This window comes from Streptomyces sp. NPDC034670 (assembly GCF_055574875.1).
In genome coordinates this window covers 1-91,668 of sequence record NZ_JBVITR010000027.1, presented here as the reverse complement: position 1 = coordinate 91,668, position 91,668 = coordinate 1, and the positions used below count along the sequence as shown (strand labels likewise).

General features: G+C 70.3%; 69 protein-coding genes and 9 pseudogenes. 45 read left to right on the top strand and 33 right to left on the bottom strand.

Annotation, left to right across the window (positions count from 1 at the left end):
* From ACZ56B_RS19300 to ACZ56B_RS19235, 14 genes are all read left to right on the top strand, one after another.
* On the top strand, nt 1–2,300 hold a 2,300-nt coding region (locus ACZ56B_RS19300), incomplete at its 5' end, for an SDR family NAD(P)-dependent oxidoreductase (protein ID WP_468791476.1).
* A gap of 4 nt (nt 2,301–2,304) precedes the next feature.
* Nucleotides 2,305–3,087: an arylamine N-acetyltransferase family protein gene (locus ACZ56B_RS19295; protein WP_468791473.1), complete on the top strand. Its 783-nt coding sequence runs from the start codon at nt 2,305–2,307 to the stop codon at nt 3,085–3,087.
* A gap of 17 nt (nt 3,088–3,104) precedes the next feature.
* On the top strand, nt 3,105–4,823 hold the full coding sequence (mhpA, locus tag ACZ56B_RS19290; RefSeq protein ID WP_468791470.1) for a bifunctional 3-(3-hydroxy-phenyl)propionate/3-hydroxycinnamic acid hydroxylase MhpA: 1,719 nt from the start codon (nt 3,105–3,107) through the stop codon (nt 4,821–4,823).
* 10 nt (nt 4,824–4,833) lie between these two features.
* The gene (locus ACZ56B_RS19285; protein ID WP_468791467.1) at nt 4,834–5,784 is read left to right on the top strand and encodes a class I SAM-dependent methyltransferase; all 951 of its coding nucleotides are present in this window, start codon (nt 4,834–4,836) and stop codon (nt 5,782–5,784) included.
* 62 nt (nt 5,785–5,846) lie between these two features.
* The gene (locus tag ACZ56B_RS19280; protein WP_468791464.1) at nt 5,847–6,683 is read left to right on the top strand and encodes a shikimate dehydrogenase family protein; all 837 of its coding nucleotides are present in this window, start codon (nt 5,847–5,849) and stop codon (nt 6,681–6,683) included.
* A 220-nt stretch (nt 6,684–6,903) separates the two neighbouring features.
* On the top strand, nt 6,904–7,497 hold the full coding sequence (locus ACZ56B_RS19275) for a malonic semialdehyde reductase (protein WP_468791461.1): 594 nt from the start codon (nt 6,904–6,906) through the stop codon (nt 7,495–7,497).
* Nucleotides 7,498–7,577: 80 nt separating this feature from the next.
* Complete coding sequence (locus ACZ56B_RS19270; protein WP_468791458.1) at nt 7,578–7,721, top strand: hypothetical protein; 144 nt, start codon at nt 7,578–7,580, stop codon at nt 7,719–7,721.
* A gap of 6 nt (nt 7,722–7,727) precedes the next feature.
* Nucleotides 7,728–8,414 (top strand): SpnB-like Rossmann fold domain-containing protein, encoded by a 687-nt coding sequence (locus ACZ56B_RS19265; RefSeq protein WP_468791455.1) that lies wholly within the window; start codon nt 7,728–7,730, stop codon nt 8,412–8,414.
* Nucleotides 8,411–8,980, top strand: a complete 570-nt coding sequence (locus ACZ56B_RS19260; protein WP_468791452.1) for a KR domain-containing protein — start codon at nt 8,411–8,413, stop codon at nt 8,978–8,980. The genes ACZ56B_RS19265 and ACZ56B_RS19260 overlap by 4 nt, the downstream gene beginning before the upstream one ends.
* 251 nt (nt 8,981–9,231) lie before the next feature.
* Complete coding sequence (locus ACZ56B_RS19255) at nt 9,232–9,918, top strand: VC0807 family protein (RefSeq protein WP_468791449.1); 687 nt, start codon at nt 9,232–9,234, stop codon at nt 9,916–9,918.
* Between the two features lie 5 nt (nt 9,919–9,923).
* Nucleotides 9,924–11,132 (top strand): aromatic ring-hydroxylating oxygenase subunit alpha, encoded by a 1,209-nt coding sequence (locus tag ACZ56B_RS19250; protein ID WP_468791446.1) that lies wholly within the window; start codon nt 9,924–9,926, stop codon nt 11,130–11,132.
* 249 nt (nt 11,133–11,381) lie between these two features.
* Nucleotides 11,382–12,413: an erythromycin esterase family protein gene (locus ACZ56B_RS19245; protein ID WP_468791443.1), complete on the top strand. Its 1,032-nt coding sequence runs from the start codon at nt 11,382–11,384 to the stop codon at nt 12,411–12,413.
* A gap of 255 nt (nt 12,414–12,668) precedes the next feature.
* Nucleotides 12,669–13,574 (top strand): alcohol dehydrogenase catalytic domain-containing protein, encoded by a 906-nt coding sequence (locus ACZ56B_RS19240; protein WP_468791440.1) that lies wholly within the window; start codon nt 12,669–12,671, stop codon nt 13,572–13,574.
* A 110-nt stretch (nt 13,575–13,684) separates the two neighbouring features.
* The gene (locus ACZ56B_RS19235; protein ID WP_468791437.1) at nt 13,685–14,212 is read left to right on the top strand and encodes a DUF6584 family protein; all 528 of its coding nucleotides are present in this window, start codon (nt 13,685–13,687) and stop codon (nt 14,210–14,212) included.
* Between the two features lie 378 nt (nt 14,213–14,590).
* Here ACZ56B_RS19235 and ACZ56B_RS19230 read toward each other — a convergent pair whose 3' ends face one another.
* Nucleotides 14,591–15,742 carry an acyl-CoA dehydrogenase family protein gene (locus ACZ56B_RS19230; RefSeq protein WP_468791434.1) on the bottom strand — a complete coding sequence of 384 codons (1,152 nt, stop codon included), beginning with the start codon at nt 15,740–15,742 and terminating at the stop codon, nt 14,591–14,593.
* 191 nt (nt 15,743–15,933) lie between these two features.
* Here ACZ56B_RS19230 and ACZ56B_RS19225 point away from each other — a divergent pair, with 191 nt between their 5' ends.
* Entirely contained in the window at nt 15,934–17,148 is a 1,215-nt protein-coding gene (locus tag ACZ56B_RS19225; protein WP_468791431.1) for a cytochrome P450, read from the top strand.
* Nucleotides 17,149–17,389: 241 nt separating this feature from the next.
* On the opposite strand, the gene ACZ56B_RS19220 is transcribed toward ACZ56B_RS19225, so the two are convergent.
* On the bottom strand, nt 17,390–17,659 hold the full coding sequence (locus ACZ56B_RS19220) for a hypothetical protein (protein WP_468791488.1): 270 nt from the start codon (nt 17,657–17,659) through the stop codon (nt 17,390–17,392).
* On the opposite strand from ACZ56B_RS19220, the gene ACZ56B_RS19215 reads away from it, so the two are divergent.
* The 6 genes and pseudogenes from ACZ56B_RS19215 to ACZ56B_RS19190 all read left to right on the top strand — a co-directional run bounded on the left by ACZ56B_RS19215 (nt 17,561) and on the right by ACZ56B_RS19190 (nt 24,973).
* The gene (locus tag ACZ56B_RS19215; protein ID WP_468791485.1) at nt 17,561–18,442 is read left to right on the top strand and encodes a polyprenyl synthetase family protein; all 882 of its coding nucleotides are present in this window, start codon (nt 17,561–17,563) and stop codon (nt 18,440–18,442) included. The genes ACZ56B_RS19220 and ACZ56B_RS19215 overlap by 99 nt on opposite strands.
* Nucleotides 18,439–19,347: a terpene synthase family protein gene (locus ACZ56B_RS19210; RefSeq protein WP_468791428.1), complete on the top strand. Its 909-nt coding sequence runs from the start codon at nt 18,439–18,441 to the stop codon at nt 19,345–19,347. The genes ACZ56B_RS19215 and ACZ56B_RS19210 overlap by 4 nt, the downstream gene beginning before the upstream one ends.
* A gap of 10 nt (nt 19,348–19,357) precedes the next feature.
* Nucleotides 19,358–20,719: a cytochrome P450 gene (locus ACZ56B_RS19205; protein WP_468791425.1), complete on the top strand. Its 1,362-nt coding sequence runs from the start codon at nt 19,358–19,360 to the stop codon at nt 20,717–20,719.
* Nucleotides 20,720–20,785: 66 nt separating this feature from the next.
* Nucleotides 20,786–22,144, top strand: coding sequence for a cytochrome P450 (locus ACZ56B_RS19200; protein ID WP_468791422.1), 1,359 nt, complete (start codon nt 20,786–20,788; stop codon nt 22,142–22,144).
* 437 nt (nt 22,145–22,581) lie between these two features.
* Entirely contained in the window at nt 22,582–23,865 is a 1,284-nt protein-coding gene (locus ACZ56B_RS19195; protein WP_468791419.1) for a phthiocerol/phthiodiolone dimycocerosyl transferase family protein, read from the top strand.
* Nucleotides 23,866–23,966: 101 nt separating this feature from the next.
* A pseudogene (locus tag ACZ56B_RS19190) lies at nt 23,967–24,973 on the top strand (integrase core domain-containing protein).
* A 291-nt stretch (nt 24,974–25,264) separates the two neighbouring features.
* On the opposite strand, the gene ACZ56B_RS19185 reads toward ACZ56B_RS19190, so the two are convergent.
* From ACZ56B_RS19185 to ACZ56B_RS19175, 3 genes are read right to left on the bottom strand one after another with little or no spacing between them, the layout of a single operon-like run.
* Nucleotides 25,265–25,891, bottom strand: coding sequence for a hypothetical protein (locus tag ACZ56B_RS19185; protein ID WP_468791416.1), 627 nt, complete (start codon nt 25,889–25,891; stop codon nt 25,265–25,267).
* Nucleotides 25,888–27,519: an ATP-binding protein gene (locus ACZ56B_RS19180; protein ID WP_468791413.1), complete on the bottom strand. Its 1,632-nt coding sequence runs from the start codon at nt 27,517–27,519 to the stop codon at nt 25,888–25,890. Before ACZ56B_RS19180 ends, ACZ56B_RS19185 begins: the two co-directional genes overlap by 4 nt.
* On the bottom strand, nt 27,516–28,202 hold the full coding sequence (locus ACZ56B_RS19175) for a response regulator transcription factor (RefSeq protein WP_190204026.1): 687 nt from the start codon (nt 28,200–28,202) through the stop codon (nt 27,516–27,518). The genes ACZ56B_RS19180 and ACZ56B_RS19175 overlap by 4 nt, the downstream gene beginning before the upstream one ends.
* A 163-nt stretch (nt 28,203–28,365) precedes the next feature.
* Between ACZ56B_RS19175 and ACZ56B_RS19170 the strand changes: the two genes are divergently transcribed.
* The gene (locus ACZ56B_RS19170; protein ID WP_468791409.1) at nt 28,366–29,268 is read left to right on the top strand and encodes a DUF3152 domain-containing protein; all 903 of its coding nucleotides are present in this window, start codon (nt 28,366–28,368) and stop codon (nt 29,266–29,268) included.
* A 181-nt stretch (nt 29,269–29,449) separates the two neighbouring features.
* Nucleotides 29,450–29,998, top strand: a pseudogene (locus ACZ56B_RS19165) (IS6 family transposase); the annotation flags it as partial.
* 464 nt (nt 29,999–30,462) lie between these two features.
* Here ACZ56B_RS19165 and ACZ56B_RS19160 read toward each other — a convergent pair.
* Entirely contained in the window at nt 30,463–31,305 is an 843-nt protein-coding gene (locus tag ACZ56B_RS19160) for a MerR family transcriptional regulator (RefSeq protein ID WP_468791406.1), read from the bottom strand.
* Between the two features lie 296 nt (nt 31,306–31,601).
* Between ACZ56B_RS19160 and ACZ56B_RS19155 the strand changes: the two genes are divergently transcribed.
* On the top strand, nt 31,602–32,837 hold the full coding sequence (locus tag ACZ56B_RS19155) for a hypothetical protein (protein WP_468791403.1): 1,236 nt from the start codon (nt 31,602–31,604) through the stop codon (nt 32,835–32,837).
* 417 nt (nt 32,838–33,254) lie between these two features.
* A complete protein-coding gene (locus ACZ56B_RS19150) occupies nt 33,255–33,773 on the top strand; it encodes a pyridoxamine 5'-phosphate oxidase family protein (protein WP_468791400.1) in 519 nt (172 codons plus the stop codon).
* Here the strand turns inward: ACZ56B_RS19150 and ACZ56B_RS19145 are convergent.
* Nucleotides 33,760–33,999 (bottom strand): hypothetical protein, encoded by a 240-nt coding sequence (locus tag ACZ56B_RS19145; RefSeq protein ID WP_468791397.1) that lies wholly within the window; start codon nt 33,997–33,999, stop codon nt 33,760–33,762. The two genes, ACZ56B_RS19150 and ACZ56B_RS19145, sit on opposite strands and share 14 nt — an antisense overlap.
* A gap of 267 nt (nt 34,000–34,266) precedes the next feature.
* On the opposite strand from ACZ56B_RS19145, the gene ACZ56B_RS19140 reads away from it, so the two are divergent.
* The gene (locus ACZ56B_RS19140) at nt 34,267–34,713 is read left to right on the top strand and encodes a DUF6228 family protein (RefSeq protein WP_468791482.1); all 447 of its coding nucleotides are present in this window, start codon (nt 34,267–34,269) and stop codon (nt 34,711–34,713) included.
* 25 nt (nt 34,714–34,738) lie between these two features.
* On the opposite strand, the pseudogene ACZ56B_RS19135 reads toward ACZ56B_RS19140, so the two are convergent.
* Nucleotides 34,739–35,534, bottom strand: a pseudogene (locus tag ACZ56B_RS19135) (IS5 family transposase).
* 135 nt (nt 35,535–35,669) lie between these two features.
* On the bottom strand, nt 35,670–36,272 hold the full coding sequence (locus ACZ56B_RS19130; RefSeq protein WP_468791394.1) for a TetR/AcrR family transcriptional regulator: 603 nt from the start codon (nt 36,270–36,272) through the stop codon (nt 35,670–35,672).
* 107 nt (nt 36,273–36,379) lie between these two features.
* On the opposite strand from ACZ56B_RS19130, the gene ACZ56B_RS19125 reads away from it, so the two are divergent.
* Together ACZ56B_RS19125 and ACZ56B_RS19120 are read left to right on the top strand one after the other, a co-directional pair.
* A complete protein-coding gene (locus tag ACZ56B_RS19125; RefSeq protein ID WP_468791391.1) occupies nt 36,380–37,315 on the top strand; it encodes an alpha/beta fold hydrolase in 936 nt (311 codons plus the stop codon).
* Nucleotides 37,316–37,525: 210 nt separating this feature from the next.
* Nucleotides 37,526–37,956 (top strand): annotated as a pseudogene (locus ACZ56B_RS19120) (VOC family protein).
* A 69-nt stretch (nt 37,957–38,025) separates the two neighbouring features.
* Here ACZ56B_RS19120 and ACZ56B_RS19115 read toward each other — a convergent pair.
* Together ACZ56B_RS19115 and ACZ56B_RS19110 are read right to left on the bottom strand one after the other, a co-directional pair.
* A pseudogene (locus tag ACZ56B_RS19115) lies at nt 38,026–38,171 on the bottom strand (transposase); the annotation flags it as partial.
* Between the two features lie 279 nt (nt 38,172–38,450).
* A complete protein-coding gene (locus tag ACZ56B_RS19110; RefSeq protein WP_468791479.1) occupies nt 38,451–39,389 on the bottom strand; it encodes an MBL fold metallo-hydrolase in 939 nt (312 codons plus the stop codon).
* A 104-nt stretch (nt 39,390–39,493) separates the two neighbouring features.
* On the opposite strand from ACZ56B_RS19110, the gene ACZ56B_RS19105 reads away from it, so the two are divergent.
* Nucleotides 39,494–40,495: an AraC family transcriptional regulator gene (locus ACZ56B_RS19105; protein WP_468791388.1), complete on the top strand. Its 1,002-nt coding sequence runs from the start codon at nt 39,494–39,496 to the stop codon at nt 40,493–40,495.
* Nucleotides 40,496–40,731: 236 nt separating this feature from the next.
* Here ACZ56B_RS19105 and ACZ56B_RS19100 read toward each other — a convergent pair whose 3' ends face one another.
* Both ACZ56B_RS19100 and ACZ56B_RS19095 read right to left on the bottom strand, forming a co-directional pair.
* Nucleotides 40,732–40,872 carry a hypothetical protein gene (locus ACZ56B_RS19100; RefSeq protein WP_468791385.1) on the bottom strand — a complete coding sequence of 47 codons (141 nt, stop codon included), beginning with the start codon at nt 40,870–40,872 and terminating at the stop codon, nt 40,732–40,734.
* A gap of 373 nt (nt 40,873–41,245) precedes the next feature.
* The gene (locus ACZ56B_RS19095; RefSeq protein WP_468791382.1) at nt 41,246–41,677 is read right to left on the bottom strand and encodes a lamin tail domain-containing protein; all 432 of its coding nucleotides are present in this window, start codon (nt 41,675–41,677) and stop codon (nt 41,246–41,248) included.
* A gap of 48 nt (nt 41,678–41,725) precedes the next feature.
* On the opposite strand from ACZ56B_RS19095, the gene ACZ56B_RS19090 reads away from it, so the two are divergent.
* The 3 genes and pseudogenes from ACZ56B_RS19090 to ACZ56B_RS19080 all read left to right on the top strand — a co-directional run bounded on the left by ACZ56B_RS19090 (nt 41,726) and on the right by ACZ56B_RS19080 (nt 43,247).
* Complete coding sequence (locus ACZ56B_RS19090; protein WP_468791379.1) at nt 41,726–42,055, top strand: hypothetical protein; 330 nt, start codon at nt 41,726–41,728, stop codon at nt 42,053–42,055.
* Nucleotides 42,056–42,207: 152 nt separating this feature from the next.
* On the top strand, nt 42,208–42,621 hold the full coding sequence (locus ACZ56B_RS19085; RefSeq protein ID WP_468791376.1) for a hypothetical protein: 414 nt from the start codon (nt 42,208–42,210) through the stop codon (nt 42,619–42,621).
* Nucleotides 42,622–42,741: 120 nt separating this feature from the next.
* Nucleotides 42,742–43,247 (top strand): annotated as a pseudogene (locus ACZ56B_RS19080) (hypothetical protein).
* On the opposite strand, the gene ACZ56B_RS19075 reads toward ACZ56B_RS19080, so the two are convergent.
* From ACZ56B_RS19075 to ACZ56B_RS19055, 5 genes are all read right to left on the bottom strand, one after another.
* A complete protein-coding gene (locus ACZ56B_RS19075; RefSeq protein WP_468791373.1) occupies nt 43,186–44,121 on the bottom strand; it encodes an IS5 family transposase in 936 nt (311 codons plus the stop codon). The pseudogene ACZ56B_RS19080 and the gene ACZ56B_RS19075 overlap by 62 nt on opposite strands.
* Nucleotides 44,122–44,411: 290 nt before the next feature.
* Complete coding sequence (locus tag ACZ56B_RS19070) at nt 44,412–52,391, bottom strand: beta-ketoacyl synthase N-terminal-like domain-containing protein (protein ID WP_468791370.1); 7,980 nt, start codon at nt 52,389–52,391, stop codon at nt 44,412–44,414.
* A gap of 5 nt (nt 52,392–52,396) precedes the next feature.
* The gene (locus ACZ56B_RS19065; RefSeq protein ID WP_468791367.1) at nt 52,397–58,645 is read right to left on the bottom strand and encodes an SDR family NAD(P)-dependent oxidoreductase; all 6,249 of its coding nucleotides are present in this window, start codon (nt 58,643–58,645) and stop codon (nt 52,397–52,399) included.
* Nucleotides 58,646–58,668: 23 nt separating this feature from the next.
* Complete coding sequence (locus tag ACZ56B_RS19060) at nt 58,669–60,294, bottom strand: PfaD family polyunsaturated fatty acid/polyketide biosynthesis protein (protein ID WP_468791364.1); 1,626 nt, start codon at nt 60,292–60,294, stop codon at nt 58,669–58,671.
* A gap of 255 nt (nt 60,295–60,549) precedes the next feature.
* Nucleotides 60,550–61,671 (bottom strand): SDR family oxidoreductase, encoded by a 1,122-nt coding sequence (locus ACZ56B_RS19055; RefSeq protein ID WP_468791361.1) that lies wholly within the window; start codon nt 61,669–61,671, stop codon nt 60,550–60,552.
* 291 nt (nt 61,672–61,962) lie between these two features.
* Between ACZ56B_RS19055 and ACZ56B_RS19050 the strand changes: the two genes are divergently transcribed.
* The gene (locus ACZ56B_RS19050) at nt 61,963–62,802 is read left to right on the top strand and encodes a class I SAM-dependent methyltransferase (protein ID WP_468791358.1); all 840 of its coding nucleotides are present in this window, start codon (nt 61,963–61,965) and stop codon (nt 62,800–62,802) included.
* Between the two features lie 464 nt (nt 62,803–63,266).
* On the opposite strand, the pseudogene ACZ56B_RS19045 reads toward ACZ56B_RS19050, so the two are convergent.
* A pseudogene (locus ACZ56B_RS19045) lies at nt 63,267–63,986 on the bottom strand (IS6 family transposase).
* Between the two features lie 1,999 nt (nt 63,987–65,985).
* Here ACZ56B_RS19045 and ACZ56B_RS19040 point away from each other — a divergent pair.
* The 4 genes from ACZ56B_RS19040 to ACZ56B_RS19025 all read left to right on the top strand — a co-directional run bounded on the left by ACZ56B_RS19040 (nt 65,986) and on the right by ACZ56B_RS19025 (nt 69,329).
* Complete coding sequence (locus ACZ56B_RS19040) at nt 65,986–66,273, top strand: lactococcin 972 family bacteriocin (protein ID WP_468791355.1); 288 nt, start codon at nt 65,986–65,988, stop codon at nt 66,271–66,273.
* A 146-nt stretch (nt 66,274–66,419) separates the two neighbouring features.
* Nucleotides 66,420–68,510, top strand: a complete 2,091-nt coding sequence (locus ACZ56B_RS19035) for a bacteriocin-associated integral membrane family protein (protein WP_468791352.1) — start codon at nt 66,420–66,422, stop codon at nt 68,508–68,510.
* A gap of 28 nt (nt 68,511–68,538) precedes the next feature.
* Nucleotides 68,539–69,207: an ABC transporter ATP-binding protein gene (locus ACZ56B_RS19030; RefSeq protein WP_468791349.1), complete on the top strand. Its 669-nt coding sequence runs from the start codon at nt 68,539–68,541 to the stop codon at nt 69,205–69,207.
* Entirely contained in the window at nt 69,204–69,329 is a 126-nt protein-coding gene (locus ACZ56B_RS19025) for a hypothetical protein (RefSeq protein ID WP_468791346.1), read from the top strand. The genes ACZ56B_RS19030 and ACZ56B_RS19025 overlap by 4 nt, the downstream gene beginning before the upstream one ends.
* A 96-nt stretch (nt 69,330–69,425) precedes the next feature.
* Here ACZ56B_RS19025 and ACZ56B_RS19020 read toward each other — a convergent pair whose 3' ends face one another.
* The 3 genes from ACZ56B_RS19020 to ACZ56B_RS19010 all read right to left on the bottom strand — a co-directional run bounded on the left by ACZ56B_RS19020 (nt 69,426) and on the right by ACZ56B_RS19010 (nt 71,003).
* The gene (locus tag ACZ56B_RS19020) at nt 69,426–69,755 is read right to left on the bottom strand and encodes a VOC family protein (RefSeq protein ID WP_468791343.1); all 330 of its coding nucleotides are present in this window, start codon (nt 69,753–69,755) and stop codon (nt 69,426–69,428) included.
* Between the two features lie 207 nt (nt 69,756–69,962).
* Nucleotides 69,963–70,286 carry a hypothetical protein gene (locus ACZ56B_RS19015; RefSeq protein WP_468791340.1) on the bottom strand — a complete coding sequence of 108 codons (324 nt, stop codon included), beginning with the start codon at nt 70,284–70,286 and terminating at the stop codon, nt 69,963–69,965.
* A 147-nt stretch (nt 70,287–70,433) separates the two neighbouring features.
* Nucleotides 70,434–71,003 carry a hypothetical protein gene (locus tag ACZ56B_RS19010; protein WP_468791337.1) on the bottom strand — a complete coding sequence of 190 codons (570 nt, stop codon included), beginning with the start codon at nt 71,001–71,003 and terminating at the stop codon, nt 70,434–70,436.
* A 644-nt stretch (nt 71,004–71,647) separates the two neighbouring features.
* Here ACZ56B_RS19010 and ACZ56B_RS19005 point away from each other — a divergent pair.
* From ACZ56B_RS19005 to ACZ56B_RS18995, 3 genes are all read left to right on the top strand, one after another.
* Nucleotides 71,648–71,926 carry a hypothetical protein gene (locus ACZ56B_RS19005; RefSeq protein ID WP_468791333.1) on the top strand — a complete coding sequence of 93 codons (279 nt, stop codon included), beginning with the start codon at nt 71,648–71,650 and terminating at the stop codon, nt 71,924–71,926.
* A gap of 141 nt (nt 71,927–72,067) precedes the next feature.
* A complete protein-coding gene (locus tag ACZ56B_RS19000) occupies nt 72,068–73,768 on the top strand; it encodes an IS1182 family transposase (protein ID WP_468791330.1) in 1,701 nt (566 codons plus the stop codon).
* A 239-nt stretch (nt 73,769–74,007) separates the two neighbouring features.
* Nucleotides 74,008–74,664, top strand: coding sequence for a class I SAM-dependent methyltransferase (locus tag ACZ56B_RS18995; protein WP_004993909.1), 657 nt, complete (start codon nt 74,008–74,010; stop codon nt 74,662–74,664).
* A gap of 36 nt (nt 74,665–74,700) precedes the next feature.
* Here ACZ56B_RS18995 and ACZ56B_RS18990 read toward each other — a convergent pair whose 3' ends face one another.
* From ACZ56B_RS18990 to ACZ56B_RS18975, 4 genes are all read right to left on the bottom strand, one after another.
* Entirely contained in the window at nt 74,701–75,582 is an 882-nt protein-coding gene (locus ACZ56B_RS18990; protein WP_468791326.1) for a tyrosine-type recombinase/integrase, read from the bottom strand.
* A gap of 490 nt (nt 75,583–76,072) precedes the next feature.
* A complete protein-coding gene (locus tag ACZ56B_RS18985) occupies nt 76,073–77,443 on the bottom strand; it encodes an amidohydrolase family protein (protein WP_468791323.1) in 1,371 nt (456 codons plus the stop codon).
* A 98-nt stretch (nt 77,444–77,541) separates the two neighbouring features.
* Nucleotides 77,542–78,495 (bottom strand): DMT family transporter, encoded by a 954-nt coding sequence (locus ACZ56B_RS18980; protein ID WP_468791320.1) that lies wholly within the window; start codon nt 78,493–78,495, stop codon nt 77,542–77,544.
* Nucleotides 78,496–78,688: 193 nt separating this feature from the next.
* The gene (locus ACZ56B_RS18975) at nt 78,689–79,567 is read right to left on the bottom strand and encodes an NAD-dependent epimerase/dehydratase family protein (RefSeq protein WP_468791317.1); all 879 of its coding nucleotides are present in this window, start codon (nt 79,565–79,567) and stop codon (nt 78,689–78,691) included.
* A gap of 130 nt (nt 79,568–79,697) precedes the next feature.
* Between ACZ56B_RS18975 and ACZ56B_RS18970 the strand changes: the two genes are divergently transcribed.
* Nucleotides 79,698–80,597 (top strand): LysR family transcriptional regulator, encoded by a 900-nt coding sequence (locus ACZ56B_RS18970; protein ID WP_468791314.1) that lies wholly within the window; start codon nt 79,698–79,700, stop codon nt 80,595–80,597.
* Nucleotides 80,598–80,804: 207 nt separating this feature from the next.
* Here the strand turns inward: ACZ56B_RS18970 and ACZ56B_RS18965 are convergent, their stop codons facing one another.
* Complete coding sequence (locus ACZ56B_RS18965) at nt 80,805–81,074, bottom strand: Tn3 family transposase (protein WP_468791311.1); 270 nt, start codon at nt 81,072–81,074, stop codon at nt 80,805–80,807.
* Nucleotides 81,026–81,634 (bottom strand): Tn3 family transposase, encoded by a 609-nt coding sequence (locus ACZ56B_RS18960; protein WP_468791308.1) that lies wholly within the window; start codon nt 81,632–81,634, stop codon nt 81,026–81,028. Before ACZ56B_RS18960 ends, ACZ56B_RS18965 begins: the two co-directional genes overlap by 49 nt.
* A 139-nt stretch (nt 81,635–81,773) precedes the next feature.
* Between ACZ56B_RS18960 and ACZ56B_RS18955 the strand changes: the two genes are divergently transcribed.
* On the top strand, nt 81,774–82,526 hold the full coding sequence (locus ACZ56B_RS18955) for a hypothetical protein (RefSeq protein ID WP_468791305.1): 753 nt from the start codon (nt 81,774–81,776) through the stop codon (nt 82,524–82,526).
* A 392-nt stretch (nt 82,527–82,918) separates the two neighbouring features.
* Here the strand turns inward: ACZ56B_RS18955 and ACZ56B_RS18950 are convergent, their stop codons facing one another.
* Nucleotides 82,919–83,197, bottom strand: a complete 279-nt coding sequence (locus ACZ56B_RS18950; protein WP_468791302.1) for a hypothetical protein — start codon at nt 83,195–83,197, stop codon at nt 82,919–82,921.
* Between the two features lie 412 nt (nt 83,198–83,609).
* Between ACZ56B_RS18950 and ACZ56B_RS18945 the strand changes: the two are divergent.
* Nucleotides 83,610–84,146, top strand: a pseudogene (locus ACZ56B_RS18945) (NF041680 family putative transposase); the annotation flags it as partial.
* A gap of 8 nt (nt 84,147–84,154) precedes the next feature.
* Here ACZ56B_RS18945 and ACZ56B_RS18940 read toward each other — a convergent pair.
* Nucleotides 84,155–84,760: an NAD(P)H-dependent oxidoreductase gene (locus ACZ56B_RS18940; RefSeq protein WP_468791299.1), complete on the bottom strand. Its 606-nt coding sequence runs from the start codon at nt 84,758–84,760 to the stop codon at nt 84,155–84,157.
* Between the two features lie 75 nt (nt 84,761–84,835).
* On the opposite strand from ACZ56B_RS18940, the gene ACZ56B_RS18935 reads away from it, so the two are divergent.
* The gene (locus ACZ56B_RS18935) at nt 84,836–85,435 is read left to right on the top strand and encodes a TetR/AcrR family transcriptional regulator (RefSeq protein WP_468791296.1); all 600 of its coding nucleotides are present in this window, start codon (nt 84,836–84,838) and stop codon (nt 85,433–85,435) included.
* A 648-nt stretch (nt 85,436–86,083) separates the two neighbouring features.
* On the opposite strand, the gene ACZ56B_RS18930 is transcribed toward ACZ56B_RS18935, so the two are convergent.
* Nucleotides 86,084–86,587, bottom strand: a complete 504-nt coding sequence (locus ACZ56B_RS18930; RefSeq protein ID WP_468791293.1) for a GNAT family N-acetyltransferase — start codon at nt 86,585–86,587, stop codon at nt 86,084–86,086.
* A gap of 73 nt (nt 86,588–86,660) precedes the next feature.
* Between ACZ56B_RS18930 and ACZ56B_RS18925 the strand changes: the two are divergent.
* Nucleotides 86,661–87,485, top strand: a pseudogene (locus ACZ56B_RS18925) (IS256 family transposase); the annotation flags it as partial.
* Between the two features lie 543 nt (nt 87,486–88,028).
* Here the strand turns inward: ACZ56B_RS18925 and ACZ56B_RS18920 are convergent.
* Nucleotides 88,029–90,710, bottom strand: a complete 2,682-nt coding sequence (locus ACZ56B_RS18920; protein WP_468791291.1) for a helicase associated domain-containing protein — start codon at nt 90,708–90,710, stop codon at nt 88,029–88,031.
* Between the two features lie 37 nt (nt 90,711–90,747).
* On the bottom strand, nt 90,748–91,281 hold the full coding sequence (locus ACZ56B_RS18915; RefSeq protein ID WP_468791289.1) for a hypothetical protein: 534 nt from the start codon (nt 91,279–91,281) through the stop codon (nt 90,748–90,750).
* Nucleotides 91,282–91,668 lie beyond the last annotated feature (387 nt).

Genomic DNA, 91,668 nt, shown 5'->3' with positions numbered 1-91,668 from the left:
GGGTCGGGGTGGACTGGGAGGAGGTGTTCTCCGGGACCGGTGCCCACCGGGTGGACCTGCCCACCTACGCCTTCCAGCACCAGCGCTACTGGCTGAACCCGCCCGCGCCGACCGCTCCTGAGACCGCGGCCGTTTCCGACCCGGTCGACGCGGCGTTCTGGAACATTGTGGACAGCGGCGACGCCCACTCGCTGGCCCGGTCCCTCCAGGTCGACGTCACGGCTCTGGACGGTGTGCTGCCCGCCCTGTCCTCGTGGCGTCGGCGTCACCGGGACCAGGCCGTGCTGGACGGCTGGCGGTACCGGATCGACTGGCAGCCGGTGACGGACCGGCTGGTGCCCGGCGCGACCGCTGCCGACGGCACATGGCTGATGCTGGTGCCCGCGGGGCACACCGGCTCGCCGGCGGAAGCACTGGACGGCGCGCTGACCGCGCACGGCGGCCGCGTCGTACGGGTGGCCGTGGACGGCGAGGACCGCAAGGGCCTGGCCGAACTCGTCCGTGCCGAACTCGTGCGGGTGGGCCTCGACCCGGCGGGAGACGCACCGGCCGGTGTGGTGTCCCTGCTGCCGCTGGACGAGCGGCCGGACACCGAACACCCCACGCTGTCGCGGGGCACGGCAGCCACCGTCACCCTCGTGCAGGCGCTCGACGACCTCGGCGTCACCGCACCGCTGTGGTGCCTGACCTCCGGGGCCGTCGCGGTCCGGGAGGACGGGGAGGCACGGAGCGCTACCCAGCCCATGATCTGGGGACTCGGCACTGTACTGGCCCTCGACCATCCCAGGACCTGGGGCGGGCTCGTCGACGTGACGGCTGAGCCGGACACGACGGAGCTGGGCCGGCTGGTCGCCGTGCTCTGCGGAGAGCACGGCGAGGACCAGGTGGCGATCCGCCCCGCGGGCGCGTACGCGCGTCGGATGGTCCGCGCCGAACCCCTCGCCGAACCCCTCGCCGAGACCGAGACCGAGACCGAGACCGAGACTGAGATCGAGACCGAGGCCGAGACCGCCTCTCGCACCGCCGCGACCGCCTCCGCCGACGGCTGGACGCCGCGCGGCACGGTCCTCGTCACCGGCGGCACCGGTGGCATCGGCGCACACGTGGCGCGCTGGGCCGCGGGACGGGGCGCCGAGCACCTCGTGCTGCTGAGCCGCCGCGGCAGGGCGGCGGACGGGGCGGACGCGCTGGAGGCGGAACTGACCGCCCTGGGTGCCCGGGTCACCTTCTCGGCCTGTGACGTGACCGACCGGGCCGCGCTCGCCGAGGTGATCTCGGCGGTCCCGTCCGACCTGCCCGTCTCCGCCGTCTTCCACGCGGCCGGCACCGCGCAGGAGCCGCGGCGACTGCCGGACAGCACCGTCGCGGAGTTCGCCGAAGTGGGCCGGGCGAAGATCGTCGGCGCCGTGCACCTCGACGCGTTGCTCGCCGACCACACGCTGGACGCCTTCGTGGTGTTCTCCTCCGGCGCCGCCGTCTGGGGCGGTGCCGGACAGAGCGGCTACGCCGCCGCCAACGCCTACGTCGAGGGCCTCGCCCGCCGCAGGCGTGCCGAGGGCCGGGCAGCGACCGCGGTGGCCTGGGGCGCCTGGGCCGGCGGCGGCATGGTCGACGACGCCGTGGCTGAGGAGTTCGCCGAGGTCGGCGTGGAGCTGATGCGCCCCGAACTCGCCGTTCAGGCACTGGGGCAGGCGATGACGCGGGACGAGGGACACCTCGTGGTCGCGGGCATCGACTGGTCCCGGTTCGTACCGGCCTACACGGCCGCCAGGCAGCGTCCGCTGCTGCGGGAACTGCCCGAGGCCACCGCCCTCCGGGCCACCGGCACCGCCGAGGACGCGCAGGCGGGGGACGAGGACGGGGCACTGCGGACGCTGCTCCTGCCCCTGTCGCCGCAGGAGCGGCTGACCGCGCTGACCGACCTGGTGCTGACGGAGGCCGGACAGGTACTCGGGCACTCCACCGGGCCGACGGCGATCGAGGACGGCGTCGCCTTCCTCGACATCGGCTTCGACTCGCTGACCGGCCTCGAACTGCGCAACCGGCTCGACCGGGTCTCGGGACTCGACCTGCCGCAGGGCCTCATCTTCGACGCCCCCACCGCGGGAATGATCGCCGAGCTGATGCTGGAGGCGCTTGAACCCGAACTCGCCGTCACGCCGGAGACGGTCGCCGACGAGATCGGCAGGCTGGAATCGGCGCTGGCCCCGGCGTTGCACGACGAGGCGTCGCGTGCGCGGGCCGTGACGCACCTGCGCGAGCTGTTGGCCAAGTGGGACCACACCGAGAAGGGAAGGTAAGCAGATGTTCGAGGTCGAGACCTACTTGCGCCGGCTGGGTTTCTCGGAGGTGCCCGCGCCCGACGCCGAGACGCTCCGCCTCCTGCACAAAAGGCACCTGATGTCGCTGGCCTACGACAGCAGCCACTTCATCAAGAGCTTCACCGGCTTCCGCAACGTCGTCGACATCGACGTCGACGCCACGTTCCGCGCGATCGTCGTCGAGGGCGCGGGCGGCGTGTGCCACGACCTGAGCGGACTGTTCCGCAGGCTCCTGACCGAACTCGGTTACGACGTCTCGATCCTGGCCGCGTCCCAGCGCTGGCCCAACGGACAGTTCGGACCCGACTTCGAGCACACCTTCAACTGCGTGCGGCTGGACGGGGAGACCTGGCTGGTGGACGTGGGCTTCGCCGGGCCGTCGTACCTGGAGCCGCTGCGCATGACCGAGGAGGTGCAGCACCAGTTCGGCTGCGCCTACCGGCTCACGGCGGACGGCAGCCACCACGTGCTGGAACGCAGGGCCGCGGTCGGCGACTGGCGGTCGGTGTACCGCTTCGAGCTCACGCCCCGGTCGGTCTCCGACTGGGACAGCCCGCGGGACACCGCCTCCGAGGAGATCGTGAAGAACTCGCTGTTCGCCGGGACCGCCCTGCGCGGCCGCGCCACCGACAACGGACAGCTCGTCCTCACCGGTCGGCGGCTGCTGACGGTGGACGACGGCCACGAGTCGATCCGCACCCTGATCGACAAGGCCGAGTTCGAGGGCGTGGTGAAGGGCATCCTCGCCGGCACGGGAAACGGCTGAGACGGGGCCGGACGCAGATGACAGTGCAGACGCTGACAACCGGTGCCGGGACGGGCGCCGGCACGGAGACCGACGCGGACGTGGCCATCGTCGGCTACGGCCCGGTCGGGCAGGTACTCGCGATCCTGCTGGCCCGGCGCGGCTGGCGGGTCACCGTCGTGGAGCGCTACGCCCAGCCGTACCCCATGCCGCGGGCGGTCGGCTTCGACGACGAGGCCGCCCGCAACCTGGCGGCCGTCGGCATCGGGGCCTTCCTCGACAAGTTCGGCGAGAACTCCCGGGACTACGCCTGGCGCAACGCCGACGGCGAGACCCTGCTGCAGCTGGAGAGCGCCGTGGACGGACACTGCGGCTGGCCGCAGGCGACGGCCATGTACCAGCCGGGCCTGGAAGCCGCCCTCATCGAACGGGGCGCCGACTTCCCCCACCTGCGCGTCGTGCGCGGGCAGGAGGTCGTCGAACTCGACGACCGCGGCGACCTGGTCGAGGTGATCTCCGAGGACGCCGACGAGGAGGAACACACCTTCACCGCGCGGTACGTCGTCGGATGCGACGGGGCGAACAGCTTCGTCCGCGAGTCCATGGAGAGCCCTCTCACCGACCTCGGCTTCTTCTACGACTGGCTGGTCTGCGACGTCGTACTGAACGAGCCGCGCGACTTCCGTCCCAACAACCTCCAGATCTGCGACCCGCGGCGGCCGCGGACCGCCGTGTCGGCGGGCCCCGGGCACCGCCGCTTCGAGTTCATGCGGCTGCCGGGCGAGGACATCGAGGAGCTGAGGCGCGACGACACGCACTGGCGCATGCTGGAGATGTTCGACGTGCGGCCGGACAACGCGACGCTCGACCGGCACGCCGTGTACACATTCCAGGCCCGCTGGGCGGAGGAGTGGCGCAAGGGCCGCCTGTTGATCGCGGGCGACGCCGCACACCTCATGCCGCCCTTCGCCGGGCAGGGCATGTGCTCGGGCTTCCGCGACGTGGCCAACCTGTCGTGGAAGCTGGACCTGGTCCTGCGCTCCCTCGCCGACGACTCCCTGCTCGACACCTACACCGTCGAGCGCCGGGCCCACGTGCGGAACGCCGTCACCACGTCCGTGAAACTGGGCAAGGTCATCTGCGTGACCGACCCCGCGGCCGCCGCGGACCGGGACGCGATCATGCTCGCCGCCCGCGACCGCGAGGGCACCGCGGCCCTGCCGATGTCGGCTGCGATCCCCCTCGACGACGGACTGCTCCACCGCGCCGGGGACGGCACGCCGGCGGCGCCCGCCGGCACCCTCTTCCCGCAGGCCCGGGTGGCCGGCGGCGAGCGGGAGGGCCTGTTCGACGAGATCGTCGGCCTGGGCTTCGTCCTGCTCGCCGCGGAGGACCCCGCGACGTCGCTGGACGCCCGGCACCGGGCCTTCCTCGACGGGATCGGCACCCGTTTCGCGCACGTCCTGCCCGCCGGCACGGACCCGGCCGGATCCGGACCTGGCACCGTGGTCGACATCGAGGACCGCTACCTGCCGTACCTCGGCGAATGCGGTGCGACGGCGGTGCTGGTGCGCCCCGACTTCACCGTCTTCGGTGCGGCCCACGGGCCCCGCGAACTGAGTGAGCTGGTCGACGAACTCGCCCACCGACTGGGGGCACCGGTCCCGGCCGCCGACGGAGACCGCCCCCGCCCCGGTGCTTCTGGCGTCCGGAAGCATCACGAGACCCGGACAGCACCACCAAACACCACTAGATAGGACCATGCACATGGGTGTCCGCGAAGACATGTACGGCCTGTTCACCAGTGTCAACGAGATCAATCTGTCCGACGACCAGAAGGGTCAGAGCGCCAAGGAGGGCACGCACAAGAAGAACATCTCCACCAGCTACGACCTGCAGGCCCGGATGTCCAAGAAGGGCATCCTGTGGAACTGGGGCTACCACGACGAGCGGAACGCCGAGGAGATCAGCGCCCGCATACCCGGCTTCCTCGACTACGACACGGACGGCTACTCCGAGGAGCTGTACTTCGCCGCGCTGCGGGAGGTGCCGTTCGACCTGGACGACTACGCGGACAAGTTCGTCCTCGAGGTCGGCTGCGGACTGGGTGAGGGCCTGAACTTCCTCTCCCGCGTCGTCGACGCCAAGCGCATGGTCGGTCTCGACCTGTCGGACGAGGCCGTCAAGCGCGCCAACGCCTCGCTCAGCCGCGCCGGACTGAGCTACGTCCAGGGCGACGCGGAGAACCTGCCGTTCGAGGACGGCGAGGTGGACGTCCTCGTGAACATCGAGAGCGCCCACAACTACCCGAGCCTGGAGAAGTTCCTGGAGGAAGTGGCACGGGTACTCAGGCCGGGCGGCTACTTCACACACGTCGACCTCTACACCACCCAGCGCCACACCTTCCTGAAGGAGCTCCAGGCCAAGGACCTCGGTCTGGAGTGGGTGCTCGACCGCGACATCTCGGCCCAGGTGCGGGCCGCGATCCACGGACGGTTGTCCCCCGAGGGCTCCTTCCACAAGGCGCTGCGCGAGCAGCGGGTCGGTGCCATCCAGCGGCACATGGCCAAGCGGGTCGGCCCGGAAGCCGTGGGCGGCTCCTTCGCCGGCTACACCGACAGTGGCTCCACCAAGCTGCTGAAGCGGATGGGTGTGCTGCCGTCACAGTTCATGCCGCCGGTCGACAGCTACAGGCTCTACGTGGCCAAGAAGATCTGACCCGTCACCGACCGAGCCACCCGCACCCGCCGCCCCGTGACCGCCCAGCCCGAGGAAGACCCATGACGACCGTAGCCACCCCGCCCCCGGGGCCCATCACCGGGAACACCCGTCTGTACGCCGTCCTGGGCGACCCGGTCACGCAGGTCCAGTCACCCGGGCTGCTCAACCCGGTCTTCGCCGAGCTGGGCATCGACGCGGTACTGGTGCCCGTGCACGCGCGGGGCGCGGACCTCGAGTCCGTGGTCCGCGGCCTGCAACGGGTGGGCAACCTCGACGGTCTGTTCGCCACCGTGCCGCACAAGGCGGCCGTCGCCGGCCTGGCCGACCGCCGCAGTCGCACGGTGGAGATCACCGGAAGCGCGAACGCCCTGCGGCGCGAGGCCGACGGGACCTGGCTCGCCGAGAATTTCGACGGCTCGGGGTTCGTGGCGGGTCTGGCGGGGGCCGGTCACGACCCGCGGGGCCGGCGGGTGTCGATGGCGGGCGCCGGGGGAGCGGGCAGCGCCATCGCGGCGGCGCTGCTCACCGCGGGCGCGGCGAACCTGTCGGTCTTCGACCCCGACGCGTCCCGGCTGGCCGAGCTCGTCGACCGGTTGGCCCGGCACTGGCCGGGGCGTGTCAGCGCGGTTCCCGAACTGCCGCTGTGTGAGAGCGACATCGCCGTCAACGCTACCCCGCTCGGCCTGCGTGCCGGTGACCCGCTGCCGTTCCAGCCCGGCGATCTGCCGCCCGGCGGTGTGGTGGCGGACATCATCATGAAGCCGAAGGAGACCCCTCTCCTGAGGGAGGCGGCGGCGCGGGGCCACCGGGTGCACCACGGAATGCACATGCTCGCCGGCCAGGTGGACTCCTACCGCGCGTTCTTCGGACTCGGCGTTCCCCGGACCGCCGGCTGACCGGCGGACGCGGCGCGGAACCGACCCGGGACACGCCGTCCCGGGCGTTGCGCGAATTGGCCGGAAACGGCCGTTGCTGCCATTATTCACCGCTTCGCAGTAGATGAGGGAACCGTTTTCGGATAGCCTGCCGATCACGCAGAGAAAGGCCACCGGAACCATTTTTCGGGGTGGCTCTCCCATTCACTCGACCCGTTCACTGACACCAAGGAATTCTGATATGACTCTCGCCCTGGACCCCGCGGCGCAGGACCTGCTCTTCCGGGAGGCCCGCACGGCCAACACGTTCACCGACGAGCCGGTCACCGATGAGCAGGTCCAGGCCATATACGACCTGGTCAAGTACGCCCCCACCTCGATGAACCAGCAGCCGCTGCGCATCGTCCTGGTCCGTTCGCACGAGGCTCGCCAGCGCCTGGTCCGGCACCTCGCGGAAGGCAACAACAAGAAGGCCGAGACGGCTCCGCTGGTCGCGATTCTCGCCGCGGACAACGAGTTCCACGAGGAACTCCCGGAGCAGTTCCCGCATTTCCCCCAGCTCAAGGACCTCGCGTTTTCGGACCGGGCCGTTCGAGAGCAGTCCGCGAAATTCAATGCCACTCTGCAGGTGGGCTATTTCATTCTCGGTGTCCGGGCCGCGGGGCTGGCCGCCGGGCCCATGACCGGGTTCGACGCCGACGGCATCAACAACGAGTTCTTCCCCGACGGCGAGCACTCGGTCCTCGCCGTGGTCAACATGGGCAAGCCGGGCGAGAACGCGTGGTTCGACCGTTCTCCCCGCCTCGCCTACGACCAGGTGGTCACCACCGTCTGACACCACGGGCCGGCCGTGCGGTCGCCCCGTACGGCCGGCCCGGACCACCGCTCACCCCTGCGGGTGCGGGAAGCAGGGCTTTGACGACCACGTCGTCGAGAAGGTCACGGGACCATCCGTTCCCGCTCGGAGAGCCGTCTGACCTGGGCGGCCCCGCGCTGCACGCCATCGGCCCGGGCGCCTTCGCGACCGACACCGAGCGGCTGCGGCTGCCGTACTCCTGACGCGGGGTGCTGCTGCACAGCAGCGGCGCGTCGGTGCTGCGCGGGCGGCTCGCCCCGGCGGACGTGTCCGGCGTCGCGATCACCCCGACCGACGGCACGGGCGTCCCCGTCGCCTCGGTGGGCGAGCTGTCACTGCGGCCCCTCGCGGTGGACGGCCTGGCCGACGACCGCCTCGACTCGCTGTTCCAGGTCGACTGGACCCGGCTGCGCCCCGCCGATTCGCCGTCGGCGAGCTGGGCCGTGCTGGGGAGAGGTGACCGGCCGGGCGGAGATCTCCGAGACGGGTCCGTGCCCCCCGGATCCGGCCGCGCTGGCCGAGGACGAGGTGCCGTACCCCGTGTTCGCCCCCGTGCCCCGGCCGCGAGCCCCGCCGAGGTGACGCGCCGGGCCCCGACCCTGATGCGTTCCTGGCTCGCCGACGACCGGTTCGCCCCGGCCCAGCTGGTCTTCGTCACCAGCGGAGCCGTGGCGGCAGGACCCGACGAGGACGTCCCTGACCTGACCGGTGCCCCGGTGTGGGGCCTGGTACGCGCGGCGGAGTCCGAGCACCCCGGCCGGTTCGTGCTCCTCGACACCGACGCGGGCACCGGCACTGACACCGGCATTGACACCGGCATTGACACCGGCACAGATGGCGGCACCGATTGGGCGGGGCCGCGGCGCACCCCTGTCCGGCGCCGTCGCCACCGGTGAACCCCAGCTGGCGCTGCGCCGGACACCTGCTCGTCCCACGGCTCGTACGGGCCCGTCCCGGGGCGGGGAAGAAGCCCGGTTTCGGCACCGGCCCCGTCCTGGTGATCGGTGCGAGCGGCATGCTCAGCGGCCTGGTGGCACGGCACCTGGTCGCCGAGCACGGGGTGCGACACCTCGTCCTCGTCAGCAGGCGCGGCCAGGTCGACGCGCTGCACGAGGGGCTGACCGGCTTCGGCGCCCGAGTCGACGCGGTCGCCTGCGACGTGGCCGACCGGGACGCGGTCGCGGCCCTGTTCGCCGAGCACCCCGTGACGGCCGTCGTGCACGCGACGGGCGCCCTGGACGACGGCGTGATCGAGTCACTGGCCCCGGAGCGCGTCGGCACCGCCTTCCGGCCCAAGGCCGACGCCGCCCGGCACCTGCACGAGCTGACCCGCGACCTGGGCCTGACGGCCTTCGCGCTGTTCCCCTCCGCGGCGCGGGACAGCAAGTGGCCCGCCCGCCGGATCACCACCGAACTCGCGAACCACGCGAACCAAGGGTGCAGGCCGGCGAGCGCACCGTAAGCCGGTGGCCGGCGCGCCCGGGCATCGACCGCCGTCGCTTGCCCGGCCCCGGCGGCTCGGCCGGCAGGCGCCCGTCGAAACGGATCGCGGCCCGCCGGCACCACCGGCACGGCCACGCGGGCGGGAAGGCCGCAGATCACGGAACTACCGTCCATCGTCAACCAGGATGAACAGGTACATCAAAGTATTTATCGTGCATATCGCTCCTGGCGTCGATTCGGTGATCTTAGCCGGTCCCTACGGTTTTCCGTATGGCATCACCAAACGGTCGGACCGGAACTCAAGACATGCCGGCGTGGCGGACAGCGGCCACTCCGATCCTGTTCGCGGTGGTTCTTCCGCTGGCGGTGTTCTACGTGCTGCGGTCGCAGGGGGCCAGCCAGTGGCTGGCCCTGACGCTCAGCGGGGCAGTCCCGGCGGTGCGCATGGCCGTCGAGGCCGCCACCCGGCGCCGTATGCACAGCTTCGACGTGTTCATCATCGGCATGCTGGCGGTGCGCATCGTGACATCGCTGCTCACCGGCAGTCCACGGGTCATCCTCGTCAAGGACGCCTCGCTCTCGGCGGCTGCCGGACTGTGGATCCTGGGCTCGCTCGTCGTGGCGAAGCCCTTCGCCTTCCAGGCAGGCCAGTACTGGCACGGGCCCACCGCGGCGCGCATCCGGGAAGCGGCCTGGAGCGTCTCGCCGACGCTGCGCAGCGGACTGACCCGGCTGACGGTCCTGTGGGGCGGCGCCCAACTGCTGGACTGCGCTGCCGGAGTGCTCGTCGCCCTGCTGCTCCCGGTGGAGGCGGTTCCGGCACTCAACCGCGCGAAGGGGCTGGCGCTGCTGTGCGCTGTCGTCCTCATCACCGTCTCCTACAGCCGCCGCTACGGGCGGCGGCACGCACTGTCCCTCTTCGGTTCGGCACCCCTGCTCACCAGAAGGGAAAGCTGATCACCATGGCCCTCCACCAGACCGAGGCCACCGGCCCCGCGGCCTCCGCACCCTCCGCCCCCGAGGCGCTGCGCGCGACGCTCGCGGAGCTGCGGCGTCTGGCCGCGCTCCCGCTCGAACGCGGCCAGACACTGCCGCCCCCTGCCTACACCTCCCCCGAGCTCTACGAACGGGAGGTCGAACGGATCTTCCGGCGGGAGTGGCTGTGCGTGGCACGGACCGAGGAGATTCCGCAGCCGGGGAATTACCTGCGGCTGGACATCCTCGGCACACCCCTGGTGATCACCCGGGACGAGCAGGGCGAGTTGCATGCCCTGTCCCGGGTGTGCCGCCACCGGTTCATGGACCTCCTGCCGCCGGAGACCGCGCCGGAGCACGGCTGCCTGAAACGGCTGACCTGCCCGTATCATGCCTGGACCTACCGGCTGAACGGCCAGTACGCGGGGCAGCTCGCCGGTGCTCCACTGATGCAGCGGGTCGACTTCGACCGGGCAGGCTGCCGGCTCCCGGCTCACCGCGTCGAGGTCTGGAACGGCTTCGTCATGCTCAACCTCGACCCCGGCGCGACACCGGTGGCGCCCGAACTGCGCGGGCTGGGCCCGCGGTTGAGCAGCCACGGCATCGCGGACTGGGTGAGCGTCCACACCCAGACCTGGGAGGGCGTGCCCGCCAACTGGAAGGTGGCGGTGGAGAACGGTTGCGAGAACTACCACCACATGGGCACGCATGCGGCGACCCTGGAGCCGGTGCTGTCGGCCCGGGACACGGAGGTCGACGAATGCGACGGTCGCTGGTTCACCATGTTCACACCGCTGTCCCGTCCCGAGCGCGGTGGGACCGGTCTGGGAAGGCGGGCGCGAACCGGTCGGGGGCCGCGGCCGGGGATGCTCATCGCCGGGATCTTCCCCCAGTTCGTCCTGGCGGTCCTGCCCGACAGCGCGGTCGGCATCCGCTGGCTGCCCACCGGTCCCGCCACCCACGACACGCGGATCACGGTCATGGTCCCGCCCGAAGTGGCGGACACACCCGGTCCCGCGGAGCGGTCGGACGGCCTGCGCGCCCGCATCGCCCGGATCCAGGAAGAGGACCTGGTGGCCGTCCGCGGTGTTCAGCGTGGCCTGGCCTCCCACCCGGCGCCGTCCAACGGCCGGTTCTCCCATCTGGAGCGTCCGCTGTGGCAATTCCAGCGCTACCTCGCGGAGCGACTGCTGTGAGCCGGACGACCTGCGGGGGCCGCCCAGGGAAGCGACCAGCTCGTCGGGGAGAGGCGATTCGCCGCTTCCCCGGCGCGCTGGTCGAGGCCGCGTGCACCGCCGGTGTCCGCGGGCCGAGTTACTCGTCTGGCCCACCGCCGTGCCCGGAACGGCCCAGCGGCCCCGGCCGACGGGGACACCGGGGCTGCGGACGGGCCCCTCACGACCGTCGACGACGCACTGCCGGCCCTCGAAAAGGCAGCCCCTCCGTTGCGCACCACCGAGCCCTCGGGGGGGTCCGAGGACCTGCACCCCTTCGGGAAGGCGGTCGGCGACGCCGTCGTGGTCGGCATCGGCGAGGCCGCCCACGGATCCCAGGACTTCGTCACCTTCAGGCACCGGGCGTTCCGGTACCTGGTCGAGGAGAAGGGCTTCCGCTCCTTCGTCCTGGAAACCAACTGGAGCTCCGGTGCGCGCCTCGACCACTATCTGCTCACCGGCCGCGGCGATCCCGCCCGGATCATGTCGGAGGAGTTCCAGAACGCTCACCTGTTGCTGCACAGCCAGGGTTACCTGGACATGATCCGCCGGATGCGCGCCCACAACGTCGCCCACCCCGACGACCCGCTCCGGTTCGCCGGCGACGACAGCAGCTACGCCGGCCCGGAGCTGTACGACCGAGTCGTCGACCACGTCCGGCGCGCCCACCCGGACCTGCTGCCCACCGTCACCGAGCTGTACCGGGGACTGCGCCCCACCCTGCCCGTCGGCGAGCACATGGCGGCCTCCTTCGAGGCACCCCTGGCCGAGCGCCGCGCGAAGGCCGAACGCACCGGACGCGTCCTGGAACTGCTGCGCGCCCGGAGCTTCACCGGGCGCACCATGGCCGGGGACGACCACGTCCGGGCGGTGCGGAACGCGGAGATCATCCACCAGGCCGCACGCCAGGACGCCTTCGACTACGACAACCCGGCCGACGAACGCGAGGGACCGGCCTACCGCGACACCGTGATGGCGGACAACACCCTCCGGTGGCTCCAGCAGACCGGCGCCCGGACGGTGCTGGCCGCCCACAACGGCCACGTGTACCTACAGGGCTACGACCCGGACCACCCGGTCATCCAGGGCGGCCTGCTCCGCCGCGCGCTCGGGGACGCTCACCGGGTCGTGGGCCTGGCCTTCGACCATGGTTCCTTCAAGGCCACCGACGCGGGTGTCTCCGATCCCCGTGACGAGGACGTGAAGGTGTTCCGCTCGGGGCCCCCGTGGCCGATTCGGTCGAGCACACCCTGGATCGTGTGAGCCACCGGGACGAGACCCGGGACGCACTCGACGTGCTGATCAGGGCCAACAGCCGGCACCGGGCGGAGCTGTCCACGGCCCCGGAACCGGTGACGCAGTCGGCCTGACGCTGTGATCTGCGTCTCAGCCGGTTGCCCCTCACGTCAATGTCAGAGGTGAGGATGGCGACAACGCCCGGAATCACCGGGTCGGTCGTACGAGAGGCGGCGGAAGACGGGGCAGGCGTGGGGCTTCGGCAGGTATGGCGGGCCCGAGGTGCAGGAGTTCTTCGATCGTCCCGACCCCGTCCCCGGTCGCGGCGAGGTGCTGATCCGGGTCGACGTCGCCGGCGTGAATCCCCTCGACCACCTTCTGCGCTCGGGTCTGGTCGACGGGCTCGACGGCGGGCGTCCGTTTCCCCGCGTGCTGGGCATGGAGGCAGCCGGAACCGTTCTCGCCCGGGGCGAGGACGTCAACGGGCTCGAGGTGGGTGACGCGGTCTTCGGCTTCGCCCTCACCGGTGGCGGCACCTACGCCGAGACGACGGTGCTGTCCGCGCCGAACACCGCGCGCATCCCGGAGGGCCTGTCCGCGACCGTGGCGGCAACGCTGCCAGTAGCCGGGACGACCGCGGTGGACGTGCTCGACCAGCTCAGCCTCCCGGCCGGTGCCACGGTCCTGGTCAACGGGGTCGGGGGCGGGGTCGGCCTCGCCGTCGCCCGGCTGGCTGTCGGGCGCGAGCTGCGTGTGATCGGCACCGGGAGCACCGCCAAACGCGAGCACGCCGAGGCCCTCGGGGTGCGGTTCATCGACTACACCGCCGAGGACGTCGCCGCCGCGGCACGCGAGCTGGTTCCGGACGGCTTCGACGGGATCGTCGACCTGGCCGGAGGCACCTCGCTGCGGACGGTCGCGCCGCTGGCCCGGGATCCCCGCGACGTCATCGCTGTGGGCGATATGTCTGTGTCCGATCTCGGTGGGCGTTTCGTCGAGCGTCGCGTCGACCGCGAGAACCTGGAGCGGTCGGCCCGGCTGGCCCTCGACGGACTCCTCGCACCCGTGATCACCGCGGTCCATCCGCATACCTCACACACCACGAGACACAGCCACCACTCCCAGCCCACCAGGGACTTCGCCGAGGTTCACCCCGACGAGCTGAAGTCAGTAAGGGCTGTCCCGTAACTGGCGGTGTCCCGTCTCAGTGAGGTTCAGCCGATGCCGTCGAGAGCGAGCGAGCGCTGAGCGACAAAACCAGGTCGACGTAGGTCAGTGCGATATCCGATCATGCGTTCATGCCCCTGAGAGAGACCCTTGCCCGAGTCGATGCAGACCTGGCCGCCGGCCGGATTCCCGTCGCGCGCCAGCGCCTGCGCGGTCTCATCTCGTCCTTCCCTCACGACCTGACGCTCCGCCGTCGTCTGGCCGGGGTGTACCGGCTCTACGGCGACGCCGCCGAGGCTGGACGCTGGATGTACCTCGAAGAGGACCGGAACGCCGACGAGACCGCCGCCTTCGAGGCGCGGTACGGGTCTCCCGGGTGGCGGATGAAGGCCCTGGCCTGGCACGGCCCCGAGACGAACGCGGCCACTGCCTTCGCGAAGGGGCAGCTGGTCGCGGTGCGGACCGCCTGCGCCGAGGAGCTGGGGCACCCCGTCGACTGGGACGACCCCGCCTCCTACCGGGACGACCTGGAAGGGGAGTACGAGGCGCCCTCCGAGCCGTGGACGGTCGGCGGTGTGCTGGCGGGCGTCGGCTGCCTGGCGGCGGTCCTTGTATTCCTCGCGATCTGGGTGAATGGACTCGTTGCCCTCTTCGACTGACTCAGGTCACCGGGACCTGTGAGGAGCGCCGCTCAAGGTTCGGTGAGACCGTCCGGAACTGCCTTGAACGGGGACGCCCGGTCACGAGTGAAATGATCTCGCGGCGTACTGGCGCACGGACTTGGCAACGCGTCGGCTCGCCCAGAGCCGCCCGCACCCGCTCCAGCTCGGCTTCGAGTTCCTCCACCCGCACCGCCGCGGCCTTCTGCCGCGTCTCCAGAACCGCCCGCATCGACGGCATCCGCCACCCCCACGACATCTCGGCCAGCCACGGGCCCAGGCTCCCGCGACAACCGCGATCCCATGCCTGACCAGCAGAAACCGCACACGAGGTCCGGAAAGAGAACGACCTCTGAGGTGCCCACTTCGAACGCCCGCTCAGAGCCCCATGGACTTGGCGACGATGGTGCGCATGATCTCACTGGTGCCGCCGAAGATCCGGCTGGCCCTGTTGTCGGCGTACAGCCGGGTGATCGGGTGGTCCATCGTGAAGCCGAGACCGCCGTGCAACTGAAGACACTCGTCGAGCACGCCGGCCGCCGCCTCCGTGCAGTACAGCTTGGTCGCGGCTGCCTCCTCGGCGGTCAGTTCCCCGGCGTCGAACGCCTCCAGGGCCTGGTCGACGACCGCCTGCAGCGCGTTCACCGTGACCTTGCAGTCAGCGAGCACGAACTTGGTGTTCTGAAAGGCGGCGACGGGCTTGCCGAAGGCGGTGCGCTCGCGGACGAAGGCGGTGGCGAGTCGGACCGCTGCGGCGGCGTGGGCGTAGGCGCCGACGGCGATGCCCAGCCGCTCCTGCGGGAAGATGCCGGCCAGACAGGCGAAGGCGTCGCCCGGCTCGCCCACCACGTCGCCGACGGGGACGCGCACGTTCGTGAAGGTCATCCCGACGATGTCGGACGAGCGCAGGCCGAGCGTGGCCGGCTCCGAATCGACCGCCACACCCGGGGCGCGGGTGTCCACGGCCAGCAGGGACATGCCGCCGCGCCGGTCGGTCCCCGCGGCCGCGGTGCGGCAGGCGACGAGCACCAGATCGGCCTGGGCTCCCCCGGACACATAAGCCTTGCTGCCGTTGAGCACGTAGTGCGTGCCGTCCTCGGACAGCTCGGCCGCCGTCCGGATACCGGCCACGTCGGAGCCGGCCTCCGGCTCCGTGATCGCGATGGCCGTCATCAGCTCACCCGTGACGAACCCCGGCAGCCAACGCCGCTTCTGATCATCGGTGGTGTGGTCCACCAGGGTGGCCGGGAGCGCCAGGTGCGCGCTGGCCCCACCGAAGGTGACGCCGGCTCTCGCGCACTCCTCGGCGATGACGGCGTTGAACTTGAAGCTCTTGGGACCGGCCCCGCCGAACTCCTCCGGGACACCGAACCCGAAAATGCCGAGTTTGCCCAGCTTGCGATAGAAGTCACGCGGCACTCGGCCGGCGGCTTCCCATTCCGAATAGACGGGCACGACTTCCGTCTCGATTAACTCGCGCACCTGAGTGCGGAAGGCCTCGTGCTCGTGCTGAAAAACAGTGCGTCGCACCGCTCATCCCCCTGCTGCGCTGATCGGTGTCCTCGTCAACTGCTCGAACGTAATACGGAGTCGAGGGCGGTGTCCAGGGAGGACGGGCCTTGCCACCCACGGCCTTCATGTGCCTAGTATTCGACCACGGGGATCTCGGTCGCTTCAGCGGGCCGACGGTCCTGCCTGCCGATTTCATGGGGGAGACTGGCATGGAACTCTCGGGGGACGAACCTCTATTCAATGCGCGCGATCCACGACTGCGCACCGACCCGTATCCCCTCTACAAACGCCTTCGGGACGCCGAACCGGTTCATCGGACGCCGTACGGGCACTGGGTGGTCTCCGGGTACGACGAGGTCGTCGCGATCCTGCGAAAGCCCGAGTTATCCAGTGAATATCCTCAAGACCCGAAATGGGCCGCACAACGGGGCGGACAGGACAGCCCGATCGTGCAGGCCACCCGGAGCTGGATGCTGATGCGGGACGGGGAGGCGCACCGTCGGCTGCGCGGTCTGGCCAACCCGGTGTTCACCGCCCGGGCCATCCGTGAGACGGCTCCCCGTATGACCGGCATCGTTCACCAGATCATGGACGAGATGGGCGACGGCCGGGACGTCGACCTCATCGGGTCCCTCGCGGCCCTTGTACCCGTGACCGTCTTCTGCGGCCTGGGCGGCCTGCCGGTCGAGGACCGTGATCTGTGCCGGAAGTGGACCGACGCGTTGGGCCACGTCATCGACCCGGCCACCGACGACACCACCCTCCGGGCCATGAACGACGCGGCGGAGGAGTTCGGTGCGTACATCACCGAGCATCTGGCGCGACGGCGCGCGGACCCGCGGGACGACATCGTCTCCCGCCTGCTGCTGGCGGACTTCGACGGCGAGAAGCTCTCCGACGACGAGATCATCGCCAACGTCATGATGTTCTTCATGGGCGGTCACGAGACGACCGCCAACCTCATCGGCAACGGCATGCTCGCCCTGCTCCGCCATCCCGACCAGTTGCGCGCTCTGCGCGAGGAGCCCGGCCTCGTCGACAACGCCGTCGACGAACTGCTGCGCTACGACGCGCCCATCCAGTTGGTGGCCCGCATCACCACCGGTGACATCGAGGTCGGGAGCACCGTGATCCCGGCCGGCGCCAAGGTGATGATCCTGCTCGGCGCCGCCAACCGCGATCCGCGGCGTTACGCCGATCCCGACCGTCTCGACCTGCGGCGTTCCGACATCCGCCCGCTGTCCTTCGGGGGAGGCCCGCACTACTGCATCGGGGCGCTCCTGGCGAAGGCCGAGGCCCGCCTGGTCTTCACCGAGCTGCTGCGCAGGTACCGCGACATCAGGCCGGCCCGCGAGGACGTCGTCTGGCGCCCCCAGGTCAACATCCGCGGCCTCAGAGAACTCCGCGTCGATCTGATCCCCTGACGCCTGCCGTCCCGCGGCGCGCCGGGCTGCGTCGCCCCGCGGGTCCCGTCAGGCCGAGACCTTCCCAGCGGGCGGCCGACCGTCCCTTTGCCCGCCCATCATCCGGCCCGTCCGAACGCCGTTTCCCGTACCGCCGTCCCCACTCAGCGCGGGGATACCGGTGCACGCCGTTCTGCGCGCGGAAACGATTTGACGGGCCCTACGAGTGGGGATGTAGAGCAGAATCGTGAGTACCCACACCCTATCTCCCGACATACTGGACCCGGTCTCCGCGAGGGCCGCAGTGGACAGCGTCCTCTTTGATTTCCTGGACGATCAGCGGAAGAATCCCAGACAACGGCAGTTGGCCCAGCTTGTGAAAATGCTTGAAGAGTTCATGGTGGGCGGCAAGCGAATACGGCCGATTCTCACCGTGCTGGGCTGGCAGGCGGCTGGCGGAGAAAATGACTTGACGACCGTGGTACGTGTAGCCGCGTCGCTCGAGATGTTTCACACGTTCGCTCTCATCCATGACGACATCATGGACGACAGCGACACCCGGCGCGGCCGTCCGACCATCCACCGGATACTCGCCGGAAAACGCGGTGACGACCGCACCGAGCGTTTCGGAATCGGCGGCGCCGTGCTGCTGGGCGACCTCGCCTTCGCCTGGTCGGACAACCTGCTGCACACGGCCGGCCTCACCCCCGCGCAGTCGGCGGCGGTGCTGCCGATCCTCACCGAGATGCGCACCGAGGTCATGCTCGGCCAGTACCTGGACCTGCGGGCGACCGGCGAGCTCACCGACGACGTCGATGCCGCTCTGACCGTCAACCGCTACAAGACCGCCAAGTACACGGTGGAACGGCCGCTGCACATCGGCGCCGCCCTCGCGGGCGCCGACGCTCCCGTCCTGGCCGCCTGCACGGCATTCGCGCTGCCCCTCGGGGAGGCCTTCCAGCTCCGCGACGACCTGCTGGGCGTGTACGGCGAGGTCCGGGACACCGGCAAGTCGCGTCTGGACGACCTGCGGGCCGGCAAGAGCACCGCCCTGGTCGCGCTGGCACTGCGCGCGGGCGACGCGGCGCAGCGTGCCCGGCTGCGCACGCTGATCGGCGATCCCGAACTGGACGAGACCGGCGCCGAGGAGGTCCGCGCGATCTTCGCGGCCACAGGTGCCCGGGACGCCGTCGAACGCATGATCGATGACCGTTACCGGCGGGCGCTGGGCGTGCTGGACGCCGCCCCTTTCACCGCCGACGCGGTCGCCGCCCTCAAACACCTCTCCGCCACGGCAACCAGGAGGAACTCATGACCGCGGATCTGACCGCACCGGCCCCGGCGGGGACGATCCGCCGCTGGCAGGAATGCACCGACCGGTTCGCCGCCCTCTTCGACCGGCACGTCGGGTACGAGGCACAGAAGGTGCCGATGACGGACGCCGAGCTGCGCGAGGTCATCGACGCCTGCAACCGCGCGGTCGCCCCGCTCGGCAAGAGCGTCTCGGACAAGCGCTGGATCTCCTACATGGACGTCGTGCGCTGGTCGCAGAGCGCCCGCCACATCAAGGACATGGAGGCGTTCAAAGCCGTCTGCGTGCTCAACTGCGTGACCTTCGTGTGGGACGACATGGACCCCGCTGTGCACGACTTCGACCTCTTCCTGCCCCAGCTGCGCGCGGTGTGCGAGCGGTACTACACCCCGCAGGACGCGGAGTTCGCCTACGAGGGCGCCCGCGCCTTCGTCACCAGCGACCACATGTTCCGTGACTCGGAGCTCAAGAGAGTGCTCTGCGGCACCTCACCCGAGCAGTACTTCCGCTTCCGCGTCACCGACGTCGGTGTGGACTTCTGGATGCGGATGTCCTACCCGATCTACCGCCACCCCGAGCTGACCGAGCACTCCAAGACGGGGCTGGCCGCCCGGATGACCGCCCGTGGCCTGGCCGTGGTCAACGACTTCTACTCCTACGAACGCGAGCAGGCCCTCGGGCAGATCACCAACTGCTTCCGACTGTGCGACATGTCCGACGAGGCCGACTTCCAGGCGTTCTTCCAGGCCCGCCTTGACGACATGGCCGAGGACATGGAGTGCATCAAGGCGTTCGACCCGCTCACCCGGGACGTTCTGCTCGACCTCATCCAGGGCAACTTCGTCTGGACCACCCGGGACCGGCGCTACCAGGCCGCGGTCAACGACGTCAACTCACGGATCCAGTAGGGGACTCAGGATGCCCACCACTCCCAGATCGCCCTCGGTGGAACGGTCCTGGCGGATCGGCGCCGCGCCCGACCCCGTGCCACTGCTCGGACACATCCCCGCGCTGTGGCGCCGTCCGCTGGAGTTCCTCGCCTCGCTTCCCGCGCACGGCGACTTGGTCGAAGTCCGGCTCGGTCCCACTCGCGCCTATCTCGCCGCCCACCCCGAACTGGTCCGGCAGGTCCTGCTCAACCCGCGCGTCTTCGACAAGGGCGGCATCTTCGACAAGGCACGCCAGCTCCTCGGCAACAGCCTGTCGGTCTCCCGTGGCGAGGAGCACCGCTTCCAGCGGCGGCTGATCCAGCCCGCGTTCCACACCACCAAGATCGCCGCCTACACGACGGCGGTGGCCGCGGACACCCGTACCGTCATCGACGGTTGGCGGGCCGGCGAGATCCGGGACATCAGCGACGCCATGCACGCCCTGCTGATGCGGGTCGCTGCTCGCACCCTGTTCTCCACCGGGCTCGACGAGGACACCATCGAGGAGGCCCGGCAGTGCCTGCGAACGGTCTCGCAGGGCATCTACCGGCGGACCGTCGCCCCGCTGGGCGTTCTGGAGAAGCTGCCCACCCCGGGAAACCGCGCCTACGACCACGCCAACACACGGCTGCGGCAGATCGTGGCGGACATGATCGCGCTACGGCGCCGGTCCGACGCCGACCACGGCGACCTGCTGTCCACCCTGCTGCGGGCGGAGCACCCCGAGACCGGGGAGAAGCTGGACGACGTCCAGGTCCTGGACCAGGTCGTCACCTTCCTGGTCGCTGGCAGCGAGACCACCGCCTCCACCCTGGCCTTCGTCTTCCACCTGATGGGCACGCTCCCCGAGGTGGAGCAGCGGGTGCACGCCGAGGTGGACAGCGCGCTGAAGGGCCGGACGCCGGTCTCCGCCGACCTGCCCGCGCTGCCGTACATCCGCAATGTCATCACCGAGGCGCTGCGGCTGTACCCGCCGTCATGGATGGCGATGCGGGTCGCGGCCGAGGACGTCGAACTCGGTGGCCGGACCATCCCCGCCCGGACGATGATCCTGTACAGCGCCTACGCCCTGCACCACAATCCCGAGCTCTTCCCGGACCCCGAGACCTTCGACCCGGGGCGCTGGGAGGGCGAGCGGGCGGCCCAGGTACCCCGCGGGGCGCTGCTGCCGTTCGGCGCGGGCAGCCACAAGTGCATCGGCGACGTCCTCGCGCTCACCGAGACCGCACTGATCGTCGCGACCGTCGCCGCGCGCTGGCGGCTGCGCCCGGCCCCCGGCAGCCGCCTGCGCCCCGAGCCGAAGGCCACCCTGGAGGCGGGCCCGCTGCCCATGGTGCTGGAACGCCGCTGACCCGGCTTCCCCTCTTTTTCCCTTCTCCTTCTCCCCGTCCGTACCGTCTCAGGGGGCGCATCCGGCATGAAGACCCAATCCGACCCGGTCAGGCGCAGTTGGCGGATCGCCAAGGCGCCGGGCAGGCTTCCGCTGGCGGGCCACGCACTGCACTTGGCGCGCCGCCCGCTGGAGTACCTCTCGTCGCTGCCCGCCCTGGGCGACCTGGTCGAGCTGCGACTGGGCACCCGGCTCACCTATCTGCCCTGCCATCCGGAACTGGTGCAGGACGTGCTGCTGAACGCGCGGGTCTACGACACCGGAGGCCCGGTGAAGGAGAAGGCCCGCCCCATCCTCGGCAACGGGCTGATCACTTCCGACTGGGCCGACCACCGCAGACAGCGGCGGATGATCCAGCCGGCCTTCCACCCCACGCGCATCGCGACGTACGCCGAGGTGATGCAGGAGGAGTGCGCGACGCACACGGAGACCTGGCGGCCGGGCCGGCCGGTCGACGTCGGTGACGCGATGCAGGCGCTGACCGCGCGGGTGACGGCACGCGCGCTGTTCTCGACGGACATGGCGCCGCACTCCGTCGCGGAGGTCCAGCGCAGCCTGCCGGTCATGGTGCGCGGCGCGTTCCGCCGGGCCCTCGATCCCACTGGTCTGATCGCCAGGCTGCCGCTGGCCGCCAACCGTGAGTTCGACGCCGCGCTCGGCCGGCTGCACAACCTCATCGACGGCATCATCAGCGACTACCGGCGCTCCGGCGAGGACCGCGGCGACCTGCTGTCCGCGCTGCTGGCCGCGCGGGACGACGAGGGCGGCGGCGCGATGACCGACCGGGAGGTCCACGACCAGGTCATGACCCTGCTGCTGGCCGGCGTGGAGACCACCGCGAGCGCCCTGACCTGGACCTGGCATCTGCTGGCGGCCCATCCCGAGGTCGAGGCGCAGTTGCACGCCGAGGTCGACGAGGTGCTGGGCGGCCGCACGCCGACGTACGCCGACGTGCCGAGGCTCGCCCACACCCAACGGATCTTCACCGAGACCCTGCGCTTGTACCCGCCGGCCTGGATGTACACCAGGGTGACCACCCAGCCCACCGAACTGGCCGGTCACCGGCTGCCGGCCGGTACGGACATCCTGATCAGCCCCTACGTCATCCACCGCATCCCGGAGTTCTTCCCGCGTCCGGAAGCCTTCGACCCGGACCGCTGGCTGCCCGAGCGCGCCAAGGACGTCACCCGTGGCTCGTATCTGCCGTTCGGGGCGGGCAGCCGCAAGTGCATCGGCGACGTCTTCGGGATGACGGAGGCGACGCTCGCGCTGGCCGCCCTCGCCTCCCGCTGGCGTCTGCGGCCCGTGCCGGGCACCACCGTCTCGCCCCGGGCCGGGATGAGCCTGACGGCCGGGCCGCTGCCGATGGTGCCCGAACCGCGTTAGCGGAAGGTGACGGGGAGCGCATGCAGGCCGCGGAGCATCAGGCTGGGGCGCCACCGCAGGTTGGCGGGGCCGGTGTCCAGGGCCAGGCTGGGGTACCGCTCCAACAGGGTGCGGAAGGCTGTTGCGCCCTGCGTACGGGCCGACGGGGCACCCGGGGCGGCCAGGACAGCTCACGATCCGCTCCGGCATCACCATCGAAGACCTGCTGTTCCCGCTGGCCGTGCTGGGCCGGGCCGCACCCGCAGCCCTCAGATTCCGGCGACGCCACCTGGCCCTGTTGCTAGACGGCCCGCGCCCCGCGACCGCCCGCTCCCTGCCCGCGCCACCGCTCGACCACGAGCGGTTCGAGGCCGTCCTGCACCGTCTCGGCGGCGCCCACCGGGAGCGGCCCGGCAGGAGAACCCCTTCGTCCACCGAGATCGGAGACCTGAAGCCCCATGACCCGTCAGCGGCCCATATCGCCCTTCGAGAGCGTCTACTTCCTGGACCTGGGAGCGGCGGGCCTTCCCCTGTACGACATGCCGGCGTTCGTGGAGTCCCTGGTACGCGGCCGGCTGGACCCGGCGCTGATGCGGGTGGCGCTCGGCCTGCTGACCGAGCGCCACCCGATCCTGCGCTCCGAGGTGGTGGCCGGTGAGGTGGGCCTGCTCCTGCGGGTCCGCGACCGGGTCGAGCCGCCGCTCACCCTGCTCGACGGCATCGAGGACACCTGTGCCGAACTGATCAACACGCGGCCCGACTGGACCGAGAGTCTGCTGCACGCCTGGCTGCTCACCGACGGCGAGCGCTCTCAGGTGGTGCTCGGCGTCCACCACGGGGTGGCCGACGGCCGTTCGGCCTTCGCCCTGCTCGACGAGTTCTGGCAGCACTACACCGCTCTGGCGGCCGGCGCGAGTCCGTCCGTCGAGCGACGCGAGGAGCTTCCCGAGGCGATCGACACTCGACTGGCCGGCGCCCTGCCGGACGCGGAGATCGATGCCGTGGTCGACGCGATCGCGCAGGGCACTGCACCCGAGACCGAGCCCGCCGTCCTGCCCACCGAGGGTGTGGGGCGCCCCGACCGGCCGGTCGCGACGCGCCGCTTCGTAGTCGACCGGCTGGAGTTCGCCGTGCAGACCACCGACGCCGTGGTGGCCGCCGCCCGAGCCCGTGGGGTGACCGTCAACAGCCTCGTCACGGGACTGGTCCTGACCGCTGTCCGCGCCCAACTTGCCCCCGAAGAGGGACCGTTGGTGATGACCTGTGGTCACGGAGTCGACCTGCGCACCCGGCTGACACCCGAACTGCCCCTGAGCACCGTGCTCAACTGCATCACCGGCCTGCAGACCACGCTGGCGGTCGGCCACGACGATCGGCCGGAGAGGGTGGGCCGGGAGGTGGCCGACCAGATCGCCGGCGCGCTGACCCGGCGCGACCCTGAGCGCTTCCTGCTGGCCGCACTCAGGGCCGGCGCCCGGGGCATCGCGGTGCCCGTCCCAGTCGTCAGCTACGGAATCTCCAACGTCGGCCGGATCCCCGCGCACCCCGTCCCCGAAGGCATGGAACTGCTCCGCTTCGGCGGGACGGCCAACGCGCCGGGCATGCCCCCCAAGATCGGCGTCGCCAGCTTCGGAGGCCGACTGCTCGTACAGAACGAGTACGACAGCTGGACCTACTCACCCGAACAGATGCGGCAGCTGCGCGAGACGCTGCGCGGTTCACTGACGGACCTGGTCCGCTGACGGCGCCCGCGCCCGCGACCCGCCTTTGGTGAGCCTGTGCCGCTCGAGAAGTCATCGGCGCAGGCGGGAGTGATGCGGTTCGGTCCTGGGACCCTGTCCGCGTGATCGTGTCTCTGCTGTACAGGGTGGTCCGGAGACTGCCGTCCGTCCCGTCGGTGCTGCCGCGCCGTGACACCGCGAAGGACGCCGAGCTGCTCGTGCCGCGGCACGAGAACGCGGTCCCGCGCCGGCAGAGTGCCGGCCCGGTCCGCCACGAGCCGGCCGACCGGTTCTGGTCTGCTGCCCTCTTCGGGCTGATACCCCGGCGACACCGGCGCGAGGTCTTCCCGGCTCCCCCCAGGCACCTTGCTCGCCCGGCACCGCAGGTTCGTCGCTGCCGAGGGGGATGACACCGCACGCCGACGCACCGGACGCCCGCCCACCCGAGGGGCGACCAAGACGCTCGTTCTGCGGCCGGCCCGGGAGAACCCGCGGTGGGGGCACCGGCGGATCCCAGGGGAGTCGGCCCGACTCGGGCACCGGATCGCTGCCTCGACGGTCCGGGAGATCCTCGACGCCGCGGGCACCGGCCCGGCGCCGCGTCGTGCCGGTCCGACCCGGCGCGAGTTCCTGGCCGCCCGGGCCGAGGGGAGCATCGCGGCAGACTCCTTCCACCTCGACACCGCGCTCGGCACGAGGCTGTACGCACTGGTGTTCCTCGAGCACGGCACGAGGCGCCTGCACATCACCGGAGTCACCGCCCAGCCTGCGTGACCGCGATGGCACGTACGGTGCGGCGTTCGACACGGTCTTCGAGGCCGAGGAACTGGAGGTGATCGTGAGTGCCCCGCGGGTTCCTCGGATGAACGCCCACTGCGAGAGGATCATCGGCAGCATCCGGCGCGAGATGCTCGACCATGTCCTGATCGTGAACGAGGCCCACGCCCGCCAGGCCCTGGCCGCCTACCGGCGGCACTGCAACGCCCACCGACCTCACCAAGCCCGGCAGCAACTACCGCCTGATGCCAAGGGACGGCCCGATGCCACAGTGCACGACCTCAACGCCCGCCGAGTGCTGCGGACCAGGATCCTCGGCGGCGTGATCAGCGAGTACCGCCGTATCGCTTGACCGGCGACGACGACTTTTCGAGCGGCACGGGTTCCAGCGCACCGGCCCCATGACCGACAGCAGGCTTTCCAGCGTCGGCCCCGCCGCGGTGCCGTCCTCCTGCCCGGCCGTCTCGTTCAGCGCCATCCGGCCCCCCACTTCGGTGCGTCACGTGACGGTGAGTGCAGAAGGCCTGACAGGAACGAGTGAGGCATGTGCCCGGAAGCGGTCGGCCGGCCTGCCACCGCGCGGTCAGGCGGGGGGCCGTGGCCGGAAGGCCGGTTCCGGTCCTGGGCGGGGGCCGTCCGGTGGTCAGCCGGAGGGCTCCCACGGGGTCGGTGCTTCCGGCTGCTCCTGCGGAGGGGACACGACGGGGCACGCGTGGTCCGACTGCGTCATCGCCCATCCGTCCCCGAACACATGGAGACTGCTGGGCGCGGCGGAACGGCGCGCGGTGTCGCCGTCGGCTTCCGCGTCGGCGCGGGGGACGGCGGTGGGGACCGGCGAAACCGCGTGGTTCACCGTGCACGTCAGCTGGAGCATGGCCCGACGGCTCAGCGGAGCCGTCGCACCGGGGAGTTTGACGAAGAGGATGCCGCCGTCGACCGCCACCCGCGGCGCGTCCGTCAGGCGGGGCAGCTCCGTGGTGGCCGCCGGGGCCTCGTTCGCGGCCGACGCCTCGAACAGCAGGCGTACGACGGCCTCGAGGTTCCCGGCGTCGTGGATCCGGTGGGGATGGGGCGTCAGCCCCCCGTCGCGCAGGAAGAAGAGGGAGATGGTGGCGGGCCTCGAGGGTGGTGTCGCACTGGGGGAGAACATGCCGCTCGCCGGCGCACCGGCCTCGATGACACCGGACGGGGGGACTCCGCACGCCGTGAGCGCGACCGCGGCCACGGCCGTGAGCCCGGACAGCAGCACTGCCGTCCGCGAGCCCCTCACCGGGCGCCCCCGTCGGTCTCGGTGTCGGTGTCGTCGCGGTGCAGCGGGAGTTCGACCGTGAACACCGCGCCGCCCCGGGGCAGGTTCGCCGCCCGGATGCGCCCCCCGTGCAGGCGCACGTTCTCCGCCGTGATGGCCAGACCCAGCCCGCTGCTCTCGCTCCTGGCCCGTGAGGTGCTCGCCTTGTAGAACCGCTCGAAGATGTGCGGCATGGCCTCCTCGGCGATCCCCGGTCCGTTGTCGGTCACCTCGATGACGGCCCACGCCATGCCCGCCCCGTCCACCCGTACCCCCATGGTCAGCCGCACGGGCGGCTCTCCGTGCCGCAGCGCGTTGCCGATCAGATTGGCCGTCACCACGTCGAGTCTGCGCGGATCGACGCGCGCGCGGAGCTCACCCGGTCCGGGCAGCCGGGTCTCCACCTGCTCCTGCCACCACCGGGAGGCGACGGTGCGCCGTACGGACTCGGCCAGGTCGACCTCGTCCCGGTTGAGTTCGGCCGCCCCCGCGTCGAAACGGGAGATCTCCATCAGGTCGTTCACCAATCCGCTCAGCCGGTTCGTTCCCTCGCTGATGAGCCGCAGTGCCTCACCGGTCTCCCCTTCTCCCTCCAGGTCCAGCACGTCGGTGACCGCCGACATCGCCGCCAGCGGCGTGCGCAGCTCGTGGGAGACGTCCGCCACGAAGCGGCGCCCCTGGGCCTCCAGGCGGCGCAGCTCCCGTACGGTCCGCTCCAGTTCGGCCGCCGTCTCGTTGAAGGACTGGGAGAGATCGGCCAGTTCGTCGGAGCCGGTGACGTCCAGCCGGACGTCGAGATGCCCCGCGGCCATCCGGCGCGTCGCCCGACGCAGCGCCCGTACGGGACGCAGTACGCCGCTCGCGGCGAGCAGCGCCAGGACGACGGCGAGGCACAAAGCCACCAGGGTGGCCCGCTCGATGCCGTGGACCATGGCCTCGATGTACCCCTCTTCGGTGGTCTGCGGGACCTCCAGGTACATCACGAGCCCGGAGAGCCTGGTCTCCGGGCCCTCGCCCGAGGTGTACGTGACGGGCATGCCGACGACGAGACGAGGACGCCCGTCGACGTTCATCCGCTGGAACACCGCGACACGCCGGTCCCGGACGGACCGGAGCATTTCGGGGCTCAGCTCGACGAAACCGGCGCTCGGCGCGTAGGCGCGGTGGCCGCCGTACGTGGCCATGATCCGCCAGCCCGACGAACGGTTCGCGTACAGCACCTGGTCCACCGCAAACTGGAGGTCCGCCTGGTTCGGGGCAATGGGGATGGAGGGCGCGACGGCGTCGACGCTCGTACGGAACCGGTTGATGACGGAGTCCTGGCTCTGCTGGAGCACCCCCGTGCGCGCCTCGCGGAAGGCGAGGGCCCCGGTGCCCAGGGAGCTGGCCATGGCCACCAGGACGAAGGACGTCAGCAGGCGGGGGCGCAGACCCCGCAGGGGGAGCGGGACGCGCGCCAGGGCCGCCCGGAGGAACCGCCGGGGGCCGGCACCCGGTACGGCGGCGGGGGGCTCTTCAGCCGTGGGGACCTCGGGTGCGGTTCTCCGCTCCCCGGCGGTCTTCCGCGTCCGTACGGTCTTCCGTGTCCGCGCGGACGTCCGGTCGCTCATGAGGTGCCGAAGCGGTAACCGAATCCGCGTACGGTCTGCACGTAACGGGGATTCCTGCCCTCGCCGAGCTTGTTGCGCAGCCGCTTCACACAGGCGTCCACGAGCCGTATGTCGCCGTGGTAGCTGTGTTCCCAGACCGCTTCCAGCAGCTGCTGGCGGCTGAACACCTGGCCGGGCGAGGCCGACAGGGTCAGCAGCAGCCGCAGTTCGGAGGGGGCGAGGGTGACGGGTTCGCCGCGGTGCGTCACCACGAGCCCGGCGCGGTCGACGACCAGCTCGCCGTGCGTCTCCGCCCGGGGACGGGTGCCGTCCGGCAGCGACGCGTCCTGTCTGCGCAGTACGGCCCGTATCCGTGCGTCGAGCACCCGGGCCTGCACGGGCTTCACCACGTAGTCGTCCGCACCGGTCTCCAGCCCCACGACCACGTCGACGTCGTCTCCCCGGGCCGTCACGATGATGATCGGCACCTGGTCGCGGTCCCTGATCCGGCGGCACACGTCCAGGCCGGACATGCCGGGCAGCATGAGATCGAGCACGACGACGTCCGGCCGGAAGGGGAGGAGCTGTTCCAGCCCTTCCTCCCCCGTTTCCACGGCGAAGACCTCATGCCCCTGATGCCGCAGACCCAGTTGGACGGCCCTGCGGACATCTAGGTCGTCTTCGACGATCAGGACCCGTGGCATTTCAGCAGTGTAAGCAGACCGGACGAGATGACCGTCCCGAGGAAGGCCCCTCTCCGACCGCCGTTACACAACGATCACACGGGCCGGGGAACGCGGGCGTCGTTATCTTTCCGTGACAGCACCGGCTCATGGAGATCATCTGGGATCACCAGATTGAGCTGCCATGTATTCGGCACGAGAGCGGCAATCCGCACCCGCCACCGGCAGCATCGCCACCGGCAGCACCGCGGCCGGTCACCGCGCCGGTCACCGACGCCGGTCCGCCCATCGCCGGGGACGGCCGCGCCGCCGGGGCCGGAGCCTGCTGATCGGCCTGCTGGTGGCCGCCGGCCTGCTGGGTCCGGCGGCGTACCTCCTGGGAGGCGGGCGGAGCGACGCGTCGAGCGGTGCGCCGCACCCGCGGAGCACGCACGTCACCCCCACTCCCACACCGTCCCCCTCCGCCTCCCCTTCCTCCTCCCCCTCTCCCTCCGCGAGCCGGACCGAGATCGACGTCCCCCCGACGGGCAGCGGTACGTTCGTCACCGCGCAGGCCAGTGGGGAGACGGTGGGCAGCGGTTCCCGCCCGGTGCGCTACATCGTGGAGGTCGAGACCGGCCTCGACATCTCGCCGTCCCAGGCGGCGAACGAGATCGCCGAGATACTCGCCGCCCCGCGGGGCTGGACCCACGACCCGGACAACGCGTTCCAGCTGGTGGGCGCGGGATCGCCGCACGACATCACGATAAAGATCGCGACACCGGCGACGGCGGACGCCCTGTGCTGGGCGGGCATCCAGCAGGACACCGGAGGCGAGTACAACTGCGAGGTTCCCGGAGGGGTGGTGGTGAACCTCAAGCGCTGGGTCAAGGGCTCGCCCAACTTCGACGGGCCGATCCATGACTACCGGGCGCTGATCATCAACCACGAGGTGGGGCACTTCCTCGGTCACTCGCACGTGACCTGCGGGGGCGCCGGGCGACTGGCCCCCGTGATGATGCAGCAGATCAAGGGCCTGCACGGCTGCGTCGCCAACGCCTGGCCCTACGACGAGAACGGTGACTTCGTCACCGGGCCGCCCGTATGACCGGCGCCGGTCCCGCAGCCGGCGCCGTGCCCGCCCAGCCCGCGCCGGGGTGCTGTCATGTTGGCCGTCCGGGTGGGATGATCCTCGGGTTGGTCGTGGTGGAGGGGAACCGCCCGTGGACAGTGCGCCGTCGTACAAGGGGCGCCGGTATCCGGTCGAGGTGATCTCGCACTGCGTGTGACTGTACTTCCGCTTCCCGCTCAGTTTCCGGGAGGTCGAGGAGCTGATGCCGGAGCACGGCATGATCGTCTCGTACGAGACCGTCCGGCGCTGGTGCCTGAAGTGCGGTCAGCAGTACGCCCACGGCCTGCGCCGCCGACGGCCTCAGCCCGGCGACAAGTGGCATCTGGACGAGGTCTTCATCAAGATCAACGGTGAGCGGAAACACCTGTGGCGGGCTGTGGGCCAGGACGGGATGGTGCTGGACGTCCTGGTGCGGAGCCGCCGGGACACGGCTGCGGCCAAGCGCTCCTTCCGCACGCTGCTGACGAAGACGGGCTGGGTGCCGCGGGTGATCGTCACGGACAAGCTCCGCTCCCACGGCGCGGCCCACCGCGAGGTCATGCCCTCGGCCGAACACCGTTCCCACAAGGGCCTGAACAACCGGGCCGAGAACAGCCACCGGCCCACCCGGCAACGCGAACGGGCGATGAAAGGCCTCCGCGGCGTGGGCGCCGCGCAGCGGTTCCTGGCCGCGTTCAGCGGCATCTCACCCCACTTCCGGCCCCCGCCGCCACCCGATGACCGGCACCCGACACCGCGCCGAGATGACCGCCCGCTTCGCTCCCTGGGAGCAGGGCACCGACGTCACCAGCCGGCCTGCCGCGGCCTGAGCCCAGGGCCGGCACCCGGCCCCACCACACCTCGACACGCCGTCAGACACCCACACACCCAACGACGTGACAACGCCCCCCGACGGCAGCACCCCCATCCAGGAACAACGCGACGCCACCAGAACAAGAAGGACCTATACCACGCACTCCGTGAAATCCGGCATGCAGTCTTGCGTCTCATCGGAGACCACTACCGCATTCCCTGCAGGCCAGACGCAACGCGCGGGACCACGAAAGGCTGCCTCAACACTCCGAGGCGCACATCTCCTGGACGATGATCACTCTCAGTTGTACGGCAGGCCGAGGTGGCGCCTCGCCGATGCTCGGTTCTTCTCGGTGTGCCGGGCCGTGGCCCGTGAGGTCATCCGGCCATGTCGGTCTCGTCGAGCTTGCAGATTGCCGCAGTGGTCTCGACGCCGTCGTCGTGCAGCAATTGGCGCATGCGGGAGACGTCGATGAAGGCGGCGTCGAGGGGATGCGCCGACAGGCGTGAGAGCGCAGTGCCGTACTTGGCCATCGAGCTTTTGCCCGGGATGAAAATCGACAGTTCGTCCCGAGCTTCGAAGAGCTGCACCTTGATGTCACCGGGCAGAGCTGCGACCGTTTTCTCGTCCGCCGTGATGGGGATCTTCACCAGCCAGCGCGGTCCCTCGGCGGTACGCCACTGCCTCTCCTGCTCCGGGGCTTCCGTGGCCCAGGTACGCCAAGGGGTCCCCGAGACAACGGCGCCGCACGACTCCACAGTCCTGACCACGTTCTGAACGGTGGCGGTGACGGCGGCATCGATTCCGGTCCAGTCGTGGGGGCTGTCCCCGATCCAGGTCCCGGGCACCAGCTTCGATGCCACGGTCATCTCGGGTACGTGGCTCAGGCGCACCGCCGGCCGCGAGTTGAAGAACTCGCGCGCGTCGCTGATCGCCTCGTCCTGGGCCTGCCGCTGGCGCTGCACCTCCGTACTGTGCTGCTGCAACAGGGCGGGCGCCGCGTCCGGCTCGTCGAGAGCACGTCGGACCAGCTTGACGCTCATCCCCGTGCCGCGCAGTGCGGTGATGAGCATGGCCTGCTCGACCTGCTCAAATGTGTACGCGCGGTAGCCGGTCCGCTCGTTGACGTCGGCCGGGACGAGCAACCCCTCAGAGTGGTAGAACCGCAGCGCCTGCGGCGACAGATGGCACATTTCGCTGAATTCGCTGATCGACAACATGACGCCAGTTTCGTCCTTACAGCAACTACAAGGTCAATCGGCGCGTCGGGGCCGGGCTCATGAGTGGCTGATGTCGTTATTGTCGAAGGTCGGGTTCAACAGAGCGATCGTGCTGGCGGCATGTGCGACATCCCGTGAGTTCCCCTGAGCTCTGCTGACTCCCTGGGCCCGTGGCCGGGGGGTTTTATCCTCCTTCGTGTGCTCTGGTGGCCTGTGACGTAACGTCGGGATTCCTGAAGCGTTCTCATCTCGTCCGACCGATCTGTAGTCGGACCGAACGCGAGTCCGGCGTCGACTTGACCAGCCCCTGGCTGACCTGGGTGAAGTACCTCGCTCACCGGTTCGCCGAGGCACGGGGCTGGGGACGCAACATCCGCTTCGCCGTCAACCGCGGCCTGGCCCTTGTCCTCACCGGGTACGTCGAGGGCGACGCCATCCGGCACAGCGAGATCTTCACCTCGCTCCGGTCCCGCCACCTCCCGGTCGGCCACGTCGTCACGTTCCTGGAGGAGAGGAGGATCTTCGAGGACGACAGCGAACCCTCCTTCGAGGGCTGGCTCGCCGAGTGTCTGCAGGGTCTCGCACCCGGCGTCCGCTCGGAGGCCGGGCGCTGGACCCGCGTCCTGCGTGACGGTGGCCCTCGCAGCCTCCCGCGACGGGAAGGCACGGTCCGGCTCTACCTCAACCGTGTCCGGCCGGCCCTGCTGGAATGGTCGGACCGCTATGACCACCTGCGGGAAGTGACCCGCGACGATGTCCGGACCTACATCAAGACACTGCACGGCCACCACCGGCGTGACCAACTCGTGGCCCTGCGCTCGCTGTTCCCCTGGGCCAAGCGGAATGGGCTGCTTTTCCGCAACCCGACCAGCCGGATCAAGGTCGGCCAGTACGAGTACGGCGTGCTCCAGCCGCTGGTCCCCGCCCAGGTCGGCCGGTCCGTCGCGGCGGCCACCACCCCGGCAACACGACTCGTCCTCGCCCTCGCCGCGGTGCACGCCGCCCGGATCGCCCAGATCGGCATGCTCATGCTCGACGACGTCGACCTCGGCAACCGACGGCTGACCATCGCCGGACGCGTCCGCCCGCTCGGCGACCTCACCCTGAAGCTGCTGCTGGACTGGCTGGAGCACCGGCGAAACCGGTGGCCGAGCACCGCGAACCTCCATCTGCTGATCAACAACCGGACCGCCACCAAGACCAGCCGCGCCAGCAACCACTGGATCAGCTCCTCGATGCGCAGCCAGGACGCGACGCTGGAGCGGCTCCGCGTCGACCGGCAGCTCGAAGAGGCCCTGACCCACGGGCCCGATCCGCTTCACCTCGCCGAGGTGTTCGGGCTCGACGAGAAGACCGCGATGCGCTACGCGGACTCCGCACGGGCACTACTGGAACAGGCAGCCGAGCACTCGGCATCGCCCTCAGGAAAAGAACTGGCCCGGATTGACACGACTTGGAGTCGGCGTCAGCAGATCCTTAGGAGAGGCGCAGGCACTCATCCCAGGCTTCAAGAAAGCTCTCGTAGGTGTTGAGGCGTTCTTGGCGCATCCAGTGACCGTGCTCGACGGCACCTTGGTCCTGTACTTGCCGCCGGACGGCTTCGGCGTTCTTCTCCGCGCCGAACCTAGCTGCCCGCGCCCCAACAACCGCTCCCAAGCCGGTTGCCCCTAACCCGATCACTGCGATGGCGAGAGGAACCACGAAATCCGTCACGACGGCACATCATGGCTGCTCAACCAGTTCAAGGGAACACCGCGTCGTGCGGCCTGACAGCAGGACCAACGGCATCACAGCTCGTCAATCAACCGCGAATACACGAACATGTCCCGGCGTTCGTCCCCCACCTGTTGCCATCCACGCAGCACCGAGCGCAACCCGCGCGGAGCAACCTCACCGCTGCTTCATCAATGACGACAGAGGGTGTCGGGTTTACGGCCGACGATGGACGTATGCGCGAAACCCCAGAAGAACTCAACAAGCTCCAGTCCCTCCTCGACTCCTCCCTCTCCGGCTCGACCGCACACCTCCGCTCGATCGTCGAGGGCCGCACCATCACGGCGGCGCAGCTCACCGGGGTCCTCACCGGCATGTGCACGCTCGCCCTCTCCACGGTGACCGCAAAGGGCGAACCGCGGATCAGCGGCGTCGACGGGCACTTCCTGCACGGCCGGTGGCACTTCGGCACGGCGCGCAACGCCGCCAAGGCCCGTCATCTCGCGGCCCGTCCGGCCGCCAGCGTCGCGCACATGCGCGGCGAGGACCTCGGCGTGTTCACCCACGGCACGGTGGAGGAGCTGAACCCCGAGGACGCCGAGACCACGGCCGACTGGCAGGAACTCCTCGCCTACTTGAAGGACTTCTACGGCGACGACGCCTTCGACTGGAACCGTGAGGTCGTCTACTACCGGCTGAACCCGCACTGGATGACCGTCTACGCCCCCGACCTCGACAAGCTCACCGGCACGTGACGCCGGGCCCGTCGACGAGGGCCTGCACCTGCGCGTACGTGGGTGCGGGGCCGGTCGACGGCGCGCCGTCGCGTACCGCCAGCGCCGTGGCGACGGCCTCGCCCAGCGCCCGCCGGTACAGCAGCGACCCGAGGCTGCCCCGCCCCCAAGCTCTCAACTCCGCTTCGCTGCGTTCGAGCAGGGGGCCGCTCGGCGTCTTGCCGGTCCAGGGGACCAGGAACGACAAGGTCGCGAGTTGGCCCCGAACCCACGGAAGCAACTCCGCAGAGCACGACGACGGACCCTTGAGTTCCCACCGAGAACCCTTCGGTTTGCGTGAACTTACGGGACTCTCGGGGGTCGAGGAACAGCGACGTCAAAACGTGCGCTAACAGCTCCTGACGGAATGACCGAGTCGAGGCCGCGCTCGGCTTCCTCCGAAGACCGGTGTCAGGCAGGAGGGAGACAAAACTCCTGTTCGCACGGGGTCTCGTGCCCGTAGGCTGCACACGTGATGGAGGAAGACGAGACCAACCCGGTTGTCCGCGTCGGAGGTGACCGGTATCGAACGATCAGCCTGCGCTTCCACCAGCTGACACGTTCCTTCCCGGAGGAGCGCGATGACCTGATGCGCGACTTCCTCGTGACAGCTCAAGGGGAGTCGGCGCGGATCGAGGTCATGGTGAGAACCTGGGACGGTGACGGCCTCGACCTCTTCCTTGCCGAACCGGCAGAGGAGTTCCGAGGAGGGAACGGCACCAGGACCTGGCGCTCTCTTGAGGATGATTTGACCCTGGCTGCCGAGCACGCAGGATCACACGTCCGGTTGACGTGGGGGCTACACGACCGTCTCCCCGACGACGAGTGGCGTTTCGAGATGACGACCATCCATGCTCCTGGAGAGGACATGCGCCGTCTTGCCATCGAGACGCGGACCTTCCTGGAGGCGGACCCGCTGTAGTGAGCGGAGGCAGTTCGTCAGTCGTCTACGGCCGGCACCGCACGCCAAGTTGTCGATAGGTGATCAAGGAGCAGGCGAGGTTGAGGAGCGCTTCGTGGATGTCGGCCCGTCGTTCCCGACGGATCCGCAGACGTCGGAAGCCGTGCAGCCAGGTAAATGTCCTCTCGACCACCCACCGGTAGGTACCCAGACCAGTGCCGTGTCGGGTACCACGTCGAGCGATCGCCGGCACGATGCCTCGATCGTGGACCTGGCACCGGTAGATGTCGTGGTCGTAGCCCCGGTCGGCGAACAGGAGTCCGGCTTGCGGCGGGGGCGGCCGACCCGACCGCGGACCGGTGGGACGGCGTTGAGCAGAGGAAGCAGCTGTGGGACGTCGTGGCGGTTGCCGCCGGTCAGCAGGACGGCGAGCGGGGTGCCGTGCCCGTCAGTGATCAGGTGGTGTTTCGAGCCGGCTCGGCCCCGGCCGACGGGCGAGGGGCCCGTGTGGATCCCCCTTTTGGGGCCCTCACGTGGGAGGAGTCGACTACGCACCGGGGCCAGTCCAGCCGCGAGGCGGCGTTGAGTTCGGCGAGCAGGACCTCGTGCAGCCGGCCCCAGACACCGGCTCTCGACCGGATCAGGAACCGCCGATGAGCGATCGACTTCGAGACGCCGAAGCACGGCGGCAACGCACGCCAGGCGCAGCCGGACACCAGGACGTAGATGATCGCGGCGAACAGCGTCTCGTCAGGGATGTCCTGTGTTCCACCGCCCTGCGACCGTACCTTCGGCGGCGGGATGAGCGGCTTCGCGATCTCCCACAACCCGTCCGGAACAATCCAACTCCACGTACCCCCGTCCCATGCCGAGTTCAACGGCACCTCACCACGTAGGACACGGTCTTAGGGTGGCACGGTCAGCAAGGCGAGAGTTCCGCGCGCGAGTCCTGGCCCCGAAGCGGCGGCGTACGTGCTTCAGGGCAGGAAGATCCGGTCCATGTGGTACTGGAGAACGGTCGTGGCGGACTCGGCGTCGCGCTGGCCCACCAGGACGCTGGTGCCGAGCCCCGCGGACATGGCCAGCAAGCCGATCGCTTCGGTGTGGGTGTCCGTGCCGGCCCGGAGCAGTCCGGCGTCCGCCGCCTGCTGCAGCAGCCCGGCGAGGGCGGTCTCGGCGGCGTCGGGGTCCTTGATGAAGGGCTGGGACGCGAGGGCCTCGTCGGTCACCGACAGCACGGCGTAGGAGGTGTAGAGGTGATGGAACAGGCGGCTCTCCTCGTCGACCGGCAGGGCTGCCGTCAGCAGCGCCTCGATCACCGCCCGCGGGCCGGGGTCGTCCCCGGCGGCGCGGACCCGGGCAGTCACCCGTTCCCCGAACCTGTCGGCCAGATGTCGCAGTCCGAAGAGGAGCAGCTTCTCCTTGGACTCGAAGTAGTACTGCACAAGCCGCAGTGAGACGCCCGCCTCGGCCGCCACGTCCCGCATACCCACAGCGTGCAGCCCTTGTCGTCCGGCGGCCCGGACAAGCGCCTGCGCAATCTCGGTGCGCCGCTCTGCATGATCTACGCGCTTGGGCATGGTCCGACTCTCCGCTCCTCGAATGGTGCCTCCGATTTTTGATGATACGGCCGTACCACGTTTGTGGTACGTTCGTATCACAAAGATCGACTGCCCAGGAGGTGGCCGTGCCCGAGCCCGCAACAGCCCGTTCCCAGCCCGATGTCGGCCGCTTTGTCAGCGACGCCTGGCGCGCGCGCTACTTCGCGGCCTGCGACGCGGTCTACGCGCTGGGCGTGCCCGCGTCCGCGGAGCGGGACGTGGAGACGTCCTTCGGGACCACGCACGTCTATCACTACGCCCCCGAGGACCCGGCCGCCCGCGAGCGCACCCCCCTTGTCCTCATCCACGGAGCCGGCTCCTGCTCCGCCATGTGGTACCCGAACACTCCCGCCCTCAGCGCCGAGCGGCCCGTCTATGCCATTGACACCCCGGGCGACCCGGGCCGCAGCGTGCAGCGCGCGCCCATCCACGAGCCCGAACGTGCCGCGCAGTGGCTGGACGAGACACTCGCCGGCCTCGGGCTCGACCGTGTGCACCTCCTCGGCTCGTCGTACGGCGGCTGGCTTGTCCTGAACCAGGCATACCGTGCGCCGGAACGCCTCGCCTCGGCCACACTGCTCGACCCCGGGGGCCTGGAGAAGGTGGGACTGCGCTTCTTCGTGTGGATCTTCGCCAGCCTGTTCGCCACCTTCGCCCCCAAGGCGCTGCGGCCACAACTCGCGGCCTGGCTGGAACAACCCGTCCTCGTCGTCCCGGAACTGCGCACCATGATCCGCACCGGCGTCCGCGCATACCGCATCCGCCGGCCCGTGCCGCAACCCCTCACCGACGCCGAACTGGGAGCCATCCGCACGCCGTTGTACCTGCTGCTCGGCAGGCGCAGCCTCTTGGTGCACCCCGACCGGCAGGTCGAACGCGTGCCCCGGCTGATCCCCGGCGCAAGGGCCGAAATCATCTCCCGGACCGGCCATGGCCCGCAGATCGACCACGCGGAGCTGACCAACCGGAAGATGCTCGACTTCATGAACGCCGTCGACCTCGGCCTGCCGACATCGCGCTAGCACTGCAACTGATCTTGGCCTGAAGGTGGTTGGTCAGGGCTGGATCCTGAGGACCACCGGGGCGCTCCGCCGCCACGGTCGCGTCGTTCTCCTGGACTGTTCGATTTGATCACTTGGTGTCCGAGGCGGCCCAGGACGCGACGGGTGGCGGACGGATCCGCCTGGGGAAATGAGGGGCAGGATCCCCCTGGTGCGCGGTACGGTGCGCCGATGTCAGAGATCAAGAAGTTCCAAGTCACCTCTGACTGCGCAGAACCTGAGCGCCTCGCTCGCTCCTGGTGTGAAGTGTTGGGGTACGTCATGCCGCCCCCTGAGGGGTTCACCACCCGGACGATTTCAACCGCACCCTGCCTCCTGAGAAGCAGGGATCATGGTTCGCCCGCAGTGATCCCTCAGGCGTGGGACCGCGCCTGTACTCCCAGCACGTCCCTGAAGGCAAGATCGTCAAGAATCGGGTGCATCTCGATGTCCGGGCCGGCACCGGGCTCGTGGGGGACGAGCGCCTCGCCGCGCCCGAAGCCGAGTGTGCCCGACCGGCCGCGCTCGGTGCGACCCACGTGCAAACGCTGTATGCCGATGAGGAAAACGAGTCGTGCGTCCCGATGCTGGACATCGAGGGCAACGAGTTCTGTATCGATTGAACATCCCCCGAGCCGGGGAGGCGGGAAGCCACCTCCCTCGGGCCTCTCTGGTCTCGTACGGGGCGGGGGTTACCCCGCGAGGGCGAGGTTGTGCAGCCGGGCGATGCCGAGCACGGCGGTGTGAACGCCGTCGCCTTTCAGACGGCAGTCGCGAAGAATCTTCCTGCCTTCATCCGCGCGAAGACGTGCTCGACGCGGGCCCGGACCTTGCGGTGGCGGGACCAGGGCGTCGTCCACGATCAGCACGGCGTCCTTGCGAACCTTCCGCGGAGCTGGGCGTGGAATGGGCCTGACGCCGTCACCGTCCGGCTGCTGAGCCAGATGCTCTGTCGATGAGGCGTCAGAAAGTATGGAGCTGGCGCAGCGCCTTGAGGATGGTGTTCATGGTCGTGCGCTCAGCCGGTGGGCTCCCGGGCTGACGCAGGTGGCGATGGTCGCGCCGTCTGCCGAGGGCTTCGGAGGACGGTGGGGTGGTGAGCGGGTGAGGTCACGGCTCACTCGAAGGCGGACGCACTCTTCTTCCGGCTGGCTGTTGCCCATGGGCCGAGGGCGAACCTGTCACTGTCCCGTCGTACTTCCAGAGCCCCTGCGCCACCGAAGTGCGCGGGAACGAGCAACTCCCTTTCGTCAGCCGCCCGCCCGAGAATCCGACGGCGGCTGGCCACCGCTTGTTCCGGGGCCAGGCAGGCGCTGCTGTTGCAGCAGGGGTGCAGGATCTGCACCGGGCTGTGCAGCAGATCTCCGACGAAGACTGCCCGGTCGCTGCCGGATGCGAGTCGCAGCACGGATGAGCCGGGAGTGTGACCGGGTGCGGACTCCAGAGTGAGATGTTCGTCGATGCGGTGGAGGCCGTCCCACAGCACGGCCTGTCCGGCCTGGTGGATGGGCGTGATGCTGTCTTCGTAGATCAGGCGGTCGGCCTGTTGTGCGCCGTTCCCGTACGCGTTGTCCGGACCGTAGTGGAAGTCGTCGGCGGCCGGAATGAGGTACTGGGCATGGGGGAACGCCGGTATCCACTGCCCGTCCGCGTCGACGGTGTTCCAGCCGACGTGGTCGACGTGGAGGTGGGTGTTGACGACAACGTCGACATCCTGCGGGCGGACACCGGCTCTCGCCAGGAGGCCGAGGAAATCACTTTGGGCGTGGTGGAACTTTCCCATGCCCGGTCGCTCGCGCCCGTTCCCCGCTCCGGTGTCGACCAGGACGGTCCGGCCCGCGCTGCGCAGCACCCAGCTCTGCAAAGCAAGCACCGTCAAGTCGCCGTTCGGCTCCCAGTGGTCCGGTGCCAGCCAGTCCTCGTTGTCCTTCCACACCCCGGCGGCAGCTCCCGGGAACATGCCGGAGGTGGGCAGGAACGGCTCGTGCCACTCGACGACCCGGATGACCTCGACGTCTCCCAGCACCATGCTCTGCACACTCTCGTTCTCGTTCATCACGTGATCGAGGTTAAGGAAGGTCGAACGATCGTCTCGATATGTCTCCAGCTCAAAAAAATACGAATGCATCTCATCCTTCATACGGGACATATCTTGGATGGATGGATGTGGTGAGCGATGCGATCTCTGCCGTGCACCTCGGGCACCCCTGGTTCCATCGGCTGCGGACAAGCAGGAGCTGGTGCGCGCGACTGGACCCGTATGACGGCGCGGGCTTCTACGTCGTCCTCAAGGGCCACTGCTGGCTACTGACCGACGGTGGCGCCCCCGTACCTCTCGGCGTGGGTGACGCGGTGCTGCTGCCCCACGGCACAGGCCATGTGATCGCCGATTTCCCGGTCGATGCGGCGGTCGCGAAGAAGAAAGCGGTGCCGTTCGAGCAATGGCTTGTGGAGACAGAGCCGCGAACCCAGTCCGATCGCTACGAGACGGAGATGCTCTGCGGCAAATACTGGCTCGACTGCAGCCGCATGCACCCACTCATGACAGAGCTGCCTGAGGTCGTCCACCTTCCCAGCCGAGTAGGCAGCCACCTCGAGCTCCGTGCCGCCATCGATCTGCTCGCCGGTGAGCTGGACGAGATCCGACCCGGCTCCTGCGTGGCGCTCCCGAGCCTGCTCGACCTCCTCCTCGTCTACATGATCCGCGCCTGGATGACCGAGGCCCCCAGCGGAGCCTGGCCCCGCGTACTGGGCGATCCGGTGGCAGCGGCCGCTCTGCGGGCGCTGCATTCGGACCCGGCCGCGCCGTGGAGCAATGACCGTCTGGCGGCGGAGGTGGGCGTCTCCCGTCCCACCCTGGCGCGCCGGTTCACCACCCTGGTCGGCCGCCCTCCGATGGCGTACCTCACCTGGTGGCGCGTGATCCGCGCCGCCACCCTGCTCCGCGACACCCCAGACACCCTGGCCACCATCGCCGGCCGAGTCGGCTACGGCAGCCCGTACGCGCTCTCACACGCCTTCCGACGGGAGTTCGGCACCACACCAGGGCGGTACCGAGCGCAGGCCGCGAGACGATCCGCTGACGTCGAAACGAGGTTCCCCCGAGATGCGGGGAGTGGTGACAACAGGTCGGACAGGACTCACGGGGAGGAGCCCTGCTGACGCCTGCCCCGAGGAAGTACCCACTGGAGTCGCGTGAGCGTGCGGTGCGGATGTATCGCGCCGCGGAGCCGAAGCCCGTGATCCGCCGCATGGCTGAAGAACTTGGTGTGCAGGATCCCCTGGACAACGGCCCAGGAAGGCTCGCCAGTAACTCCCGCATCGGCGATACGGCGGGCTGTGCGCGCCATCTGTCGCGGACCGCAGCGCGAACGGTGCATGGATCGAACACTGCCTCTTCACCGGTAGGTCCGCGAGACGAGGAACGCCACACCGGTCAGCGCGGGCATGACCAAGTTCTCCAGCGCCGGCTGAAAGCCGAACCGCACCTTCCGGGACGGCACCCGGCTGTGCATCCAGTCCAGCCAGGCCTCCGGCACCCCCGGCACCCCCGGCACCAAGATCCACCGCTGAGCCACCCGGCCCGGCAGCAGCGGCCCGGATGAGCACGCTCCGGCCAGAGGATCCGGCACCGGCCGCTCCGGCCCCGGCGGACCCCGACAGGACTGCCGCGGATCTCGCCGCCGGGACGCCCGCGAGTTGAGGATCCTCTCCGGACCGGCAACGGCTCCGCCCCCGGGTAGGGAACCTCACCCGCACCACCGGCTCCCGCCCGCTCGGTGGCCGCTTGCCCATGACCGGCGGCGCGTCGCCCCCTTCCAGATGAGGGCGGCGCGCCGTGGTGCGGTCGGTCAGAGGGTGTGCCGGCGGCCGGGTCCCGGCCGCCGGCGTCCCCCTCGTCGGGTGGGGGTGTCAGCGGCGGCCGCCGCGGTGGCGGCCCCAGGAGTAGTCGTCGACGAAGCGGCCGCGGTCGTTGCGCAGGGCGGCGGTGCCGGAGCGGTTGTCCCACACGTAGCGGCGCCGGCCCTGGAACAGGTCGGTGCGGGTGTCGCGGCCGACGCCGGTGTGGATGCGGACCGTGGCGCGGCCGTTCAGGCGGTAGTGGTCGAAGGTGTAGCGGTGGTCGTCCTCGTCCCGCAGCGTCCAGCCGTCCAGGTCGACCGCGCGGCGGGAGTGGTCGGTGATCTCCACCCACTCGCGGTTCGGGAAGCGGTGGGAGCAGTCGTCGCGGCCCGGGGAGCCGTACTGCACCTCGGTGATCTCCACGGCCGGGCGCTGCGGGCGGTGATGGACTTCGGCACAGATTCTCCCTGCAGGATGCGGTGCGGGTGCCGAAATCCCCATCCATAGCCGTTGAACTGCGTGCTCCCGTGAGTGACCAACGTTCGCCGGATGGGCGTGTCAGGCTGCTGGACCGTGCTGCTGCGACTGTCCTACCTCGCCGTGTCGAGCGTGTTCGCCTTCATGCGGCTGCTTCCGACGAGCGACGTGGACAAGGGCCTCGAGATATTGACGCCGCACCACCGGTCGGCCGTCCTGCAGCGGCAGATCGACAGGCCGCGCGTCACCGCGGCGGACCGTGCCTTCCTTGCCGCGCTCCTGCACCGGCTCCCCAGGCCCAGGCTGCGGCAGCTGCACCTGATCGTCTCGCCGGACACGATCCTGAGGTGGCACCGCGATCTCAGAGGGCGGTTCGTAAGGCAATGTCCGGCTCGTCGCTAGGCTCGGGTGGGAGGTGCTGTTCGGTCCTCCGTGCCGGAGGAGAGCAGGAGGCGGCCCACCAGGGCTTCATCAGCAACCTCAGTGTCGTCGCCGGTTCCCCGGCTGAGCTGCACCCTTGACCTCAACCTTGGTTGAGGCTCAACACTCGGCGCATGGAGATCACAAAGAGCAGCACCATTCTCTTCCGCAACACCATGCGCATCACGGACGGTCACCTCGACGGCTTCCGGCGCGCCATCGCGCAGGCGGTGGCATTCGCTCAAGAGCACGGCCCTCAGCTCATGGTCGAGGTCTTCATCGACGAGGAGCGGATGCTGGCGCACAGCTTCCAGCTCTACCGCGACTCCGATGCCGTCCGCGCCCACTGGCGGCTCTCGGATCCGTACATCCGCGAGGTGATGGAGCACTGCACCGTGCAGCACTTCGAGATATTCGGTGCACCGGACCATGACATCGTGGCGGCCCTCAAGACCCCCGGTGGCGAATCCTTCCCCTTCGTCGTCTCGCCGCGCCTCGCCGGCTTCAACCGTCTTGAGACACCCGGCTTGGGTGAACTGCACCCTTAGAGGTCGTTCTCTTTCCGGACCTCATGTGCGGTTTCTGCTGGTCAGGCATGGGATCGCGGTTGTCGCGGGAGCCTGGGCCCGTGGCTGGCGGAGATGTCGTGGGGGTGGCGGATGCCGTCGATGCGGGCGGTTCTGGAGACGCGGCGGAAGGCCGCGGCGGTGCGGGTGGAGGAACTCGAAGCCGAGCTGGAGCGGGTGCGGGCGGCTCTGGCGGAGGCGGAAGAGACGCTCCGGCGCCGGGTGATCGACCTGGAGCAGTATCTGGAGGCGCCGGCCGAGGCGGATGCACCCGCCGTGGCCGTCGTGTCGCAACGGAAGCCGGTGGGACCGCGCCCTGGCGGTGCCCCACCGCCAAGGCGCGGCCGGCATCGAGGTGCTGTCGGTGGACTACCAGGCGTTGAGGGCCGCCGCCGGGGAGGCGGGAGGAGACGGGCTCGGTGCCCGGCGGGCGGCGGTGGTGCTGGGCTGGGACAGCGCGTCCGCCTCCCGCGTCGAAGGGGCACGGGCCCGGCTGAAGCGGCTGGTGGAACACGGCCGGGCTGGTCGAGGACAAGCCCGGCCGCTTCACGCTGCCCACGCCGGGGCAGGACGCTGCTGGGGGCGGGCGGCCAGGCGGCGGCTCATGAGCATGGTCATCGACCACCGGACGACGGCCTCGCTGGTGTCGGTGCGGCGTTCGTCGTCGCGGACCAGACGCCGGCTGCGCAGGAGCCAGGCGAAGGACCGTTCGACCACCCGGCGGCGGGGCAGCACCTGAAAACCCTGGACGTCGTCGCTGCGGCGGACGATGTCCAGCACGACCCCGAGGTGCCGGTCGGTCCAGTCGGTGAGGTGGCCGGTGTCACCGCCGTCGGCCCAGATCCGTGCCGGCCGCCGGAAGTGGCTCTTCGCTGCGGGCAGCAGCAGGCGGGCGGCGTCCCGGTCGGTGGTGGAGGCCGGCGTGACCAGCACCGCGAGCAGCAGGCCGAGGGTGTCGGTGAGCAGGTGCCGCTTGCGCCCGTTGATCTTCTTCCCGGCGTCGAAACCCCGCATAGCGTGGGCGACGGTAGGGTCCGCCTTCACCGACTGCGAGTCCACCACGCCCGCGCTCGGTTCCTCCCTGCGGCCCTCCGAGCGGCGGACGGCCTCGCCCAGCCGGTCGTGCAGCTCGGCCACCAGCCCCGCATCCCGCCAGCGGGCGAAGAAGGCACATACCCGCGGCCAGGGCGGGAAGTCGCACGGCATCGCCCGCCACTTGATGCCGTGGTCGACGAGGTGGCGCACCGCGTCGATCATCTGCCGGTGGCAGCAGCCCTCCGGCCGGCCGCCCCGGCCCGCCAGCCATCCCGGCACCGGCAGCAGGTCCCGCACCAGGGCCCACTCCGCATCGCTCAGGTCCGAGCCGTACCGCCGCACCCGGCCGGGCCGGTCACCCGCGTTCCCGAACCGATGGGCGAGGCAGTCACACCCAGGAGTGGACGGACCGGACCCGGCGACCACGACCACGCAACACTTCGGCATCAGGGCCTCTTGTCACTCGCTGGACTCGACAACCGCGAGCTACCAAGAGGCCCTTCCTTCATGCCCCACCAGCCGCCAAGTCACCCGATGCAGGGCCCCGTTCGAAGCTGACCGAGCACGCGAGCGGATGGAGAACAGCCAGTGAGCACCGGCCCGGAACCCGGCCCCCCACGCCCCGACGCGCCGCCAGAGACCCACGCACCCAATAATGTGACAGCGCCCCTCAGAGGTACCTACGGCCGGTCCACTTGGCGGGAGCCGGCACCGTACCGGACCCCGGGCCAGGCATCTCAGTCGGGGAGAGGGCAACGCACCACCACCACGTCCGCTTCGTGTTCGACCCGCACCGGCCAGACCGTGCCGGGGGCACCGGCCACCCAGGCCGAGCGCAGGTCGGCTGCCACCTCGATCTGTCCGGGATGGGCCCTGGCCAGGCCGGACACGTGCTCCTTGACGGCGATGCGCGTGCTGCGTTCGGGTAGCGGAAGACCGGCCGGAAGCCGGTAGATCCGTGAGGTGGTGCCCGGCAGGGTGTCGAACCGGCGGACCGTGTCGACGGAGAGTGTGGTGATCCCGTCCCGGGTGCTGGACAGACTGGCGGTGGGGACATACCGGAGGCCCGTCGCGAAGGCCCTGCGGTCCCGCAGCGGCACCCGTTCGATCCCCGGCAGGCGCACCAGGATCTCCACCAGCCTCAGGCGCGCCACGACCCGGGTGCCGATCTGGGCCTGGACGTCGATCACCGGCAGCAGGTGGTGCCCCTGGTCGAAGCCGGCGAACCGGGCCTCGACCCGCAGCTCACCGCTGGTCGGCAGCGGCTCGTACAGGTCCAGCCAGGGCAACCGGTGGGGGTAGCCGACCAGGTCCTGGGACAGGCCAGGAATCCACCGCCAGAGCGACTGGGACGGGATGGCGTGCAGGAAACCGTCGAGCAGCCCCTGCCCCAGCTGGCCGAACGGCGTGGTGCCCCGTCCGGCGTCGAGCACCGCGCTGGAGCCGGTGGAGCCCACGGCCAGTGAGGTCAGGTACTGCAGCGCCGGGCCGTGGAACAGCTCCGCGGCCTCGTACGGGTCCGGCTGCGGCCGGCCGTCGGGGAGCGGAGGAAGCGGGGCCGGGGGAGGCCCCGGCACGGTTCCGGTCAGTACGGTGGCCTCGCCGACCACCTCGTACCGGGACAGTTCACCGGCCTCCCGCCAGACGGAGAGACGAACCGCGGTCCCTCCCCCGGCCGCCGGTTCGGCGTCGGTACGGATCCGCGCGGGGCCGGGCAGGGGAAGCCAGCGGTGCAGCTGAACCTCGCGCAGGCCGACGACCGGTTGACCGGTCAGCCTGGCCGTGGCGGTGGCGAGTTGATCCACCGTGGTCATCAGGGGCACCGCGGGAACCACGAAGTTGGGCCGGTGGTCGTCCAGCCAGGTGTCCACTGCCGGGTCCAGCTCCAGCTCCCGCACGGCCGGATGGCCGTCGACCACCCGGACCCCGATGCGGGGCAGGTGGTAGATGCGACGTCCGTCGATCCACAGCCAGGCCTCGGCACGTACGTATCGGCCGCGCGCGTCGGTCCCGTACTCGGTGATCTCGGCCTCGAACGTGACCACGCCGTCGCTCGGCACCACCTGGCCCCGGTAGAGCCAGCGCACCTCGTGACCGACGGCCACGGACTCGAAGCGTGGGGCGGTCAGCCCGGTGCCGGCGTCGCGTTCGAGGAGGTACCACTGGAGCAGCTGGACCACACCTTCGAGGCCGAGGGATCCGGGTTGCACCGGGTCGGTGAAGAAGTGGGCGCGGAAGTACCAGTCCCCGGCGTCGACCTTGCGCTCGGCGCGCAACCGGCCAAGTCCCGCCCGTCCGGCATCGGGCCAGTACCCGGTGACCCGGTCCAGCATCAGCAGCATCGGTCCGGGCAGCCGCAGGGAGCCGGAGCCGTAGCGTTCTTGACGACGCCGCAGCTCCACCACCCGGTCGCAGGGTTCGGCCAGCCGGGCGCGTTCGGTGGCGGTGGGGAGCAGTCCGGGCTGCCGGGCGAACGAGGCCACCGGGAAGTACCCGAACTGCGTGGACAGTTCCATGACCGGCAGCAGGGCGCCGGTCTCGTCGACCGCCTCGCAGGAGACCTCGAACGGGACGAGGGTGACGCCGTCGAACTGCGAGAGGTCCCCCAGCTCGACCCTGGTGCGCAGGGTGCGGGTCCCGGCCGGGATGTCCCGCAGGACGGTGCCGTTCCCCTGCAGGTTGCGGAAGAGCAGCTCGGGGGCGTCCGGTGGGTGCGGCACGAGCAGGCTCGCGGCCATCCCGCACGGTTGCAGGACCACCTCGTTGAGCACCGCGAACGGCATCACCCGGGTGCCGTTCTCCTCGAAGTACCAGGCCTGTTCCGGTACGTCGTACTCGGCGACCAGCCAGGAACCCGGGCGCGGCCGGTCCGGTTCGAGGCCGGCGTCGACGATGCGGGTGACGAACAGGTAGGGCGGGCCCGGCAGTCGAGCGCAGCGCTTGCCGCCGTCGAACTGGGTTCCACGGGTGCCGAACGCGCTGGGCCGGCCCCAGGCTGCGGCCAGCATCAGCGGGAAGTCCGCGCTCCGTCCGGCGAGAGTGGCCGCCGCCGGGTCGGAGTACAGACCGCGCAGGCCACCGAGCACCGGCAGCGGCACCGGTGCCCCACTGGTCTGAACGGCGGGCGGCCCCAGCCACCGCCAGTACTCCAGGGGCCAGTCCGGGACCAGTGCCAGCCCCACCCCGGAGGCGTGGAAAGCGGGCAGGCCGTCCACCGTGCAGAGCAGGTCGGCACGGAGCGTGGGCCGGGGGTGGGAGGACAGTCCGCTGACGAACACCTCGTAGCGGACCCGACGGCTCTGGGGGGTGACCTGTCCCCGGCAGCGCATCCGGTAGGACTCGTCGGGCACCGGCTCGAACCGCCAGCCGTCCCGGTCAAGTGTGAAGCCCAGCGCGGCCAGATAGAACGCCATCGCCTGCACGCAGCCCTCGAACATGAGCGTGCCGGGCATGCACGGATCGTTGTGGAAGTGGCCGTCGAAGAACCAGTCGTCAGGCCGGACCTCGCTCTCCGCACGCAGGTAGCCACGACCCCAGGGGCCCCCGGCGGGGTCGAGTTCGCTCACCTCGTCCAGCAGCCACAGCCGGCCCTCCCCGGGAGTCGGGGTACGCACATGGGCGCGCGACACATCCCAGCCGGGGCCGAAACAGTCCGCCGGTCGGCCCTCGGCGAAGGCGCGTACGGCGTCGGGACCGAAAGCGGTGGCGGCCGGAGGAACAGCGGGCGGGTCGACCGCCCCTGCCGGTGATGGTTCCGGGCTCCAGCGCACTCCTTGCGAACCGGCGAGTTCCGCGTCGGTGAAGTAACCGGCCTGGCCCTGGCGTACCGACAGCCGCAGCTCCTCACCGACATAGCAGTCGCTGCGGAAGAAGAACAGCCGCACGCCGTCGTGCTCGGCATGGCCCTCGACGTGGATCTCGTACCGCAGCGTCTCCCCGACGGCCGGCCGCGGTCCGTGGTACGTCACCTCGCAGCCCAGCAGCCGGTAGACCCGGTCGCCGTGGTCGAGCAGGTCCACCCCGAGCCAGCTGATCAGCAGCAGGTCGGCCTGACCGGCCTCGATGAACAGGCCCGCGGGCATCCGGCCGGCCGGATCCAGGTACCAGGCGTCCGGGGTGACGTAGGTCTCTGTGTGAACCGTGCCGGTGGACATCGAGCCGGGTTCCGCGTCGAGCCGGGTGACCCGGTCCACCAGGAGCATCGGGGGGCGCGGCAACCGGGTCTGCCGTCGCTTGTGGTCCTGCGCGCGGAAGGCGGGACCGAAGACGTCGGAGATCCGCCCGTGCGCCAGGTACTCCAGCCGGGCACGGTCCAGGGGCAGCGACAGTCCCCGCGTGGGCCGCTCCGGTACTGCCGGTCGCCACGGCAGGGGCGGAGAGCCCGGTGACGGGATCGCCACCGGCGCGGGCTCGATGGCCTGCGGCAGGTGCGCGGGATCCGGGGCGGGGGACAGGGCGCGGTCACCGCCGGCCGTCACGGCGGTGACCGCGCCGATCACCAGCTGCCGGGTGCGGAGAAACGCCGCGTGAGCCTGGCCCTGCCGTTCCAGGAACTCCCGCTGGGCGACGGCGAGACGGGCGTGGTGGGCGGCGGCAAGTGCCGGCACCGCATCGTCGGCAGCGGCCACGGCCGGCGCCCGGCGGTTCGCAGGGGCAAGGGGCGGCACCGGGTGGTCCGCAGCGGTCACCGGGCCGATCGACGCGGCTCGTGCGACGGGTACAGCCCTGGCACGCGGCGAGGCCGAGCCCTGGGCATCGGCGGGGACCGCCGTACCGGGACCGGCCGGCGCGCCGACCGGTTTCGTCGGTACCGTCGCCGGAGGAGATACCGGCGCAGGTTCCATCCACTGCTCCGGATGATCTGTTCCGGGCAGCCGGATCGCGGGCGGGTGCGCCGGCAGGGTGATCGTCCTCCCCGGATCAGCCGGCAGCCTGGCGGCCGCTGTGAGCCGGTCGAACAGCGGCGCGGGATCAGGGCAGACCCCGGCGGCGACAAGTTCGGCGACCGCGTCGCACAGCTGCCGCAGTCCCCGTCCCGGCGCATCGAGCGCCACCGCCAGGTGGTCCCGGTCCGCCAGGATCCGGCGGATCGACCGGGTACGCCCGCTCTGCGGGCCGTGCTCGATCAGCACGCGCACCCCGTCCGTCCAGGCCCGCTCGACCACCTTCGGGTAGTCGAGCGTGCTGGTCATCTGGGTGAGCAGCGCGTCCGCGACGTGGTCCGGATCGACCGGGTACGGCTCGCCGGTGGCCGCGCTGTAATAGCGGATGCCCGGCGTGGGACTGGTCGGCCGGCGGTGCAACGAGCGAAATGCGGCCGCGACCTGGTTCGCCTCGGGGGCGTGCGCCACCATCTGGTACCCGTCGGCCATCGGGAGCCCGGGGCCGATCCGGTCCAGCACGCGCCGGCAGGCCGCGTCCAGTCCGCCGATCACGCACGTGTCGGGCGAGTCGACGGCGAGCAGGTGTGCCAGTGGTTCGCCTGCCAGGGCGGCGCGCGCGTCGGCTGGGGTCGCGTGCACCAGGTACTCGGCCCAACGCCCCCGTTCCTGGCCGTGTCCGCGCCAGAACCGGTGCGCCGCGCGGAACTCCCCGGACAGGTCGAACCGGAAAACGTCGCTGTCGGAGACCGCCCGGTACAGGCCGGCCGCGTCGGGCCACGCCCCGAGCACGATCAGTGCGGTGGACTCCCCGGAGGAGAAGCCGATCGCCGCGTCCGGCCGCAGCCCCAGCAGGCTCTGGGTGATCTCGCCGTGCAGGGCGGCGAGTTCGGTGGTGTCCCGGATCCGCGTCACGACCGGGACCGGGTCGGTGCCGGTGGGGTGCCGGGGCTCCGGCACCGGGACGGGCCGGGCGGCTTCCTCGGTGCGGGGGGCGCGCAGGGCGAGTCGTAGTTCCGCCCCGCACCCGGGATAGCTCGCCTGGCCGCTGGGGAAGACGAAAGCCACCTCCCCGCTCGTGGGGGCGTCCTGGTAGGCGATCTGGTCCGGGCGGGGCCCGCCGGACGTCAACCAGTGGCGTGCGACCGCCAGCCGTTCGCGCAGCGTCTCGGAGACCTGGTCGACCACCACCACGAGGCGGGCGGGACCGGTGTCGGACTCCCGTCCGTCGGCCAGTGCGGCCAGCACCTCGGCCCGATCGGCGCCGGAGAACACGTGGGAGCGGGGCGCGATCGGGGACCAGGGCAGCGGCGGGCCGGCCGGACGCAGGCGGACCGACATCGGGGAGGCGCCCAGGGGCGTCACCCGGGCGCAGGCGGTCAGGGGCGCGTCGGCGGGCAGCGCGGCCGCACCCGACCGTGGCACCGCCTGGTGGTGGACCGCGATCGCGGCCACCGCCACGGCGAGCGCGCCGTGCGCGGCATGGGCCGTCCCGAACAGTTCGCTGTGGTCGTACCGGGCGGTGACGCGGGGCGTGGGCGGCCGGCCGGCCGGCTCGCCGTCCCCTCCGATCACGTCCCGGTCGTCCCCGTCCTCCTGCTTCCCCGCCCGGCCCCTGTCGATCTTGTCGCCCTCACGATCGGGCGGGACCTCGTGGTCCCGGATCCGGTGGGTCCCGCCCGTGCCTCCGGCGTCCGCGTCGCCGACCAGCAGGCCGACGGGGGCCGTCCGGTCCGTCGCGTGGTCGAGCAACGCGATGACCTGGTCGCCGTCCTGCTCGGCGTCCGTCAGGCGTTTCAACACCAGGACGACGGCCACGTCACCACCGGGCCGGTGATCTCCCAGCGCGCCCAGCGCCGCCAGGTGCACGGGCTCATGGGACAGGTCGACCGCGCCGGCGAGCACCGCGTCCGCCTCCCCCGCCCGCAGCGCCCGCGCCCCCAGATCCAGGGCGACCAGGCCGGACGCCTGCTCCGCGCAGACCACATGGCTGGGGCCGCGCAGGTCCAGTTGGGTGTTGATCCGGTGGGCCACCAGGTTGGGCATGGTGCCCGGCACGGTTTCCGGGACCAGCGGAGCGCGGAAGGCGTCCGGCCAGTCCGGCACCGGAGCGGGCAGGCCGGAGGCGGTGTCCCAGTCCGGCGCACGCCAGCGGGCACCGGGACGCGCCGCCTCGGGGTCCGTGCCCATGCCGATCAGGACCATCGTCCGGTCGGGCGGCAGCCGGGTCGCGGAGGCGGCTTCCCGGGCCGCCTCCAAGGCAAGGACCTGCTGCGGCAACGCCTCGGCCAGATCGGCCGGAGGGAACCGCAGCCCGGCCAGCGCGACCTCGATGGAGCGCCGGGGGCCGAGGCTGGGCGCACCGTCCAGGACCGCGTGACACAGGTCCCGGTAGCCGGCCCCCGACCCGGCCCGTGCACCGATCGCCACGATCGCCACCCGCTGGTCCACCCGTGGCCGGCTGGAAACAGGGCGGGGGGAGAGGGCAGCGGTGGATGCGTCCCGACCGGGCTCCCAGGCATCGACGACCACATGCGCGTTGGCGCCGCCGAATCCGAACGCGCTGACCGCTGCCCTGCGCCGCCCGCGCCACTCCTCGGCCTCCCGCAGCAGTCGCAGCGGCGTTCCGGCGAGCACGTCCAACGGCGCGTCCGCGTGCAGGGACGGCGGCCGCACCCGGGCACGCAACGCACCGAGAACCTTCAGCAGACCGGCACCGCCGGCCGCCGCGAGCGGGTGCCCCAGGTTGGACTTGACCGAACCGATCGGCAGGTCCACCGCATCAGCGAACACCTCACGCATCACCAGTGCCTCGGTCACATCCCCGCTCGGGGTGCCCGGCGCGTGGCACTCGACCAGCGAAACAGTCTCCGGTGCGATCCCGGCCGAGGCGTAGGCGGCGCGCACGGCGCGCTCCTGACCGGCCCGGTCCGGGGCCAGCAGGCCACCGCCCACGCCGTCGTTGCTCAGCCCGATGCCCCGGATCACGCCCAGGACCGGCATGCCCTGGGCGAGTGCGTCGTCGAGCCGGGCCAGTGCGAACAGCACCGCGCCCTCGGCGGGCACCAGTCCGTCCGCCTCCCGGTGGAAGGGACGGCTACGGCCCGACCGGCTCAACGCGGTCAGCGCGCAGAACCCCTGATGGATGTAGAGGTTGTCGGCGGCGGCCACCGCCCCGGCCAGCACGAGGTCGGCGTCCCCGTCCCGCAGCCGGTCGCAGCCGGCTTTCACCGCGTACAGGGAGGAGGCGCAGGCGGCGTCCAGGGCATGACCGTCGGCGCCGAGGCCGAGCGCGCGAACGGCCAGATGGGCGGGGAGACCGGCCCCGAACCGGTTCAGGGGATCGGGGCGGAAGTCGTCGCTCGGCCCCGGCCGCCCCGGACCGGACAGCCACACGTGCTCGGCGTAACGGGCCATGGCCGTGGTCGGGTACGCCAGGTTGCCCAGGACCAGCCCCGCGCGGCCGAGATCGGGCCGGCCCGCCTCGTCCAACGCCTGCCGGCCAGCGTGCAGGACCCAGCGGAACACCCGGTCCAGTGGGGCGATCTCGGCCGGGGGCAGCTCGAACCCGGTCGGGTCGAACGCCTCGTCGAAACCGTGGACGTAGCCTCCGATGTCGGTCCAGATCCGATCGGTGTCACCAGGTGCACCCGACACCCGTGCCAGCGGCACCCGCCAGCGTCCGTCGGGCACCGGTGACAGGGCGGAACGGCCTGCGGCGATCTGGGCCCAGAAGGTGTCCGGGTCGAGCGCACCGGGCAGTACACAGCCGCGCCCGACGATCGCGACCGGTTCGAAGAACGGCGCCTGCCGAGGAGTCGCTTCCGGAGAACGCATCCGCGTCAGCCCTCGGTCAGGTCGGGTCGGCGGATCAGCTCCACCCTGAGCAGCTCGGCCAGCACGGTGCCGTCCTCGGACAGTACGGCCGCGTCGCACTCGGCGGACATCCCGTCGGTCCGTCGTGCCGAGACGACGACGCGCGCGGCTCCCCAGTCGGTCCCCGCCCGGTGGATCCGGCACTCCCGGATCGACATCGGCAGCGCCGCCCCGACACCGGCCCGCGACGTCCAGCCGACGGCGAGTTGGAGGGCGCCGTCGAGCGCGGCGACGTCCACCGTCCAGGGCACGGCCAGCCAGGGTTCGACGTCCCGGGGGCGGAGCGCGGCCACACCCCCGTCGGCGCCGAGCCGGACCTGGTCCAGGACCTGGAACACCGGGCCGTGGAAGAGCGCCGGTCCGTCGTACGGTTCGGGGACCTCTTCGAGGCCTTCCGGCGTCCGCCAGCGGTGCGGGTCCGGCGGCGGGCCGTCGGCGACCACCGTGTCGGCGTACTTGGCCCCCGCGGCGCCCAGTTCGACGGTGAGACCGCCGCGCCGTGCGGACTCGTCCGTCCTCGTCCGGCCGCGCAGCACGAGCCTCTCGCCCGGTTCCTGCAGTTCGATCCTGCGGAGCACTCGCAGGTCGTGGAGGACCAACGGGCCGGTGTCCGGCCGCCAGGACCGGGCCAGCCCGGTGAACCAGTGCACCAGGACGGCGACCGGAACCACCGGTGCCCCGTCGATCCGGTGGTCGTCCAGCAGCGCGTACTGCGGCCGGGCGAGGGTCAGTTCGGCGACCGGTCCCTGCCCGGCAAGGACGTCGGGAGCCACGTCCCCGGCGGCGCGCAGCACCCGGGTGGGCCCGCCGGGGTCGGCGAGTTCGGCGACGAACGCGCGCGCTCCGGCAGCCGGTTCGATCAGCTCGACCCCGGCGGCGCGGAACCGTTCCGCGATCGTCCGGGTGACCATGCCGCCGTCCCAAGGACCCCAGGCCAAAGAGCGTGTCAGGCAACCGGGATGGGCGGCGGCGTACGCGGAGAGCAGGTGGTCAACGGCGGTGTTGGCCATCGCGTAGTCGGCCTGCCCCGGGCTGCCGAACACTCCGGAGGCCGAGGTGAACGCCACGAGCAGGGAGAGCGGGTCGTCGGCGGTGGCGGCCAGCAGGGCGCGCAGCCCGTCCACCTTGGTGGAGTACACCAGGGCGAACTGCTCGTCGGTCTTGGCACCGATCAACCGGTCGGCGATCACCCCGGCGCCGTGCACCACCCCGGTGATCGGGCCCCAGTCCCGGCGTACCTCGGCCAGGGCGTCGCGCAGGCCCACCTCGTCCCGGGTGTCCACGGACAGGTAGCGCGTCGGCGAGCCCGCGTTCTCCAGGGCCCGCAGGGTCTGCCGGACCTCACGTACGGCCAGTATGCGCCGCGCCTCGGCGGCGAGTTCGGCTGGTGGGGCCTGGCGGGGGCCGGTGGCGAGCAGCCGGATCAGGCTCGCCTCGTCGGTGGCCCCGGCCAGCCCCGCGGGCTCCTCGGCCAGTGCGGTACGGCCGAGGAGCACCAGTCTGGGCCGGTGGGCGGCCGCGAGTTCGCGGATCGCCGACGCAGTGACGCCGCGTGCGCCGCCGGTGACCACGATCACCGAGTCGGCATCGGCCCGGGGTTCGACGGGGCCGGGTGCGACGGGGCACGCCAGCGGAACCGTCCGGCTTCCGTCGGCGGGGAGACCGACCGTGATCGACGGCCCGCCCGCGGTGAGCTCGGCGGCGATCGCGGCCGCGACCTGCTTGTCACTGCGCCCGGTGCGTGCGCAGTCGATGGCCTTCACCGTGGCCAGGGGCCACTCCCGGGCGGCGGTCCTGGCCAGTGCGTCCAGACCACCATGGACCGGCCGGCCGCCGTTTCCGCTCAGCCCGAAGTCGCCCCCGGTGTCCTGCACGGTGACCAGGAGGCCGCCGGCCGAGCTGAGCCGGTCGGCCAGCCCCCGGACCGCCGCGAAGGCGGCCGGCGGGTCGTCGCCCTTGTCCAGCAGGATCACCGACCGTGCCTCGGCCGGAAGACCGGTGACGAGCCGGGCCGGCACACCGTGGGCCGCGAGTTCCTCGACCAGCAGATGACCCACCCGGGTGGAGTCGTCGAGCACGAGGAGCTCCCGGTCGCGCAGACCGGCCAGGGCCAGCCCGGCCGGCGCCATCGGCAGGGCGCGTACCGCCAGGCGGACCGGCTCCGGACGGTTGGTGGCGGTGGGGACTTCGGCGGCGGGGGCATCGGTGGCTTCCGGACCGGCGGCGGGCTCGGAGTCCACGTCCTCGGGGGATCCGGGGGCGGAGGTCCCGGGAGGCTTCGGGGACACTGGGGACACCGGCGACGGACCGGCGGACGCCTGGTCGCCGGTGTCGTCGATCTGTCCCGCCAGCTGGGCGACCTTGACCGAGATCTCCCGCAGCGTGCGCAAGGACGCCAGCTCGGACAGGTCGGCTGCGGGCAGTTCACCCACGCGTTGGCGGACCCGGGAGAGCACTTCGACCTTCTTGATGGAGTCGATGCCCAGGTCGGCCTCGAGTTCCATGTCGAGGTTGATGATGTCCGCCGGGTAGCCGGTGCGCTCGGCGACCACCTCCAGCAGCAGCGCGCCGATCGACTCGGCGTCCAGCGGCAGCCCGTCCGGCCGCAACGCGTCCGGTTGCGGCCCGAGCAGCACCAGCCCGGGCGCCGGGGCCTCTACGGGCGACGGCACGACGGTGGCCTGCGGGGGTGGCGCCGGCACAGCCGATGTCGCCTCACCCCCATCGCCGCCCGAACCGGAACGGAAGGGCTGGCCAGAGCCGGGGACCGTACCTGACGGCACGGGGGCGTGGACCGGTTGACCGGAGGGCACGACCTGCGCGCCGGTGGCACCCACCGCGACCTCTACGACGGGCCATGGCTGCGGGTCGTCCACGCCGACGGCGGGGAGACGGACACCGGCGGCGCCGAGCAGGGCCTCCATCGAGGCATGCGCCGTCCGCAGGTAGAGCTGGTGGTTCTCAGCGGTCACCCGTTGGTACGTGGCATGCGCCTCCGCGCTCTGCCGCTGGGCCTCGGCCAGGAGCCGCAACCATTCCGTCGGCGGAGCGGGGCGGGCCGAGCCGGTGGACCGGACGCTCGGGGTGGCCACGGGAGCCGGTGTGCCCGGCCGGATGTCTCCGGGCCTGTCCGTGGCCACCTGGCCGGGGATCAGCGGTGCCTGTGTGCCGGGCCCGGCCGGCTCGGCGAGACCCGGGACCGGTTTCGGGGACGGGCCGGCAGAGGACACCGGCGCCGACCAGGCCACCGGCTGGACCGACAATTGCGCCGCCGGCATCGGGCCCGGGGCGGGCCGCGCGGTGCCGGGGCCCGGGACCGGTGGTGTCACCTCCGGCACCGCCGCGGGCGGCACCACCGGCCCCGGCCGCCCCGGCGCCCCGTCGGGCGACGCCACCGGTCCCGGAGCTGCGGGAGTGGCACGTCCGCCACGATGGTCATCGCGGTGGTTGCCGCCGTTGATCAGGACCGTCATCCGTGGTTTCTCCTCACGATCCGGCTCGGGCACGGGCTTGTGCCCCTCCCACAGCGCGGACAGGTCCATGGCGACCCCGCGCACCGCGGCCCGCCCCAGCCCGTCGTAGAACGCGGCCAACCCGTGGCTTCCACGCCGGTCGAGGCTGATCGCCGCGTGCTCACGGTCACCGAGTACCTCACCGGTCAGCCCGGTCAGGGTGGTGCCGGGCCCGACCTCGACGAAGGTGCGCACCCCGTCCCTGTACATCGCCTCCACCATGTCGCCGAACCGCGCCGGCGCGGCCAGTTGGGCGGCGATGCCGCGCCGCACCGCCGCCGGTTCGCGCCGGTACGGGGCCGCATCGGCTCCCGCGTACACCGTCCGTGCCGGCCGGTGGACCGTGAGGTCGGCAAGGAAACGGGTGAACGGCTCGGTGGCGTCAGCGACCAGGGGACTGTGGAACGCGGCGGCGGCGTTCAGCCGGCGGGTGACCACGCCGGTCGCGGCGCACCGGGCCTCCACGGCGGTCAATGCCTGGTCCGTGCCGGCCAGGACGACCTGCCGGGGCGCGTTGTGGTGGGCGACCCACACCCCGTCCACCTGCTCCGTCAGCTCCTCGATGCGCTCCAGCGGCGCGTTCACCGCGAGCATCCCCCCGGCGGTGGTGGCCGCGTCCCGCATCAGCTCCCCCCGCCGCCGGGCCAGCCGGACCAGGGTGGGGGCGTCGAAGGAGCCCGCCGCGTGCAGGGCGATCAGTTCACCGAAGCTGTGCCCTGCCACGCAGTCAGGCGTCAGCTTCAGATCCGACAGCACGGCCAGCAGGGCCAGGCTGTGCGCGGCCAGCGCCGGCTGAGCGACCTCGGTGGCGGTCAGTGCCGCCTCCAGCGAGGCACGGTCCTCCTCGCTGAACACGGGGGGCGGGAACACCTCCCGGTGCACCGGGAGGACTGCCGCGACCGCGTCCCAGGCATCCCGGGCCGCCCTGTGGTGAACGGCGAGTTCGGCGCCCATGCCCACGTACTGCGCGCCCTGGCCGGGGAAAAGGAAAGCGACCCGGCCGGGGGCGGGATCACCGGTGGCGAAGTGCGCCCGGGGCGCGGAGAACGGCACCCCGGCCTCCACCCGAACCGCCAGCGCTTCCAGCCGCCCCGCCAGATCGGTGGCGTCGTCGGCCACCACGGCCAGCCTCGCCCGGTGTTCGGTCCTGAACGCCGCCTGACACTCCCGCGCGATCGCCGCCAACGGCCGGTCGGGCCGGGGCCGGCGGATCAGTTCGGCCAGTGCGCCGGGGGAGGAGGCGCTGAACAGGACGAGTTCGCCGGGGGCCGCCGGGAGGTGCCAGGCTCGTCGGCCGCCCCTGGCGGGAACGTATTCCTCCAGCGTGACGTGGAAGTTGGTGCCTCCGAAACCGAAGCTCGACACGCCGGCGCGGCGCGACCGACCGGCGCCGCTGATCCAGGGCCGGGTGGCGGTGTTCAGGTAGAAAGGGGAATCGGTGAGCTCAAGTTCGGGGTTGGGCCGCCCCACCTTGATGGTCGGAGGCAACACCCGGTGATGCAGGGCGAGTACGGCCTTCAGCATTCCGACGGCGCCGGCGGAGGACTTGGTGTGCCCGAACTGGGACTTGGCCGAGCCCAAGGCGCACCACTGCCGGTCAGGGCGTCCTTCAGCCTGGAACACCTCCCTCAGCGCGGCGAACTCGGCGGCGTCACCGGCCTTGGTCCCGGTGCCGTGCGCCTCGACGAGTTCCACGCTCTCCGGGCCGTACCCGGCCACGTCGTACGCCCGGCGCAGCGCCCGTTCCTGGCCGGCGGCCAGCGGCGCGTAGATGGCCTTGCTCCGGCCGTCCGACGCTGCGCCGAGGCCCCGGATCACCGCGTAGATCCGGTCCCCGTCGCGTTCGGCGTCGACCAGCCGCTTCAGCGCGAACATGACCACGGCCTCGCCGAGCATGGTGCCGTCGGCGTCGGCCGCGAACGGCCGGCAGTCCTCCGTCGGAGAGAGCGCCGGAGTCTTCGAGAAGCACACGTACATGGTGATGTCGTTCAGCACGTCCACGCCGCCGCAGATCACCAGGTCGCAGCTGCCGAGGGCGAGCTCACCCAGTCCGGTGGAGAGCGCGGCCAGCGACGAGGCACACGCGGCGTCGGTCACGTGGTTGACGCCGTGCAGGTCGTACCGGTTGGCGATCCTGCCGGACACCACGTTGCCGAGCAGACCGGGGAAGGTCGCCTCGGTCCAGGCCGGGAAGTTGGCACTGATCCGGTCGCAGATCTCGTCGGCCGCGGCCGGGTCGAGACCGGAGGCGAGGAGTTCCCTTCTCCACACCGGCCGGGAGAGCCGCGCTGACACCTCGAACCCCATGGCCAGGCCGCTTGTGCCCAGCACCACCCCGACCCGTTCCCGCTGTTGTGAGGTCATCTTCCCGAGGCCGCAGTCGGCCAGCAGGTCACCCGCGGCCATCATGGCCAGCAGCTGGGCGGTGTCGGTGGACGCAAGGTCGCTCGGCGGGATTCCGTACGCCAACGGATCGAACTCGAAGTCAGGCAGGAACGCGCCCCTGCGCACGTAGGTCTTGTCCGGAGCGAACGGGTCAGGGTCGTAGTGGTCGGCCGGTGACCAACGCTCCACCGGTACGTCGGACATGAGATCCCGGCCGGCGAGGACGTTCCGCCAGAACCCTGCAACGTCTCGGGAGCCTGGGGTGAACGCGGCGAGACCGACCACCGCGACGGGAACCTGGGCACGTTCTGCTCTCATCTGCGCGGACACTCCTGCAGGGGTCAGGCGAGTTTGCGGGGACGGAACGTCAGGGCGGAGTCCGGTATGGAAAGCCCGAAGGTACGCAGCTGGTGCGCGCGAGTGATCACGGCGGCGCCCTCCAGCAAATTCAAGGCGATCTGCGTGACGGTGCGCCGGGACGGATCGGCAAGCAGGCTGCCCCGGGCCCAGTTGTTGAACGCGCCGAGCGAGGGACCGGCCCACAACTGGTAGTCGGTGCGGCGCTCCGGCCGGCCCTCGATCGCCCATCGGCTGGCGTTGCCCACGTACCACCGGAATACCAGGGCCATCCGGTGCTTGGGGTCGCGTTCGGCTCTGGCCAGCTGTCCGGGGTCGCGCCGTAGCCAGAACCGTTCGGTGTCCGCCCAGATCGCGTCCAGGTCCGCGCCGAACACTTCGTTCTCCAGTCTGTGCCGCGTGTCGGCGGGGATCTCCGCCAGGGACCGGTGACGCCGGTAGACGTCGTACAGTCGCTTGGCGCGCGCTGCGAACAGGGTGCCCCTCGTCAACACCTGGACCTGAATGCCTTGCTCGAACATGTCCGCGGCCGGGGCCATGGCCACGTCGGTGATGCCGGCTCCGGCCAGCAGCTCCCGCGCGTCCGCGGACACCCCGGACTCTGCTGCCAGTTGATTGACCGATCCGGTCATCACGTAGGCCGCGCCGAGTGCGAAGGCACCGGCCACCGCGCCGGGGGTGCCCAGACCGCCCGCGGCACCGACCCGGATCGGGCGGAGAAAGCCGTACCTGGCCACCAGGGTGTCCCGGAGCGCCAGCAGCTCGGGCAGGATCACGGACAGCGGACGGCTGTCGGTGTGACCGCCGCTGTCGGCCTCGACGGTCACGTCCTCGGCGACCGGGACCAGGCGGGCCAGCCGGCCCTGCTCAGCGGTGAGAGCCCCGTCCCGGACCAGCGCGTCCAACAGCGCCTCCGGCGCAGGCGACATGAACTTCTCGGCCACCTCACGACGGGACACCTTGGCGAACAGACAGGTGTCCCTGACCACCCGGCCGTCGGCGTCCCGCCGCAGTCCGGCCGCCGCGCAGCGGACGACGGCGGGCGTCAGGTCCATGAACGCGGAGGCCGAGATCCGGCGTACACGGTGACGCAGCAGGAGGTCGGCGACCTGCGACTCCAGTCGGGGCTCGCCGGGTGAGTGGATCAGGTTGACACCCCAGTTGGGCGCGTCGCCCAACGCCGCGGTCAGCTCCGTCACCGCCTGTTCCACCCGGTCGGGGGCGAGTCCGGCGGCGCCGAAGAAGCCCATGAGCCGGGCTCCGGCCAGCTCCATCACCATCTGGGTGGTGGCGATCCCGTTGGCCATCTCCCCGGCCACGTAGGGAAACCGTGTTCCGTGTGCCTCGGCGAAGCCTCGGTCGCCAAGCCACTCCGGGTACACCGGTGGGGCCAGTCCGACGAGCGGGTGGCCCCCGCCGGGCCCGAGCGTCCCGCCCACGGCCAACCCGTACCCGGATCCGCCGCCTACCACGTACAAAGGCTCACGGATCCGGGCTGCGTAGGCGGAGATCCCGGCCGGGTCGAACGCGGCCGGTTCCGAGCCGGGCCGCCAGCAGACCTGGGGCACGCTGGCGGCGCGTCCTGGCGCCTCGGACAAAGTGGTGTTCACCGGTCGGCTCCTCTCGGACGCGGCGTCGGTGTGGGCGTAGGTCCTCCGGCCGGCCCGTACCCGTTCCCAGTTGGGCCGACTGCCCTGTGGCGACCGTCCGCGGCGGCACGACCGACAGCGGGCGGGCTCGCCGAGTCCTCCTTCCGGGTGGCCGCACTGCCGGGCACGGAGGAACACGCCCGGGGACGCGACACGGGGACGGCCGGGGAACGGCCCCAGGAGCCGACCCGCCGTCTCGAAGCGGGCCACAGCAGTTCAGCGATGCGGTGCCAGGTCAACCGGGGCAGCCTCCGTTCGGGGTGGGAGCCCGGACAGCAGGTACTCCAGGCTGATGTGTTCCGGGACGCCCGCCGGTCCGAGTCTGGCCCTCACCCGGGAGTCGTCGTACCGACGGTGGTGCCGCAGATAGCAGAACACCCCCCTGACCAGTGAAAGGACCGACTCGTACGGCGAAGGGTCGGGGAGCTCCGGCACAACTGCGATACGGACCCCGGAGAGTTGCTCCAGCAGTCTGCCGAACACGACGACCGGTGTTTCCTGGCCGTGTACGACGTGGTAGGTCTCCACTCCGTCGGGGGGAGGCAGGTCGGCGAGCCGGGCCATCACGGCGGCGGCGGATTCCACCGGCATCAGGTTGAGTTGTCCGTCCGGCCGCCCCAGGATCCGGAAGCGGTTGGTCCGGGGGAGGAGCATGTCCGGTGTCCGGCCGGGGCCGAGCTGACTCCGTGCGATGCCGGACAGGTTCCGCGCGATGTTCAGCAACGGGTGTTCCGGGAGATCCGGGTGGGGCGGCAGACCGGTGGTCAGGACGCTTGGCCGGAAGATCACCACCGGCCGGCCGGTGGCCCTCGCCCACGCGTGCACCACCTGTTCCGCCTCGAACTTGGACCGTTCGTAGGTGCCTTCGAAGCCGTAGGCATCGGTCAGTTCGTCCTCGTACACCACCCCGGTCCGTCGCGCCCCGGCCACGAACGCCGTGGAGACGTGGAACATCACGGGGGCACGGCGTCCGGCCCCGGCCAGGTCGAGGACGTACCGGGTGCCTTCCACGTTCACCTCGCGCAGCGTGGTCAGGTCACCGTCGAGTGTGGTGTCCCCGGCGCAGTGCCAGATCGCGTCCAGCGAGTCCGCCAGTTCCTGGTAGTCACTCTTCGGCAGGGCGAGGCCAGGTTCGGTGATCCGGGCGGACACCACCTGGACGCGGTCGGCGAGGCCGGTGAGGCCGGGGGCGAACCGGCCGAGGCCTCGGGTGATCCGCTCCCGTACGCGGTCGGGCTCCCCGCGCGCGAGCACTGTGACCGACGGGTGACGACGCAACAGCTCGTGCAGAAGTCGAAGGCCAAGGAAACCCGTGGCACCGGTCAACGCCACCCGCACCGTACCCCCCGCTCTCGCCCTTGATGCTGGCCCACGTTCCCACGCGGGAAGCGGTGGGACGAGGCCACGGGAACGGCATCACTCGTTGTGCTGATATTCAGGCAGAACCGCTGGCACACCGCCGCTTTCGCCGGTAAGCACCTGTTCTGCACCGTGCGTGGGTACGGTCCGGCACGCCTGCTTGCCCCTGCGTTCCTGGGTATTGCGAGCCGCCTGGAACACACAGGAAGGAACTCAATGGGCCAGGACCGCCTTGCAGCGTCCTACGGCGATGCCAATCCACTGTTCCGGTTGTGCCGGCACCTGGGCTGGGGCGCGCTGGTCAACCTCGGTTACCACACCCTTCCGACCCTCCCCGGGATCGTCGGTGGGCTGGCTTGGTTTCAACGACGGCTCGAGACCAGGAGCCTGGCACTCCTGCAAGCCAGTCCGGGACACCGGGTGCTGGACGCCTGCTGCGGACGCGGCCACACCACCGTCCGGCTGGCTGCCGCGGGCTGTGACGCCGTGGGGGTCGACATCACCGCCGACCAGATCGCACAGGCTCGCGCCCGGTACGGCGACGCCGTCCGCGCCACCTTCGCCGTGGCCGATGTCACCGCCCTGCCGCAGGCAGAGGGCATCCGTGCCACGAACGGCTCGTTCGACCGGGTGCTCTGCCTGGAGGCGGCCTTCCACCTCTCTCCTGCCGACCGCCGCGCTCTGTTAGCCGAAGCCTTCCGGGTACTGCGCCCCGGCGGAAGGTTCGTCCTGGTCGACTTCGTCTGGAACACGGACGATCCGTCGATGATCCGGCAGCTCGATCCACTGGGCCTCGTACGCGAGGCGTGGCAGTTCGACGAGTTCGAGCCCCTGAGGCGTTACCTGAGGCACGCGGAGGAGACGGGGTTCGTCATACGGCGCACCGTCGACTGGACCCGTCCGGTGATCGAAGGCTTCTCCCGTCTCGGCGCTCTCCTGACACGCATGGCGACGAACCAGGCCGGCCGGGAACTGCTGTGCCTGCGCTGGCCCGACTTGCGCGAGTTCAGCGAACAGGACTGGCGGCACACCCTCGCCAGTGTCGACGCCCACTGCTCCGTGGGACGCTGCACGGGCTACGTCGCCCTGGTGCTCGACAAACCAGCTTGATCACCACCTCCGGCCGGCTCAGCCGCCGTTGCTACTGGCCCTGGACGTGCTCGATGAGCCCGCTTCCGGCGGAGCGAGCTGCCCGGTGCGCGGCACCGAGGGACTGCTTCGCGCGGCGGTCGGTGGGCCCCTGCGCTGATCCTCGGGGCCGGGGGTGCGATGGGCAAGACAACTCTGCGGCCTGCGAGACGCTTGGTGCACGACGTGGATTCCGAGAAGCCGGGCAATGGGGCCTTCACCGATGGGGACCCCTGCCGGACCGATGTCAGGAGGCGGTCGCTCCCGGTCGCCGCCGGGGCGGTTCGGCGTGCCGCACCGCGTCGGACGAACGGGTGCGGGTCGGTGGGCGTCTGCCTGGATGCCTGCGGCACCTGCGATTTTTCGGGATGACGCTGTCACGTTGTTGGGTGTGCGAGTGCCTGTCGGCGTGTTGTGTGGGGTGGAGCCGGGTTCCGGTTCCGGGCTCAGGCCTCGGCGGGTCTGCCGACGACGCCGGTGACCTGGTCCCAGATGGCGAAGCGGACGGTCATCTCGGCGCGGTGGTCGTGTGCGGTCATCAGGTGGCGGCGGGGTCTGGAGTGGGGTGAGATGCCGCTGAACGCGGCCAGGAACCGCTGCGCCCCACCGGTGCTGCGGAAGCCTTTCATGGCGCGTTCGCGTTGCCGGGTGGGCCGGTGGCTGTTCTCGGCCCGGTTGTTCAGGCCCTTGTGGGAACGGTGCTCGACCGAGGGCATGACCTCGCGGTGGGCGGCGCCGTAGGAATGCAGTTTGTCGGTGACGATCACCCGCGGCACCGCACCGGTCCTCTTCAGCAGCCTGCGGAAGAAGCGCCTGGCGGCGGCCGTGTTCCGCCGGTTCTGCACGAGGATGTCCAGCACGGTGCCGTCCTGGTCGACGGCCCGCCACAGGTACTTCCGCTCTCCGTTGATCTTTACGAACACATCGTCCTGATGCCGTTTGTCCCCGGGCCTCGGCCGTCGGCGGCGCAGGCCGTTCGCACAGGCCTGCCCGAACTTGGCGCACCACCGCCGGACCGTCTCGTACGGGACGGCCACACCGCGTCCAGGCATCAGCTCCTCGACCTCCCGGAACGACAGCGGGAAGCGGAAGTACAGTCACACGCAGTGGGAGATGACCTCGACCGGGTACCGGTGCCCCTGGTACGACGGCGACGCGCTGTCCACGGACAACCCCTCCGCATGATCAACCAGAAGATCATCCCACCAGCTCAGCCAACGTGACAGCGCCGTCGACCGGCCCCGCGCGGACGCAGTGGAGACCCGCGGCCTCGCCCGTCCGCCGCGCTGGGCAGGGGACGGGACAGCGCCTCGCCGAGCTTGCGCATCGACGGGATGCCCACCGTCGTGGTGGACCTCCCGTTCGGCGGCGCCGGCGGCGGACCGCTGCGGCCGTGCCACCGGGGGGTGCTGTACCCGGTTGCCTGGTCCGCGAGGTGGAGCAGCGCCTCGGTTCCGGGAGCCGGCGCGCTGCGCGCTCATCCTGACGCCGAAGCCGGTCGGCCCCGGCCTGCGCCCACCCGGTGATCCTTTCGCACGCGCGGATCGAGATCCTGCGGAAGAAGTCGCCGACGTGGTTGTCTCCCCTCAGGCGGTCGAAGTGCTCTCCCGCCCGCTCCTCCATCACACGGAAGAGGTGACCGAAGGCGCCGCGCACGGTCTGGATCTTCTGCCACTCCGGCAGGTCCCGAAGCGCGTCGGCGTGTGCGTCGGCCCGCTGGAGCGCCGTGGTGACCTTGGCGGCCCGCTGCTGCCCCTCCTGCGGAGCTGACGGAGTACCCGCCCCCACCGTCGGCTCCGCGACACCAGCAGTCTCGGGGGTGGACGCCGGAACGACGGCTGTGACCGCCGGCATCTCCTGGAACGTCGGGGGAGAGGCGACGGCAGCGGTGAGGAGTCGCTGCAGCGTGGAGAGATCGGCGTCGAGGTCGGCGACCAGGTCCTGGGCCGTGCCGCTCTTCGGCGGGACATGTTCCTGCCAGACCTCCACGACCGTCTGGAACTCGGCGCGGGCCTCCAAGAACCCGGCGGTGCTCTCCGGCGCCGCGGTGTCGGCGGGCGGCGCGTCCGGACCGGTCCACAACGGCAGTTCAGGCAGTTCACCGGTCTCCCCGGCCGGAGCCGGAGAGACCGGCTCCGGCTGACCGGCCCCTTGCCGGGGAACGTCTTCAAGGGCCTGACGGGCACCGAGCCCTTGGAGAGAGGCGGTGCTCCCGGACGGCAAAGTGTTCACCGATCCGGTGAGGACAGGAAGGCCGGAAGCGCTGGCCGATTCCGCCGCGGGCGCTTCCTTCGGGCACTCCGGGAGTCTGTGAGTCCGGGGCTGCGGGATTGCCGGACTGGGTGCCGTCCTGACGCGGCTCGTCGGCAGTGTCGGAGACGTCACCGGGCGGCGCAGGGGGTTGCGCAGCCGTGGCGGCGGGCGCCGGCTGGACCCCCGGCCCGGACGTCTCGGCGACCGCCTGCTCGCGCGAGGCGGCCCGCTCCGTCTGCACCGCGTCGAGGGTGGCCTGCAGTTGCTGCCGCAGGCGCCGGGAATCATGCAGGAGATGGACCAGCGGAAAGGCCGGCTGACGGCGGACGGGGTGGTCCGGGTCGGGCGGCAGCGAGCTGCCCCAGCCTGCGGCCACACCTTCGACGGCGGGATCAGCGGCTTCGCGATCTCCCACAACCCGTCCGGAATAATCCGACTTCATATATCCCACTCCATGAACAAACCAACGACCGCCTCGCCATGTAAGACACGGTCTTACACAGGGTGGCCAGATTGATGTCCAGGTCGGCAGCGATGCTCTATAAGTTGCCTCGAGCGTGGACTTGTGCGAGCCATGGCATCTGCCTTGAACTCGCCCGATTAGTCCTTCATCACCATCGGCAATGTTTTCGGTTCCTCCGGATAAAAAAGATCCATTATCGGTGTGTCCGCCACTCAGGGAGCGGCGTCAACTTCACGCCAGGTCCTGCTTCTCTCGCATGTGACTTCCCGCCTGCTGTGCCGTCATCACGACCCTTGCGGCACAAGGAAAACCTCACTGGTGTTGGCGTATGGCCACTTACTTGATTTAGCCATTCTCAACTGATCTTGCTCCGTTGCTCTCTCGCCTTGATCGTTTTCCTCTGCGAGCGTCTGTCGGCGTCAAGTTCTTGTGCGTCATTGGGAGATGTAGTGAACATCAAGAGCAGTCTGAAGGTCGCTATGGCCGCTGGTGTCCTTATTGTGGCCGGTGTCGCGCCTGCACTGGCGGTCGTCAAGCAGGTTGACGGCGGTACCTGGGACTACGGCGCCGGTACCGCGACGGTGTGGTCGGACTACTACCACCCGACCAAGTGCCACGGCTCGACCTCTGTCGGAAAGACGATCCAGAGCGACACGGCAGGCAAGGGCTCGTGGTCCATAACCTCGGTCGAGGCCGCGCTCTACGGCAACGAGACCTACTACAAGACCACCTGCTGACCGAGGCCGAGCCCAGTGGGCTCGGCCTCGTAGGATGAGTGTCCGCCCGTACGATGGCACGGATTTTTCCGTCCCCCGCGGGCGGATCACTCGTTCAATGTCCGATCCCGTGCGTTGCGCTTCCCGAAGTGCCCTGACCTAGGCAATTGATGCTGCACCGAGGTATCAAGTTCGTTCACGCCGCCGTGCTGGCTTACTCCGCGGTTCTTGCCTTCCTGTTCTTACGAAGCATGGAAGAGGACTGGGTGCTCGGGCACTCCGCCGTCGTATGGGTGACAGACTCCGACAACTCCGCCAGTGGTTCACATGTTGCTCATGTAGTCGCAGAGTTCGCGCAGGAGCACAAAGTGACTGTTGCGCGTGAAGTCCTCGACCTGAAGGACCCGTCCAGCCGCAGGCACCTTTATCTAGCTCCCGGCGGTCCGCGTTCCAGCTGGCTGCACGACGGCTATCCCACCTTCAACCGCGACTACCACACCCACGTACACTCCGCCGCCGACCTCGGGCTGCGCGACCCCCGAGGCTTCTACTACGTGTTCGGCTCGGATCAGGCCGCCTCGTCGCTTACGCGGACCTTCACCGGTCTCGGCCTGACGGCCAAGGTCTATCATCCGTTCTCCCTGGCTCAGCTGAGCTCCGAGTACGGGGGCAGCGCGCTCTACCGTTCATTCTTCGTGGTCGCGCTCGCCGTCGTGACGATGACAGGCGCGGGCGTCCTGCTCAACGCGAAGGCGTACGGGGTGCTGCGGCTGCAGGGGAAGTCGTTCGGGCAGATCCTGCGCCGGGACCTGCGCCAGTTGGTGGCCTTCTGGTCGATCGCATTTGCCGCGGTGGCCGGCGCGACTCTGCTGCTTCTCGGGCTTTACAACAAGCTGGCCTGGATCGGCGCCTTCACCTTGCTGGCACTGGGCTTTACCGCCGCGCTCAGCCTCGTTGCGCTTGTCACACACTCGGCCATGCTCGGTCTGATGTCCCAGACCGATGTGCTGTCGGCCCTGAAGGGCGAGTTGCCGGCGCGGGCCGCGGCGGCATGTGCCTATCTCGTCAGGATCCCTGCGCTCCTACTGGCGTTGAGTATTGCCTCAGCTGTCGTTCTCGCGGGCCAGGACGTACTGACCCGACAGGAGAGCAGCCAGGCGTACGCCAGGGCTGGCACCACCACCTCGATCGCCTTCAATGGCAGCCTGGCCAGCGAAACCGGCCTGCACGCCTTGGAGAAGAACGTAGGGCCGTGGCTGCGAGAGGCAGACAAAGATGGGCAAATCATCTTTGCAGGCCACCGGAGAATCCGGGGAGCGGGTCTCGAAGACCTGATGACGCGTGACATTCTGATAGTCAATGGCTCCTTCCTTGCCGCGCAACCTCTTCTCAACTCGTCAGGACACCGGCACGGCCCAGGAACTACAGACCCTGAAAAGATACGGCTCCTGATCCCCAAAGATCTTGCCGACTACGCCGGGCCTCTGCGTGAGCAAGTCCCGGGACTACTGAATCCCGCGAATCCAGACATTGTTAAACCGGGCCTTATACAGACGGTTTGGTCGAAGGACAACCAGCGCGTCTTCACCTACAATCCCAGCGGCCAACGGCGCGACGGCGAGAACCCCGGTGCGGACAACTCCTTGGTCATGGACCCCGTCATCATCGCCTTCCCCAACGGATCGCCGCTTGTGAGCGACAAGCTCTACGTCAACTACGCCTCTCAGAGCAGCATCGTCTTCCCTGATCCGGACGACGTCGCAGCCGGCATCAAAGAGCACCATCTCGAGACATATGTGATGTCCATGACGCCAGTCGCGCAGAACGCCGCAGACATGCTGCGCGATCTCGTCGGAGACTTCCGGCTGCAACTGTTCAATCTGGCAGTGGCCGTAGCGGTGCTGCTCATCACCGGAGTCGGCGTCTGCATCGTCCACTCCCGGAAGAATGCACAATCGATCTTCGCCCGCCACATCAGCGGGTGGACCTTCACCGCCACCCACCGCCCTGTCATGCTGGTCGAAGGGCTCCTGGCCCTGCTCCTCGCAGGGTGGCTGCCCTTGCAGGTGTGGCAGCAGAACCAGGACCTCGCACGGTACGAGGCCCTCGGCATCCCCGCCCCCCGCCCGGCCGCCGAGATCACTGGACTCGACCTCAGCGTCACCGTTGCACTCGTCGCCGTGGAGGTGGCGGCGGTGCTTCTGGCTCTTGCCGCCTTTCACCGTCGCATCGTCAAGGAAGGCGCAACCCAGTCGTGACTGCCCACCGCTGTGCAGGAGCTGCCACATGATCGAGATTGAGAACCTGTCCAAGACCTTCGGCTCGCGCACCCTCTGGTCCGGCCTGTCCTTCACCGTGCCGCGCGGAGAACTGCTCGCGCTGACCGGCCCGAGCGGCTCGGGCAAGTCGACACTGCTCAACTGCCTCGGGCTCCTGGACCAGCCGAGTTCCGGCGCGATCCGCCATGAAGGCCGGGACATCACCCGCTTCAAGCCACGAGCTGCCCGACATTACCGCCGCGACGTCCTCGGCTATCTGTTCCAGAACTACGCGTTGATTGACAACGCGACCGTCGCCGCCAACCTCGCGGTCGCCATGAAACCGCGCCGAGTGAGGAAGGACCGCCCGACCATCGCCGAGGCTCTGCAGCGCGTTGGACTGGCCGGGCGCGAGAAGGAACAGGTTCACCGACTCAGCGGCGGGGAGCAGCAGCGCGTCGCTCTGGCTCGACTCATCGTCAAGCAGCCCGCTCTCGTCCTGGCCGACGAACCGACCGGAGCCCTCGACCACGACAACACCACCATGGTCGTGGACGTCCTCCGCTCAATGAGCGAGGACGGCTGTGCCGTTGTCATCGCCACCCACAATGACGCGGTCCGTGATCGCTGTGACACCGTCCTCACCGTCGGAAGCACCACACACCCCGAGCCCGTGAAAGAAAGGCAGTATTCATGACCGCCCGCCGCACCTGGAGCATCATCGCTGGCATCCTGGCACTCGCTGTCATCGCTGTTCTCCTCGTCTACGGAGAACACACCGGCGTCATCCTCGGCCGGATCGGACTTCGGTTGTTCTGATTCCCTGCCGTACGCGCAAGGTCACGGTATAGACGATGGCCGGAGCCCCAGCGGGCTCCGGCCATCAGTCGGCTCAAGGCATGTCCTGAGCAATCGTCAAGGACTGTGGATCGGTTGATATCGGTTTCGTTGTGATGAGTTGATCGCGACGAGTTCGACCTCGGAGTCATCGTCGTTCCCCAGGTAGGCGGCATAGTGCTGCGCACTGCCTGCATGCGGATGCCGGTCGGGGAATATCAAATGCCAGCCATGTTGGGTCGTGTCGGTGCCCAGCTGTTCGGCCGTGGCGTTGTCTTCGAAAAGCCAGGTGGTTCGATGAGCTTCTTCGAGTTGGCCACCGATCGGGTGATGGGCCGTAAAGCGCAACGATCGAGGCCCCGGGCTGTTGATCGGATCGAGGGAACCGCCGCTTTTGCTCTCTTTCATCGTCCCCCGCAGCGCGCCTCGCCGGCGATGCGGAACTCGGTGAACTCGAGCGCTTCCACGGTCAGGTCGTCCTCGCACTCGTATGCGGCCACGAGGTGGTCATACTGCTCCTCGGCGATGGCGAGGAAGAAGGCGTGGCGCCGGGTGGTTCGGTGACACGGGCGAAGCGGACGGAGGGCGGCAGGGAGGAAGGCATGGTGACTCCTTCTACAGATGGTCGACGGGTTCGGCGGCGAAGGTGCCGTCGCCGAGCGGGGCTTCAGTCAGCTCGAAGCGCTGGGACTGGCCGTTGACACGGTGGGTGATGACGGTGCCGGTGGGCCGGGTCGTCTCGTACTGGTACGGGGCGCCGTCCGGGCCGACATTGCGCAGCAGGGTGTAGCGGCGGAGCGTGCGGGTGCTGCCCGACGCGGCGCTTGCGGCTGCCCTCCGGGATGACAAGAAGCGCCATATGGCGGAGACGAGTGTGATCACAACGGCGGCGCCGAGGGCGCTGAACAGGCCGGGCACGGCGTCGATGAGCAGCGACACGGGGCCTCACTCCGGGATGTGGACGGAGCGGGTGGCGCTGCGGGCGGGGAACACAGGTGACCTCCATCAAGCCGGTACGGCCCGCCGGTTGGCCGGGCCGCGCCGACTGTGACGGAGCGCGGGGTTAGCTCCGCAACCCCCCGGTCGTCACCGTTCCTCGTCTTCGTCGAACGTCACCAGCGGCACGTCGTCCGCCGACGCCCAGCCCGGCGCGGAGGCAAGCGCGCTGGGGGCATCGCCCTCCCAGACACCGTCACCCGCGGCTCCGGCTCCCCGCTCGGCGCCCCCCTCGGCGGTGGCCATGCGGGCGAGGGCGGCCCGGAAGATCGGTACGTTCTCGGCGGCCATCTGGTAGGCGATGGCCTTCTGCCACGAGGGATTGTCCGGGTCGTACAGCACGGTGATGGGCGCCCGGGTGCCCTCCGGCCACCAGCCCTCGCGCACCCCGCGCGGGATGGCGCGGGACAGAGCGACGGTGGGCCCATTCAGCTTGCCGAGCTGTTCGCGCAGCAAGACGGCGCTGGCGATGCCGTGGCGGTCGATCACGAGCTGGGCGAACCGGCGGGCGCCGGCGGGCAGCGAGCGCAGGTAGCGCTCGGCGCGCTCGACGGTCCAGTCGGTGTCCGCGGTGACCGTCAGCTCGTGGCGGTGCTCGGCGAGGAGTTCGAGCAGTTTCCGCTCGAACTCCTCGCTCGCGCCCTCGATGGTGATCCTCATGAAGCCTTCCGACAGATTCTTGCCCGATTCTCCGGGGTCTCCCTGGGGAGTATGCCCCCTCGGGTCCGTCCCATGGAGGTCCCGGAGAATTCGGCCGGAATTCTGCAGGCGATCGGCGATCGGCGGCTGGTGGAACGGTGCGTCTCGCCTCGGATAACCTCTCCTTATCCGACGCGACAAACAGGGACATTGACGATTGGTCAGTCCGGGCGTCGGAAGGGGAGGGAACCCAGACGTGAGCACGCACCCCGACCTGCCCAACACGCTGGTCCACTTCACCGGCCGGCCCCGACGGCAGGGCGACGTACCGCCGGACTTCGCCCGCGGCACCGCCGAGGAGCGCATGGTGAGCATCCTGCACAGCGGCGTGCTGCGCGGGGCGCCGGACTTCTGGGCCGACGCCCCGGTGCTCTGCTTCAGCGAGGCCATCGAGACCGCCCGCCGCGCCATGCTCCGCGACGGAGTGGGCGGCCGCGGACCGTACGCGCCCTGGAGCGTGGTGCTCGACCGCCAGAAGCTCATCCAGGCTGGCGCCCGGCCCGTCCTCTACCTCTCCCGTGAGGAGATGGACCAGACGCGGCACCTGCCGAGGCGCATGCGCAACCGGCGGGTGCGCTACGACCCGGGCTACTCGGACTGGCTGCATGAGCGGGAGTGGCGGCTGTGCTTCGAGCCACCTGGCGGCCGCCGTCGTCGGGCTGCGCCAGCGCGGGGTGAAGGTGTCCGGCGACGACCAGGCCGAGGCCCGCGCCGCCCTGGAAGGCCTGGCGGTCAGACTGCTGCAGGCCGGAGAACGACGCGGCCGCGGCCAGGCTGTCGGCGCCGACCTCGACGGGTTGCGGGCCATCGCCCGCGCCTGCCCCAACACCCTCACCGGTGACCGGGACAAGGCGTTGATGCTCACCGGCTTGAGGTGCCGGTAAGGATGCTGTCACCGATCCTGCTGGCTTATTCCGTGCCCGGCGGGGCTGGCAGCTCGTTGGACAGGCCAGCAGCAGCCGTCTTGGCGATCCCGGTCGCGGGTGGGGTGTGGAATGTCGATGCGGCCGAGGCCGTGGCCGAAGGTGCCTGAGCTGACCGCGCAGGTGGCGCGGGCTGTGGCGGCACGGGGCCCGTACCCGCTGGCGATGCGGGTCCGTGACGAGCTGGGCGAGTTGTTCGCGGACGCCGAGTTCACCGAGGCGTTCGGATCCAGAGGGAGGCCGGGCTGGTCACCGGGCCAGCTGGCGCTGGTGACGGTGTTGCAGTTCGCCGAGAACCTCACCGACCGGGCGGCAGCGCATCGGGTGCGGTACGGCATGGACCTGAAGTACGCGCTCGGCCTGGAGCTGGATGATCCCGGGTTCGACGCCTCGGTGCTGTCCGAGTTCCGCACACGGCTGGTCGAGCACGGGATGGAGGAGAAGGTGCTCGACCTGCTGCTGACCGCCCTCAAGGACCGGGGCCTGGTGAAGGCGGGAGGCAGGCAGCGCACCGACTCCACCCGCGTACTGGCGGCAGTACGCGACCTGAACAGGCTGGAGCTGGCCGGGGAAACACTGCGGGCCACGCTGGAGGCGCTGGCCTGCGCGGCCCCGGACTGGCTGGCCGGGGCGGTGCCCGTTCGGGAATGGGCCGACCGCTACGGCCCGCGGACTCACTCCTGGCATCCGCCGGCTTCCACGAGCAAACGTGAGGAGACGGCCCTGGTCTACGGCCGGGACGGGTTCGCGCTGTTGGAGGCGGTGCATGCCCCTGATGCCCCGGCCTGGCTGCGTGAGCTCCCGGCGGTGCAGGTCCTGCGCACGATGTGGGTGCAGAACTACCACCGCACCGTGACCGAGGCCGGAGCGGAGGTGAAGCGGCGGGAGAGCAAAGACCTCCCGCCCGGCAGACTGCGGCTGGCCTCTCCGTACGACACCGACGCGCGCTACGGCCTCAAACAGGGCTCCTGGTGGACCGGCTACAAGATCCACATCAGCGAGGCCTGCGACGATGCCGATGACCAGGACTCGGCTTCCGGCGGCCAGGCGCTGATCCCTGGAGCCGACGGACCGCCGCCGCGCTTGATCACCAGCATCGCGACCACCGACGCCACAGTGACCGACGCGGAAATGACCGAACCGGTCCATCACATGCTCGCCGCCCGCGATCTCCTGCCCGCCGAGCACTTCCTCGACTCCGGTTACGCCTCCGCCGAGTTGATCGTGGGCATGAAGAAGAACTTCGGAGTCACCCTGGTCACCCCGGTCCTGCTGAACAGCTCACCCCAGGCGCGTGCCGGCGCCGGGTTCGACCGCACCGCGTTCACCATCGACTGGGACAAGCGGCAGGCCACCTGCCCACGCGGGGACACCAGCACCTGGTGGAGCCCCGCCACTCTGCGCGGCACCAAGGCCATCGTCATCAAGTTCGACAAGGAGACATGCCGCCCCTGCCCGGTGCGCGACCAGTGCACCCGCTCGAAGACCGGCGGCCGGACCCTCTCCCTGCAACCCCGCGAACTGCAAGAAGTCCTCGACCATGCCCGCCTCCAGCAGGGCGACGAGCAGTGGCGAGCCAAGTACGGAACCCGCGCGGGCATCGAGGGAACCATCCACCAGGCCGTCGCGGTCACCGGGATGAGACGTGCCCGCTACCTCGGTCTCCAGAAGACCCACCTGGAGCATGTCTTCTCCGCCGTTGCGCTCAACCTCATCCGCCTCGATGCCTGGTGGAACGGCCACCCGCTCGACCGCACCCGCGTCAGCCACCTTGCCCGACTCGATCTCTCCCTTGCCGCGTGACCGAATAGGGGTCTTACTGGTGTGATCGCCTAATCAACTGTCGCCGGTTCCCTGAGGAACCCAGCCAGTTGGTGACCGACCGTGGTCGCCAACGGCGTATCGGCTCCGGGTCCCACCGGCCTCATTGCGGAGCCGGGTGGTGGCCTTGTCGTGGTAGCGAGAGCGTCCGCGGTGACGGGCGCGGGATTCGGCACGAGGTGGGAGAACAGCTGCGAACGGCGGGTGTTAACTTCCTTCCCGTGGTGGAGCACCAGGACGAGACCAGGGCGGCCTACGACGGGGTCGTCGAGTTGTATGCGTCGATGTTCGCTGATCGGCTGGAGAAGCAGCCGTTCTCGCGGAACATGATCGGCATCTTTGCCGAGCTGGTGCGCGGGACGGGGAACCCCCGGGCGGCCGATGTCGGCTGCGGGCCCGGACATCTGACGGCCATGCTGCATGACCTGGGGCTGGATGCCTTCGGGCTCGACCTTTCCCCAGCCATGGTCGACCACGCCCGGCGGGCCCATCCGGCGCTGCAGTTCGACGAGGCGCGAATGGAGGCCCTGCCAGTCGAGGACGGCGCGCTCGGCGGCGTGCTGGCCCACTACTCGATGATTCACACCCCTCCTGGGGAACTACCCGCGCTGCTCGCCGAGCAGGCGCGTGCCCTGGCACCAGGGGGCCTGCTCCTGGTCTCGTTCTTCGCGACCGACGGGCCCGAGCCGGTCCGCTTCGACCACAAGGTGACGCCCGCCTATAGCTGGCCGGCGGACCGGTTCGCCGAGCTGCTGGCCCGGGCCGGGCTCGTCACGTTCGCCCGGCTGCTCCACGACCCGGCCTCTGAGCGGGGCTTCCTCGACGCCCACTTGCTGGCCCGCAAGTCGGAGGACACCGTCGAGGCCACCGCACAATAAGCCAGCAGGATCGTCACCAGCCGCAAACGGCGAGGGTCACGTCCTACGACGTGCGGCGGGGTCGCGTTCGGTGACGTGCCGGGCGACCGCGTCGACGCCGGGGCGGGCGTACCGCTCCAGGGAGCGGACGGAGGCGTGGCGGGATCGGGCCAGCAGCATCGGGGTAGAGGTGCCGTCCTCGGCGTCGTGTGTGAGGGCACTGTGACGGAGCCGGTGAAGCGTCCAGCCGTCGAGATCCTCGATGTCGTCGGGTGAGGCGAGGGGGTTGGCCAGCAGCCGGGTGTTCTCCTTGAAGATCTCCTCAGCGCGACGGTAGGAGAGCCGGGCCCGGCCGGTCTCGGGGCACACGTCGAGCGTCGGTGTTCCGGCGGGGGCCTTGCGGTCGGTGAGGAACAGCGGGCCGCGGGTGCGGCGGGCGATGAGGCGGGGCAGGAGCTGGGCGGTGCCGGACTGCCAGTGAATCCACTCCGTCGCCCCGCCCTTGGCAGTGATTTTCCCGCGCTTGCCCTGCGGGTAGAGGTCTTCGACGTTCAGGCACAGCACCTTGTCGGCCCGTGCGGCGGACTCGTAGAGCATCTTCCACTGCGTCTTCTCCCGCAGTGAGACGTCCAGGCGCCACAGGGCGGCGATCTGGTTCTCGGCCAGGGCCTTGGTGCGGTCGGGCGGCGCCGGCCGTCGCTCGATGCCGATCGTCGGGTCGCCGATGATCCAGCCCTGGCGTTGCCACCATCCGATCGCCTTGCGGGCGATGGGCAGTTCCCGGTTGACGGTGTCGGCGTCCATCTCGTCCGCCCGTGCCGCCGCCAGCTCGGCCAGAGCCTCCGGCAGCGCCGGGTCGTCGATCGCGGCGCCGGGGAAGACGGGCGGCTTCGCGCCCCGGCGGGCGGGTCCGGTCGGCGCCGGTTCCCCGGCGAGCATCCATCCCCACGTCGTCAGCGAGATCCGGTGGATCCGCGCGGAGGACTTCGCGATGAGGACTTCGCGATCCCGGCGCCGGTGAGGTATCGCTCGACCGCCGCGGTGTACGACGCGGGCGGGGCGGACAGGGGCACCACCCGGGCGCGCGGCACACGCAGCACGCCCCGCTCCCGAGTTCGGTCACCGGTTCGATCGCCACGTCCGTCCCGCCCCTCCGGTCCTGCCGCAGTAAATGCGTACACCTCGCCTGCGGCGGTCGGAGAGTCCGCCGCAGGTCGCGAAGATCACCATGGGGGGTCTGCCGCAGTAAATCCGACATTTACCGCGACGGCGGCCCAGAGCGCGAATCAGGGCGGTGGCACGGGTGCGCAGCTCTGCCGCTACGGGGACGCCGGTTGCGTGTCGAAGCGGCTTCCGGTGCGCCACGGTGACGTGCATCTGTCGGCCGGGTCGTCGTTCGCGTCGACCCCGTGCCTGCCTGGTGGTCGGCTCAGACCGGGAGCGGCAGACCGGCGGCGTGGAAGAGCCGGTCACGGGAGGCCGCGGCCTCGTCGAAGACGGCGTCGCCTCCCTTCAGTACACCGTTCTCCTTGAGGACGGCACCGGCCACCACGACCAGGTCGACATTGCCGGCGTGGCCGCCCGCGACGATCGTGGCCGCGACGTCCGTGGCGGGCAGCATGTTGGCGTGATCGAGGCGGATCATGATCAGGTCTGCCTCCTTGCCCGGGGTCAGGCTGCCGGTGCGGTCGTCGATCCCCGCGGCCCGTGCGCCCTCGATGGTCGCGAAGGACAGCAGATCGGCGGCGTCGAACGTGGGCAGGCCGGGAACACGGTCCATGGGCCCGGCCGCACCGGCGAGGATCAGCTGCTGGTAGGCGAGGGTCGCCCGCATGACGCCGAACATGTCACCGCTTACGATCGTCTCGGTGTCCACGCTGAGGCTCGGGCGGACACCGGCGGCCAGCAGCCGGTTGGTGGCCGGCTGGCCCAGGCCCGGCATGAAGACCTCGAGGGCGCCGGCCACGGACGCGGTGGCGCCGCGTGCGGCCAGCATTCTCAGCTCCTCGTCGGTCGACGTGCACAGGTGGATGAACGTCATGTCGGAGGCGAGCAGCCCGGCCTCCTCCAGTTGCCGTACGGCCTGCTGCTCCGCCCCCCACTCGCCGAGGCCCACGTGCATGCTGATGCGCAGGCCCAGTTCACGGGCGAGCCGGATGTCACGCTCGGACACATCGGGGGTGGACAGCTCCGGTCCGCGGAGCATTGCGTTGAGGGTCACCCGCGCCGAGTCGTCGGAGAGCACCTCGTTGCGGATGCGCCGAATGTCGTCGGGGTGGGTGCGGTCGCTGCCGAACTGCCACTGTTCGGCCTCCGTCGACGGCCAGCCGTGGCCGAAGACGGCACGGATGCCCGACTCCCAGTGCGCGGCGATCGCCGCGTCCGAGTGCTCGGGGCTGTTGCTGATGTGCGATTCGTCCCGAACGGTCGTCACCCCGGAGTCGAGGGACATCAGGTCCGCCGCCAGGTTGCCGATGTGTACGTCCCGGGGGTCGAAGTACTGTCCGAGGCCGATTTGCACCTGGCTGCGGTACTCCTGGTAGGTCCAGGCGGGGCCGAGATTGCGCAGCGCTCCCTGCCAGTTGTGGCGGTGGGTGTCAATGAAACCGGGCAGTACGGCGTTCCCTGTGCCGTCGATGACCCTGGCCCGGTCGTCGGACAGGTCCCGGCCGACCTTGAGGATCCTGCCGTGGGCGATGAGGATGTCGCCCACGAAGTTGCCGAGCTTGTCGTCCTGCGTCATCAGGTATGCGCCCTTGATCAGGATGCGTTCGTTGTTCTGCGGCTGGTTCTGGGACACCTGTGGTTCCTTTCGTGCCGTGGGCGGCACTGTGTTGCTTCTCCATCGAGAGAGGGGTGGTGGGTCGGGTCCGCGTCCGGTCCGGGCGCGGACGTGGATCACTTCGCGGTGGTGTCACGAGGGCGTCGGGAGGCAATCCAGACGGCGCCAAACGTGAGCAACGCACCGAGGACGGTGAGGACGGAGGGGGACCGACCGCCCGAAGGGACCAGGAAGTCCAGGGCGATCGAACTGGCGAGCTGCCCCGCGATAGAGGCCATGCTCAGCAGCAGGACACCGATCCGGCGCACCAGGAACGCCGAGGCGCCGATGAACACCACGCCGCACGGACCACCGAGGTAGACCCACAAGCTGGTGGGCAGCGGGTCCCCCGTGGTCCCCTGCACGAGTGTTTTCACCCCCCAGGCCGCGGCGAGGAACACCGCACCGACAAGGAAGTTGAGCCAGGTCGCTGCGATCGGCGAGCCCGACGCGGCCGTCGTCGCTCCGTTGAGCGCCTGCTGCACACCGAGGAGGAAGCCGGCGGCGAGGGCGGCGAGGGCCGGCAGGATGATCGTGGCCGGCGCGAGGGTGTCGGCGAAACGGGGCAGGGCGGACACGACTGCGGCCACCAGGATGACGGCCGCTCCCGTGAGCCGGGCGGCGCCCGGGCGCTGCCGCAGGCCGCCGCCGATACCCCGGCTGTCCACGATCAGACCGCCGAAGGTCTGACCGGCGATGGCCGACACGGTGAACACGGCGACTCCAGTGACCAGCGCGGCGGTGGACTGGGCCAGGGCGAACGTGCCGCCGAGCACACCGGCCAGCAGGTACCGGCGGGGGAGCCGGCCATCCCGTGAAGCGCCGGCCAGGCGGCGCAGCGCGCCGCGCAGCCCGGGGGAGAAGAACGCGAGGAGGGACAACAGGACGAGTCCGCCCGAGAAACTGATCGCCGCCGCGGCGATGCCGTCGTCGAGGCGATGACTCAGCTCGCCGTTCAGACGGGCCTGTACCGGCACCACCATGCCGGCTGCGATGGCTGCCGCGACGGCCAGCGAGCCGCCGCGAGGCACGGATGGGCGGGACTGTTCCGCCGACTGGGGACCGGGCCCAGCAGGACGGCGATGACCTGACCCGGTTGGAGCGGTGGGAGTACTCATGTCGAAGTTCCTCAAGAAGGGTTGCGGCCGGGCAGGGCCCGGTCGGCCCGACCGCCGATGGCCGGTCGGGTCCCGCCTGCGGCGGGGCCCGGGGCGCGGGCCTTTCTCAGAAGTCGGTACGCGCGATGTCGTCGAGGACCGATGGTCCCGTGGGGGTCCAACCCAGGACACGCCGGGCCGTGTCGCCCGAAGCCTGCTGGTCGAGGAGAAGGGCCTCGCCGAGCAGGCCGAGCCGGTCGAGCGTCTGCACGACGGGTTCGGGCTCGACGCGTCCGGCCAGGCCGACGGAGCGGCTCACCGCTTCGGTGATCTCCCGTACGGTCGGGTTCGTACCGCTGGCGCCGATGAAGTACGAACCGGCCGGGGCCTTCTCCAGCGCGAGCACGTAAAGCTCGGCCAGGTCGTCCACGTGCACGGTGCTCCAGCGCTGGTCACCGGAACCGATCATGGTGAGCGCCGGGGTGTTTCCGGTGGTTCGAGGACCGGCGGCGACGAGGTTCAGCAGACCGCCGCCGTGGCCGTACACCACTGCCGGTGCGATGACCGAGGTCCGGACGCTCTGCGCGTCGCGCACGAGCTTGTCGAGCGGCGCCCGCCAGGCGGTCAGCCGCGGGGCGTTCATTCCGGACGGCTCGGTGATCGCCGAACCGCTGCCGTGCAGCCAGACGCCGGTGGTGTGCACGAACGGCCGGTCCGTGTTCCGCAGCGCGTGCAGGAAGCTGGTGACGGCGACCTCGTCGACGGTCGCGCTGGTCTCGTCGCCTGGCGACGCCAGGTGGATCACGCCGTCGCTCGCAGTCGCGAGTTCCTCCAGGGCGTGGCCGTCTGCCAGGTCGGCAACCGCAGGCTCGGCGCCCTTGGCCCGCACCAGCTCGGCCTTCTCGGCTGAGCGGACCAGGGCAGTGACCTGGTGGCCGCCGGAGACGAGCCGATCGAGCACCGCGGCTCCGATGTAGCCGGTGCCGCCGGTGAGCAGTACGCGCATGGTCGTCCTCTTCCGCTGACGTTTCCTGGTCCGGGCGTTGGCCCGCACGACAACAGTCGCCCTGCCCGGCTATCGTGTCCAACGAATGTTTCCGAATATTCGATCGGACATACCGATGAATGAGGTGAGTGTGGACCAGAAGCGGCTGGAGTACTTCATCACCGTCGCCGAGGAGCTGAACTTCACGCGGGCGGCCCAGCGGCTGCACGTCACTCAGTCCACGCTCTCGGCCGGCATCAAAGCCCTGGAGCACGAACTCCGGACCGAACTGCTCCTCCGCTCCACGCGGTCGGTCAGACTGACGGAGGCCGGCTCGGCGTTCCTCCCCGAGGCGCGGACCGCGATCGAGGTACTCGACCGGGCCCGGGCGGCAGTGGAGCCGCTCTCCACGGGGCTGCGCGGCAGCCTCACCGTTGGCGTCCTCAGCGGGCTGACGGTGATCGACGTACCCGCGCTGGCCGGTGAATTCCACCGCCGTCATCCCGAGGTCCGGTTGCGTACCGAGACCTCCCAGCGGGGAACCTCCGGGCTGATCGAGCGGATCAAGGAGAGCCACGTCGACGTGGCCTTCGTAGGAGCCGACATCAAGGACGAACACCTCAGATCGAGAGCCATCAAGAGGTACGAGGTCCAGCTGCTGGTCCCCGCCGATCACCCACTGGCCCGCCGGAAGCGTGTGCGGCTCAGAGACATCGCCGGGGAATCCTTCGTCGACATGCCCGCCGGTTTCGGGCAACGCCAGATCGCGGACGACGCGTTTACGAAGGAGGAGCTGTCCCGGCGGGTCCTCATCGAGGTCTCGGACATCACCACGATCGCGGACTACGTGGCGCACGGCTTGGGCGTGGCGCTGTTGCCCCCGGACTTCGCCGCGGCGGCCGGGGACGCCGTTTGTACCGTCCCCCTCGCGGACGCCCGACTGGCCTGGACGCTCAGCGTGGTCGCCTCCGCGACGCGTCCGCCGACGCGGGCGCTGCATGCCTTCCTCGACCTGATCCCACACCACATCCGGCGCGACCGCGTGTTCTGAACGGACATCCCCGGCCGCGTCCGGATCACTTCCCGAAATCCACCGGGCTCGCGTGGGCGGGGTACTTGCTCATGACCGGTGACCCGGTTGAAGGCGTTCATGGAGATCGCGATCCAGATCACCGCGCCACGAGCCCGGGGCAGCCACGCGTCGGGGTCTCGCCACGCGAGACGCCTGTACGGCCCCCGCTCGCAGTGCTGCGCAGGTTCATTTGTTCTCCACGGTGGACCGCGCCGCCTGGTCGGCCGGGGCCCGAGAGCATGGTGTGGAGGCCGCGGCGAGGTTGAGGCGGGTGCCCATGTCGAGGTTGACCTCGCCGTAGGGCCGGACATGGGACCGGAACAGCGGGGTCAGGCCGCGCCGGTCCGCAGGCGTGAGGAGGTCCACCCACTCCGGTTCGCCGAGGATGTCCTGGACCATCAGGGTGTTCACGAAGACCAGGGCCGATTGCAGAATCCGCAGGCACAGGACGAACACCTTCTGCTCGTCGCGCCGGTTCGATGCGATCTCCCGCCCTTGCCGTAGGCGATCACGAAGTTCGCGCCGTTGGAGGACTCCATCACGTTCAGGCCCTCCCCGATCTCCCGCTGAAGGTCCCTCAGCCGCGGATAGCGGGCCACGAAGATGGTCTTCCGGGCGCGGCCGACCTCCAACACCGCCGCGTAGGTGGGACGGGAGGCGTTGCGGGTGAAGCGGCGCAGGATCGCCTCGGTGGACGCGGTACGGGTCCGGATCGCGGTCGCGTACTTGATCATCTGGTCGTACTGCTGGGCGATGAGTTCCCAGCGGATCGGACGGGTCAGCGCCGGGGTGAGCTGCGGGTAGGCGTCCGGTCCGCCGGCCACCGGCCGGTACGGCTTCACCTTGTTGATCCGCTTGATGCGCGGCAGCAGGTCGAAGTTCAGCAGCCTCGTGACGCCGAACCCGATCTCCGACTGGTCATGACTGTCTGTGTAGTTGGCCTCGACGTCATCCCGCTGTTCCACCCGATCTGAGCCGATGCCGATCCCGGCGACATCACCTTCGCCGATAACCACGCCGCGCACGGCAACTTCCGTGCCTGGGCCCAGCTGACCGCCCACACCCGCACCGCCCTGGCACGCACCGGCCGTCCCCGTGTGGACCAGGAGCTGCTGCGCTGGGCCTTCAGCCGCCTCGCCTGACCACCACGCCGCCATGTTCCTCGCCACGCCACCGCCGCCCGTCACTGTGGTCATCGACCGTCATGACGACGTGTTCCACACGCATACCGCCCTGGCCGCCCACCATCCGCCGTCCGGCCGGATCACCCTGCATCCCGGCCCGGGCACCACCGGTGAGACCGGCCTCGCCCATGATCTTCTGGCCGCTCCGGGGAAGCCGCCCCTGCTCCCGGGGCGTTTCCCCGCCGGCCGTCAGCCCGCCTGGGAAGCCGCTGCCGCCTGGGTGACCGCCCTTCCCGTCACCCGGCTGACCGTCCTGCGTGCTCACCGCCTCACGGCCCGCCGCACGATGCGCCTCCTGCAGCTACATGCCCTCGCCGGTATCCATCTGACCTTGGTCTGCCACCGCCCTCACCTTCCCGCCGCTCTGCACCAGGCCCTGCAGACGGCCGACTTCGCCGTCACCACCGACTTCGAGGCAGCCCGCCGCCACCACTACGGCGCGACCGCCACTGAGCACGTGCCTGTAGACGAGTTCGCCCGGCCAGTCGGCCGGTGGCTCACCCTGCCTGCGCTGGACCGCCTCGTCTCCTACGACAGCCCCGGCCCCTGCGCCGCCCCGTGCACGCCGCCCCCGATCGTCTGGCGGCACCGCCCACCGCCCGTGCTCTCACTGCGCACACCGCCGAGCGAGTCGCCCGCCAGCTGCACGCGGCGACCGCACATCCTCGCCTGGCCGCGGCCGTCACCGCTGTGCTGTTCACCGGTGCCTCCCTCCAGCAGCTAGCCACCGCCCGTCCCCGCGACTACGACGACGCTGCGGCCACGCTGGCCCTGCACGACCGCGCCCGCTACACCGACGGCTGCGCCGCCCACCCCGTACCACCCTGGGCGGGCATCTTCCTGCGGGCCGCGGCTTGCTTCACCCGACTCCTCCCCGGCGAGGACCAAGAACTGCTTGCCGCGCCACGTGACCGTGGGCACCTGCTGCGTGTGGCGGAGACGGCCAGACTGCGCCCGCCCCAGCCGCCCACGGCCCGCCGCAAAGGCCCGGCCGGCCGTGTGGAGCGGGCCTGGCGCGAGCGGCAGGAAGCCGAGAGGTACGAAGCCATGCCGACCAGTCGCGTCAGGCCCTCGCGACGCGGAACACCCTGACGCGTTTCGCTCGAAGAGGCAGGCTCATCCGATTGAGAAGTCGGCGAACTCGACGTCTTGGAAGGCGATGTGCAGACCGTGGGCCCGGCGGCCCCATTCGCGAAAGTAGGCGTGCCCCAGCGCGCGGGCGAGGATCACCGTCTGCTGCTGCTCGCCTGCGCCGGCATCCCGGGCGGCGAACAGCTCCCGGGTTACCTCTCCCGGCAGGTCCTGAGTGATCCACCGCACCCACGTCGAGGCCCGCCAGGGCGCCGCCGCCGTCATGACCGCACACGTCACCACCACCGCCCTCGTCTGACGCACGCCCGGGTGCCCCGAAGTGCGCCGGCACCGCGCTTCGGGGCACCCGCGCCTGCGACCGGCCCGCGGCAGACGGAAGGGGGGACGCAAGACGTTCGGCGCAACTCCCGATCATGGAAGGCGCATCGACGACCCGTGAGAACGCGTCCGACTCCGAGGCCGTCGAACCCATGAGGGCTGTGCCGGCGAAGGCCGTGGACGACCAGCTGATCGATGAGCTGGTGAGCCGGGCCCAGGCCGTGGTCAGGCGCCCCGTACGTCAGAGGGACCGTGGAGGCGGGCCCGGACGAAGGCTCCGTCCGCGCAGAAGACGGCCGAGCCGCTGCTCGGGTACCGATGGCCGGTTGCCACGTCTCGGCGGACGGCCTCCCGGCTCATCCACCGCGGCCCCTGGCTGAACCACGCCAAGGAATAACTCCCCATCCTGCACGGCACGTTGATCCGCCTGGAGGTCGATCGGCTGCCCGGTGACCGGGACCCGAAACCGGTCTGGCTGTGGTGCTCGGCCACCGTCGCCGCACCCGCGGAGGTGGACCGCTGGTGGTAGTCCTTCTTCCGCCGCTTCGACCTGGAACACACCTTCCGGCTGATGAAACAGGCCCTGGGCCGGACCGTCCCGAAGGTCGGGAATCCCGACACGGCCGACCTGTGGGCCTGGCTGGTCAGCGCCGCCCGCACCCGGCTCCGCCTCGCCCGGCCTCTCACGCAGGACCTCCGTCGCCCCTGGGAGCGGCCCACCGCACCGCGCCGGCTCACCCCCGCCCGGGTCCGCCGGGGGTTTCGCACCGTCCGCGCGACAGCAGCCCGCCCGGCCGGCGCGCCGAAATCGTCCCGACCAGGCCCCGGACGGTCTGTCGGCTCGAAGAACAAGCAACGGGCCAGGCACCATGACGTCGGCAAGACCATCAAACGCGCGGAATCGATCAGGGAGCACCAAGCCCAGCGAGGTTAAACGCCGAGCTAGGACAGTGTTCGCGAGCGAGCATGGATGGTTTCACTGATGGTCCGCACTGCGCGGTCGACACTTTGCGCCGTGGCCTCTGAGGAAGTCTGCTCGGACTCGTAGACGAATGCTGTGGCGCCGCGTCGGCTGCCGCAGTAGTCGATGATTCCGTGCTGGATCTGGGTTCGCAGTGCTTCCTCGTACCCGTGGCGCTCGTATGCGCCGGAGTCGTCGCCGGCGATGGGCAGAAGGTGCGTGGTGAGTGCCTGCAGTTTCGGTCGCAGGCCCGAAGTCGGGGAGTGCTCGAAGGCCCAGCCGTTGACAAAGACGCGGTCTATCCACCCTTTCAGCAGCGCAGGCATCGACCACCAATACACGGGGAAGATCAATACGAGATCGGTGGCGCGCTCGAGGCGACGGTGCTCACTGACGATGTCGGCCGGATAGTTGCCGCCCTCGCGGTACGCCCGGCGATCCGCCAGGGTGAACGCGGGGGCGAACCGTTCCTTGGCCAGGTCGGCGGTCTCGACTGACACGGGGTGGAGTGCCGCCTCGAGTTTTTCCAGCACGTGATGCGTCAGGGACTGGGGGTCCGGGTTCGTGGCGACCAGCAGGGCGTGCATCGACAGCTTCTCTCCCTCAGAGGTAACCTACTGGTGGTAGCTTACTGCTAGTAGGTTACTGGTAGTAGGTTATTCATGGATGAGAGGCTGCCGGGCATGGCCGAGCGACGACTCTCCAGTGCCGAGCGGCGGGCCCAGCTTGTCGGCGTTGCCCGCGACGTGATCGCCACCGAAGGTACAGACGCGCTCACGCTCGCGTACCTGGCGAGCAGAGCAGGGATCTCCAAGCCCGTCGTCTACGATCACTTCTCCTCGCGCTCGGCGCTTCTCCTCTCGCTGTATCAGGACTTCGACCAGCGGCATCTCGCCGACCTGCATGCTGCGATAGCGCACACCCCACCGGATTTGCGGCAGCGGGTCGAAGCGATTGCGGCGGCTCACGTCGCGTGCATCGTCTCCCAGGGCGTCGAACTCAGTGGAGTGGTGGCCGCACTGGCCGGCACACCAGCCCTCGAGAACGCCAGGCGAGAATCCGAACGCCGCTACGTGGACGTCTGTCGGCAAGCCATACGAAGCGCCGACGGCGCTGCGGACCTCAGTAGGGAAGCAGCCATCGCATTCGTAGGCGCCGCGGACGCACTCGGCCATGCGGCCGCCCGTGAAACGATCAGCCCGGAACTCGCCCGATCGACCATCACCACCGTGTTGCTCAGCCTTGTCAACGCCTCTGGCTGAAGGACTCGGGGCCATGCAGCCGCTCCCGTGTCCGCAACCTCCACGGCGGCCCGCACCGACTGCGCGTCGATGATCCCCGCCGTGGGCTCGGCCTCGCGGCCCTCGGGCTCACGGACCGTCCCGCGCAGCCGGTCGTGGAACTCGGCGATCAGCCCGTGCCCGCGCCAGCGGCGGAAGAATGCGTAAACCCGGGCTCATGCGGGGAAGTCCGCGGGCATCGCCCGCCATGAGATCCCGCCCGCGACCAGGTAGCGGATCGCGTCCAACAGCTGCCGGTGGCAGTAGCCCTCAAACCGTCCACCCGCCCCTGGAGCCAGGCCGGCACCGGCAGCAACGGCCGGACGGCCGCCCCCTCCGCGTCCGTCATGTCCGACGGATACCGGCGCACCCGATCCGGCTGGCCGGCCGCGTTGCCGTACACATGCGCGAGGCAATCGCACGACACGGCGGGCGAGTCGAAGTCAACATGCTCGGGAACGTACAACAACGTACAGCAAAGACAACAGGGCCTCCGGGAACCACTCGGAACGGGATCGCACCTCCGAGCTACCAGGCGGCCCTGCTCTCACGCGCGGAAACCGCCGCAGTCACCCGATCGAGACCCCCGTTCGATCAACAGCCTTCGAGATCGGTACGGGCAACAACCACTTACATGTCGGGATGCTCCGGCAGGGCAAGCCAGTCCGGCCAGGAGATCTCGCGGCCGAGGAAGCGCGGTTGCTCGAACGGCCAGTCGGCGGCGATCCACTGCGGCACCAGCGCGTCGAGGGCCTGCTCGACCTTGCTGCCCACCAGCTCGTCCACCACCCACCAGGAGATCTCGCCGTCCGCGCCGGCCTTCTCCGGCGGGTCGATGTAGACACAGCCGAACAGAGCTGTCTCCGCCGCGTCGAACAGCGCGTAGTTGAAGGACTGGTGTGCGGCGATCTCCTTCTCGTGCCGCAACAGGTCGGCTTGGTCGGCCTCATAGGTCATGGTGGCCGCGGGCCAGTCCCAGGCCGGACCGAAGATGGTCCACAGCCGCTCGCGCGAACTCATCACAGCCGGATAGTCGAGCGGGGTGTCCGCCTCCCGGATCGGCCGCAGATGATGACCACCGCCCGGCAGTGGTACCAAAACGGGGTGGACGAAGTCATCGGGAAGCCAGCTCATGGTGCCCGACCGTAGCAGCGCGCGACCGTCCGCTCTCCTGGATTTTCCCCGCATGCCGCCAGGTCCTGCTCTCATGCCGGGCAGGGCCCGCGATCACCCGATCGAGACTCCCGTTCGATCGACAGACTCCCTGATCGGTGTGGCAACGGCTTCTCAGGCCGGGGGTCTGCGGCTGACCGGCGAGGGCGGGCTGTTGCAGCAGTTGACCAAGCGGCTCCTGGAGTCCGCGCTGGAGGGTGCGATCACCGACCGCCTCGGTTGTGGCAAGCATGATCCGGCGGGCAAGAACGGAGGCAACTCGCGCAACGGCAAGCGTTCCAAGACCGTCCTGACCGATGTGGGACCGGTGGAGATCACCGTGCCCCGTGACCGGGACGGCTCCTTGGCCGCGAAGGGCCCGACCACCGGAGAGGTCCGGGCCCATCTCGGAGGTCTATGGCGCCGGCGTCTCCCGTCAGGCCCTCTTCACCATCACCGACGAGGTCCTCGAGGGCATGGCCGAATGGCAGAGCCGCCCCCGGACTCCGTATATCCGGTGGCCTTCATCGACGCCATGCATGTGAAGATCCGCGCCGGTGCGGTGGTCAACCGGCCTCTCCATGTCGCTCTGGCGGTCACGGTCGAGGGCCGGCGGGAGATCCTCGGCCTGTGGGCCGGCGGCGAGGGGGCCGAGCACTGGCTGCACGTCCTCACCGAGATCAAGAACCGCGGCGTCAACGACGTGCTCATGCTCGTCCGCGATGGCCTGAGGGGCCTGCCCGAGGCAGTGGAGACCGTCTGGCTGCGGACCATCGTGCAGACCTGCGGTGTGCACCTGCTGCGGAACTCCTTCCGCTGTGCCGCCCGCCAGGACCGGGACAAGAACGCCCGCCTCCTCAGGCCCGTCCGCACCGCACCGCACCGAGCAGGCCGCCCTGCTCAAGGGGCGGCAACGCCCACTCGTGATCGCTCTGTGCCTACTGCCTCTGCTGGTGGTGACGGCCTGCTGCGTACCCGCGCTCCTCGTGCTGCCGTTCTGGTCCGCCGGTCACATCCGGGCCACCGCGTTGGTCCGGCATCTTCGGGAATGCTCCCTGGCTCCGCACGGGACCGACCGCCCTGCGCCCGGTCGGTGACACGTCGGACCGGTGCTCCGCCAAACGGCCGGCAGAGGTCCGGCCCCGCCGTGCTCGCCGCGACCCCCGACCCTGCCCCCGACCCGAGGTTCCGGCCGGCTCGACCGGCAGCGGATGCTTTGAAGCATGACCATGACGCGACGGATCTTCAACCGGCGGACGTTCTCCGGCTTCTTGTGCCGGGACCTCGCCATCCACGAGAACCGCAGACCGGCCTGACCTCACCGAGGCGCGCGCCGGGTCGTACTGATCGCGGGCCTTTCATCGGCCCTGACCCGTGGTCCGGGCCGACGTGAACTCTGACTTCAGCGGCTCACCGCCGCCAGCTACGCCCACTGCACGCCGAGTTCCCGTAGGGCGTCGAGTTGCTCCGCTGTGAGTTTGTCTCTTCTCGATCGGGTGTTGGAGATCCATACACCCAGCTTGACGACCACCGGCTCCTCCTGGCCGTCGATGGTGATCTGCTCGGTGTGACCCCTTGGTACCGGCCGCTGCCCTTCTCGTTCGACCCATTGTGTGAGGGCGGTCAGGCCGCGTTGGAAGGCCTGCTGTGCCTTGCTCCTGGCCTTTCCCGGGCCCTTTGCCGCTTGCCCGGCCACCGGGGCGGGGGGCAGCGCCTGGAGCGGCTTGACGCCGAGCGTGGTCAGTCGTTCCTGCTGTTCGGTCGACAGTAGCTTCCAGGCGCCCGGCTTGCGTTGCTGCTGGAGCCATCGCCCGATGTCGTCGCCGTCGAAGAGCACGCCGGGCTGGATGTCGGGGAGGATGCCGCCTGGCTCGTCGGTGGCGAGGTCGGCGAGGTGGCGGTAGTGGCGTTGCCAGTTCAGGGGCCAGGGACAGTCCCAATCGGGGTCGATGGCCGTCAGCTGCTTGGCGCGTACGGCGGCCCGCTCCGGGTTCTTCCCCAGTCCGCCTTTGCGGCGCAGATTCGCCATGTGCTGCCCGATCGGCACCTCCACCCCGTTGGCGGGGTCCGTCCACACGGCGTCCTGCCGGGGTGCGAGGTGCCCGGTGGTCCGCCGGTAGGCCCGGAGTGCGGCGAGCTTGTTCTCCCAGGCTTCCTCGCCGGGTTCCCACACCATGCCGGCCTCGGGTGCGTCGAGGAGTGCCTTGCGCCGCTCCTCCAGCTCCCCGGCCCGCAGTGCTTTGCGCTGCTGGTGGACCCACCGCCCCAGTGGGAACGCCTTGGTCGCCCCGACTTCGGTTTCGGTGTCGTAGGGGATGGCGTGCAGGCCGGTGATCTGATTCTCGGCTCGCCAGCGAAGGAGGGCTTGGTAGCCCTCGAGCCACACCAGGGATTCGGGCCGGTAGACGCGGGAGCGGAGGAAGGCCGCGATGGTGGCGGCGTCGCGCGGGCTGGAGAAGTGGAGCAGCGCGGACTCGACCGCATTGTCGGTGTCGTCCGGCTTCTGGTTCTCACCGTCACCCTCGTCGCCGACCCCGATGATCCGTCCGTCCTCATCCCGCCGGACGTGCACGGTGCGTTGTCCGCGGGTGCGGGCGTGGGAGGCGAGCTGCTCGACCAAGCGCTCGTCATGGGAGCGCAGGCCCTGGAGCACGGCGACCAGGGGGCGGTAGCTGGCGGAGGCGACCATGTCGGTCGGCTCCTCGCCGGGTTCCAGGAAGACGGGCACGATGATCCGCGCGATCTTCGTGCTGCCGTCCCGGTTGAGCCGGAGGGCCCGGCCGATGTTCTGGACGATCTCCACTTGGGAGCCGCGGGTGTCGGCGAAGCAGACGGCTTCGACTCCGCGCTCGCCGGTGATGTCGACACCTTCCCCGAGGACGCGGCAGCTGGCGAGGAATGCCCGGTGCACGCGCCGGCCCTGGGCGTCGGTGCCGTTGGCGAACTGGCGCAGGACCTCGCGGCGCTCGGCGACGAGGTGGTCGCCGCACAGCCACGCCGACCACACCCGGCCCGGGGATACGTGGCGGCCGGCTTCCAGCTCGTAGAAGGTTGCGTCGATCGAGGATGCAGGCAGCCGGTCCGCGGCCGCCAGGTCCTCGTCGGAGGCGTCGCCTGCGTACAGTTCGGCGGCCGTCTGGGGCAGTTTCTCGGCGAATGCGGCAGCCTCCTCCACTTTCTGGTGGAAGGTCATGACGGTACGGAGGTTGTGCGCGGCCGCGTGTTCCAGGAGTGCGGTCTGCAGCAGCGCCAGGCGCCGGCCCCGCTGTGCTTCCTCGGACTCCCCGAGCACCGGCGAGGGATCGCGGATCTCGAGGACGTCGATCTCGAATCCGGCGAGGATCCCGCGCTCGATTGCCTCGCTCAGCCCGAGCTCGGCGATCCACGGGCCGTACGTCCCGTCCGGGTCGTCTGCCATGCTTGCGATCTCCGCCTCCTGACCGTCCGCGCCCAGCTGCGGCCGGGGCGAGGCGAGGATGCGCGGGGTTGCGGTCAAGTAGAGCCGGAAGTCGGCGGGGATCCGCTGGTTGTCGTGGATCGCCGCCCACGGCCTACCAAGATCACCAGCTGTGGAGTGGGCCTCGTCCACGATCGCGAGGTCGAAGCCGGCCATCTGCTGCCCGTACAGGCGCTCCTCGCCCGCCAGAGCGGCCTCCAGGGGCCCGCGTGCCTTCCGGCCTGTCGGATCCTCGCGGTCCACCAGAGAGGCATACGTGGCGAACACGACCACCGGCCCGGACCCGGCCCACAACGCCAACCGGATCGGGTTGGTGGTGGTACGCACCCCCAGCGAGGTGAGCACCGGATCGTTCTCCAGCGAACACACTCCGACCATGGGGAAACGGTGGCCCACCGCCCACCACGCCTGGGCGGTCTGCACGAGCAGGTCCAGGGTCGGCACGGTCACCAGGATCCGCCCGCCCGGGAAGCAGTCCAGCGCACACGCGGCGGCCGTGATCGTCTTCCCTGACCCGGTCGCGGACACGATCATGCCCCGCGCCCCCTCCGACGGTACCGATGATCTTGAAGGGAATCCCACCCATCGACGGAAAGCAGCTTTCTGGGCCACCTGATGTTCCCGAAGCTGAATACCCGGCGTTCTCAAGCCTTTCCTCCACCTTCTTCTTCACTCGCTTCGGGAGTCACTGGGACGGTGCGAAGGGTGGCACGGTCACCGTACCGTCCTCGCCCACCACGATCCGCTCGGCGAGCTGGGCCAGGACCTGAGAGGGGGACAGTCCCGCCCGGTAGGCCACCGCCCGGACCAGCCGACCGGACGCGGTGGACAACCGGACCTCCGTGCGCAGCTCATCTGCTCCCTCCCGCCCCTGCTCCCCGGAGGCGGCCTGTGCCGCAAGCGCATCAGCAAGCCGTTCCTCACGCTCACGAGCCCACACCGAGCCCTGAACATCCTGTTCCGGCTCGTACACGCTCCAACCGAGCACGGCCATCAAGTCCCTGACGCGCCGCCATTCAGCGTGTTTGGCCAGCCAGATGACAGCCAACCGCTCCCGGTCCACCTCGAATTCGTAGAAGGAGCCGTTCCCCCTCAGCCGCTCCGCGGTCTCCCGCTCACGGACAGCAGCCTCCGCGACCTTCTCCGCAATGGCGGCGGCATCCAGTCCGTCCGCCTGACGCCGGACCTGATCCCGCGCCACGTCCTGAGCACTCCACATGCGTTTTCCCTTTTCCGAAAGGCGCGGGCATCTGGACCCGCATCGGGGGCGATTGAAAGGTGTCCCATACTTTCGCCAAGACTACATGTGCATCAAACTAGATGAAGCCGCTAACTTACATCCGATCAGAACAAAACCCCGCACCCCATAGTCAGCCAGACCTGCGAAGTGTGCCCTAACAACCCTGGAAGCACAGCCAGAAGGCCCGTCAGGCGGAGGAGCGCAACGGACACCCACCGACCCGGGCTGTAGCTCAGCGGAAGCCCGGTAGCGGGACGAAGTCCCGCCGCTCCGGAAGCGCAGCGAACGGAGCCTCATCCGGCTTGCAAAGCAAGCCGGATGAGCGGGACGCGCAGCGGCCCACAAGGGCTCACGCGGAGCGGGAGC

What these genes read in the sequence shown, in the direction of transcription:
- ACZ56B_RS19295 (WP_468791473.1), top strand. Translation starts at nt 2,305, where the DNA reads ATGTTCGAGGTCGAGACCTACTTGCGCCGGCTGGGTTTCTCGGAGGTG.
- mhpA (WP_468791470.1), top strand. Translation starts at nt 3,105, where the DNA reads ATGACAGTGCAGACGCTGACAACCGGTGCCGGGACGGGCGCCGGCACG.
- ACZ56B_RS19285 (WP_468791467.1), top strand. Translation starts at nt 4,834, where the DNA reads ATGGGTGTCCGCGAAGACATGTACGGCCTGTTCACCAGTGTCAACGAG.
- ACZ56B_RS19280 (WP_468791464.1), top strand. Translation starts at nt 5,847, where the DNA reads ATGACGACCGTAGCCACCCCGCCCCCGGGGCCCATCACCGGGAACACC.
- ACZ56B_RS19275 (WP_468791461.1), top strand. Translation starts at nt 6,904, where the DNA reads ATGACTCTCGCCCTGGACCCCGCGGCGCAGGACCTGCTCTTCCGGGAG.
- ACZ56B_RS19255 (WP_468791449.1), top strand. Translation starts at nt 9,232, where the DNA reads ATGGCATCACCAAACGGTCGGACCGGAACTCAAGACATGCCGGCGTGG.
- ACZ56B_RS19250 (WP_468791446.1), top strand. Translation starts at nt 9,924, where the DNA reads ATGGCCCTCCACCAGACCGAGGCCACCGGCCCCGCGGCCTCCGCACCC.
- ACZ56B_RS19235 (WP_468791437.1), top strand. Translation starts at nt 13,685, where the DNA reads ATGCCCCTGAGAGAGACCCTTGCCCGAGTCGATGCAGACCTGGCCGCC.
- ACZ56B_RS19225 (WP_468791431.1), top strand. Translation starts at nt 15,934, where the DNA reads ATGGAACTCTCGGGGGACGAACCTCTATTCAATGCGCGCGATCCACGA.
- ACZ56B_RS19220 (WP_468791488.1), bottom strand. Translation starts at nt 17,659, where the DNA reads ATGGATGAGAGCGAACGTGTGAAACATCTCGAGCGACGCGGCTACACG.
- ACZ56B_RS19210 (WP_468791428.1), top strand. Translation starts at nt 18,439, where the DNA reads ATGACCGCGGATCTGACCGCACCGGCCCCGGCGGGGACGATCCGCCGC.
- ACZ56B_RS19205 (WP_468791425.1), top strand. Translation starts at nt 19,358, where the DNA reads ATGCCCACCACTCCCAGATCGCCCTCGGTGGAACGGTCCTGGCGGATC.
- ACZ56B_RS19200 (WP_468791422.1), top strand. Translation starts at nt 20,786, where the DNA reads ATGAAGACCCAATCCGACCCGGTCAGGCGCAGTTGGCGGATCGCCAAG.
- ACZ56B_RS19195 (WP_468791419.1), top strand. Translation starts at nt 22,582, where the DNA reads ATGACCCGTCAGCGGCCCATATCGCCCTTCGAGAGCGTCTACTTCCTG.
- ACZ56B_RS19180 (WP_468791413.1), bottom strand. Translation starts at nt 27,519, where the DNA reads ATGAGCGACCGGACGTCCGCGCGGACACGGAAGACCGTACGGACGCGG.
- ACZ56B_RS19175 (WP_190204026.1), bottom strand. Translation starts at nt 28,202, where the DNA reads ATGCCACGGGTCCTGATCGTCGAAGACGACCTAGATGTCCGCAGGGCC.
- ACZ56B_RS19170 (WP_468791409.1), top strand. Translation starts at nt 28,366, where the DNA reads ATGTATTCGGCACGAGAGCGGCAATCCGCACCCGCCACCGGCAGCATC.
- ACZ56B_RS19160 (WP_468791406.1), bottom strand. Translation starts at nt 31,305, where the DNA reads ATGTTGTCGATCAGCGAATTCAGCGAAATGTGCCATCTGTCGCCGCAG.
- ACZ56B_RS19150 (WP_468791400.1), top strand. Translation starts at nt 33,255, where the DNA reads ATGCGCGAAACCCCAGAAGAACTCAACAAGCTCCAGTCCCTCCTCGAC.
- ACZ56B_RS19140 (WP_468791482.1), top strand. Translation starts at nt 34,267, where the DNA reads ATGGAGGAAGACGAGACCAACCCGGTTGTCCGCGTCGGAGGTGACCGG.
- ACZ56B_RS19130 (WP_468791394.1), bottom strand. Translation starts at nt 36,272, where the DNA reads ATGCCCAAGCGCGTAGATCATGCAGAGCGGCGCACCGAGATTGCGCAG.
- ACZ56B_RS19110 (WP_468791479.1), bottom strand. Translation starts at nt 39,389, where the DNA reads ATGAACGAGAACGAGAGTGTGCAGAGCATGGTGCTGGGAGACGTCGAG.
- ACZ56B_RS19105 (WP_468791388.1), top strand. Translation starts at nt 39,494, where the DNA reads ATGGATGTGGTGAGCGATGCGATCTCTGCCGTGCACCTCGGGCACCCC.
- ACZ56B_RS19095 (WP_468791382.1), bottom strand. Translation starts at nt 41,677, where the DNA reads ATGGGGATTTCGGCACCCGCACCGCATCCTGCAGGGAGAATCTGTGCC.
- ACZ56B_RS19090 (WP_468791379.1), top strand. Translation starts at nt 41,726, where the DNA reads ATGGGCGTGTCAGGCTGCTGGACCGTGCTGCTGCGACTGTCCTACCTC.
- ACZ56B_RS19085 (WP_468791376.1), top strand. Translation starts at nt 42,208, where the DNA reads ATGGAGATCACAAAGAGCAGCACCATTCTCTTCCGCAACACCATGCGC.
- ACZ56B_RS19075 (WP_468791373.1), bottom strand. Translation starts at nt 44,121, where the DNA reads ATGCCGAAGTGTTGCGTGGTCGTGGTCGCCGGGTCCGGTCCGTCCACT.
- ACZ56B_RS19070 (WP_468791370.1), bottom strand. Translation starts at nt 52,391, where the DNA reads ATGCGTTCTCCGGAAGCGACTCCTCGGCAGGCGCCGTTCTTCGAACCG.
- ACZ56B_RS19065 (WP_468791367.1), bottom strand. Translation starts at nt 58,645, where the DNA reads ATGAGAGCAGAACGTGCCCAGGTTCCCGTCGCGGTGGTCGGTCTCGCC.
- ACZ56B_RS19030 (WP_468791349.1), top strand. Translation starts at nt 68,539, where the DNA reads ATGATCGAGATTGAGAACCTGTCCAAGACCTTCGGCTCGCGCACCCTC.
- ACZ56B_RS19025 (WP_468791346.1), top strand. Translation starts at nt 69,204, where the DNA reads ATGACCGCCCGCCGCACCTGGAGCATCATCGCTGGCATCCTGGCACTC.
- ACZ56B_RS19020 (WP_468791343.1), bottom strand. Translation starts at nt 69,755, where the DNA reads ATGAAAGAGAGCAAAAGCGGCGGTTCCCTCGATCCGATCAACAGCCCG.
- ACZ56B_RS19010 (WP_468791337.1), bottom strand. Translation starts at nt 71,003, where the DNA reads ATGAGGATCACCATCGAGGGCGCGAGCGAGGAGTTCGAGCGGAAACTG.
- ACZ56B_RS19005 (WP_468791333.1), top strand. Translation starts at nt 71,648, where the DNA reads ATGAGCGGGAGTGGCGGCTGTGCTTCGAGCCACCTGGCGGCCGCCGTC.
- ACZ56B_RS18990 (WP_468791326.1), bottom strand. Translation starts at nt 75,582, where the DNA reads ATGCTCGCCGGGGAACCGGCGCCGACCGGACCCGCCCGCCGGGGCGCG.
- ACZ56B_RS18975 (WP_468791317.1), bottom strand. Translation starts at nt 79,567, where the DNA reads ATGCGCGTACTGCTCACCGGCGGCACCGGCTACATCGGAGCCGCGGTG.
- ACZ56B_RS18955 (WP_468791305.1), top strand. Translation starts at nt 81,774, where the DNA reads ATGTTCCTCGCCACGCCACCGCCGCCCGTCACTGTGGTCATCGACCGT.
- ACZ56B_RS18940 (WP_468791299.1), bottom strand. Translation starts at nt 84,760, where the DNA reads ATGCACGCCCTGCTGGTCGCCACGAACCCGGACCCCCAGTCCCTGACG.
- ACZ56B_RS18935 (WP_468791296.1), top strand. Translation starts at nt 84,836, where the DNA reads ATGGATGAGAGGCTGCCGGGCATGGCCGAGCGACGACTCTCCAGTGCC.
- ACZ56B_RS18930 (WP_468791293.1), bottom strand. Translation starts at nt 86,587, where the DNA reads ATGAGCTGGCTTCCCGATGACTTCGTCCACCCCGTTTTGGTACCACTG.
- ACZ56B_RS18915 (WP_468791289.1), bottom strand. Translation starts at nt 91,281, where the DNA reads ATGTGGAGTGCTCAGGACGTGGCGCGGGATCAGGTCCGGCGTCAGGCG.